This is a genomic window from Xanthomonas sp. NCPPB 3570, assembly GCF_056725115.1.
The window spans coordinates 2,670,341-2,785,683 of the sequence record NZ_CM161513.1; the positions used below are offsets into that span (position 1 = coordinate 2,670,341).

A 115,343-nucleotide genomic window follows, 5' to 3' on the forward strand; every position below is an offset into this window, starting at 1 on the left:
AACTGCGCGTTCGAGGACTGCGCGGCGCTGGCCGCGCACCTGCAGCGCGAGCCGGACCTGGCGCGCGCCTATGCCGCCTTCGAGGCCGAGCGCAAGCCCAACGCCGGCGCGATCCAGCAGATGGCGCTGGAGAACTACGTGGAAATGCGCGATCGCGTCGGCGACGCCGGCTTCCTGCTGCAGCGCGAACTCGGCCAGGCGCTGCAGGCGCGGCATCCCACCCGCTTCGTGCCGCACTACACCATGGTCACCTTCCTGCGCACGCCGTACGCGCAGGCGCTGGAACGCAGCGAGGTGCAGCGCGACATCCTGGTCCAGGCCACGCAGGGCCACAGCGATCTGTCGCGGATCGACTGGAACTGGCTGGAGCGCATCGTGCACACGCGACTGGAACCGCTGGAGGGGGCGCATTGAACCGGCGTAGCCTATCCGGGCACCCGCTCTTCCGTAGGAGCGGCTTCAGCCGCGACGGGCGTGACCAGGATTGTCTGTCGCGGCTGAAGCCGCTCCTACACGCATTCCCACGCTCCTAGCCTCGCCTGCCTCGCACCATTCGATTCGTCATGCCCGACAGCTTCCTCTTCTACGACCTGGAAACCTTCGGCGCCGATCCGCGGCGCACGCGCATCGCGCAGTTCGCCGCGGTGCGCACCGATGCCGAGCTGAACGTGATCGAGGAGCCGATCAGTTTCTTCGTCAAACCGGCCGACGACCTGCTGCCCTCGCCGGTCGCCACCCTCATCACCGGCATCGCCCCGCAGCAGGCCTTGCGCGAAGGCGTCAGCGAAGCCGAGGCGTTCGCGCGCATCGCCGAGCAGATGGCGCGGCCGCAGACCTGCACGCTGGGCTACAACTCGCTGCGCTTCGACGACGAGTTCGTGCGCCACGGCCTGTTCCGCAACTTCTACGATCCCTACGAACGCGAGTGGCGCAACGGCAACTCGCGCTGGGACCTGCTGGACATGCTGCGGCTGATGCACGCGCTGCGCCCGGAGGGTATCGTCTGGCCGCAGCGCGAGGATGGCGCCACCTCGTTCAAGCTGGAGCAACTGGCGCTGGCCAACGGCGTGCGCGACGGCGATGCGCACGAGGCACTGTCCGACGTGTACGCCACCATCGGCATGGCCCGGCACTTCCGCCGCAGCCAGCCGCGGCTGTGGGAGTACGCGCTGAAGCTGCGCGATAAGCGCTTCTGCGGCAGCCTGCTCGACGCGGTGGCGATGCAGCCGGTGCTGCACGTGTCGATGCGCTATCCGGCCGCGCGCCTGTGCGCGGCGCCGGTGCTGCCTTTGGCGCGGCACCCGCGCATCGACAGCCGGGTGCTGGTGTTCGACCTGGAAGGCGACATCGAGCCGCTGCTGCGCTATACGCCGGAACAGATCGCCGACCGCCTGTACACCCCGCAGGCCGACCTGCCCGAGGGCGAGCAGCGCATCCCGCTCAAGGAAGTGCATCTGAACAAGGCGCCGGCGCTGGTCGCCTGGGCGCACCTGCGCGAAGCGGATTTCGCCCGGCTGCGGCTGGACCCCGCGCAACTCCTGGCCAAGGCAGAGCGCCTGCGCGAGGCCGGCCCGGCGCTGGCGGAGAAGGTGCGGCGGGTGTTCGCCAGCGAGCGCGCCGCGGTACCGGCGGATGTCGACGCGTCGCTGTACGACGGCTTCCTGGCCGATGGCGACAAGCGCACGATGGCCCAGGTCCGCGCCACCCCACCGGCGCAACTGGCCGCGCTCGAAGGCCAGTTCCGCGATCCGCGCCTGCCCGAACTGCTGTTCCGCTACCGCGCGCGCAACTGGCCGCAGAGCCTGTCCATCGCCGAGCAGGCACGTTGGGACGATTACCGGCGGCAGCGCCTGCAGCAGGACAGCGGCCTGTCCGAACTGAACTTCGACGCGTTCTACGCGGAACTGGCCGGTTTACGCCTGGCTCACCCGCAAGATGCTACCAAGCAAGCCCTGCTCGACCAGTTGGCCGCCTGGGGCCACGACCTGCAACGCAGCCTATGACCAGCTACTTCAGCGACGCCAGCTTCAAGTTCCTGCGTGCCCTGGCGCGGCACAACGACAAGGCCTGGTTCAACGACAACCGGCACAAGTACGAAGAACACGTGCGCCAGCCGTTCCTGCGCCTGATCACCGACCTGCAGCCGGACCTGGCCCAGGTCAGCGAACATTTCCGCGCCGATCCGCGCGGCGTCGGCGGCTCGCTGTTCCGCATTCACCGCGACGCGCGCTTCTCCCACGACAAATCGCCGTACAAGACCTGGCAGGGTGCACGCCTGTTCCACGAGCGGCGCCAGCAGGTGCCTGCGCCGTCGTTCTACATCCACCTGCAGCCGGGCGAGAGCTTCGTCGGCGCCGGGCTGTGGCATCCGGAGCCGGACACCCAGCGCAAGGTGCGCCAGTTCATCTTCGACAATCCCGGCAGTTGGAAGGCCGCCGCGCATGCGCCGGCGCTGCGCCGCCGCTTCGACTTCGAGGAAAGCGAGATGCTGGTGCGCCCGCCGCGTGGTTTCCCGGCCGACTTCGAATGCATCGACGACCTCAAGCACAAGAACTGGGTGTTCTGGCGTCAGCTCGACGACGCCACCATGACCGGCCCACGGCTGCGCACGCAGATCGCCGCCGACCTGCAGACGCTGGGCCCGTTCGTGGACTATCTGTGCGCGGCGCTGGACCTTGAGTTCTGAGACGCAGCGCTCCCCGTAGGAGCGGCTTCAGCCGCGACAGGCATCACCGGTAACGCGTCGCGGCGGAAGCCGCTCCTACAGAAGGCGCACACGCGCAACGAGGCACACGATGAAGAAATGGCTGGCCTTGCTGTTCCTCGCCCTGCTCGCCCTCGGCGGCTACGTCGTCGCCGGGCCTTACCTGGCCATCCGCGGCATCGACCAGGCGCTGCGCGAGCGCGATGCGGCGGCGCTGGAGCGCTATGTCGACTTCCCCACCCTGCGGGTCAACCTCAAGGCCCAGGTGGACGATGCGCTGGTGCGCCGCGCTGGTCCGGACCTGCAGTCCAGCCTGTTCGGCGGTGCGCTGCTGTCGCTGGCCGGCGGCCTCGGCGGGATGAGCGTGGACGCGCTGGTCACGCCGGCCGGCATCGGCGCGCTGATGCAGGGCGACGCGTTGTGGAAACGCGCCAGCGGCGACACCGTCGGCGGCGATACCTACGCCGCGCCGCGCCCGCCGCAACCGCTGCGCCAGGCCGAGCACCGCTTCGAATCGACCACGCGCTTCGTCGCCACCGTGCACACCGCCGACGGTACCGCGGTGCCGTTCGTGTTCACCCGCGACGGGCTGCAGTGGAAGCTCAGCAATATCCTGTTGCCGTTGTAGGCGATGGCGGCGGCGTGCGACTGGGCTGGATCCCCTTTCAGAACATCTCCAGCACCCCGTTTTGCCTGGCATCGTCCTGTCTCGTAGGAGCGGCTTCAGCCGCGACGAGGCAGCCCATGCGTGGCTGTCGCGGCTGAAGCCGCTCCTACGGGTGCGCCCTGTCTTGATCGGAGGCGACCTTAAGTCGCGACGACCAAAGCGCGGACGTCTCATCAAACAGTATGCAGTCGGGACTGAAGTCCCTCCCACAGGAGGCACATCGGGCCGCCCCTGCCCTTCGTTGCCTGCAGGGCTGATCAACTGTTCGACCAGGCGCACATCGGCAGTCCTCCAGCGTTGCCTGCCTGGCCTCAACACGGGAGCGTCGCTACAACTGCAGGCAGATCAGCTCGGATACTTCCGGATCGCCAGCGCTACGCCACAGGTTTCGGGTAGCGAACGCGCACCCGACGTCCGGGCACATCAGCGCGATCTCGAACGCCGGCGGCGCCTGCACCCAGCGGTGTGGTGCGCATTCTTCGGTGAGGAAGGACGCGACACCCATCTGAACATGCCGCGCTTGCTCGCCCGTCGTCGCCGTGGTGGCGGCCACCGTCAGCATGCGGCCATCGCGGGTGACCGCGATGCTCCAGAAGTCGGTGCCGAGGTCGATCTCCGTCACCGACGTGTACGGCGGGTCCATGAAGCCGGCGCTCGCGGTCGATGCCGCCCACGACACGCGGTTGCCGTCGACGATGCGGCCGGGTCCGAGCGAGAGCCACAGGCGGCCGTGTCCGTCCATCGCCGAGTGGCAGATCGGCGGTATCCGTGCGATGCGCTTGGGCGGCTGCGGCAGTCCCGGCTCGGCCAGCCAGAGACTGCCCTCGGCCGCGACGACCAGGATCTTCCCATCGGGCGTCGCGTGCAGCTGCAATTCCTCCGCCAGCGCCCTGCGCCGCACGCTGCCATCCGCCAGACTGATGGCGCTGAGCTGTGCGGAGCGGGCATTGACCGCATGCACATGGCCACCGAGCGGCAGCAGGCGATCGATATACCGCGGAATGCGCGACGTCCACTTTTCCGCGACGCGCAGCGTGCCGGCCTCGAGTCGGAACAGCCTGGTATCGGTGGCCGCCAGCACGCTGCCCTCGCCGTCGCTGGCGAAGGCCCGCGCCTGGTTGCCGAGGGCGACCGACGCCACTTCGTCGCCTGTCGCCAGGGACAGCGCGCGCACCCGCAGCGCGCCGAAGCTCACGCCCCATCCATCCGCGACCAGCACCTGCCCGGCCCGCTCGTCCAGCCAGAGTCGATGGGCGGCCACGCCGGGCACGGTGGTCCGCCACAGAATCGTGGCAGCCTCGGGATGTGCGCCCGCGTGCGCAGGCGGGGACGCAGCTGACTCGTGTTGCGGACGCATCGATGCGCGGACTCTTCCATCAAACGAGCGGGAATTCTTGCAAATCGCAACTGAGTGCAACGTATTTGCCAGCGCTGTGTTTGCCAGCAATGGCGTGCAACGTCCGGCAGGCGCCGTGTGCGAACGATGCGCGCGCAACCCAATGACCGGATACCGCCAGACCCCGCCTAGCGCGGCGCGCCCGACCCCGTCCTGCCCGCCAGCGCCTGCTGCACGCGCCGGAACGGCGTGCGCAGTTGCCAGCGTGCCGACCATGGCAGGCGTGCCAGGGCCGCGTGCACGTCCAGCGCCGGCAGCGCGCCGGTCCAGGCAAACACCACGTGGTTGTCCATCTGCGGCTCGTCCAGGCGCAGCACGCGGCCGCCGAACAGTGCACGCAGATGCGTCAGATGGCGGCGGGTGTCGGTGTCGTACAGGTTTACCGCCAGCACCCCACCCGGTGCCAGCGCCGCGTGGCAGTCTTCGTAGAAGCCGCGGCTGAGCAGCGCGGCCGGGATGCCGTCGGCGTCGTAGGCGTCGAGCAGCAGCAGGTCGTAGCGATCGCGCCGTTGCCGCAGCAACCGCGCGCCGTCGCCGTGCACAGCCTCGAAGCGCGCGTCGTCGTCCGGGATGCGGAACGCCGCGCGCAGGGCCAGCACGTCGGCGTCGGCCTCGATCGCCTCGATCCGCGCCTGCGGCAGGTGCCGATAGCAGAACTTGGCCTGCGAACCGCCGCCGAGGCCGACGATGCCGATCCGCCGCGGGTCCGGGCGCAGCAGCAGCGCGCCAAGCATGCTGCGGGTGTAGCCCACCTGCAGCACGTCCGGCCACCAGGTGTACATACGGCTCTGGGTCACTTCGCCCTTGAACTGCAGGCTGGTGTAGCGCCAGCCGTGGCGCACGTAGGGTCGTCCGGGACGCAGGTCGGCGGGCGCGTCCGCTCCCTGCCGCAGCAGGCGGCGCAGCGCGGCCCAGCGGCCGCCGCCGGGCGCCGCACTCACGGCTTGGCGATGTCGTTGGCGACCCCGTGCGGCACATGCCCGGCGGCGACGCGCTCGCGGGCGGCGCTGTCGATGTTGTGCTGCGAATCGTCGAAGAAGATGTCCGCGCCGAACGCCTGCAGGAACGGGCCCTTGTGGCGGCCGCCGAGGAACAGCGCCTCGTCCAGGCGCACGCCCCATTCGCGCAGGGTGCGGATCACCCGCTCGTGCGCCGGCGCCGAGCGCGCGGTGACCAGCGCGGTGCGGATCGGCGAGGCTTCGCCGGCCGGGAACGCGGACTGCAGCGCGTGCAGCGCCGACAGGAAATTGCGGAACGGCCCGCCGGTCAGCGGCTCGCGGGCGTTCTCGCGCTCGTAGCGGCCGAACGCTTCGACGCCCTGCTCGCGCGAGAAGCGCTCGCCCTCGTCGCCGAAGATCACCGCATCGCCATCGAAGGCGATGCGCAGCTGCGTGGAGAGACGGTCGGCGTCGATCGCGCCAGCCGCCGCGGCCGCTTCCTGCGCGTGCTCGCCGGGTGGCTTGGGCAGGATGGTCGCCGCGGCGATGCCGTGGCTGAGCGCGCGGCGCACCGACTCCGGATTGGCCGACAGGAACAGGTCGGTGCCGAACGGCTTGACGTAGGGCCAGGTCGCCTCGCCGGAGGTGAAGGTGGCACGCACGATGCCCAGGCCGTAGTGCTGGATCGAATTGAAGATGCGCAGCCCGGTGTCGGCGGAATTGCGCGAGAGCAGAATCACCTCCACCGGCGGCGTCTCCGGCGGCGTGCCCTGGTTCAGCGCCAACAGCTTGCGCACCACCGGAAACGCCACCCCGGGCGTCAGCACATCGTCCTCGCGCTCGCGCTGATACGCGCTGTACGCCTCCACCCCCTCCCGCTCGAACAGAGCATGGCCCTCTTCCAGATCGAACAGGGCGCGCGAGGTGACCGCGACGGTGAGCAGACGGGGGGAGTTGTCGGACATGAGAGCAGGGATTCGGCAGTGGGGATTGGGGATTGGCAAAAGCGGGCAAAGGGATCGGAAGGTGCACAGAGGAATCGGAGAACGCGGTGCGCTGTTACGAATCCCCAATCCCGACTCCCGAATCCCCGCCCCTACACCATAAATTGCTCGCTCAAGATCCGCTCCTCCAGGTTGTGTTCCGGATCGAACAGCAAGGTGACCAGGCGGTCGCGGGATTCGCGGATGGTGACTTCGACCACGTCGCGGGTCTCGTGCGAGTCGGCGGTGACGCTGACCGGGCGCTTGTACGGGTCCAGCACGCGAAAGCGCACTTCGATGTCGGCCTTGAGGATCGCGCCGCGCCAGCGCCGCGGCCGGTACGGGGCGATCGGGGTCAGCGCCAGGGTGTGCGAGCCCAGCGGCAGGATCGGCCCGTGCGCGGAGGAGTTGTAGGCGGTGCTGCCGGCCGGGGTGGACACCAGCACGCCGTCGCAGATCAGTTCGTCGACGCGGGTCTGACCGTTGAGGTCGATGCTCACGTGCGCGGCCTGGCGGGTCTGCCGCAGCAGCGAGACCTCGTTGTAGGCCAGCGAGCCGGTGGTGGCGCCGGATTCGGTCTGCGCCAGCATTTCCAGCGGCCGCAGCTTGGCCGGTTCGGCCAGCGCCAGGCGCGCGACCAGGTCGTCGTCGCGGAACTGGTTCATCAGGAAGCCGACCGTGCCCAGCTTCATGCCGAACACCGGCTTGCCCAGGCTGCCGTGGCGGTGCAGGGTCTGCAGCATGAAGCCGTCGCCACCGAGCGCGCACAGCACGTCGGCGTCGGCCGGCTCGCAGTCTCCGTAGCGTGTCACCAATTGTTCGCGCGCGTGCTGCGCCTCCGGCGCGACGCTGGCGAGGAAACAGATGCGGGGCGAGGACGGCAGGACGGAAGCATTCATGGCCCCGATCATACCCGCGGCGCCATGACTGGCGCGCGCCGGCGCACCGGCGACACCTATTTGCGGTCGCAGCGATGGCGCTGTCTGCGCTCGCCGCGGATGGCGCGTGCGCCTGCGCTGCGCTTGCGATCAGCCCCTGTGCCGGAACGCGTCCGCAGTCCCGACGATTGCCGTCCGGGCCTGCGGCCGAGCCTTGTCGCGCGGTCCGGCCTATCTGCCGGACAGGTAATCGTCGCGCGCGGTGTGCGCGGCCTGCTCCTGCATCGCCTGGCGCACCGGCGCCGGCACCAGCGGGGTCAGATGCGCCCGCACCTGCTGCGCCAGTTCCACCGACCTGATCTCGCCCATGCCCTCCTGCTTGCGCGCATCGGCCAGGCACAGCCAGTACCAGGCGCGCGCGTCGTCCCTGCACGCCTCCGGGCCGCAGGCCTGGATCCAGGCAAGTTCGGGCTCCCAGCCAGCGCCCGCGCACCAGCCGGGACGGCTCCATTCGGCCAGCAGCGCGGCATGGTCGGGCGTGGTGCCCACGCCCATAAAACGACGGCGGCCGTACTCGCGCAAGGCCACGCTGCAACCACAGATGTCCAGCCAGGTGCGGGCATGGACCGCACGCTTCAGTGCGGCCAGCGCTGCGGCCTGCTCGCCCTTGGCGTCCAGTTGCAGAAACAGCGCATACGCGGCATCGCCAACGGATGCCCTGGACAGGGCGCGCAAGCGCCTCAGGTCGCCCTGTCGCGCCTGCTGCAGCGCCTGTTGCAGCCGCACCTCCAGCGGGGGCTGCCGTGCCTGGATGACGATCCACAACAGGATCAGCGCGGGGATGGCCAGGAACCACATGATGCGTCTCGAAAGAAGGCGCTGCAGGCGAATGCGCCGCACGGCACGGATGGGATCGGCTCGATTTCCAGAATCGCCCTGCTATGCGCAACGCGGTCGACAACAGCAGCGGGGTGTTCCGATCTGGCCATCGACGCGAGCAACAGTGCGATGCGGCGCGCCCGCCAAGGACGCGTCGCCGCAAGCGCAGGCGACCCGCCAGGCGGTACCACGCGATGACGCGGTACCGCCGTGGGCCAGGTCCGCGAGCGCGGACCTGGCCATCGACACGCGACCTCAGACGCCGTGCGCCGCCAACTGGCCCAACCGCTGCACCGCCACCGACACCGTCGGGTAGTCCAGGGTCTTCTGCGCGGCCAGCTCCTGCAGCATGCTCAGGGTGAAACGCAGGCTGCTGTCGTCGCGCTGCAGCCAGTGCTGCACCTTGGCCTCGGCGGTGCCGCCCGGCAGGCTCAGCGCCTGGCCGGCCAGCGCGCTGTGGTGCTTGGCCAGTTCGTCGCGCAGCACGCCGCGTGCCACCGCATGCCAGCGGCCGTTGACCTCCAGCGCGTCGATCTGCTCGAACAGCCACGGCAACTGCAGCGCCTCGCCCAGGCGGAAGTGCACCTTGGAGACTTCCACCGGCTTGAGCTTGCGGGTGCGCGCCATTTCGATGATGTCGAACGCCGGCTCCAGGAAGCGCAGTTCCGACAGCTGCTGCGCCAGTGCCGGCGGCAGGCCCTTGTCCTGCCACTCCTGCACCAGGGCCTCGTAGCGCGGACGCTGCGAATCGGGCAGCACGCCGGAGGCGACGCGGATGTCGTTGAACGGCTCGTAGTAGCGCTCCACCGCCGCGGTGATGCCCGGCATCGGGCCCGGACGGAACAGCAGCCAGCGCACGAAGGCGCGCTGCAGCGTCCAGATCACCTCCAGCGCGTCGATCTGCACCGACTCGGGCACCTTGCCGTCCAGCGCGTCGATCTGCGTCCACAGCGCGCGCGCATCAAGCGTCTCGCGGCTGATGGTGTAGGCCTTGGCGACCTCGGCGATGCTGCGGCCGGTGTCTTCCTGCATACGCATCAGGAAGGTGGCGCCCATGCGGTTGATGGTGGTGTTGGTCACCGCGGTGGCGATGATCTCGCGCTTGAGGCGGTGCCGCTCCATCGCGTCGGCGTACTTCTTCTGCAGCGGCTGCGGGAAGTAGCGCTGCAGTTCCTTGGACAGGTACGGGTCCTCGGGGATGTCCGATTCCAGCAGCTGCTGGAACGCCACCAGCTTGGAATAGGACAGCAGCACCGCCAGTTCCGGCCGGGTCAGGCCCTGGCCGCGGGCCTTGCGCGCGGAGATCTCCGCGTCCGAGGGCAGGTATTCGATCTGCCGGTCGAGCAGGCCCTGCGCTTCCAGGGTGCGGATGAAGTGCTGCTTGGAGCCCAGGCGCTTGACGCTCATCCGCTCCATCAGGCTCAGCGCCTGGTTCTGGCGGATGTTGTCCCACAGCACCAGCTCGGCGACCTCGTCGGTCATCGACGCCAGCAGCTTGTTGCGCGCCTCCAGGGTCAGCTTCTTGGCCTGCACCACGTCGTTGAGCAGGATCTTAATGTTGACCTCGTGGTCGGAGGTGTCCACACCGGCCGAGTTGTCGATGAAGTCGGTGTTGAGCAGCACGCCGACCTGCGCGGCCTCGATGCGACCGAGCTGGGTCAGGCCGAGGTTGCCGCCCTCGCCGACGATCTTGCAGCGCAGTTCGCCGCCGTTGACGCGCAGGCCGTTGTTGGCGCGGTCGCCGACGTCGCCGTGGGTTTCGCTGGCGGCCTTGACGTAGGTGCCGATGCCGCCGTTCCAGAACAGGTCCACCGGCGCCTTGAGGATGGCGTTCATCAGGTCGTTCGGCGAGAGCTGCTTGACGCCCGGCTCCAGGCCCAGCGCCTCGCGCACCGGCGCGCTGATCTCGATCGACTTGAGCGTGCGCGGATAGATGCCGCCGCCGGCGCTGATCAGCTTGGCGTCGTAATCGGCCCAACTGGAGCGCGGCAGCTTGAACAGGCGCTCGCGCTCGGCGAAGGACGCTGCCGCGTCCGGGTTCGGGTCGAGGAAGATGTGGCGGTGGTCGAACGCGGCCAGCAGGCGGATGTGGCGCGACAGCAGCATGCCGTTGCCGAACACGTCGCCGGACATGTCGCCGATGCCCACGCAGGTGAAGTCCTCGTTCTGGCAGTCGCGGCCCAGCGCGCGGAAGTGGCGCTTGACCGACTCCCAGGCGCCGCGCGCGGTGATGCCCATGCCCTTGTGGTCGTAGCCGACCGAGCCGCCGGAGGCGAACGCGTCGCCCAGCCAGAAGCCGTGGTCCAGCGCCAGGCCATTGGCGATGTCGGAGAAGGTGGCCGTGCCCTTGTCGGCGGCGACCACCAGGTACGGGTCGTCCTGGTCGTGGCGCACCACCTGCGGCGGCGGCACGATCTTGCCGCCGACGATGTTGTCGGTGATGTCCAGCAGGCCCTGGATGAACAGCTTGTAGCAGGCGATGCCTTCGGCCAGCACCGCGTCGCGGTCGCCGCCGACCGGCGGGCGCTTGCAGAAGAAGCCGCCCTTGGCGCCGACCGGCACGATCACCGTGTTCTTGACCATCTGCGCCTTGACCAGGCCCAGCACCTCGGTGCGGAAGTCCTCGCGCCGGTCGGACCAGCGCAGGCCACCGCGCGCCACCGCGCCGAAGCGCAGGTGCACGCCTTCCACGCGCGGGCCGTACACGAAGATCTCGCGGTACGGACGCGGCTTGGGCAGATCCGGCACCTTGGCCGAATCCAGCTTGAAGCTGATGCAGTGGCCCAGCCCGCCATCGGCGTTGCGCTGGTAGTGGCTGGTGCGCAGGGTCGCCTCGATCACGCCCTTGAAGCTGCGCAGGATGCGGTCCTCGTCCAGGCTCGCCACCTGGTCGAACAGCTTCAGCAGCGCGGCCGAGACCGCCTCCAGTTGCGCCTCTCGGTTGCCGCTGCGCGCGTCGATCACCGGCTGCAGCGCCTTCAGCGCGGCCTCGTCGCCGTGGGCGAGCAGGCGCAGCTGCGCCGCCAGCGCGGCCTGGCCTTCGGCGATCTGCGCCTTGCTCTCGCTGCCGGTGGCCGGATCGAAGCGCGCCTCGAACAGTTCCACCAGCAGCCGTGCCAGCAGCGGATAGCGGTTGCAGGTCTCTTCCACGTAGGCCTGCGAGAACGGCACGCCGGTCTGCAGCAGGTACTTGCAGTAGCCGCGCAGCACCGCGACCTGGCGCCAGCTCAGGCTGGCGCCGACGATCAGGCGGTTGAAGCCGTCGTTCTCGGCGTCGCCGCGCCAGATCCGCACGAACGCCTCGCACAGCGGCGCGTCGGCGGCTTCCACGTCGATGCTGCCGGCCAGCGGCTCGACCTCGAAGTCCTGGATCGACAGCGGCGTGCCGTCCACTACCAGCCGGTACGGACGCTCGGAGATGACCCGCAGGCCCAGGTTCTCCATCATCGGCAGCACGTCCGACAACGGCAGGTCGTCGTGCTGGCGGTACAGCTTCAGGCGCAGGCTGTCGGCGCCGTCGCGGCGCAGCGCCTGCAGGCTCAGGTGCAGGTCTTCCGGGCCGCGCAGCGCGGCCAGGCGCTCGACGTCGCGCGCGGCGATCTGCGCGGTCGACTCCTCGATGTAGCCGGCCGGCAGCGCGCGGCCGTAGCCGGCGGCCAGGCGCAGGCCATCGCGCTCGCCGCGGCTGGCCACCAGCGCCTCGCGCAGGTCGTCGTGCCAGTTGCGCAGCAGGTGCGCCAGGCGCGATTCCAGTTCGGTGGTGTCGAACTCCAGCGCCTCGCCCGGCTTCGGCCGCACGATCATGTGCAACTGCGCCAGCGGCGATTCGCCCAGCACCACGTTGGAATCGATGTATTCGCCGTGCAGCGCGTCCTTCAGCAATGCCTCGATGCGCAGGCGCACGTCGGTATTGAAGCGCTCGCGCGGGATGTACACCAGCGCGGAAATGAAACGGCCGTACTTGTCGCGGCGCAGGAACAGGCGGCTGCGCACCCGCTCCTGCAGGCCGAGGATGCCCATCGCGGTGCGGTACAGCTCTTCCTCGTTGGACTGGAACAGTTCCTCGCGCGGCAACGTCTCCAGGATGTGGCGCAGCGCCTTGCCGCTGTGGCTGCTCGGGGTCAGCTCGGACTTACGCATGACCGAGTCGAAGCGCTCGCGCACCAGCGGAATCTCCCACGGGCGGCGGTTGTAGGCGCTGGAGGTGAACAGGCCGAGGAAGCGCTGCTCGGCGATGATGCGGCCCTTGGCGTCGAACTCCAGCACGCCGATGTAGTCCATGTAGCCGCTGCGGTGCACCCGCGAACGCGCATTGGTCTTGGTCAGGATCAGCGCTTCCTTGGTGCCGGACTCGCTGAGGCCGTGCGCGGCCAGCGTGCGCACCGGCCGCGCCGGCGACTTGTCCTGCCCGCGCAGCAGGCCCAGGCCGCTGTCTTCCAGCGGCGCCAGCACGTCTTCGCCGCCCTGCTTCTCTACGCGGTACTCGCGGTAGCCGAAGAAGGTGAAGTGGTCGGCCGCGGCCCAGCGCAGGAATTCCTGCGCCTCGCGCCGGCCCTTGTCGTCCACCGGCAGGCGCCGGGTGGTCAGGTCGTCGGCCAGCGCCAGCATCTTCTCGCGCATGCTGCCCCAGTCGCGCACGATGTTGCGCACCTCGCCGAGGATGCGCCGGATCGCCGCTTCCACCTGCGCCATGTCTTCCGGCGGCTGCCGGTCGATCTCCAGCGCCATCAGCGATTCCGCCTTGCCCTCGCCCACGTTCTCCAGCGTGCCGCTCTTGTCGCGCTGCATGCGCAGCACCGGATGGCCCAGCACGTGCACGCCGATGCCCAGTTCCGCCAGCGCCATGCTCACCGAATCGACCAGGAACGGCATGTCGTCGTTTACGATCTGCAGCACCGTGTGCGACGACTCCCAACCGTCGTCCTTCAGATTCGGATTGAACACCCGCACGTTGACCGTGCCCGGCTTGCGCTTGCGCGCAAATTCCAGCATCGACGCGGCCAGCGCCGCCCACTCCTGCGCGCTGTGGTGGGGGAACTCGTCCTCCTCCATGCGCTTGTAGAACTCCTCGGCGAACGTCTGCGCTTCCTCCTGGCGGGCGGCCGGATAGCGCTTGCGCAGCGCCGCGAACACCGGGGTCAGGCTGAAACCGCTGGCGGCGGGCGCCGCGTCGATCACCTTGGCCGTGGCCGGCACGGTCGCGGCCAGCTTTGGCGGCGTCGCGGCCTTGCGCGGGGCGGCGGGCTTGGCCGCAGGCTTGGCGGCCGCCTTGGTCTTGGCAGGTGCCTTGGCCGGCTTGGTGGCGGACGGGGTCGCGGTGGTGCGGGTGGCGGCCGGAGATTTGGAACGGGAAGCGGCGTGTTTGGGTTTCATGACGGAGAGCAGCAGCGATGCTCGATGGGAAAGCGCGAATTGTACCGGTGCCTCGTTCAACTACCTTGCTGCATCGCAAACCGAAGGCGTGGCGAAGACGACGCGCCAGATCACGCAAAGTGTCTACAACATCGTCGTCACGCGGTGGTCACCATGCTTTCCCTGACCGGGCTGTTGTCAGCAAGAACGCCCCGGTGTCAAGGCTGTTCTAATTCTAAACTGGACGGTATAGTCCACAATCGATGAACACCCCCCTCGCCTCTGCCGCACAGCGCCAGGCGCGCGACCAGCGCGTGTACGCCGCCGTGCGCGAGCTGCTGGCCGAGGAAGGCATGGGCCTGAGCATGGAGGCGGTGGCCGCACGCGCCGGCTGCTCCAAGCAGACCCTGTACAGCCGCTACCGCAGCAAGCAGGGCCTGCTGCGGCGGGCGATGCAGGATCACCTGGACCTGGCCACCGCGCACCTGGAGCCGGTGCAGGACGACCTGCGCGGCAGCCTGCTGCGCTTCGCCTGCGAATACCTGGAGCAGTTGTCGGAACCGCGGGTGCTGCAGAGTTGCCAGCTGATCGCCGCCGAGTCGCGGCACTTCCCCGACGAAGCGCGCGCCATGTTCCGCGACAGCGCCGGTGCGCTGATGCAGCGCCTGGGCGAATGCCTGCGCGGCGCCATCGCCCGCGACCAGCTCCGGCATGACGATCCGCACTTCATGGCCGAACTGCTGTTGAGCATGATCGTCGGCATGGATTTCGAGCGTCAGCGCTTCCACAGCGCGCATCGCGGCGACGCCGCCGCGCAGCGCGCCTGGGCCGAGTTCGCCGTGGACGGCTTTTTGCGCGCGTTCGCCGCCGCCCCTTCCCTTTCTTCTACAAAACCAGACCGGAGTACCACCCGATGACCTCCCCGTTGCGTTCTCTCGCCCTGGCCTGCGCCGTCGTGGTGGTGTTGGCGTCCTGCAAGAAACAGGAGCAGCAGCAGGCCATGCCGCCGCCGGAAGTGGGCGTGCTGCAGGCACAGCCGCAGACCGTCCCGCTGCAGCGCGACCTGGTCGGCCGCCTGTCCGCGTTCCGCAGCGCCGATGTGCGCGCCCGCGTGGCCGGCGTGCTGGAAAAGCGCCTGTACACCGAAGGCACCGACGTCAAGGAAGGCCAGCCGCTGTTCCAGATCGACCCGGCGCCGCTGCGGGCGACGCTGGCCTCCGCGCAGGGCCAGCTGGCCGCGGCGGAAGCCACCTACGCCAATGCCAAGGCCGCCGCCGCCCGCGCGCGTAGCCTGGCGCCGCAGGCCTACGTGTCCAAGTCCGACCTGGACAACGCCGAGGCCACCGAGCGCAGCTCCGCCGCCTCGGTGCAGCAGGCCCGCGCGGCGGTCGAAACCGCGCGCATCAATCTCGGCTACGCCACCGTCACCGCGCCCATCGCCGGCCGTGCCGGCAAGCAGCAGGTCACCGAGGGCGCATTGGTCGGCCAGGGTGACAGCACCCTGCTGACCACCATCGACCAGCTCGACCCGCTGTACGTCAACTTCTCGATGAGCGCCGACGAACTGGCGCAGCTGCGCCAGGCGCAGACCGAGGGCAACGTCGCCCTCAACGCCGAGGACAAGTCCACCGTGCAGATCAAGCTCGGCGACGGCAGCACCTATGCGCATGCCGGCACCCTGGACTTCTCCGGCGCCGCGGTCGACCCGAGCACCGGCTCGGTGACGCTGCGCGCGTTGCTGCCGAACCCGGACCGGGTGCTGCTGCCCGGCGCCTTCGTCAGCTTCGCGGCCAACCTGGGCGAGCGCAAGGACGTGTACCTGATCCCGCAGGCGGCGGTGCTGCGCGACGCCAAGGGCCCCTACGCCATGGTGGTGGGCAAGGACGGCAAGGTGGTGCGCAAGGACCTGACCACCGCCGGCCAGCAGGGCGACAAGTGGATCGTCAGCGGCGGCCTGCAGAGCGGCGACCAGGTCGTGGTCAGCGGCCTGCCCAAGGTCAAGGAAGGCGCACCGGCCGTGGCCAAGCCGTGGGACCCGAACGCCGCCGCCCAGGGCCAGGGCCCGGGTGCCGGCGCGGCGCCCGGCCAGGGCGCGCAAGGCGCCGCGGCGCCGGCCAAGGGCGCCGCCCCGGCGCAGGGTGCAGCGCACGGCGACACGCCGGACGCCGCCTCGCATTCCGACCAGCCGAAGCAGTAACGGACTCCCCCCATGCCTAAGTTCTTCATCGAACACCCGGTCTTCGCCTGGGTGGTGGCGATCCTGATCTCGCTCAGCGGCGTGATCGCCATCCTCAATCTCGGCGTCGAGTCGTATCCCTCGATCGCCCCACCCCAGGTCACCGTCACCGCCACCTATCCCGGCGCCAGCGCCAGCACCACCGAACGCTCGGTCACCCAGGTGATCGAGCAGCAGCTGACCGGCATCGACCACCTGCTGTACTTCAGCTCGTCGTCGTCCTCCAGCGGCACCGCCACCATCACCCTGACCTTCGAGACCGGCACCGACGCGGACATCGCCCAGGTACAGGTGCAGAACAAGGTGTCGCTGGCCACCCCGCGCCTGCCCTCGGAAGTGACCGCGCAGGGCGTGGTGGTGGCCAAGGCCAACGCCGGCTTCCTCAGCGTGATCGCGCTGCGTTCGGACAACCCGTCGATCGACCGCGACGCGCTCAACGACATCGTCGGGTCGCGCGTGCTGGAGCAGATCTCGCGCGTGCCCGGCGTCGGCAGCACCCAGCAGTTCGGTGCCGAATACGCCATGGACATCTGGCTGAACCCGGAGAAGCTGCAGGGTTACCACATGTCCGCCAACGACGTGTACACCGCGATCCGCGCGCAGAACGTGCAGTTCGCGGCCGGTTCGCTGGGGTCGGACCCGGCGCCGCAGGGCCAGTCGTTCACCGCCACGGTCAGCGCCGAGGGCCGCTTCACCTCGCCCGAGCAGTTCGAGAACATCATCCTGCGCGCCGACGGCAACGGCACCGTGGTGCGGCTGAAGGACGTGGCCCGGGTCGCGTTCGGCCCGACCAACTTCGGTTTCGACACCCAGTACAACGGCAAGCCCACCGGCGCCTTCGCCATCCAGCTGCTGCCGGGCGCCAACGCACTGAACGTGTCGGCGGCGGTCAAGTCCAAGATGGACGAGCTGCAGCCCAGCTTCCCACAGGGCGTCACCTGGTTCACGCCGTACGAGAGCACCACCTTCGTCAAGATCTCGATCGAGGAAGTGGTCAAGACCCTGGCCGAGGCGATCGTGCTCGTGTTCCTGGTGATGCTGGTGTTCCTGCAGAACTTCCGCGCCACCATCATCCCAACCCTGGTCATCCCGGTGGCGCTGCTGGGCACCTTCCTGGGCATGTGGGCGATCGGCTTCACCATCAACCAGCTGACCCTGTTCGCGATGGTGCTGGCGATCGGCATCGTGGTCGACGACGCGATCGTGGTGATCGAGAACGTCGAACGCATCATGTCCGAGGAGCACCTGGCGCCGAAGGCGGCCACGCACAAGGCGATGACCCAGATCACCGGCGCGGTGGTGGCGATCACCGTGGTGCTGGCGGCGGTGTTCATTCCCTCGGCGATGCAGCCGGGCGCGGCCGGCGCGATCTACAAGCAGTTCGCGATCACCATCGCCATGTCGATGGCGTTCTCGGCGTTCCTGGCGCTGAGCTTCACCCCGGCGCTGTGTGCGGCGTTCCTCAAGCCCACCCACAACGACAACCCGAACTGGGTCTACCGCACCTTCAACAAGTACTACGACAAGCTGTCGCATCGCTACGTCGGCGCGGTCGGCAGCACCATCCGCCGCGCGCCGCGCTGGATGGCGGTGTTCGCGCTGCTGTTGGTGCTGTGCGGCTTCCTGTTCACGCGCATGCCGGGCAGCTTCCTGCCGGAAGAGGACCAGGGCTTCGCGCTGGCGATCGTGCAGTTGCCGCCGGGTGCGACCAAGACCCGCACCAACGAGGTGTTCGCGCAGATGCGCGGCGTGCTGCAGCAGCAGAAGGCGGTCGAAGGCATGCTGCAGGTGGCCGGCTTCAGCTTCCTGGGCCGCGGCGAGAACGTGGGCATGGGCTTCATCCGGCTCAAGCCCTGGGACGAGCGCGACATCGCCGCCGGCGACCTGATCCAGCAGTTGAACGGCATGTTCTACGGCATCAAGGATGCGCAGATCTTCGTGGTCAACCTGCCGACCGTGCAGGGCCTGGGCCAGTTCGGCGGCTTCGACATGTGGCTGCAGGACCGCAGCGGTCAGGGCGAGGAAGCCCTGCTGCAGGCGCGCAACATCGTGCTCGGCAAGGCCGCGCAGCGCCAGAACGCGCTGGCCGGCGTGCGTCCGAACGGCCTGGAGAACTCGCCGCAGCTGCAGTTGAAGGTGGATCGCGTGCAGGCGCAGTCGATGGGCCTGTCGGTGAGCGACATCTACCAGTCGATCCAGCTGATGCTGGCGCCGGTGTACGTCAACGACTTCTTCTACGAAGGCCGCATCAAGCGCGTCAACATGCAGGCCGACGCGCCGTTCCGCACCGGTCCGGAGTCGCTGCGCAACTTCTATGTGCCCAGCAGTACGTCCACCGACAGCAGCGGCCTGCCGCAGATGATCCCGCTGAGCACGGTGGTGAGCTCGGACTGGATCTACAGCTCGCCGTCGCTGAGCCGCTACAACGGCTACTCGGCGGTCAACATCGTCGGCAACCCGGCGCCGGGCGGCAGCTCCGGCCAGGCGATGAGCGCGATGGAGGACATCGTCAACAACGACCTGCCGCCGGGCTTCGGTTTCGACTGGAGCGGCATGTCGTACCAGGAAATCATCGCCGGCAATACCGCGACGCTGCTGCTGGTGCTGTCGATCGTGGTGGTGTTCCTGTGCCTGGCGGCGCTGTACGAGAGCTGGTCGATCCCGGTGTCGGTGCTGCTGGTGGTGCCGATCGGCGTGCTCGGCGCGGTGGCGTTCTCGCTGCTGCGCGGCCTGCCCAACGACATCTACTTCAAGATCGGCCTGATCACGGTGATCGGCCTGGCCGCCAAGAACGCGATCCTGATCGTCGAGTTCGCGGTGGAACAGCGGGCGATGGGCAAGACCCTGCGCGAGGCCGCGGCCGAGGCGGCGCACCTGCGCTTCCGCCCGATCCTGATGACCTCCTTCGCGTTCATCCTCGGCGTGCTGCCGATGGCGATCTCCACCGGCGCCGGCGCCAACGCCCGCCACGCCATCGGTACCGGCGTGATCGGCGGCATGCTGTTCGCCACCGTGCTGGGCGTGCTGTTCATCCCGCTGTTCTTCGTGATGGTGCGGCGCATGCTCGGCGACAAGCTGGACGAGCCGTCGAAGGAATTCACGCAGATGCAGGAAGCGGGCCTGTCGCGGCACCAGCCGGATCGCTGAGGAGCCGGGAGTGGGGATTCGGGAGTGGGGATTCGTGAGGCGAGACCCACTCCTGGTCCTGATGCCTCTCTGTAGAAACAAACAAAAAGCGGCCGCAAGGCCGCTTTTTTTGTCCGGGAACCTGGTTGGGAAGCGCCATCGGACATCCTATGCAGTCTGAGCGCTTCTTGAAGGCCGAGCGCTCCTTGTGGGAGGGACTTCAGTCCCGACGCAGTGCAGCCCGAACGCCACTATTCCTTTCCCACAAAAAGAAAAGCGGCCTCGCGGCCGCTTCTCCTGATCCTCAACCGATTCGGGAACCGGCGAATCCCCAATCCCCACTCCCGGCCTCACCGCAACCCGGTCTCGTTGCGCGCGATCACCAGGCGCTGGATCTCGCTGGTGCCCTCGTAGATCTCGGTGATCTTGGCATCGCGGAAGTAACGCTCCAGCGGCATTTCCTTGGAGTAGCCCATGCCGCCGTGGATCTGCACCGCCTGGTGGGTGATCCACATCGCCGCCTCGGAGGCGGTCAGCTTGGCCACCGAGGCCTCGGTGGTGAAACGCTGGCCTTGCCCCTTCAGCCAGGCCGCGCGCAAGGTCAGCAGCAGCGCCGCATCCAGCTTGCACTTCATGTCGGCGATCTTGGCCTGGGTCATCTGGAACGCACCGATCGGCGAACCGAACGCCTTGCGCTCCTTCACGTACTCCAGGGTCGCCTCGTAGGCGGCGCGGGCCAGGCCGATCGCCTGCGAGGCGATGCCGATGCGGCCGGCGTCGAGCACGCTCATCGCGATCTTGAAGCCCTCGCCCGGCGTGCCCAGCACCTCGTCGGCGCTGGCCACATAGTCCTGGAACTCGATCTCGCAGGTGGCCGAGGCGCGGATGCCCAGCTTGGGCTCGGTCTTGCCGCGGTGGAAGCCGGGCTTGTCGGTGTCGACCACGAAGGCGGTGATGCCGCGCGCCCCCTTGTCCGGCTCGCTCATCGCGAACAGCACGATGTACTTGGCGACCGGGCCGGAGGTGATCCAGCTCTTCTTGCCGTTGATGACGAAGCTGCCGTCGTCCTGGCGCACCGCGCGGCACCGCATCGCGGTGGCGTCGGAGCCGGACTGCGGCTCGGTCAGCGCGAAGGCGCCGATCTCGCGGCCTTCGGCGATGGCGCGCACATACTTCTGCTTCTGCTCCTCGTTGCCGTTCTTGAGAATGCCGGCGCAGAACAGCGAGTTGTTGACCGACACGATGGTCGAATGGGCGGCATCGCCGGCGGCGATCTCCACCATCGCCAGCACGTAGGCGATCGGGTCCATGCCGGCACCGCCGTATTCCTCCGGCACCTCGATGCCCATCAGCCCGTTCTCGCCCAGCAGGCGGATGTTCTCCAGCGGGAATTCGCCGGTGCGGTCGTGGTGCTCGGCGCTGGGGGCGATCCGCTCCTGGGCGATGCGCCGCGCCACGTCCTGGATCATCAATTGCTCTTCGGTAAAGCTGAAATCCACGTCGAACCCCTCCCGGGCTTGTTGGTGCGGCCATTGTAGCCGTGCCGACCATACGCTGGCGTGTGCAACTTGACCGGAACCGCCGCCCGGACCAAAATATCTCTATATCGCGATAGGAAGATATTTATGGATCTGGAGGACTGGTCGTCCCGGCTGAAGGTCTTCGCCGACGCCACCCGCGTGCGCCTGCTGGCGCTGCTGGAGCAGGAGGAGCTGACCGTGGCCGAGCTGTCGGCCATCACCCGCCTGGCGCAGCCGCGGGTCTCGACCCACCTGGCCAAGCTCAAGGAGGCCGGGCTGGTGCGCGACCGTCGCGCCGGCGTGTCGGCCTATTATCGCTTCGACGAGACCCTGCTGGACCCGGCCCAGCGTGCGCTGTGGCTGGCGCTGAGTACCGGCAGCGACGACCCGCTGCTGCGCCAGGATGCCGAGCGCGTGGCCGCAGTGCTGGCCAACCGCGCCGCCGACCAGAACTGGGCCGACTCGGTGGCCGGCGACATGGAACGCCACTATTCGCCCGGCCGCACCTGGGAAGCGCTGGCGCGCACGGCCCTGCCGCTGCTGGAAACCGGCGACGTGCTCGACATCGCCTCCGGCGACGGCGTGCTGGCCGAACTGGTGGCGCCGCACGCGCGCCGCTACGTCTGCATCGACACCAGCGCGCGGGTGGTGGCCGCGGCCAGCGAGCGCCTGCGCCGGCTCGGCAACGTGGAAGTGCGCGAGGGCGACATGCACGCCCTGCCCTTCGCCGACGCCAGCTTCGACCTGGTGGTGATGATGCACGCCCTGACCTACGCCACCAAGCCGGCGCAGGCGGTGTGCGAATCGGCGCGGGTGCTGCGCCCAGGCGGACGCCTGCTGCTGTGCAGTCTGGCGCGCCACGAACACAAGGCCGCGGTGCAGGCCTACGGCCACGTCAACCTCGGCTTTTCGGCCAAGGAACTGCGCAAGTTCGTCGGCAAGGCCGGTCTCGAGGTCTCCAGCCTGGAAACCGTGACCCGCGAGAAGCGCCCGCCGCACTTTGAGGTGATTTCGTTGATTGCGGGGAAGCCGGGAATCGGGAATGGGGAATCGGGAATCGAAAAAGCAACCGCCAAGGCCAAGGTGGCCGCAGGAGATGTCGCATGAGCGCCGTCGCTCCTCCCCCATTCCCCATTCCCCATTCCCCACTCCCGGCCTCCCAATGGCTCCACCCCCAGCGGGCCGAGGCGCTGCTGCAGGCCCTCTCCGAGCGGATCCTGATCATCGATGGCGCGATGGGCACGATGATCCAGCGCCATGGGCTGCAGGAGGCCGACTATCGCGGCGAGCGCTTCGCCGAGGGCTACGACGCGCAGGCCGGGCACGTGCACGGCCTGGGCTGCGACCACGCGCCGCAGGGCCACGATCTGAAGGGCAACAACGACCTGTTGCTGCTGACCCGGCCGGAGGTGATCGCCGAGATCCACCGCGCCTACCTCGATGCCGGCGCCGACCTGCTGGAGACCAACACCTTCAACGCGACATCGATCAGCCAGGCCGACTACCACCTGGAGCACCTGGTCTACGAACTCAACAAGGCCGGCGCGCAGGTCGCGCGCGCCTGCTGCGACGCGGTCGAGGCGCTGACGCCGGACAAGCCGCGGTTCGTGATCGGCGTGCTCGGCCCGACCAGCCGCACCGCCTCAATCAGCCCGGACGTCAACGACCCCGGCTTCCGCAACACCAGCTTCGACGAACTGCGGGCCACCTACCGCGAAGCGATCGACGGCCTGATCGACGGCGGCGCCGACACGCTGATGGTGGAGACCATCTTCGACACGCTCAACGCCAAGGCCGCGCTGTACGCGATCGAGGAAGTGTTCGACGCGCGCGGCGGGCGCCTGCCGGTGATGATCTCCGGCACCATCACCGACGCCTCGGGCCGCACCCTGTCCGGGCAGACCGCCGAAGCGTTCTACGCCTCGGTCGCGCACGGGCGGCCGCTGTCGGTGGGGCTGAACTGCGCGCTCGGCGCCAAGGACCTGCGCCCGCACGTGGAGACCCTGGCGCGGATCGCCGACGGCTACGTCAGCGCCCACCCCAACGCCGGCCTGCCCAACGCCTTCGGCGAATACGACGAGACGCCGGAGGAAATGGCGGCGACGCTGCGCGAGTTCGCCGAGTCCGGGCTGCTGAACCTGGTCGGCGGCTGCTGCGGCACCACCCCGGCGCACATCCGCGCCATCGCCGAGGCGGTGCGCGGGCTGCCGCCGCGCGTGCCGCTGGCGGCGCAGGCGCAGGCCGCCTGATGAACGCCGCGCGCACCCTCGCCGTCGCCACTCGCGTGCGCGCCTGCACCTCCCTGTTTCCGGAACGCTGATCATGTCCTCCGCCCGCCACACCCGCCTGTCCGGCCTGGAGCCGCTGCTGCTGACCCCGGACCTGCTGTTCGTCAACGTCGGCGAGCGCACCAACGTCACCGGCAGCGCGCAGTTCCGCAAGCTGATCAAGGAAGAGCGCTACGAGGAGGCGGTGGAGGTGGCGCGCCAGCAGGTCGCCAACGGCGCGCAGATCCTCGACGTCAACATGGACGAGGGCCTGATCGACTCGGAGAAGGCGATGGTGCGCTTTCTCAACCTGATCATGTCCGAGCCGGACATCGCGCGCATCCCGATCATGGTCGACTCCTCCAAGTGGAGCGTGATCGAGGCCGGGCTGAAGTGCCTGCAGGGCAAGAGCGTGGTCAACTCGATCTCGCTCAAGGAAGGCGAGGCGCAGTTCCTCGAACACGCGCGCAAGGTGCTGCGCTACGGCGCCGCGGCGGTGGTGATGGCCTTCGACGAGGTCGGCCAGGCCGACACCTGCGCGCGCAAGGTGGAGATCTGCACCCGCGCCTACCACATCCTCACCGAGCAGGTCGGGTTCCCGCCGGAAGACATCATCTTCGACCCGAACATCTTCGCCGTGGCGACCGGCATCGAGGAGCACGACAACTACGCGGTCGACTTCATCGAAGCGACCCGCGAGATCAAGCGCACCCTGCCGCACTGCCACGTCTCCGGCGGCGTCTCCAACGTGTCGTTCTCGTTCCGCGGCAACGAGACCGTGCGCCAGGCGATCCATTCGGTGTTCCTGTACCACGCCATCGCCGCCGGCATGGACATGGGCATCGTCAACGCCGGCGGCATGCCGATCTACGACGACCTGGATGCGGACCTGCGCGAGCGCGTGGAGGACGTGATCCTCAACCGCCGCCGCGACGCCACCGAACGCCTGCTGGACATCGCCGAGCGTTACAAAAAAGCAGGGAATCGGGATGCGGGAATCGGGAATCGGGAAAAGCTGGCGTGGCGCGAGAAGACGGTGCGCGAGCGGTTGAGCCATGCGCTGGTGCATGGCATCGACGAGTTCGTCGAGGTCGATACCGAGGAAGCGCGGCAGCAGGCCGCGCGCCCGCTGGACGTGATCGAAGGCCCGCTGATGGACGGCATGAACGTGGTCGGCGACCTGTTCGGCGCCGGCAAGATGTTCCTGCCGCAGGTGGTGAAGTCGGCGCGGGTGATGAAGAAGGCGGTCGCCTACCTGCTGCCCTACATCGAGGCGGAAAAGCTGCGCAGCGGCGACACCGGCAAGTCCAACGGCAAGATCATCATGGCCACGGTCAAGGGCGACGTGCACGACATCGGCAAGAACATCGTCGGCGTGGTCCTGGCCTGCAACAACTTCGACGTGATCGACCTGGGGGTGATGGTGCCCACCCAGACCATCCTCGACCGCGCCCGTGCCGAGAACGCCGACATCATCGGCCTGTCCGGGCTGATCACCCCGTCGCTGGAAGAGATGACCCACGTCGCCCGCGAAATGCAGCGGCAAGGCTTCTCGATGCCGCTGCTGATCGGCGGCGCCACCACCTCGCGCGCGCATACCGCGCTGAAGATCGACCCGCACTATGCGGCGCCGACGGTGTGGGTGAAGGACGCCTCGCGCGCGGTCGGCGTGGCGCAATCGCTGATCTCGCGCGACCTGCGCGCGGCCTTCGTCGCCGCCAACGATGCCGACTACGCCGAGATCCGCCAGCGCCACAAGAACCGCGGCGACGCCAAGCGCCTGGTGTCGCTCGCCCACGCGCGCGGCCAGCGCTTCGACGGCGGCTGGGACGCCTACACCCCACCCGCGCCGCGCCAGCCCGGCCTGCACGTGTTCGACGACTACCCGCTGGACGACCTGGTCCCGCTGATCGACTGGACCCCGTTCTTCCAGGCCTGGGAACTGGCCGGCAAGTTCCCGGCGATCCTCACCGACGAGATCGTCGGCCAGCAGGCCAGCGAGCTGTACCAGGACGCACGGGCGATGCTGCAGCGGATCGTCGCCGAGAAATGGCTGACCGCCAAGGCCGTGTTCGGGCTATGGCCGGCGCAGTCGGTGGGCGATGACGTTGTGGTCCTGACGGACCGGCAATCGGGAGACGGGAATGGGGAATCGCCGAGCGGGACTGCGTCGCTCGACCATTCCCGATTCTCCATTCCCCATTCCCTGCACTTCCTGCGCCAACAGGTCGACAAGCCCGCCGAGCGCCCGGACTTCTGCCTGGCCGACTTCATCGCCCCGCGCGACAGCGGCAGGCAGGACTGGATCGGTGCCTTCGCGGTCACCGCCGGCATCGGCATCGAGCCGCACGTGGCGCGCTTCGAGGCCGCGCACGACGACTACAACGCGATCCTGCTCAAGGCCCTGGCCGACCGCCTGGCCGAGGCGCTGGCCGAACGCCTGCACCAGCGCGTGCGCACCGAGTTCTGGGGCTACGCCGACGACGAGGCGCTGGACAACGAGGCGCTGATCGCCGAGCGCTACCGCGGCATCCGTCCCGCGCCCGGCTACCCGGCCTGCCCCGACCACAGCGAGAAGCAGACCCTGTTCGCGCTGCTCGACGCCGGACGCAACGCCGACATGTCGCTGACCGAGAGCTTCGCGATGCTGCCGACCGCGGCAGTGTCCGGTTACTACTTCAGCCACCCGCAGAGCCAGTATTTCGTGGTCGGCCGGCTGGGCAAGGACCAGCTCGCCGACTACGCCCGGCGCAAGGGCGTCTCGCTGCAACAGGCCGAGCGCTGGCTGGCGTCGAACCTGGATTACGATCCGGAGTGAGCCGGGACCCGCCGCCGCTGCGCGCACCATCGCCTGCATCGGCACTCCCCAACCGCCTTCGCGCCCATCGCCGATGCCCATGTCCATCGCGTCCCCGCTGAAGATCGTGGTCACCGGCAGTGCCGGCCGGGTCGGCCGCGCGATCCACATCCGGCTCTCCCGCGAGCACCGCGTCAGCGGCCTCGACCGCACGCCCTGCTCCACCGCCGACTGGGTCGGCGACCTCGACGATGCCGCGCTGCTGGCGCGGGCGCTGCAGGGCGCCGACGCGGTGATCCACACCGCCGCGCTTCATGCACCGCACGTCGCGCATGTACCGGCGACGCGCTTCCGCCAAGTCAACGTCGACGGCACACGCCGCGTGCTGGATGCCGCCACGGCGGCCGGCGTGCGCCGCATCGTGTTCACCAGTACCACCGCGCTGTACGGCAGCGCCGCCACGCCCGAGGGCACCGCGGCCTGGGTCGACGAGACACTGGCGCCGCAGCCGCAGACCATCTACCACCACACCAAGCTGGAGGCCGAGGCGCTGCTGCGCGAGGCCGCCGACCAGGGCGGGCCGAGCGTGCGCATCCTGCGCATGTCGCGCTGCTTCCCGGAGCCGGTCAACGTGATGGCCGCGTTCCGCCTGCATCGCGGCATCGACGCGCGCGACGTGGCCGAGGCCCATGCCGCGGCATTGCGGCACGCCGGGCCGGCGAGCGCGACGTTCGTGATTTCCGGCGCCACGCCGTTCCAGCGCGAGGATTGCGCCGAACTGCACCGCGCGGCGCCGGCGGTCCTGCGACGTCGCGCACCCGAGTTGGTGGACGCATTCAAGCAACGCGGCTGGACGCTCCCGGAGCGGATCGACCGCGTCTACTCGGCACAGCACGCGATGCAGGCGCTGGATTGGCGACCGCGCTACGGTTTCGAGGAGGTGCTGGTGCAGTACGACCAGCACGTCCCGGAGGTCCTGCCGCCCGGCGATGGCACGGCCGCGCGCGAGTAGGCATGCGACGGCAGGGACAAGAATCTCGCGCACTCCAGCGCCACGAGACGCTTCGCGCCGACCCTCACCCCGACCCCTCTCCCGACAGGAGAGGGCTTCGGCTTTTCCCTTCTCCCCTCGGGACCATGGCCCCCTTTTCGGGGGAAGGTGCCCCGAAGGGGCGGATGAGGGTGCGGGGCGCAGCCACGTCAACCCAAACACCACCAGACGCTTCGCGCCGACCCTCACCCCAACCCCTCTCCCGACGGGAGAGGCTCGGACTCAGCGCAGCAACACCGAAATGCCGAGGCCGCCCTGCCAGTCCGGGGTCTGCGACGACAGGCCGCGCAGCACCGACACATCCAGTTGCACACGCTTGGCGAACAGCCAGGTGACGCCGCTGCCGAGCGCGCGCATGTCGTCCTCGCCGCCGCCGATGCCGGCCTCGACGTAGGCGCTCAGGGTGTCTCCGGCGTAGAAGGTATAGCTCGGCGACACGCTCCAGCCGGAGCCGTCCTCGCTGTCGCTGACATTGCCGTACAGCGCCAGGCTGCGCCCCCCGGGCAGGTCCCAGCCGGCGCTTACGCCCAGGTCGTAGCGGTGGCCGGCGTCGCCGTACGGCGCGCGCCCGACCGGCAGGCTGGCGCTGCCGAGCAGCGCCCAAGTGAAGCCGTCGCTGGCGCTCGGCAGCGCCTGCTTGATGCCGACGCTGGCGTCGCCACCGCTGTGCCCGCGCCGATCCTGCCCGCCGCCGCGCACGCGTTGCCAGACCTGGCTGTCGATCGCCAGCTGCAGTTCGGTGCTCGCGCTCAGGCCGAACCGCAGGCGGCTGTTGGCGACGTACTCGGTGCTGCGCACGTCGCCGTCGCGGTCGTAGCTGCCGTCGAAGAACGCCTGCTCCCAGGCCACCTGGCCGCGCTGCAGGGTGGTCGAGGCGAAGCCGATGCCGGGCCGGTCGAACGCGGGCGCGTCCTCGGCGCAGGCGACACCGGCGGCACCGGCATGGGCGGCCAGCAGCAGCGCCCCACGCAACAGCGCATCGCCTCGACGGCGCAACCGCGGCCGACGACAGGCAACGGATGGCGGGACGACCGGCGATAGCCGCGGCGCGACGAAACGTGGAACGGGCATGCGCGAACTCCTTGCGACGCGGGAGGCGCAGGGCTGCGCCTCAGGGCACCGGCGGCGAGTTTGCCTGAATCGCAGCGAAATGGGACGTGAAGCCTGGCAGCAGCACGCGATTGCCGTAGCCGCTGAGGTGATCGGCATCGAAGAACAACGGACGCCCGTCGCGGCGGCCGCTGCACTGCTGCGCGTCGCACAGCAGCGGCAGCGGATCCCACACCGAGGCATGCGGCAGTTGCGCGGCGATGCGCTGCAGGCTCTGCAGCACCGGCGCGCGGTAGCGCTCCATGGTCGCGCGCGGGATCGGGATGCCGTGCGCGCAGATCGGATTGCCGCGGTTGAACCAGTCCGAACAGCGGTACGGCGGCGCGCGCAGCACCGGCTTGGGCGCCTCGAAGACGATGCGCACGCCGCGCTGCGCCAGCGGCTGCAACAGCGCCACCGCGGCCGTTTCGCCCGCGCTGCGCGCGGCCTGTGCGGCGGCGCCCTCCTGCTCGGCGATCACCGCCGTCTCGTCGAACAGGCGGTCCTGGTCGGCCAGCCGCAGCACCCGCAGCGCGGGCAGGAACAACACGTCGCCCTCGCGCGCATGCGCGGCGACGTCGGCCAGGGTGCTGCGTTCGTAGGCCTGGCAACCGGGATTGCCGGCCTGCCAGGCCTGCAGGCCGACGATCGGGCAACCGCCGACGCCGTACAGGCGCACCGGCACCCCGCTCTGCAACGCGAAGCGCCGCAGCAGTTCGTTGTAGGCCAGCGCATGCGAGTCGCCGGCGACGAACAACTGGCCGCCATCGCGGTTGTGCAGCGTGCAGGCACCGCGCTCGAACAGCTTGGCGCTGCCCACCTGCACCGGCACCTGGCGCGTCTGCAGCGTGCACTGCGGGAACTCCCGGCGCAGGCCCTTGGCATACGCGTACCAATCCAGCGGATGCCGGCTGACCGTGCTCAGCCCGTAGTAACGCTGGGTGTCCTGCAGCAGCGCCTGCATGCCGGCGGCGAGCAGCACCAGCCCCAATCCGGCGACGATGGTCCGCGCCGGCGTGCGTGCGCGGCCGATCCGGCCATGCCGCCACGGTAGTTCCACCCAGCGGTACGAGGCCAGCGCCAGTACCGCCACCAGCAGCAGCGCCGCGACCCTGGTCGACGCCGAGTCCAGGCCCACGGTCCAACGCAGCAGCACGAACACCGGCCAGTGCCACAGATACAGCGAGTAGGACACGCGGCCGATCGCCACCGGCACGCGATGGGCCAGCGCGCAGCGGGTCCAGCCCGCGGGGGCACCGTGCAGCAACGCCAGCAGACCGAGCGTGCCCAGCACCGGCCACAGCCCATCCGGCCACGGCGAGTGGCCGGGACGCGCACGCCACAGGCCGACCGCGACCGCGCCCAGCGCCGCCGCCAGCAGCGGCGAGCGCCAGGTCCAGGCGCCCGGCGGCGGCGCCTGCGTGCCGGCGTCGAAGCGTCCGCGCAATGCCAGCACCTGGTACAGCAGCACGCCGCTGCCGAGTTGCCAGAAGCGTGCGGTAGTCAGGTAGAACGCCGCCGCCGCATCGCCGGCATCGCGACTGCGCAACCAGGCGAACGCCAGCGAGGCAGCCGAGGCCAGCGCCACCAGCAGCGTCGACCAGACCCGGCCGCGGCCGCCGCGGTTCCAGGCCAGGAACAGCAGCGGGAACAGCAGATAGAACTGCTCCTCCACGCCCAGCGACCAGGTGTGGGTGTACGGATTGAATTCGGCCTTAGGCGAGAAGTAGTCGTTGCCGGTCGCGGCCAGCACCCAGTTGCTGAGGCCGACGAAGGCCATGCGCCCGGTCTTGGCGCTGGTCTCGCTGAGCCAAGACTCGGGAATGAACAGGCCGCTGGCCAACGCCGTGACCAGCAGGCACGCGACCAGTGCCGGCGCGATGCGGCGCATGCGCCGCGCGTAGAACTGCGCGAACACGCCCAACTGTCCGGCCGCCGGCAGGCGCTGCAGCGAGGCGCTGACCACGAAGCCGGAGATCACGAAGAACATGTCCACGCCGGCGAACCCGCCCGGCAGCCACGCCGCATCGAGGTGGTAGGCGATCACCGCCAGTACCGCGATCGCGCGCAGCCCGTCCACGTATGGCAGGTAGCCGCCCGCGTGCGGCGGCGTGCGCAGACGCCCGGCGTCCTGCGTGCCCGTCCCTGGCAGCGCCACGCTTACCAGACCAGATCGTCGGGGATCTGGTACTTCGGGTCCGCGTAGGGGTCTTCCTCGGCCGGCGCGTTCGGGTCGACCCGCAGCGCGACCGCCGCCGGGAAGATCGCTTCGGCCTGGTCGAGCAGCGCCGCGGTCACCAGCAAATAGCGGCCGTTCTGCTGCAGCACGCCCAGTTCGCCGGCGTTGAGCGCCTTGAGCTGGTCGGCGGTGACGTAGATGCGCTTGATCTTGCCGCCATAGGGGAAATGGCGGGCGATGTCGGCCTCGGCGTGGTTCAGCGCCTGGCCCTTGAGCAGTTCGTCGAGCTTGGCCCGCGCCTCACGGCGCAGGCGCGCTTCTTCCTGTTTCTGCCGCTCGGCTTCGATGCGCTCGTCCTTCTCGCGCTGGGCGCGGATCGCGTAGGCCTTGGCCAGATCGATGTCCTCGCGGCTGCGCGGCGGCCGCGCCGGCTGGCCAGCCGCGCCCTGCGGCTTGCCGTGGCCATTGCCGTGCGGATGGCCACGCCCGCTGCCGGGCTTGCCGGCATTGGGCGCGCCGCCGGGAGCGCGCTCGCCGCGCGCCCCCGCCGGTGCCGGGCGCTGGCCCGGCCGTCCCTGCGGCCGCGGCGCGGCAGGCGGGGCCTTGCGTTCGGGTTTCGGCGCAGGCTTGAAGCCCAGGCCCAGCAATTGCTCGCGGAGGGTATCGCTCATCGGGACGGCATCGGTCGGTTCGGGGGATCAGTAATGCGGCGGCGGCGGTTCGTCGGCCGGGTCGGCGTAGAGCGTGCTGCGCACCTTGCCCAGATCCTCGAGCAGGTGACGCAGCAACTCGGCGTTGCGCTGGCTTTCGATCCGCGCTTCGGCCAGGGCATCGCTCATTTCCGCCAGCGCCTGCTCCTGGAAGGAGAGGCGCGTTTCCAGCTCGATCAGGCGGTTCTCCAGCAACCGATCCTGGGTGGAAAAATCATGCTGCATGGATCGAACGTCCGCGGCCGATGCCGTAGTACGCCAGGCCGAAGCTCTCGATTTCCTGCGGATCGTAGAGATTGCGGCCATCGAACACCACCGCATCGCCGATCAGCTCCTTCATGCGGGTGAAGTCCGGGCTGCGGAACTGCTTCCATTCGGTGACCACTGCCAGCGCATCGGCGCCTTCCAGCGCATCGAAGGCATCCTCGCAGAAGTGCAGATCGTCGCGCTCGCCGAAGATGCGCTTGGCCTCGTCGGTCGCCTCCGGATCGTAGGCGCGGACCGTTGCGCCCGCTTCCCACAGTTGCGCCAGCAGGCGACGGCTGGAGGCGGCACGCATGTCGTCGGTGTTGGGCTTGAACGCCAGGCCCCACACCGCGAAGGTCTTGCCCTTGAGCGACTGCGCCGCGCCGTAGTGGCGCTGGATCAGTTCGTACAGATGGCCCTTCTGCGCCTCGTTGACCGCCTCCACCGCATCCAGCAGTCTGGGCGTGTGACCGTACTGCTGCGCGGTGCGCGCCAGGGCCTGCACGTCCTTGGGGAAACACGAGCCGCCGTAGCCGGCGCCCGGGTAGATGAAGTGCCAGCCGATACGCGGATCCGAGCCGATGCCCTGGCGCACCTTCTCCACGTCGGCGCCGACGCGCTCGGCGATGTTGGCGATCTCGTTCATGAAACTGATCTTGGTCGCCAGCATCGCGTTGGCCGCATACTTGGTCAGTTCGGCCGAGCGCACGTCCATCTCCACGATGCGGTCGTGGTTGCGGTTGAACGGCGCGTACAGGCGACGCAGGCGCGCGGCCGAGCCGGGCTTGCTGCTGCCGATGACGATGCGGTCCGGCCGCATGCAGTCGGCGACCGCATCGCCCTCCTTCAGGAACTCCGGATTGGAGACCACGTCGAAGTCGATCGCTTCGCCGCGCGCTTCCAGCTCGGCGGCGATCGCCGCACGCACCTTGTCCGCGGTGCCCACCGGCACCGTGGATTTGTTGACCACGATGGTCGGCCCCTGGATGTGCTGGCCGATGGTGCGGGCCACTGCCAGGACGTACTGCAGATCTGCGCTACCGTCCTCGTCCGGCGGCGTACCGACGGCGATGAACACGATATCCCCATGCGCGATGGCGCTGGCCGCATCGGTGGTGAAGAACAGCCTCCGTGCGGCGTGGTTGGCCTTGACCATCGGCGAGAGGCCAGGCTCGTAAATCGGGACCACGCCCTTGTTGAGCCCATCCACTTTGGCCTGGTCGATGTCTACGCACACCACGTGGTGGCCGACTTCGGCCAGACAGGTTCCGGTGACGAGCCCGACATAGCCGGTGCCGAATATCGCTACGCGCATGTAATCTCCTTTCGGTTATTGAAGGATGTTCAAAAGTTCCACGTCGAAGGTCAACATCGCATCCGGGCCGATCGGGCCGCCCGGCGTTCCCTGCGGGCCGTAGCCCAGGTTGGACGGAATCCAGAAGCGGTACTTGGATCCCACCGGCATCAGCGCCACGCCCTCGCTCCAGCCCGGCACGACCTGGTTGAGCGCGAACTCGGCCGGCTGGCCGTTCTTGTACGAGCTGTCGAAGACGGTGCCGTCGAGCAGCTTGCCTTCGTAGTTCACCCGCACCTTGCTGGTGGAGGTGGGCCGCGGGCCGCTGCCTTCGCGCAGCACCATGTACTGCAGGCCGGACGGGGTGGTGATCACGCCCTTCTGGTTCTTGTTCTGCGCCAGGAAGGCATTGCCTTCCTGCTTGTTCTTGGTCGCCACCGCGGCCTGCTTGGACGCACCGAAGGCCTGCAGCGTGGCCATCGCCTGCTCCTGGGTCATCGCGGTCTGGCCCTTGGCGAACACCGTGCGCACCGCGCCCATCAGCGTCGGCAGATCGATGTCGTTCTGGATCCGCGCCAGCGACGGACCGACCGCACGGTCGCCCAGCATCAGGCCCACGTTCTCCTTGGACACCGGCGGCGGCTGCGTGCCCGGCGCCATGCCCGGCACCGGCTGGCCGTTGCGCGCGGCCAGCTGCGTGCGCAGCGCGGTATCGGTGGCCTGGGTCTGCTCATCGGACAGCAGCGGCTTGCCCTGCTTGAAGGCGTTCTCGATCGCGCGCTGCATCGCGTCCACGTCGATGTCCTGGGCGATGGGCTCGAACGAGCGCGCCACATCCATGCCGATCGCGTAGCTGACCTTCTGCTTTTCCGTGCTCAGCGTCGTCGCCGTGCTGCCGGCCGCCGGCGCCTGCGCGGACGCATGACCGGCGACCATCGCCATCCCCACCACCAGCGACGCCACGGCGCCGCGCATTCCCATCTTCATTCGCTACTTTCCCTGGAAGTGAACTGTGTACTGGATGCGCCGGGGTGGCGCGGAGACCGGCATTGTCGCACGCGCGGCCGAGATGTTGACCCGCTTTCAGTGCGACGCCGGCTGCGCTTTCAGTTCGCGTTCGATGGCACTGCGCAAGGCCGGATCGTCGGGCGTGACCTTGCTCGGAAATTGCGCGACCACGTGCCCGTCGCGCGCGATCAGATACTTGTGGAAATTCCAGCCCGGCGCCACGCCGGTGGCCTGGGTCAGTTGCTTGTACAGCGGCGTCGCGTCGTCGCCGATCACATGCACCTTCTCGAACATCGGGAACTTCACCCCATAGGTGAGCGTGCAGAATTCCTGGATCTGCTTCTCCGATCCGGGCTCCTGGCCCTTGAAGTCGTTGGACGGGAAGCCGAGCACGCTGAAGCCCTGCGCCGCGTACTGCTGCTGCAGCTTCTCCAGGCCGTCGTACTGCGGGGTGTAGCCGCACTTGCTGGCGGTGTTGACCACCAGCAGCACCTTGCCGCCGTAGGTCTTGTTCAGGTTCACCTTGTCCTTGCCGGCCAGCGGACGGTAGTCCCGGTCCAGCAAGGAGCCCGCCCAGGCACTGCCGACGGTGCCGGCAGCGGCCAGGATCGCGAGGAAAAACAGACGCTTGGAAAATTTCATGAGGCACCGTCAGAGAAAAGGGGAAGTCGCGGGCAACTAGGTCGGAAGTTGGGTCCGCAGCGTGTTGACATGCCGTGTAACGGTGTTATAGTTAAATACAACACCACTCACCCAGAGCAGGTCCCACGATGAACCTCAAACGCCTCCAGCGCAGTCTTCCGGCCCTGGTCATCGTCGGCACCCTGCTCTGCGCGAGCTGGATCGGCGCCCAACGCCACCAGGGACGGCCGCTGGATTATGGCGCCAGCACGCCGCACGACGACAGCGCCGCCGGCGCCGCACCTTCTACCGTCCCGGCGGTGCGGCGTCTGCGGGCCTCGCTGTCCGTGCCTTATTTCTCCTTCGCGCGCACCCTGCGCCCACGGAGCTGACCATGAGCGATATCCAATGGAGCGACGGCGCTCCGATCTACCGCCAGCTGAAGGACCGGGTCATCGCGATGATGCTCGACGGCATCCTCAAGCCCGGCGACGCCCTGCCCTCGGTGCGCCAGGTGGCCGCCGAATACCAGCTCAACCCGATCACCGTCTCGCGCGCCTACCAGGAACTGGCCGACGAGGCCCTGGTCGAGAAGCGCCGCGGGCTGGGCATGTTCATGACCGAGGAAGCGGCGCATAAGCTGCGCGGCAGCGAACGCGATCGCTTCCTCAACGAAGAGTGGCCCCTGGTGCTGGAACGCATCCAGCGCCTGGGCCTGACATTGGAAGACTTGTTGCCACCGGGGAAAACGCCATGACTGCCGCTGTCGCCGCATCCGAATCCGTCGTCTACGCGCAGGGGTTGCGCAAGACCTACAACCACAAGCCGGCCCTGGCCGATGCGTCCTTCACCATCGCGCCCGGTCGCATTGTCGGCCTGATCGGCCCCAACGGCGCCGGCAAGACCACCGCATTGAAGGCGGTGCTGGGCCTGACCGCCGTGGAAGGCGAACTGCGCGTGCTGGGGATGGACCCGCGCAAGCAGCGCGACGCGCTGATGAACGAGGTGTGCTTCATCGCCGACGTGGCGGTGCTGCCGCGCTGGATGCGGGTGAGCGAGGCGATCGACTTCGTCGCAGGCGTGCATCCGCGTTTCGATCGCGCCAAGTGCGAGCGCTTCCTGGCCAACACCAAGCTCTCGCCCAAGCTGCGGGTGCGCGAGATGTCCAAGGGCATGATCGTGCAGTTGCACCTGGCGCTGGTGATGGCGATCGACGCGCGCCTGCTGGTGCTGGACGAGCCGACCCTGGGCCTGGACATCCTGTACCGCAAGGAGTTCTACCAGCGCCTGCTGGAAGACTATTTCGACGAGCAGAAGACCATCGTCATCACCACCCACCAGGTGGAGGAGATCGAGCACATCCTCACCGACGTGCTGTTCATCCGCGACGGCCGCATCGTGCTCAGCGCCGACATGGAGCACATGGCCACCCGCTACACCGAACTGCTGGTGCCGGCCGAGCGCATCGAGGCGGCGCGCGCGCTGCAGCCGATCGACGAACGCGGCCTGCCGTTCGGCAAGTCGGTGTTCCTGTACGACGGCGTGCCGCAGGCGCAGTTGGCTGCGCTCGGCGAAACCCGCACTCCCGGCCTGGCCGACCTGTTCGTCGCCATCATGAAGGGCACCTACGCATGAACGCTCCCGCCAAGACAATTTCTCCCCTGTCCACCTTCAAGTGGCTGCTCAAGCGCGAGTTCTGGGAACACCGCGGCGGCTTCCTGTGGGCGCCGGTCATCACCGGCGGCATCGTCGCCACGCTGTACACGGTGCTGTCGATCATCGGCAGCATCGCCGGCCGCAACCATGGCGGCAGCTCGCGCCTGAACGACGTGCAGTGGGATGGCCAGGCCGCGAACGCCCACCAGATCATCGGCGCGGTCGGCGACGGCACCATGCTCGCCGGCGTGGTCCTGGCCTGCATCGTGGTCGGCTTCGTGGTGTTCTTCTATGCGCTGGGCGCGCTGTACGACGACCGTCGCGACCGCAGCGTGCTGTTCTGGAAGTCGCTGCCGCTGTCGGACACCAGCACCGTGCTGTCCAAGGCCGCCTGGGCGCTGTTGCTGGCGCCGCTGCTGGCGATCGGCGTCGGCCTGCTGATCGGCCTGGCGCTGTGGGTGGTCACCGCGCTGACCCTGTCGGTCAACGGCATCCCGCAGAGCACCGCGGTGTTCACCGAATCGCACCCGCTGCGCATCATCGGCATGGTCCTGGCCGCACTGCCGGTGCAGGTGCTGTGGTCGTTGCCGGCGATCGGCTGGCTGATGCTGTGCTCGGCCTGGGCGCGCAGCAAGCCGTTCCTGTGGGCGGTGCTGATCCCGATCCTGGGCTGCGTGACCGCCAGCATGATGGGCATCCTGCCGATGCTCAACGTCAACCACAACCTGATCTGGTACACCGTGGTCTATCGCGGCCTGCTCAGCGTGCTGCCGGGCAGCTGGGGTCCGGTGCTGAACGAACAGGTGGCCGAAACCCACATCAGCGGTCCGCAGGACCTGGTCAACGCGATCCATCTCGGCGACACCTGGGTGCTGTTCCGCGATGCCGACCTGTGGATCGGCGCCGCGGTCGGCGTGGCCTTCATCGTCGCGGCGATCTACGTGCGCCGCTGGCGCGACGAAGCCTGATCGCAACGCCGCCTCCCTTCCCTTTTCCGCAAGGAGTTTCCCGATGCACAAGACCCTCGCCCTGTGTGCCCTGCTGTCGCTGCCGGCCGTCGCCATGGCCGACGACTGCAAGTATTCCGAACCGCGCGAACTGAAGCTGGACCTGGCCGGCGTCAAGTCGGTGCTGCTGGACGTGCAGCAGAACGACCTCAAGCTCACCGGCGCCAGCGGCGGCGACTCCACCCTGCGCGGCCGCGCCTGCGCCTCCGACGCGGACATGCTCAAAGAGCTGACCCTGCGCCAGCGTCACGACGGCGACACTCTGGTGGTGACGCTGAAGCACGAGGGCAAGATCCACGGCATCAGCGTCGGCAACCGCTACGCCTATCTCAACGTCGCCGGCAGCATCCCGGCCAACCTGCCGGTACAGCTGCAACTGGGCTCGGGCGATGCCGAGATCAGCGGCGTGGCCTCCCTCGACGCCAAGATCGGCTCCGGCGACCTGCATGCGCAGAACATCCGCGGTGCGGTCAGCGCCACGGTCGGCTCCGGCGACATCGAACTGCGCAATGTCGGCAGCGTGGCCCTGCCGACGCTGGGCTCGGGCGACGTCAAGGCCGATCAGGTCGGCGGCGACGTCAAGGTCGGCACGGTCGGCTCCGGCGACCTGACCGTGCACGGGGTGCGCGGCAGCGTGCAGGTCGACAGCGTCGGCTCCGGCGACGTGCAACTGCGCGATGTCAGCGGCAGCGTCGCGGTGCAGACCGTGGGTTCCGGCGACCTGGATGTCGGCACCGTCGGCGGCAACCTGAGCGTGCAGAAGGTCGGCAGCGGCGACGTCACCCACCACGGCGTGCGCGGCAGCATCAACCTGCCCAAACCGCGCTGATCCGACGCGCCACTTTCTCCCTTCCGCACGAGGACACGCCCATGCAATTCCGTTCCCTGTCCCTGGCCGGTGTCGCCCTGGCCGTGCTGTTCTCGCTCAGCGCCTGCCAGCGCTCGGCCTCGTCGAACGACCGCGTCGTGGTCGATCACGGCGGCGCGCAAAGCCTGACCTTCCTCAACGGCGACCTCACCCTGAAGGCCAATGGCCAGCCGCCGGCCACCATCACCCGCGACGGCAAGCTGTTGATCGACGGCAAGCCGGTCGCCCTGGACGCCGAGCAGCAGCGCCTGCTGCTGGCCTACCGCAGCCAGATCGAAGCGGTGGGCAAGCAAGGCGTGGAGGTCGGCAAGGCCGGTGCGGCGCTGGGCGTCAAAGCGGCCGGCGATGCGATCAGCGGCGTGCTCAGCGGCGACACCGACCATATCGGCGAGCGGGTCGAGGCGCAGGCCGACAAGATCAAGCAGGCCGCGCTGAAAATCTGCGACCAGGTCGCCGCGCTGCGCGCCGCGCAGGATGCGCTGATGGAAAAGGTGCCGGCGTTCCGTCCGTATTCCACGCTGGAAGACAGCGACGTGCGCGACTGCAAGCACTCGGCGGCGTAAGGCCGCCACGCCGACCCGGTGCGCGCGCGCGTGCCGGGCCGGCCCTGCATGGCCTGCGGCGAGCGCTCGGATGGTCCCTGCGACATGCGGCCGCACGCCGCGCCGCGCCCACACGCTCTAGAATGGGTGGCATTCCCCCGCTCCATCGCCGCCATGAAGAAGACGCTGTTCGCCTGGTTCTCGCTGCTGTCGCTGTGCCTGCTGCTCGCCGCCTGCGGCGGACGCGGCGGCGAGACCGCCTCCTCGCGCGCCGAGCGCAGCAAGCCGCGCGTGGCGGTGGACAGCATGAACGTGATGCTGCGTCGCGCCCCGGCCGCCAACGCCACCATCGGCCCCGATGGCAGCCTGCGCATCGACGACATCGAACTGCCGCTGCCCCCCGCGCAGCGCACCGAACTGCAGCAGTTGTTCATGCACCTGCAGATGCAGCGCCAGCGCACCCTGGAGACCGCGACGCCGGACCCGAACATGCGCTCAGTCGGCTTCGCGCCGACCCCGGAGATCACCGAAGCGCAGGCGGCGGTGTTGCGCGACATTCCCTCGCTGCAGCCATACCGCGACAGCTTCGGCAATCTGCAGGCCGAGCGCCGCTGAGGCGTGCTCGCGCGCGCAAGTGCCGGCACAAGAGCGCCTCCAGTAACGATGGAGGCCTTCCTGTAGGAGCGGCTTCAGCCGCGATGGGCCTTCCCGGTAAAGCCCATCGCGGCTGAAGCCGCTCCTACACAGGGGCTTGCGATGCGGTGTCTGGGCGCGATGTGGGAGGGACGTCAGTCCCGACGGCTGCCAGGTTCAACCCCCAGCATGCGCTCCGTCGCGGCTCAGCCACCGCCCCCCGCACCGGCATGAATACCGCCTTCGGTCAGCGCAGCCGGGTCCAGCAACCGGCGCAGTTCGTCCTCGCCGAGGCCGCTGTCTTCCTTGGCCACCTCCAGCACCGGCCGGTTCTCCTTGTAGGCACGCTTGGCGATCGCCGCGGCCTTTTCGTAGCCGATGATCGGGTTCAAGGCGGTGACCAGGATCGGGTTGCGGTCCAGCGCTTCGCGCACCCGCTCCTCGCGCACCTTGAGCCCGGCGATCGCCGAATCGGCCAGGAGCACCGACACGTTGCCCAGCAACTGGATCGACTCCAGCAGGTTGGCGGCGATCAGCGGCAGGGTCACGTTCAACTGGAAGTTGCCGGTCTGCCCGGCCACGGTGATCGCGGTGTGGTGGCCGATGACCTGCGCACAGGCCATCACCGTGGCTTCGGGAATCACCGGATTGACCTTGCCCGGCATGATCGAGCTGCCCGGCTGCAACGCCGGCAATTCGATCTCGCCGAGGCCGGCCAGCGGCCCGGCATTCATCCAACGCAGGTCGTTGGCGATCTTGATCAGCGCCACCGCCAGCGCATTGAGCTGGCCGGACAGTTCCACCGCATCGTCCTGCGCGGCCAGGCCCTCGAACTTGTTCTCGGCGCTCTCGAAGGTAACGTCGGTCAGTGCCGACAGCGCCTTGGCGACCTTGCCGCCGAAGCGCGGATCGGCGTTGATGCCGGTGCCGATGGCGGTGCCGCCCAGCGGCAGCCGGCGCAGGCGCTTGAGGCTGTCGTCGATGCGCGCCTGCGCCGACACCAGTTGCGCCGACCAGGCGCCGAATTCCTGGCCGAAGGTCAGCGGCATCGCGTCCATCAGATGGGTGCGCCCGGTCTTGACCACGCCGTGCAGTTGCTTGGCGCGTTTGTCGATGGTCTTGCGCAGGTGCTTGAGCGCGGGCAGCAGGTGCTCGCGCGCAGCGAGCAACGCAGCGACGCGGATCGCGGTCGGCACCACGTCGTTGGAACTCTGGCCGAGGTTGACGTGGTCGTTGGGATGCACCGTCGGCAGCGCCTTGCTGCCGTTCTTGCCCTCGGCCTTGGCGCTGCGATTGGCCAGCGTGGCGATGACCTCGTTGGCGTTCATGTTCGACGAGGTGCCCGACCCGGTCTGGTAGATGTCGATCGGGAAGTGCGCGTCGTGGCGGCCGTCGGCCACCTCCAGCGCCGCGGCGTGGATCGCCTTGGCGACCGCCTTCGGCAGCAGGTCCAGGTCGGCGTTGACCCCGGCCGCGGCGGCCTTGATCAGGCCCAGCGCGCGGATGAAGCCGCGCGGCATCGGGCGCCCGGACACCGGAAAGTTCTGCACCGCACGCTGGGTCTGCGCTCCCCACAAGGCCTCTGCAGGCACCTGCAGTTCGCCCATGCTGTCGTGTTCGACCCTGAATGTGTCACTCATCGCGCAATCTCCGCATCTGCAAAAAGGAATCCATCGGCACCGTCGTCGGACGTCCGGGGAGGCAGGCTGGCGGGATGGCGGCTGGCGCACGCATTATCCGCGGCGCAGCGCCCGGCGTCAGCAGTGTGCGCCGGCGGATGTTAGGAATGTCTGGAGGCGTGCCAGGCGCGCGAGCGCGGTGATCGGCGGATGCAGGCGGTCGACGCGATGCCTGTCGACGGTACGCAGTGGCCGGCCGAAGCGCCGGCAAGACGCCATGGCACGCAGGGCGGCCACGGCGACCGCGGCGGCGGGACCGGCGGCATTGCGCCGCCGGCCCGCACGCTCAGCGCTGCCGGTTGCTCTGGAACACGAGGTCGTTGTAGCTCTTCATCAAGCGTGCCGGCGAGCCTTCCGGCGCGACGATCGGGTTGTCCAGCGCGCGCTGCTCGAATGCGCTGTAAGGAATCTTTTCCGCCACCCGCTTGATCCGCGCCTTGGATTCCTTGCGGAAGTTCTCGGCGGCGGTTTCGAAACCGCTCCAGTCGGACTTGCCCGGCTCCTGGTTGGCGACCTTGGCGTGCGCCTCGTCGGACAGGCGGTTGAAATCGGCCACCAGCGCCGTGGCCTTGGCGGTGTCGAAGTCGTCGTTATGCATCAGCCCGACGATGTCCTTGGCCTCGAGCATCATCGACAGCCGGTAGAAGTCGCGGGTACGGCCCTCGGCCTTCTCCATCGCCTTCAACTGCTCGCGCTGCGCGGCGTCGTTCTGCGCCTCCAGTTCGTGGCTGAAGGCGTCACTGGCCTCGTGGAATTCGGACAGCGCGGCCATCAGCGGCGCATGCAGTTGCTTGCCCTTGGCGAACTGATCGTCCTGGTAGTCCTCGCGGTCGTAGTAGTCGCGGGCCTGGTTGGCCAGCGGCTGCAGCGTCTTCAATGCGGCCAGATAGCGCTTGGCCGCCGCATCCAGCGCCGGCAACGCCGGCTTGGCCGCGATCGCCTCGGTCATCGGCGCGTCGCACTGCTTCATGGCGTACTCGTCGATCGGGGCGGGCCCGTACACCCTGGTTTCCTTGCCGGTGGGGCCGGCCTTGGGGTCGGCCATCCAGCCGATATATTGCTGCGCGCCTTCGTGGATGGACCCGTCGACCTTGTTGAAGCACTCGATGTAGGCGTTGAGCTTGCGGGTCAAGGCCTGGTCCGCTTCGTCGGCGGCGGCGTCTGCGGGAGCATGGCTGGCATCGGTGTCGGTGGGCGTGGCCGAGGGCTTGCCGCCACAGGCGGTGAGGAAAACGGACACAGCGGCGGCCAGCGTCGCAAGACGCAAAGAAGATGTCATGGGGAAATAGCGAGGTTGAAAACGGTTACAGAAAGTCTAGCAAACGAAAAGATCGTCGTGGCGTGATGGCTGAGTGCGGGGATTCGGGAGTGGGGATTGGGGATTGGTAACAGCGGTTCTGCGTGCCGATCCATGGTGCATGTCGCTGCGCTGCCTTGTGACCGAATGCGCGAGACGGCGCGTGCGGGCGCCGCCATCGCGGCGCATCGGCTAGACTCCGATGACGTATCACCGATGGAACTTCCACGCCGCCATGGGCGACGATTCAGACTGTAGATGCCGGCGCATGCTGCGCCGGGCCACCCTCCCCGCCGTTTCCATCCTGCCCGCCTGGCGCTCTGACGCCCCAGCGACGCGCGCCGGGGAACGCACATGATCGGCAACCTCCTGCTGTTGGCGCTGGCGATGCTGCTGGTGCTGCTCAACGGCTTCTTCGTCGCCGCCGAGTTCGCCCTGGTCAAGCTGCGCCACACCCAGGCGGTGGGGCTGGCCGAGCATCACGGCTGGCGCGGGCGCCTGCTGCTCAACGTGCACGGCCACCTCGACGCCTACCTGTCGGCCTGCCAACTCGGCATCACCCTGTCCTCGCTGGGCCTGGGCTGGGTCGGCGAGCCGGCCTTCGCGCACCTGCTGCAGCCGCTGTTCGACCTGCTGGGGCTGAGCGAAGAGGCGGCGCGCCTGAGCGCCTTCGTCATCGCCTTCAGCGTCATCTCGTTCCTGCATATCGTGCTCGGCGAACTCGCGCCCAAGTCGATGGCGATCCGCCGCCCGGAGCGCATGTCGCTGTGGACCGCGGCGCCGCTGTACCTGTTCTACTGGGCGATGTATCCGGCGATCTGGCTGCTCAACACCAGCGCCAACGGCTTGCTGAAGGCCGTGGGCTGGGGCGAGGTCGAGCATGCCTCGCACCGCTATTCGCGCGAGGAACTGAAGCTGATCGTCGGCCGCCAGCACCCCGCCGGCGGTGCGCCCGACCACGAACTGACCCTGATGAGCCACGCGCTGGAGCTGCCGGAACTGGTGGCGGGCGATCTGATGCGCGCACGCGACCACCTGAGTGCGTTGCGCGAGGGCATGCCGCTGGAGGCGGTGATGGCCGAGTTCGCCGACAGCCGCTACAGCCGCTATCCGTGGTTCGACCGCGACGGCGAGCAGGTGCTGGGTATCCTGCACATGAAGGACCTGCTGGTGGAGATCGCCCGCGGCCGCCGCAGCGACGACCTGCGCCCGCTGCTGCGCCCGGCCAACCTGATCGCCCTGGAGACGCCGGTGCCGCTGGTGCTGGAGCGCTTCCGCACCGGCGCCACGCACATGGCGCTGTGCGTGGACGAGCACGGCCGCATCCTCGGCTATTTCACTCTGGAAGACCTGCTGGAAGTGGTGGTCGGCGATATCGAGGACGAGCACCCGCACGTGGTCAAGGACGCGCCGACCCGCGGCGCCGACGGCAGCGTGCTGGTGGCCGGCTCGACCTCGATCTTCCGCCTCGAACGCCTGCTCGGTCGCGACCTGCGCGCGCCGGAGCACCTCAACTCGGTGGGCGGGCTGATCGTGCACCAGTTGCAGCGCCTGCCCGAGGAAGGCGAGCGGCTGGAGATCGACGGGCACCTGTTCACGGTCAAGCGCATGGCCGGTCACCGCATCCAGGCGGTGACCGTCCGCCTGGCGCCGGCCGAGGCCGCGCCGACGTAGAATGGCGCCCCCGCCGACACCACCCCACGCCCCGCCATGTCCGATTCCGCCCTGCTCGCCCTGTCCCCGCTCGATGGCCGCTATGCCGGCAAGGTCGACGCCCTGCGGCCGATCTTCTCCGAATACGGCCTGATCAAGGCGCGGGTGAAGGTGGAGATCGAATGGCTGCTGGCGCTGGGCGCCGAGCCGGGCATCGGCGAGCTGGCCGCGTTCTCGCCGGCGGCCGCGCAGCGCCTGCGCGCGCTGGCCGAGGGCTTCGGCGTGGAGCACGCGGCGCGGGTCAAGCAGATCGAGCGCACCACCAACCACGACGTCAAGGCGGTGGAGTACTTCATCAAGGAGCAGCTCAAGGACGACGCCGAACTCGGCCCGGCCCTGGAGTTCGTGCATTTCGCCTGCACCAGCGAGGACATCAACAACCTCAGCTACGGGCTGATGCTGGAGCAGGCCCGGCGCGAGGTGCTGCTGCCGACCCTGGACGCGGTGATCGCGACGCTGCGCGCCCTGGCCCATGCGCAGGCCGCACAGCCGATGCTCTCGCGCACCCACGGCCAGACTGCCTCGCCGACCACCCTGGGCAAGGAGATCGCCAACGTGGTCGCCCGCCTCGAGCGCCAGCGCCGGCAGGTCGCCGCGGTCGAGCTGACCGGCAAGATCAACGGCGCGGTCGGCAACTACAATGCCCACGTCGCCAGCTACCCCGACGTCGACTGGCCGGGCTTCGCGCAGCGCTTCGTGGAAAGCCTGGGCCTGGTGTTCAACCCCTACACCACCCAGATCGAGCCGCACGACAACGTCGCCGAACTGGGCGACGCCACCCGCCGCGCCAACACCGTGCTGATCGACCTGGCGCGCGACATCTGGGGCTACATCTCGCTGGGCTACTTCAAGCAGAAGCTCAAGGAAGGCGAAGTCGGCTCCTCGACCATGCCGCACAAGGTCAACCCCATCGACTTCGAGAACGCCGAAGGCAACTTCGGCATCGCCAACGCCCTGTTCGAGCACTTCTCGGCCAAGCTGCCGATCAGCCGCTGGCAGCGCGACCTCACCGACTCCACCGTGCTGCGCGCGCTCGGCACCGCCTTCGGCCACACCCAGGTGGCGCTGGACTCGCTGGCCAAGGGCCTGGGCAAGCTGACCGTGAACCCTGAGCGCCTGGACGCCGACCTGGACGCGGCCTGGGAAGTGCTGGCCGAAGCCGTGCAGACGGTGATGCGCCGCCATGGCCTGCCCAACCCCTACGAGCAGCTCAAGGCGCTGACCCGCGGCCAGGGCATCACCGCCGACTCGATGCGCGCCTTCGTCGAGACCCTGGACCTGCCCGAGGATGCCAAGCAGCGCCTGCGCGAGCTGACCCCGGGCGGCTACGTCGGCCTGGCCGAACGGCTGGCGCGCGACATCTGAGCCGCGTCCCGTCCATCCTGGGTTAATCGGCCAGGGGCATGCTGGTGACTCACAGCAGAGCCCCGCGATGAAACGCACCCCGTTGTTTGTGCTGCCGCTGCTGGCCCTGGCCGGCTGCGCGCAGGCGCCACGCCCGCCGGCCGGCGATGGCGCGCACACCGCCGCCCCGCGCACCGTGGTCATGCAGGCCGCGCCGCCGATCGCGGCGACGCCGTCGGCCGGCGACATTGCCGATGGCGACGAGCGCGACGCCGAGGCGCCGATCCGCATGGCCGCCTCGGCCAGCGGCGACATCGACTGCGACGGCCGCGACCTGAACATCGTCGGCCGCGACGCCACCCTGGTGCTGCACGGGCACTGCGCCACCGTCAGCCTGTTTGGCCGCAACGGCAACCTGCAGATCGAACGGGCCGACACCCTGCGCGTGCTCGGCGACAACGCGCAGGTGACGGTGCACGGCGACGCCGGCCAGGTCGCGCTGTTCGGCCGCCACGGCCGCCTGCAGATGGCGCGCATCGCCACGCTGGAGGTGTCGGGCGACCAGAACCAGTTGCAGGCCAGCGCGATCGGCGCCATCGCCCTGCAGGGCAACGACAACGCCATCGTCCAGCGCAGCGGCACGGCCCAGGTCGACGACAGCGGCCGCGACAACCGTATCCTCGACCAGTAACGCCCAGCGCCTCGCCCGCTGCGACGCGGCCGCCACGCGCCGCGGACGTCCCGAACCGCCGGCGGCGCGCACCCTGCATGCACGCATGCGCCAGACCCGGATCGCCGGATCGCCGGATCGCCACCGCCTTGGCCGACGGCGATCCGCCAAGCCCGCCGCGATGGCCCCACGGGCCAAACCGGCGGACAATGGCCGGGTCCGGCCGGCGCCGCCGCGCGCCCGCCCTTTCCTTCCGCGTTGCAAGGACCCCACCGCACATGGCTGCCCGCAAGACCGCCGCTCCCGCCTTCGAACTCCACGCCCGCCCCGGGCAACCGCTGGGCATGCCCGCCGCGACCTTCCTGCGCGACTACTGGCACAAGCGCCCGCTGCTGATCCGCAACGCCTTCCCCAACTTCGTCTCGCCGATCGAGCCCGGCGACCTGGCCGGCCTGGCCTGCGAAGAGGCGGCGCTGTCGCGGCTGGTCGAGCACGACCGCGCCAACGATCGCTGGCGGGTGCGCAGCGGCCCGTTCCAGGAGCATGAGTTCCCCGGCATGCCCGACCACGACTGGACCCTGCTGGTGCAGGACGTGGACAAGTGGGACCCGGACATCCGCGCCCTGCTCGAGCAGTTCCGCTTCCTGCCGCGCTGGCGGGTGGACGACGTGATGGTCAGCTTCGCCGCGCGCGGCGGCTCGGTCGGCGCGCACGTGGACCATTACGACGTGTTCCTGCTGCAGGCCCACGGCCATCGCCGCTGGCAGATCGACGCCAGCGTCGCGCTGGGCCGCCCGGCGCCGCCGACCGACTTCCGCGACGACGTGGAACTGAAGCTGCTGCGCCAGTTCGACCCGACCCACGACTGGGTGCTGGGACCAGGCGACATGCTGTACCTGCCGCCGCTGGTGCCGCATCACGGCGTCGCCGAAGACGCCTGCCTGACCTTCTCGGTGGGCATGCGCGCACCGTCCTCGGCCGAGCTGATCGCCGATTACCTGGACACCCTGATCGACGGCGCCGACGAGGCATTGCGCTACCACGACGAAGACCTGCAGGCGCCGGCCGATCCGTACGAGATCGACGCGGCGGCGATGGGCCGCGTGGTCGAGGCGCTGAACGCGCTGCGCATGAACGACCCGGACAAGCTGGGCGCCTGGTTCGGCCGCTTCATCACCACCTACCGCGCCGCCGGCGACATTCTGCCGCCGGCCGGCCTGGCCCCGGCGGCGGAGATCGCCGCCGCGCTGGAACAGGGCCTGGTCCTGCAACGGCATCCGTGGGCGCGGCCGGCGTGGCGGCGTGCCAGCCGCGGCGCCATGCTGTTCTGCAGCGGCCTGGAGTTCGCGCTGCCGGTGAAGGACGCCAAGCGCCTGGCCGCGGCCGAACACATCGACGGCAGCGACTACGCGGCGCTGTCGGCAGCCGGCAGGCAGACCCTGCTGGAACTGATCGAAGGCGGCTTCTACCAGCCGCTGGAGGCCGAGGACGCCACCGACGAGGACGCCGACGCGGCCTGATCCGACCATGCCCGGCCCCGGTTTCCGCATCGCTGCGCTGGATCCCGTCCACGACGGCGCCGAACTGCGCGCGCTGCGTGCCGCGGCCGGCACCGTCGCGGACCCGGCCGAGCCCACAGGTGGAGCGCAGGACGCGCTGGGCGAACACCTGGTCGCGCGCAGCGACGACGGCCAAATGGTCGGTGCGGCGCGGCTCGGCGCGGACCGGCGGATCGCCGCGCTGACCGTGTTGCCGGCCTGGCGTGGACGCGGCGTCGGCAGCGCGCTGCTGCGCGGCCTGATCGCGCAGGCGCAGCAGTGGGGCTGGCCGCAGCTGGCGCTGCATGCGCCCGCCGCGACACTGGCATTCCATGCCCGCCACGGCTTCCTGCCGCCGCCGGGCGGCGTGGCCGCTTCTGCGGAGGCGGTGCCGCTGCGCCGCCGCTTCGACGGCGCCGTGGCGGTGGAAGACGCGGCGATGGCGATCGCCGCCAGCATCGCGGTGCTGGCGCAGGCCCGCCGCCAGGTGCTGATCCACAGCCGCATGCTGGATCCCGGCCTGCTCGACGATGCCCGCGTGGTGGAACAGGTGCGGCGCTTCGCGGTCGCCGCGCATGCCAAGCAGGTGCGCGTGTTGCTGCACGACGCAGCCGCGCCGCAGCGTGCCGGCGCCCCCTTGCTGGCGCTGGCACAGCGCTTGCCCAGCGTGTTCCAGTTCCGCGAAGTCAGCGATCCGGTGGACCGCAGCGACGCCACCGCCTACCTGGTCGACGACGGCGGCGGCTACTACTTCCGTGGACTCGGTCACCGTTACGACGGCGAGACCGACCTGCTCGGTGGCGGCCGCGCGCGCCAGTTGCGCGCCACCTTCGACCGGGTCTGGGAGCGCGCCCGGCCCTGCAGCGAACTGCGCGCACTGGGCTGGTGAGGCGGCGGCGACCGCACCGCCGCAACTGCCACGGATGAACCGGGATCGGCCTTGACCACGCCGAATGCACACCCCGGCTGGTTCATGGGGGTATAATTTTTGCGCTTGATTACGCCCGCGCGGCCCTCGCGTCCGCCGGTTCCTACCGCAAGCCACCCCAAACAAAGCGACCGCACCCCACCATCGTGGACAATCTACTCAAGCAGTTTGCGCAGTCATCGCAACTCGCCGGCGGCAATGCCGCCTATATCGAAGACCTGTACGAACAGTATCTGGTCTCTCCCGACAGCATCGATCCCAAGTGGAAAACCTACTTCGACGGCTTCCAGGGCCGCGATGCCGGTGACGTTCCCCACTCTGCGGTCATCGCCCACATCGCCAGCGCCGCGCGCCAGGCCGCCAACAGCGGCACCGGCCCGAGCGGCGACGAGCGCGAGCGCCATGTCGGCCGCCTGATCACCGCCTATCGTTCGCGCGGCCACCTCGGCGCGCGCCTGGATCCGCTGGGCCTGACCCCGCCGGTGAACCCGCCGGACCTGGGCCTGCCGTTCCACAGCCTGTCGGAAAGCGATCTGGGCAGCGAGTTCAGCACCGGCGGCCTCGGCGGCCAGCCGCGGATGAAACTGCGCGACCTGCTGGCGCGGCTGAAGGCGACCTACACCGGGTCGATCGGCAGCGAGTTCATGCACATCTCCGAGTTCGAACAGCGCCAGTGGATCTACCAGCGCCTGGAGAACGCGGGCGGCAACATCGCCGGCGACGCCGCCAGCCGCCGCCGCACCCTGGAGCGGATCACCGCCGCCGAGGGCCTGGAGCGCTACCTGCACACCAAGTACGTCGGCCAGAAGCGCTTCTCGCTGGAAGGCGGCGACTCGCTGATCCCGATGATGGACGTGCTGGTGCAGCGCGCCGGCAACGACGCGGTCAAGGACATCGTGGTCGGCATGGCCCACCGCGGCCGCCTCAACGTGCTGGTCAACACCCTGGGCAAGAACCCGCGCAAGCTGTTCGACGAGTTCGAAGGCAAGTTCGAGCACGCCCACGACGACCGCGCCCACACCGGCGACGTGAAGTACCACATGGGCTTCTCCGCCGACGTGGCGGTGGCCGACGGCAAGTCGGTGCACCTGGCGCTGGCGTTCAACCCCTCGCACCTGGAAATCGTCGACCCCGTGGTGGTCGGCAGCGTGCGGTCGCGCCAGGAGCGCTACGGCGACGCCGCGCGCAAGTCGGTGCTGCCGGTGATCATCCACGGCGACGCCGCGTTCGCCGGCCAGGGCGTGGTCATGGAGCTGTTCCAGATGTCGCAGGCGCGCGGTTTCGCGGTCGGCGGCACTGTGCACATCGTGGTCAACAACCAGATCGGCTTCACCACCAGCGCCCGCGACGACGCCCGTTCCACGCTGTACTGCACCGACGTGGCCAAGATGATCGGCGCGCCGGTGTTCCATGTGAACGGCGACGATCCGGACGCGGTGGCGTTCGTGGCCAACCTGGCCTACGACTTCCGCCAGCAGTTCAACAAGGACGTGGTCATCGACCTGGTCTGCTACCGCCGTTGGGGCCACAACGAGGCCGACGAGCCGGCGGCCACCCAGCCGGTGATGTACCAGACCATCCGCAAGCACAAGACCACCCGCGAGCTGTACGCCGCCCAGCTGGAAAGCGAAGGCGTGCTGCAGGCCGGCGAGGCGCAGGCGCTGGTCGACGGCTACCGCAACAAGCTCGATTCGGGCGAGTACACCACCGAGCTGGCGACCCGCAAGCCCGACGAATTCGCCATCGACTGGTCCAAGTACCTGTCGGGCAAGCTGTCGGACAAGGTCGACACCACGGTCAAGCGCAAGACCCTGGACCAGCTGGCCAAGATCATCACCACCATCCCGGGCGGCGTCGAGCTGCACCCGCGCGTGGCCAAGATCTACGAGGACCGGGTGAAGATGGCCGCCGGCGAACTGCCGGGCGACTGGGGCTTCGCCGAGAACCTGGCCTATGCCACCCTGCTGGGCGAAGGCCACAAGCTGCGCCTGGTCGGCCAGGACGCGGGCCGCGGCACGTTCTTCCACCGCCACGCGATCCTGCACGACCAGAAGACCGACAGCTACTACCTGCCGCTGCGGCAACTGGTGGAGAACCCGGAAGACGCCACCGTGATCGACTCGCTGCTCAGCGAAGAGGCGGTGATGGGCTTCGAGTACGGCTACTCCACCACCGATCCCAACGCGCTGTGCATCTGGGAAGCGCAATTCGGCGACTTCGCCAACGGCGCGCAGGTGGTGATCGACCAGTTCATCGCCGCCGGCGAAGCCAAGTGGGGCCGCATCTCGGGCCTGTCGCTGTTCCTGCCGCATGGCTACGAAGGCCAGGGCCCGGAGCACAGCTCCGCGCGTCTGGAGCGCTTCCTGCAGCTGTGCGCGCTGGAGAACATGCTGGTCTGCGTGCCGACCACTCCGGCCCAGGCCTTCCACATGATCCGCCGGCAGATGCGCATGTCCACGCGCAAGCCGCTGGTGGTGATGACGCCCAAGTCGCTGCTGCGCCACAAGCTGGCGGTGTCGACGCTGGAGGAACTGGCCGACGGCGAGTTCCAGCACCTGATCCCGGACGCCAAGGCCGATCCGAAGAAGGTCAAGCGCGTGGTCGCGTGCTCGGGCAAGGTCTACTACGACCTGCTCGAGGACCAGACCAAGCGCGGCCAGGACGACGTCGCCATCCTGCGTGTGGAGCAGCTGTATCCGTTCCCGCGCGAGCTGCTGTCGGCCGAACTGAAGCGCTACGGCAATGCCACCGACCTGGTCTGGTGCCAGGAAGAGCCGCAGAACCAGGGCGCCTGGTACCAGATCAAGCACCACCTGCAGGCCTGCCTGGCCGACGGACAGAGCCTGCACTACGCCGGCCGTGCCCGCTCGCCGTCTCCCGCCGCCGGCCACTTCGCCGAGCACGTGGAAGAGCAGCTGAAGCTGGTCGCCGATGCGCTGTTGAATCCGTTCAACGACCAAGTCGCTGAATAAACACCCTTTCACACTTCAAAAAAGACACCACTAGGACGCCCCCTGCAATGGCCACCGAAGTCAAAGTTCCGGTACTGCCCGAATCCGTATCCGATGCCACCATCGCCAGCTGGCACAAGAAGGCCGGCGAGGCGGTCAAGCGCGACGAGAACCTGGTGGACCTGGAGACCGACAAGGTCGTGCTGGAAGTGCCCTCGCCCGTCGATGGCGTGCTGAAGGAGATCAAGTTCGAGACCGGCGCCACCGTGACCAGCTCGCAGATCCTGGCGATCATCGAGGAAGGCGCGGCCGCTGCTGCGGCGCCGGCCGAGGCCAAGGTCGCCGAGGCCCCGAAGGCCGAAGCGCCCAAGGCCGCCGCCGCGGAAGCGCCGAAGGCCGCCAAGGCCGACGCGCCGAAGGCCGCCGGCGATGTGTCCAGCCTGCCGCCGGGCGCGCGCTTCAGCGCCATCACCGAAGGCGTGGATCCGTCGCAGGTCGAAGGCACCGGCCGCCGTGGCGCGGTGACCAAGGAAGACATCCTCAACTACGCCAAGAACGGCGGCGCCGGCAAGGCCAGCGGTGCGCGTCCGGAAGAGCGCGTGCCGATGACCCGCGTGCGCAAGCGCATCGCCGAGCGCCTGATGCAGTCGAAGAACTCGACCGCGATGCTGACCACCTTCAACGAGGTCAACCTGGCCAAGGTCTCGGCGGCGCGCAAGGAACTGCAGGACGAGTTCCAGAAGGCCCACGGCATCAAGCTCGGCTTCATGAGCTTCTTCGTCAAGGCCGCGGCCAACGCGCTGCAGCGCTTCCCGCTGGTCAACGCCTCGATCGACGGCGACGACATCATCTATCACGGCTACAGCGACATCTCCATCGCTGTGTCCACCGACAAGGGCCTGGTCACGCCGGTGCTGCGCAACGTCGAGCGGCAGTCCTTCGCCGACATCGAGCAGGGCATCGCCGACTACGCCAAGAAGGCGCGCGACGGCAAGCTGAGCCTGGAAGAACTGCAGGGCGGCACCTTCACCGTGACCAACGGCGGCACCTTCGGCTCGCTGCTGTCGACCCCGATCATCAACCCGCCGCAGAGCGCGATCCTGGGCATGCACGCGATCAAGGAGCGTCCGATCGCTGAGAACGGCCAAGTCGTGATCGCGCCGATGATGTACCTGGCGCTGTCCTACGACCACCGCATCATCGACGGCAAGGACTCGGTGCAGTTCCTGGTCGACATCAAGAACCAGCTGGAAAACCCGGGCCGGATGCTGTTCGGTCTGTAAGAGCCGGGATTGGGGATTCGGGATTGGGGATTCGCAACAGCGTCCCCGTCCTGAGCCCCGCCTGCTTTTGCGAATCCCGAATCTCCAATCCCGAATCCCGTGAGCGAATGAAATGAGCGAACAACAGCAATACGACGTCGTCGTCATCGGAGCCGGTCCCGCCGGCTATCACGCGGCCATCCGCGCCGCCCAGTTGGGCCTGAAGACCGCGTGCATCGACGCGGCGCTGGGCAAGGACGGCAAGCCGGCGCTCGGCGGCACGTGCCTGCGCGTGGGCTGCATTCCGTCCAAGGCGCTGCTGGATTCCTCGCGCCAGTTCTGGAACATGGGCCACCTGTTCGGCGAGCACGGCATCAGCTTCAAGGATGCCAAGATCGACGTCGCGGCGATGGTCGGGCGCAAGGACAAGATCGTCAAGCAGTTCACCGGCGGCATCGCGATGCTGTTCAAGGCGAACAAGATCACTCCGTACTACGGCTTCGGCGAACTGCAGCCGGGCAACGTGGTCAAGGTCAAGCAGCACGACGGCAGCGAAGTCGAGCTGAAGGGCACCAACGTGATCCTGGCCGCGGGCTCGGATTCGATCGAGCTGCCGTTCGCCAAGTTCGACGGCGAGACCATCGTCGACAACGTCGGCGCGCTGGACTTCACCGAAGTGCCCAAGCGCCTGGCGGTGATCGGCGCCGGCGTGATCGGCCTGGAACTGGGCAGCGTGTGGAAGCGCCTGGGCGCCGAGGTCACCATCCTCGAGGCGCTGCCGGACTTCCTGGCCCTGGCCGATGCCGAAGTGGCCAAGACCGCGCTGAAGGAATTCAAGAAGCAGGGCCTGGACATCAAGCTTGGCGCCAAGGTCTCCAAGACCGAAGTCACCGGCAAGGGCAAGAAGCAGGAAGTGGTCGTCACCTACAGCGATGGCGAAGGCGAGAAGACCCTCAACGTGGACAAGCTGCTGGTGGCCGTCGGCCGTCGCGCCGCCACCAAGGGTCTGCTGGCCGACGGCACCGGCGTCAAGGTCAACGAGCGCGGCCAGATCGAGGTCGATGCGCACTGCCACACCGGCGTGGACGGCGTGTGGGCGATCGGCGACTGCGTGCGCGGGCCGATGCTGGCGCACAAGGGCTTCGAGGAAGGCATCGCGGTCGCCGAACTGATCGCCGGCCTGCCCGGCCACGTCAACTTCGACACCATCCCGTGGGTCATCTACACCGAGCCGGAAATCGCCTGGGTCGGCAAGACCGAGCAGCAGCTCAAGGCCGAGGGCGTGCCGTACAAGGCCGGCAGCTTCCCGTTCGCGGCGATCGGCCGTGCGGTGGCGATGGGCGAGCCGGCGGGCTTCGTCAAGGTCCTCGCCCATGCCGAGACCGACCGCGTGCTGGGCATGCACCTGGTCGGCGTCGGCGTCTCCGAACTGGTCCACGAAGGCGTGCTGACCATGGAGTTCAACGGCTCGGCCGACGACCTGGCGCGCATCTGCCACGCCCACCCCACCCTGTCCGAAGCGATCCACGACGCGGCCATGGCGGTGAGCAAGCGGGCGATTCATAAGGCCAATTGAGGCCGGGATTGGGGATTCGGGAGTGGGGATTCGCCAAAGCCGCGTCCCTGCCTCCATCCCCGATCCTTTATCCCACAGCGCCGGGCACATGCCCGGCGTTGTGCTTTGCGGATCGCCCCACGCATGAAGCCGATCAAGCGATGATCCGCGCCCACTCCGGCATTATCAGCGCCCCGACCCACTCACCGCTTTTACGAATCCCCAATCCCAACTCCCGAATCCCATGAAAAGCATCTGCGTCTACTGCGGCTCCAACGCCGGCAACAAGCCCGCCTATGTCGAACGTGCCACCGAATTGGGCAGACGCATCGCCGAGCAAGGGCTGCGCCTGGTCTACGGCGGCGGCAATGTCGGTCTGATGGGCACCGTGGCCAATGCGGTGCTCGCCGCCGGCGGCGAGGTCACCGGCGTGATTCCCAAGCAGCTGGCCGACTGGGAAGTGGCGCATCGCGGCCTCACCGAACTGGAGATCGTCGGTTCGATGCACGAGCGCAAGTCGCGCATGTTCGACCTCTCCGACGCCTTCGTCGCCCTGCCCGGCGGCTTCGGCACCATGGAGGAAATCTTCGAGATGCTGACCTGGCGCCAGCTCGGCATCGGCAACAAGCCCTGCGCCTTCCTCGACGTGGAAGGGTTCTACGCGCCGCTGATCGGCATGATCGATCGCATGGTCGAAGAGCGCTTCCTGCACCCGGACCAGCGCGCCGACCTGTGGTACGGCAGCGACATCGACACGATGCTGGGCTGGATGCGGGACTACACGCCGGCGCAGGCGTCGAAGTGGATCGATGAGAAGCGTCGAAACGCACTGCGTTGAGAGCATTCGATCGGCGGTTAGCGCCTGGCGCGTGGCGATGCGTTACAAATTCCGGCGCCTCACTGCTTGCATGGCGCGGATTGATGAAAAGCGACGCAACCCGTTGCACTGAGACTCTGAAGCGGCAACGTCATGACGCCTGGCGACGCGCCATGAATCTCCGCGCCCGATTGTTTCCGCGGCGCGGATCGACGAAAAGCGGCGCAACGCGTTGCGCCAAGCGAATCGGATCCGCGGCAAGCGCTTGGAGCATGGCGACCCGTTAGGTCACCGCCCATACCGACAGGACGTGTCCTGTAGGAGCGGCTTCAGCCGCGATGGGCTTTACCGGGAACGCCCGTCGCGGCTGAAGCCGCTCCTACGCGGCGACCCGCCATGGCGCCACCTTCAGTTGCTCCAGCATCGGAAGCGCGAATCCAACAAACGCGCCATAACGCGTCGCGCTGCGCCCAACGAGCGCGCTCCGGGCGCATGGCGCCGCGCTCCACGTTCGATCGTCTCAAGGCTGCTGCGGCGCGGCGGCCGGGCGCCCCAGCAGATAGCCCTGCCCGTAATTGCAGCCCAACTCGCGCAATGTCGCCAGTTGCTGCTCGGTCTCGATGCCCTCGCCCACGGTCTCGATCCCCAGGGTGCTGGCCAGGGCAAGGATGCCGCGCACCAGCGCGTGGCTGCCGGTGCCGCGTTCGTCCTGCAGGCCGGCGACGAAGCTCTGGTCGATCTTCAGCACCGAGATCGGGAAGCGATGCAGGTAGGACAGCGCCGAGAAGCCGGTGCCGAAGTCGTCCAGCTGCGCCAGCACGCCGCGCTCGCGCAATGCCTGCAGGATGGCCAGGGTGCGCGGGGCGTCGTCGAGCAGCGCCACCTCGGTGATCTCTACGCGCAGGCGGCGCGGGTCGGCGCCGGCGCTGTCGATCAGGCCGAACAGCCGTTCGGTGAAGTCCGGCGAGCGGAAATGCCGCGGCGAGACGTTGACCGAGACGTAGCCGCCCTCGCTCTGCGCCAGGCGCCGGATCACCTGCGCGTACAGCAGCCAGTCCACCTGCTCGATCAGGCCGCTCTCCTCGCCCAGATCGATGAACTGGCTCGGCACCAGCAGCCCGCGGCTTTCGTGGCGCCAGCGCAACAGGGCCTCGTGGCCGATCACCTCGCCGTCGTGCAGGCGCACGATCGGCTGGTAGAACGGCTCGAAGTCGCGGTTGTTGATCGCACGGCGCAGGTCCGCCTCCAGGTCGAGGCTGCGCAGCGCCGCCTCGCGCATGGCCTCGTCGAACACCACGCAGCGGTCCTGGGTCTGCGCCTTTGCCCGGTACATCGCCGCGTCCGCGTCGCGCAGCATCTCCTCGCCGTTGTGGTAGCGCGGATGCCAGGCCGCAATGCCCAGGCTGCCCGACGGGAACAGTTCGCGGCCGGCCACCCACATCGGCTGGCCGAGCACATGCAGCAGGCGCCGCGCCAGTTCGCGCGCACCGTCCAGGCCGTGCTCGCTCGGCGTCAGCACCGCGAACTCGTCGCCGCCCAGGCGCGCCACCACGTCCTGGCCGCGGATCGTGGAGACGATGCGCTTGGCCACCTGCACCAGCATCTCGTCGCCGGCGGCGTGGCCGATGCTGTCGTTGACCAACTTGAACCGGTCCAGATCCAGAAAGAGCACGGCGAAGGTCTTGCCGCCGCCACGGGCACGCGCGATCGCCTCGCTGAGCCGGTCCAGCAGATGCGAGCGGTTCGGCAACCCGGTCAGCGCATCGTGCAGCGCCTGGTGGGTCAGCCGCTGCTCGGCGCGCCAGCGCTCGGCGATCTGCGCCAGCAACTGCTCGTTGACTTCGGCCAGTTCGCGGGTGCGCTCCTCCACGCGCTGCTCCAGTTCCGCGTGGGCTAGCCGCAGCCGCTCCTGCGCGCGTTGCCGCGCCAGGCCGCTGCCGACGTTGTGCGCAACGAAGGTCAGCAGACGCTGGTCGTGTTCGGTGAAACGCACCTTGGCGATGTAGCTCTGCACCACGATCGCGCCGATCACCTCGCCTTCGTCGAACAGCGGCACGCCCAGCCAGCTGTAGGGGCGCTGGCCGTATTCCTGCACCTCGCCCTGCGCCAGCAAGGCGTCGATGTCGGGAAGCTCCAGCAGTTGCGGCCGCCGCACCCGCATCACGTACTCGGTCAGTCCGCGGCCGCGGCGCCGCTGCGGCCGGTAAGGGGTGAACTCGTCCACCGAGTACACGAACTCCAGCATCGTGTCGTCGTCGGACAGCAGCGCGATGTACAGATTGCGCGCGTCGATCAGCCCGCCGACGATGGCGTGCACCTCGGTGTAGAACTGCTGCAGGCTCTCCGAGCGGATCGCCAGCTCGGCGATGCGGAACAGCGCCAGTTGCAGGGTCTCGGCGCGCTTGCGCTCCTGGATCTCCTCCTGCAGGTCGTGGTTGGCACGCTGCAGTTCCTGGGTGCGCAGGTGCACGCGCCGCTCCAGCTGCACCTGCGCATGCCGCCGGTCCATCGCGGTCTGTACGTGCTGGGCCACGTAGGCCAGCAAGGCGCGGTCGGCATCGGTGTAGCGCAACGCGTAGTCGTAGTTCTGCACCACAATGGCCCCGCACACGCGGCCCTCGCGCAACATCGGCACGCCCAGCCAGTCGCGGCTGTCCGGGCCGTGTTCGGCGTTGTAGCCCACCTGCAGGCGCTCGCGCACCTGTTCCGACGGCCCACGCACCGCACGGCCGTGGCGCAGCAGCCCCACGGTGAGGCTGTTCGGCATGTCGCGCAGCAGGTAGGTCTTCTCCGGATCGGCGACGAAGTCGTCGTGACGGTCGGAGAAGTACAGGAAGCGCATGCTCTGCTGGTCTTCGTCGTATTCGACGATGTAGCAGTTCTCCGCGTACATCAGCGATTCCAGCACCGCATGCACGCGCTGCAGCATCTGGCCCATTTCCAGATCGGCACCGGCCAGGTCGGCGATCTCGTACAGCGCCTGCTGCAGCTGCTTGGATTTTTCCAGGCCCGCGATGCGCGCGCGCATGCGCTCGGTGTCGAGCAGGTTGAGACCGAACGCGACCGCGGCCTCGCACCAGGCCGCGCGATACGCCGCATCCAACGGCTGTCTCGCCTGCGCGCCGATGACCACGCAGGCCCCCTCGGCGGTGCGGTGCACGTACAGCACCGTCGGTGTCGTCGACGGCGGCAACTCGGTGGCGGCCAGCGTCTGCGCGACCAGCGCCTGCAGCCACTCCGGCGCCTCCGCGCTGGCGCCGTGGAGGCGCCCGACCACGCCGTCGCCGCAGCCGATCGCCACGGCGCTGCCGGGCGGCAGCAGCCCGCACAAGGCCTGCGCCGTGCGGGCGGGCGCATGGCCGCCGGATGCGTCTTCGCGGGCGGTGGCGGACGAATTGAACAGCATCGACAACGATTCTCCTGCAGGGCCCCCCGGAACCGCTCCACGCTCGCCCTTCATCATCAGCATACCTGTTGCATGGACCGATCGACGGCCGATCGACCCCGAAGCGACGAGATGGGCGTTTGTCTACACATGTTGTCAGAATTTCCGCCCTCGCCACCCTCTCCCGGCACCCCGCCTCCCGACTATGCGGCGGCCCGGCGAACGCTTAGGCTTGCCGCCGTGGACGCCCCGGTCGAAGCGAGCGACGAAGCCCTGATGCTGGCCTACGCGGCCGGCGACGCGCGCGCGTTCGAGACCCTGTACCTGCGCCACCGTGGCCGCCTGTACCAATACCTGCTGCGACAACTGCGCGACCGTGCGCTGGCCGAAGAGCTGTTCCAGGAAGTGTGGCAGCGGGTGATCGCCGCACGCCTGGAGTGGCAGCCGCAGGCCGCGTTCACCACCTGGCTGCTGCGCATCGCCCACAATCGGCTCGGCGACCACTGGCGCGCGGCCAAGCATCGCCCGCCGGCACCGGCCGACGCCGACCTGCGCACCGCACGCGTGCAGGACCCCGACACGCCGGAGCGGCAACTGTCCGCCTTCGAGCAGCGGCGCCAGCTGCAACTGGCGCTGGATGCGCTTCCCGAGGAGCAACGCGACGTGCTGCTGCTGCGCCTGGAGCAGGAATTGAGCCTGGACGAGATCGGGCAGATCACCGGCGTCGGCCGCGAGACGGTCAAGTCGCGGCTGCGCTATGCGATGGACAAACTGCGCGCGAGGTTGGGCGGATGAGCGCCGACGAACCGCTGACCCCGGAAGAGCGCGCGCTGGCCGAACGCCTGCGCCTGGGCCGGCAGGCATTGCCACCGCCAGCGCTGGATGCGGCGATCCTGGCTGCCGCGCGTGCGGCAGTCGCACCGGGGGCTGCCGAGGTCCCGGAGTACCCCAGCAGCGCCGCGGAGCGCGCGCGGGCGCAGGCCGCCGCGGCGATGCCCGCGGCCGCGCCCGCCTCCATCGCGACCGCCGAGCCGGCCGAGCCAGACCCCGCGCCTGCATCGCGTGCAGCCCCGCCGGCGTCGCGGCCACGCTGGCCGACCTGGTTCGGCCTGGCCGCCTCGCTGGTGCTGGTGGCCGGCATCGCCTGGCGCGCACGCCCACCGGCGCCCTCCGCGCCCGCGCCGACGGCGGCCCCTGCCCCGATCCCGGCAGTCACGTCCGCCGCCGACGCCCCCGCCACACCCGTCGCCTCCCCGGCACCGCCCTCCACGGAGCCGGCACCGGCGACCGCTGCGCCGGCAGCCGCTGAGACAGCGGCACCCGCCCCTGCGGCCTACGCGCGCATCGCGACGGAGACAGCCGACGCGCCGCTGTCCGAGCGTGCGCAGGCGCCGATGCACAAGCCAGCGCCCACGCGCAGCATGCCTCCTCCCGCGCCAGCGGCCATGGTGGCGCCCGCCGCTCCACCGGCTCCGGCCCCGCCACCGCAGACCTTTGCGGCCGACAGCAATGCGTCCGCCGCCGAGCAGCAAGCTGCGCCGGCCGGAATGCCGCTGCGTGCACCCACGCGCGCGGAAACGGCACAGGACGCCTTGGCGCGCAGTGCGCCCGCCGACACCGCCACCCCGTCCAGGCTGGCGGCCTCCGCGCGCGCGAAGGCCGCTGCGGCCGAGACGTCGGACACCCTCTCGCTGCGCCCTTCGACATCCGCTGCGGCCACCGCCGCGGCATTGCCGGAATCCGACAGCAACGCCCTGGTGGCCGCGCTGGAGGCCGATGCGCAGCTATCGCCGCGGCGCTGGCTGCAGCGGATCCGTGAGCGCCGCGACCAAGGCGAACTCGAGACCGCACGCGCCAGCCTACTGCGCTTCCAGCGTGCGCATCCGCAGCGATCGATCCCGCAAGATCTGCGCCCGCTGCTGCCGGACTGAGCTGCGCCGCGACCGCCACGGCGGGCCGAGGCCGCACCTCGTCTACAATGCCGCCGATGCCCGACACGCTCCCGCACCCCGTCAGCCACAGCGTGGAGATCAAGCACAGTCGCTTCGTTGCCCACGCCGCGCCGATCGCCGACGCCGGCGCAGCGCTGGCGTTCGTGCAGCAGGTGATGGTGGCCGACGCCACCCACAATTGCTGGGCCTACCGCCATGGCGACGAATACCGCTCCAGCGACGACGGCGAGCCCGCCGGCACCGCCGGCCGGCCGATCCTGGCGGCGATCGACGGCCAGGGCTTCGACCGCGTGGTGGTGGTGGTCACGCGCTGGTACGGCGGCATCAAGCTCGGCGCCGGCGGCCTGGTCCGCGCCTATGGCGGCAGCGCGGCCGAATGCCTGCGGTTGGCGCCCCGGCAACCCTTGCTCGCGTTGAGCCTGCTGACCCTGCACTGCGGCTTCGACGACCTGGGCGCGGTGCATGCCGCGCTGAGCGCCTGCGCCGCGGAAAAACTCGATGAACGCTTCGATGCCGGCGGCGCCGAACTGCGCCTGCGCCTGCCCCGCGATCGCGTCGACGCCTTGAAAACCCGCCTGCGCGACGCCACTCGCAATCGGGTCCGCTGTTCGGAACCCGCCCCCGCATGAACACCCCCTCGGCCGACCAGGCCAAGTCGCTGCGCAGACTCGGCAGCCTGCGCACCCTGTGGCCGTTCGTGCGTCGCCGGCGCGGCCTGCTGATCGCCTGGCTGGTGGCGCTGGCGATCTCCTCCAGCGCCACACTGAGCCTGCCGGTCGCGGTCCGGCAGATGATCGACCACGGCTTCGAGGACGTCGGCCTCATCAACCAGTCGTTCGCCCTGTTGTTCGCGGTCTCGGTGGTGCTGGCGGTGGCCACCGCCACGCGCTTCTACTTCGTGTCGCTGCTCGGCGAGAAGGTGGTCGCCGACCTGCGCGAGCGCCTGTACACGTATCTGATCGGCCTGCATGCCGGTTTCCACGACCGCAACCGCAGCGGCGAACTGGTCTCGCGCCTGTCGGCCGACAGCGAACTGCTGCGCGGGGTCATCGGCAGCACCATGTCGGTGGCGCTGCGCAGCACGGTCACCGCGATCGGCAGCGTGGTGATGCTGTGCGTGACCAGCCCGCACCTGGCCGCCTACACCCTGCTCGGCATCCCCGTGGCGGTGCTGCCGATCGTGCTCGGCGCACGGCGCCTGCAGAAGATCTCGCGCGCCAGCCAGGACCGCGTCGCCGACGCCAACACCCTGGCCGCCGAGACCCTGGGCGCGGTGCGCACGGTGCAGGCGTACGCGCGCGAAGGCTACGAACGCGGCCGCTTCGGCGAGGCGCTGGCGCAGACCGTGGCGGTGGCGCGGCGCCGGGTCCGCGCGCAGGCGCTGATCACCGCCGCGGCCATCGTGTTGATCTTCGGCGCCATCGTGCTGGTGCTGTGGTTGGGCGCGCACGAGGTCGCCGCCCACGAACTCAGCGCGGGCGCGCTCGGCCAGTTTTTGCTGTACGCGATGTTCGGTGGCGGTTCGGTGGCCTCGCTGGCCGAGGTCTGGAACGACCTGCAGCGCGCGGCCGGCGGCATGGGCCGCATCGCCGAACTGTTCCAGGAACGTCCCGAGATCGTCGCCCCGGCCCAACCGCGTGCGCTGCCGCAGCCGCTGCGCGGCGAGGTGCGCTTCGACAACGTCAGCTTCCGCTATCCGCAGCGCCCCGATCAGCCGGCACTGGACGGCTTCGACCTGCACGTGCGGCCCGGCGAGAGCGTGGCCCTGGTCGGCCCCTCCGGCGCCGGCAAGAGCACGGTGCTGGCGCTGTTGATGCGCTTCCACGACCCGCAATCGGGCAGCGTGCAGGTGGACGGCCTGGACCTGCGCACGCTGGACCCGTCGCAACTGCGCGCAGCGATCGGACTGGTGCCGCAGCACCCGACCCTGTTCGCCGCCAGCGCCGCCGACAACATCCGCTACGGTCGGCTCGAGGCCAGCGAGGCCGAGGTCGAGGCCGCCGCGCGCGCGGCCGAAGCCGACGCGTTCCTGCGGCAACTGCCGGAGGGCTATGCCAGCGAACTGGGCGAACGCGGCGCGCGCCTGTCCGGCGGCCAGCAGCAGCGCATCGCCATCGCCCGCGCCCTGCTCAAGGACGCGCCGATCCTGCTGCTGGACGAGGCCACCAGCGCCCTGGACGCGCAGAGCGAACACGCCGTGCAGCAGGCGCTGGAGCGGCTGATGGCCGGACGCACCACCCTGGTGATCGCGCACCGCCTGGCCACCGTGCTGAAGGCCGACCGCATCGTGGTGATGGACCACGGCCGCATCGTCGCCCAGGGCACCCACGCCGAGCTGCTGGCGCAGGACGGGCTGTACGCCGAACTCGCTCGCCTGCAATTCATCGACTGAGCACGCCGCGCTAACGACAGCGGGACTACGGTCGGACCGCGTCTGCGCTGCGGCCGCGCGCTCGCGACCGCCGCTCCGGCGTCCCGCATTCGATGCAGCGTTCGACAGGAGGCTTCCGATGTCCTTTCGCCAATTGCCCGCCCTCGGTCCCGACGGCGAGGCGTATCTGATCACCGAATTCCAGGACGATGCGCCGCGCCAACAGCAGGCGCAGCACGACCCGCACGCCGACAGCGGACTGCGCTACGAACTGGCCGACGGCCGCAAGCTGATCCGCCGCGGCCAGCAGTTCGTCACCACCGGCGGCGAGTTGACCCTTACCGCAGTCTAGCGTCGCCGCCACGGTATGCCGCCGCGCCCTGTCATCGCCACTGGCGTTCGGGGCACTGGCGGCAAGCTGGTGAATTTTTCGCCACACGGCTTGACAGGCTTGCCCCGCAAGGCGCGCCGACAGTTATCCACATGTTTGCGCAGTGGCCATCCACATGCGCTGTGGATGAATTGCGGCAGGCGTTGGTGGTTCCCGTGCACGCGTCTGGCGAGTTGCACGGTCGCGGCTGAAGCCGCTCCTAGGACGGGTGTTGCGTGCTTTCGTAGGAGCGGCTTCAGCCGCGACGAGCGAAGCGGCATGCGTCCTCATGGCGCACCGCGTCGGGACTGAAGCCCCTCCCCACAGTGCCCCAGCCAACTCGCCGCAAGTTCTAGTGAGAGCGGCTTCAGCCCCGACGGCGTGCGATGCAATTCACCCCGCCAGCACCCGCCCGATCCCACTGGCATCGATCTCCGCCGCCGCGCCGCGCACCGCCCCCGTATCGCTGGCCGGATCGAAGCCGAGCCGGAAATGCAGCTCGCCCGCTTGCGTGCGCGAGGAATGGATCGAAGCGAGATTCACCCCATGGCGCTCGAACACGTGCAACAGCGCGCGCAGTGAACCGGCGCGGTCCTCCGGCAGATAGACGCTGAGGGTGGACTGCTCGGTCAGGTCGGCCAGCAGATAACCGACGCGCTCGTAGCTGTAGTTGCCCTGCGCGATCGCCGCCTCGCCCAAGGCCTGCCGGTTGGCGTCGAGGAACTCGGCGCGGAATTGCGCGCGCGCCGCATCGTCGCCGCGACCGACCTGGTCGCGCAGCCGCGACAGCTGCGCGATCAGCCCGTCCAGCACATCGCCCACATGCGGATTGCCGAACTGGATGTCTTCGTAGATGGCCGGATTCAGGGCCAGGATGCGCGCGATGATCGCGGTATCCAGCTCGAACGAGGCCGAGCGGTACGGCAGCAGGGCCTGCAACGGCCCCAGCGCCGGCGCATGTTCGCGCAGCACGCCGGCCTGGGCCAGGTGCGTGGCGTGGACCATGGCCTGCACCAGCGCCATCACCTGGTCGTGGTGCGCGGGCGTGGTGTGCACGCACTCGCCTTCCAGCGCGGCGCACATGGTGTGCAGCCAGGGCTGCCACTGCGCCACACGCGCCTCGCACACCACCAGCACGCGGCCCTTGAGCGTGGGCGACTTGGGCGGCGCGGTCATCGGATGCAGCCCGGCCACTTCCGCCTGCGAGGCCAACATCGCCGCCACCGGCGCGGCCTTGACCGAGGTGACGTCCAGCCAGAGCTGATCGCGCTCGCGGCCGCCGGCGCGCTGCACGTACTCGCCGATCAACGCCGGCGTGTGCCGGATCGGCGCGGAGAAGATCAGCACCTGCGCCTGCTGCAGCAGCGCCTCCGGCGCCAGCGACTGCGGGTCGGCCGGATCGTGGCCGATCACCTGCAACTGCATGCGCTCGCGGAAGAAGCGGCTCAGCCAGCGGCCATAGGCGCCGGCACTGCCGACGATGCCGACGACCGGGCGCAGGCTCACGCCAGGCGCTCGGCGACGAAGCGCAGCGGCGTGGCCAGCGCAGCCGGCGCCGCCGCCAGCACGTCCAGTTCTTCCACGTCCGCGGCCAGGGTTGCCTCCAGCGCCGCGTGCACGCCGGCGATGGCGCGGCCGATCGCCGCCTCGAAGCTGTCGCCGCGCAGCAGGAAGGCCACCAGCAGCGCCATCAACACATCGCCGGTACCGGCGACATCCACCGGCAGCAATGGCGAGCACCAGCGGTAGACCGCCTCGCGGCTCACCGCCAGCGTCACCAGTTGCCCGGCATCGCCGCCGACGCTGTGCGCAAGCACCCATTCCGGACCGCGCGCCAGCAGCACGCGCGCCGCGGCGATCGCGTCGTCCTGCGCCAGCGCCGGCATGCCGGTCAGGCGGCCGAGTTCGAACGCATTCGGCGTCACCAGCCACGCGTGCGGCAACAGGCGCTCGGCGAAGATCGCCTCCAGGCCCGGCTCCACGTAGGGACCGGTGTGCGTATCGCCGATCACCGGATCCAGGCAGTAGCGCAGCGTCGGGCACTGCGGTAGCGTGGCGTCGAGCCAGTCGGCAAAGGCGGCGCCATTGCCGACGCTGCCGAAATAGCCGGACACCAGCATGCGCGCACGCTGCGACAGGCCACGTTCGCTGGCGCCGAGCAGCAGATCGGCGAACCAGTCCGACGGCAGCACCTTGCCGCGCAGCGTGGCGTAGAACGGCGCATTGCTCAGCAAGGTGGTCGGGATCTCGGCCACGCGCAAGCCCAGCGCGCGCAACGGCGGCACCGCCGCACTGTTGCCGGCGTGGCCATAGACGAGTTGCGACTGCACGGAAATGACGTCGACCGGCACCGGGCCGTCGGGCCGCTGGCGGCGGCCATGGATGAGATGATGTTCGGTGGCGTTGTCGACGGAAGCGTTCATCGCCGTAGTGTAGCGCCGGTGCAAGGGCGCTCAGCGGCGCATGCATGCGCGGTGTTGCGGGCGCTTTCAGCAACAACGGCCTCAGCTGCGACGCTCCGACGAGAAAGCGTCGCGGCTGAAGCCGCTCCTACAACGAGGGCATGATGCGGGGAGAAACCCATGCGCAGCCAGCATCGAAACTCCCATTCTCCGCTGCGCTGAGCGCGCGAAACATTTCAATGTGGGAGGGGCTTCAGCCCCCAACGCTTTACCGTCAACGCGTCGGGGCTGAAGCCCCTCCCACAAAGAGCGCTGCAGTAGCCAGACACGCTCGAGAAATCTCGAATCCCAAATCCCGAATCCCAGTCTTCAACAGCCGCAGGCTGTCATCCCGAATCCCGAATCCCGAATCCCCGGCTTTTCAGCAGCCGAATGGCTGATCATCCCGGCCTCACGACGTCATCCGGTCCCAGAACCCCTTCACGCCATCGATGAAGGTCGCCGACTTCGGCGAATGCTTGCGCGCGTCCTCGCCGGTGAAGGTGGACTCGAACTGCTCCAGCAGCTTGCGCTGGTCGGCAGTGAGGTTGATCGGGGTCTCCACCACCACGCGGCAGTACAGGTCGCCTTCGCTGCGGCTGCGCACCGAGCGCACGCCCTTGCCGCGCAGGCGGAACAACTTGCCGGTCTGGGTCTCGGCCGGGATGCGGATCTCCGCCTCGCCGCCCAGGGTCGCCACGCGCACGGTGTCGCCCAGCGCCGCCTGCGAGATGCGGATCGGCACCTCGCAGTGCAGGTCGTCGCCGTCGCGCTGGAAGATCGGATGCTCGCGCACCCGCACTTCCACGTACAGATCGCCCGGCGGGGTACCGGCGGGACCGGCCTCGCCCTCGCCCGACAGGCGGATGCGATCGCCGTTGTCGACGCCGGCGGGAATCTTCACCGACAGCACCTTGGTCTCTTCCACACGCCCGGCGCCATGGCACTCGCCGCACGGGTTCTGCACGATCTGGCCGCGACCGGCGCAATGCGGGCAGGTCTGCTGCATGGCGAAGATGCCGCGCTGGATGCGCACCTGGCCGCGCCCGTGGCAGGTGCCGCAGGTCTCGACCTTGCCATCCGCCGAGCCGCTGCCGTGGCAGTGCGCGCATTCGCTCAGGGTCGGAATCTCGATGCGGCGCTCGATGCCGGCCACCGCTTCTTCCAGGTCCAGCTCCAGCACGTAGCCGATGTCGGCGCCGCGCCGCGGCGCACGCCCGCCACCGCCGGCGCCACCGAAGATGTTGCCGAAGATGTCGCCGAAGATATCGCCCATGTCCGGGCCGCCCGGACCGCCGCCCATCCCGCCCATGCCGTGCTCGAACGCGGCGTGGCCGTGCGCGTCGTACATGCGCCGGCGGTTGCCGTCGGAGAGCACCTCATAGGCTTCCTTGCATTCCTTGAACGCGGCCTCGGCGGCGTGGTCGCCGGGATTGCGGTCCGGGTGGTACTTCATCGCGCAACGGCGATAGGCCTTCTTCAGCTCGTCGTCGCTGGCGGTGCGGGCCACACCCAGCACTTCGTAATAGTCGCGTTTGCTCATAGGGCGGGGATTGGGGATTCGGGAGTCGGGATTCGTTCAATGCAAAAGCGGAGAGCCTCAGCTCTTCCGCTTTTACAAACTTGATGGACAGGGATGGGAGTGGGAACCAACAGGCCAAGGCCTTCGCGAATCCCCAATCCCAAATCCCCAATCCCGGCTTACTTCTTGTCGTCCTTGACCTCGGTGAACTCGGCGTCGACCACGTCGTCGGACGAGGCCGAGGAGGCATGCGCGCCGCCGGCGTTGCCGCCCGGCTGCTGCTCGCCCGCCGCCGCGGCCGCGTACAGCGACTGACCGGCCTCTTCCAGCGCCTTGGTCTTGGCCTCGATCTGGCCCTTGTCGTCGCCCTTCATCGCGGTTTCCAGATCCGCCAGCGCCGACTCGACCTTGCCGATCACGTCGCCGCCAACCTTGCTGCCGTGCTCGGTGATCGCGCTGCGGGTGGCGTGGATCAAGCCGTCGGCCTGGTTGCGCGCCTGCACCAGCTCGTGGAACTTCTTGTCTTCCTCGCGGTTGGCTTCCGCGTCGGCGACCATCCGCTGGATCTCGTCGTCCGACAGGCCGGAACCGGCCTTGATCTCGACCTTCTGTTCCTTGTTGGTCTTCTTGTCCTTGGCCGACACGTGCAGGATGCCGTTGGCGTCGATGTCGAAGGACACCTCCACCTGCGGCAGGCCGCGCGGCGCCGGCTCGATGCCGGACAGGTCGAACTTGGCCAGCGACTTGTTGAAGCGGGCCTGTTCGCGCTCGCCCTGCAGCACGTGCACGGTCACCGCCGACTGGTTGTCCTCGGCGGTGGAGAACACCTGCGAGGCCTTGGTCGGGATGGTGGTGTTCTTCTCGATGATCTTGGTGAACACGCCGCCCAGGGTCTCGATGCCCAGGCTCAGCGGGGTCACGTCGAGCAGCAGCACGTCCTTGACGTCGCCGGCCAGCACGCCGCCCTGGATCGCCGCGCCCAGCGCCACGGCTTCGTCGGGGTTGACGTCCTTGCGCGGCTCCTTGCCGAAGAACTCGGCCACCGCCTGCTGCACCTTCGGCATGCGGGTCTGGCCACCGACCAGGATCACCTCGGTGATGTCGCTGGCGCGCAGGCCGGCGTCGTTCAGCGCGGTGCGGCACGGGTCGATGGTGCGCTTGACCAGGTCTTCCACCAGCGCCTCGAGCTTGGCCCGGGTCAGCTTGATGTTGAGGTGCTTCGGGCCCGACGCGTCGGCGGTGACGTACGGCAGGTTGACTTCGGTCTGCTGCGAGGACGACAACTCGATCTTGGCGCGCTCGGCGGCGTCCTTCAGGCGCTGCAGCGCCAGCGGATCCTTGCGCAGGTCGATGCCCTGGTCCTTGTTGAACTCTTCCACCAGGTAGTCGATGACGCGCTTGTCGAAGTCTTCGCCGCCCAGGAAGGTGTCGCCGTTGGTGGCCAGCACTTCGAACTGCTTCTCGCCGTCGACGTTGGCGATCTCGATGATCGACACGTCGAAGGTGCCGCCGCCCAGGTCGTACACGGCGATCTTGCGGTCGCCGCCCTGGCCCTTGTCCAGGCCGTAGGCCAACGCCGCGGCGGTCGGCTCGTTGATGATGCGCTTGACGTCCAGGCCGGCGATGCGGCCGGCGTCCTTGGTCGCCTGGCGCTGGCTGTCGTTGAAGTACGCCGGCACGGTGATGACCGCCTCGGTGACGGTCTCGCCCAGGAACGCCTCGGCGGTCTTCTTCATCTTCTCCAGCACCTGCGCGGAGATTTCCTGCGAGGCCAGCTTGCGCCCGTCGGCGGTGGCCACCCAGGCGTCGCCGTTGTCGTGCTGGACGATGCTGTACGGCACCAGGCCGATGTCCTTCTGCACTTCGGCGTCGGTGAACTTGCGGCCGATCAGGCGCTTGACCGCATAGAAGGTGTTCTTGGGGTTGGTGACGGCCTGGCGCTTGGCCGAGGCGCCCACCAGGACTTCGCCGTCCTTGGTGTAGGCGACGATCGACGGCGTGGTGCGGTCACCCTCGGAATTCTCGATGACGCGGGCCTTGCCGCCGTCCATGATCGCCACGCACGAATTGGTCGTGCCCAGGTCGATGCCGATGATCTTGCCCATTGCAATGACTCCTGAAAGGTCGTGTAGCCGGCCAGTGCCGGGATCTGGTTCGGATATAGGGATGGCCGCGGGTCATTCAAGCCATCGCCGCAAATTAGCGTTCCACGGCCGCCGCGCCGGGTTCAGGCGCGGGCGGCCGGCGCTCAGTCGTGCTTGGCCACCACCACCAGGGCGGGCCGCAGCAGGCGGTCGTTGAGCAGGTAACCCTTCTGGAACACCTGGATCACGTGGCCCGGGGCGACGCCCTCGGCCTCGGCCTGGCTGATCGCCTGGTGATGCTCGGGGTTGAACGGCTCGCCGGTCGGGTCGAGCAGGGTCAGGCCGTTGTCGGCGGCGACCTTGAGCAATTGCTTGTAGGTCAGCTCCAGGCCGTCGCGCAGCGGGCTGGGCTCGCTGCCGGCGGCGCTCAGCCCCGCATCCAGACTGTCGAACACCGGCAACAGGTCGCCGAGCAGGCGCTCGTTGGCGAACTTGCGCGCCTGCTCCACGTCGCGGGCGATGCGCTTGCGCTGGTTCTCCAGGTCGGCCCGCTCGCGCAGGGCGTCGGCCTTGACCAGGGCCAGTTCGCTGCGCAGCGTCTCGATCTCCGCCTGTAGCGGATCGGTCGAGGGCTGCTGCGCCTCGGTCAGGTGTTCGGAATCGAATTCAGGGTGCTCTTGCGTCATGTCCGGGTCCCTGGCGGGGTACGTCCCGCCTTACCGGACCACCTATGTGGGCGGTGCGGGCGGATTCAAGTGAATCCGGGGATTCGGGAGTCGGGATTGGGGATTCGCCTGGTACGGCGGGACGGTCGGCTGGCGGAGGGCGCTGCGGGCGCCCCCTGCGCGTGGCTCAGCGGTCGCTGGGCGGGGATGGGTCCAGGCGGGCGCCGAGGACGTCGGCGGCGGTCTGGACCAGGGGGATGACCCGGTCGTAGTCCATGCGCTTGGGGCCGATCACGCCCAGCACGCCCAGCACCTGGCCGCCGGCCATGTATGGAGCGGTCACCAGCGACACGCTCTCCAGCGGCACCATGCCGGTCTCTTCGCCGATGAAGATGCGCACGCCCGGCGCGCGGATGGTGCGTTCGAGCAGTTGCAGGATCTCGCGCTTGCTGGCGAAGACTTCGAACAGCTCGCGCAGCCGCTCCAGGTCCGACAGGTCCTGCACGCCCATCAGCTTGGTCTGCCCGGCCAGCACCATGTCGTCGCCGGCCGGGGCCAGCGCCTGCTCGGCCAGTTCGACACTGTGCGCCAGCAACTGCTCCATCTCGTCGCGCGCGTGGCGCAGGTCGCGCAGCAGGCTGGCACGGATGTCGGCCAGGGCGCGCCCGGCGAAATGCCGGTTCAGATAGTTGGCCACCCGCTCCAGTTCGGCCGGCTCGTAGGCCTTGCGCGGCTCGATGACGCGGTTCTGCACCTCGTTGTCGGCGAACACCAGGATCGCCAGCACCCGCCGCGCGTCCAGCGGCACGAAATCGATGTGCCGGAACGCGAACTGCTCGCGCTTGGGCGCGCTGACCACGCCGACGAAGTGGGTCATGGCCGACAACAGTTCCGAAGCGCTGCCCAGCAATGCCTGGGTGCCGGCGGCATTGGCCATCTCCGCGCGCAGCCGCGCCACCTCGCCTTCGGCCGGCGGGCGCATCTGCACCAGGCTGTCGACGAACACCCGGTAGCCGGTGGCGGTGGGCACGCGTCCGGCCGAGGTGTGCGGCGAGCTGAGCAGCCCGGCGTCCTCCAGGTCGGCGAGGATGTTGCGGATCGTCGCCGGGCTCACGTCCAGCCCGGCATGCCGGGCCAGGGTCTGCGAGCCGACCGGCTCGCCGTCGCGGATATAGCGCGAGATCAGCGTGCGCAGCAGCTGCCGGGCACGCGGATCGAGGCTGGAATGGACCGGGGAGGCGCGCATGGAATCAACCCGTGAGACTGGTCCTTAGATAATGTCTGCACGCCGGCTTGGCAAGTCATTGGCCCACCTACCCGCGCATGCTAGCGTTGCGCGGCTCCGGATGCAGACCCCATGCTCAGACATCTCTCGATCAAGGATTTCGCCGTCGTACGCGGCACCGAACTGGAATTCGGCCCCGGCATGACCGTGGTGTCCGGCGAAACCGGCGCCGGCAAGTCGCTGATGGTGGACGCGCTCGGCTTCTTGTCCGGGCTGCGCGCCGACAGCGGCGTGGTCCGCCACGGCGCCGACCGCGCCGAGCTGTCGGCCGAGTTCGTGCCGCCCGCCCAGGCGCGTGCCTGGCTGCGCGAGAACGAACTGGACGACGACGAACACTGCCAGTTGCGCCGGGTGATCCGCGCCGACGGCGGCTCCCGCGCCTGGATCAACGGCCGTCCGGTGACCCTGTCGCAACTGGCCGAACTGGCCGGCCACCTGGTCGAGATCCATGGCCAGCACGAACACCAGGCCCTGCTCTCGCGCGGCAGCCAGCTCGGCCTGCTCGACGCCTACGCCCGCAACGAGGCCGAACGCGCCGCGGTGCGCGCCGCCGCCGCCCGCTGGCAGGGTCTGCTCAGCGAGCGCGAGACCCTGCTGGCGCAGGGCGACGTCAGCGACCGCATCGGCTTCCTGCAGCACCAGCTGGCCGAACTGCAGCGCGAGGACCTGGACCCGGCGGCGATCGCCGCCCTGGACGCCAACCATCGCCGCCAGGCCCACGCCGCCGCGCTGATCGGCGCCTGCGAGGGCGCGGCGCAGCGGCTCAACGGCGACGAGGCGCCGGCGGTGCTGGACCTGCTGCAGCAGACCCGCCACGAACTCGGCAAGGTCGGCGAGTACGACCCGCGCCTGGCCGAGGTGCAGGCGCTGATCGACAGCGCCGGCATCCAGCTGGAGGAAGCGCTGGCGCTGATCGACCGGGTCCGCGACGACCTGGATGCCGACCCGGCCCAGTTCGATGAGATGGAACGCAAGCTCGGCCGCCTGCACGACCTGGCGCGCAAGCACCGGATCGGGGTGGACGCGCTGGCCGGGCACCGCGACGCCCTGCTGGCCGAGGTGGAAAGCCTGCGCGGCGCCGGCGAGCGGCTGGACGTGCTCGACGCCGAGATCGCCCAGGCCACCCAGGCCTGGCGCGACGCCGCGGCCGCCCTGACCGCCACCCGCGACCGCGGTGCGCAGGCGCTCTCGCACGACACCACCGCGCTGATCGGCGAACTGGGCATGGGCGGCGGCCGCTTCCTGATCCAGCTCGAGCCGCACGAGACGGAGCGGCCGGACCCCGCCGGCGCCGAGCGCGTCGAGTTCCTGGTCGCCGCCAACGCCGGGCAGCCGCCGCGCGCCCTACGCAAGGTGGCTTCCGGCGGCGAACTGTCGCGCATCTCGCTGGCGATCGAGGTCGCCGCGCTGGGCCTGGATGCGGTGCCGACCATGGTTTTCGACGAAGTGGACTCGGGCATCGGCGGCGCCGTCGCCGACATCGTCGGCAAGAAGCTGCGCGCGCTCGGCGAGCAGCGCCAGGTGCTGTGCGTGACTCACCTGCCGCAGGTCGCCGCGCAGGGCCACGCCCACTACCGGGTCAGCAAGGCGCCGGTCGAGGGCATGACCCAGAGCTCGGTGGAACTGCTGGCCCCACGCCAGCGCGAGGAAGAACTGGCGCGGATGCTGGGCGGCGTCGAGGTCAGCAAGGAAGCCCGCGCCGCGGCCAAGCGGCTGCTGCTCAGCGCGGGCTGAGCGGCTGGCGATCGGGCCGCGCTGCCAGCACCTGGCCGTGCGACCCTGCCCAGGCACCGCAGGTCACTGAAAGCATCAAAGGCCCCTCTCCCACCGGGAGAGGGGTTAGGGTGAGGGCTCGGTACGGAGCGACCCGCTGACGTTATCCACGCGGCGACACCCGGACCCTCATCCGCCCCTGCGGGGCACCTTCTCCCGGTGGGAGAAGGGAGAAGCCTCAGCCCTTCTTGCCGCTCGGCCGCTTGCTGCGCACGTACAGCACCAGGGAGTGCTCTTCCAGTTCGTAGCCGTGATCGGCGGCGATCTTGCGCTGCAATTCCTCGATCTCCGCGCTTTCGAACTCGATGATCTTGCCGGTGTCCACGTCCACCATATGGTCGTGGTGGCCGCCGCGGTCCAACTCATACACCGCCTGGCCGCCCTCGAAGTTGTGCTTGAGCACCAGCCCGGCCGCCTCGAACTGGGTCAGCACGCGGTACACGGTGGCCAGGCCGATCTCGTCGCCGTGGTCCAGCAGCTGCCGGTAGATCTCCTCGGCGGTCATGTGGTGCCGCGCCGATTTCTGCTCCAGCAGCTCAAGGATGCGCATCCGGGGGTGCGTGACCTTCAGGCCGACTTTGCGCAGATCGTGGGATTCCATGGCGTCTCCGTTCATAGCTGGTTTATCGCCAGCTGCCTGGGAATGGGTCGCGGCGGTCGCCGGGAGTGTATCATCGACGTGATTTCATTCAGCCATGTCCCCGATGCGCAATCTCCTGCTGGTCGCCGCTGTTGCCCTGTCCACCGCTGGCTGCGGCATCATTTACAAGCAGCCCATCTACCAGGGCAATCTGATCAAGCCATCGGCCGTGGAGCAGCTCAAGGTCGGGCAAAGCAAGCAGCAGGTCAGCGCGCTGCTGGGCAGCCCCTCGATCCCGGATCCGTTCCATGCGCAGCGCTGGGACTACACCTCCACCGAGCGGATCGATCGCGTCGGCCATACCGAGATCAAGAACTTCGTCGTGTTCTTCGACAACGACATGGTCACCCGCTGGGAAGGCGACTACTTCCCGGATCAGGACGAAGAGCTGGCCAAGAACAGCGTGCGCCAGTTCGGCCGCAACCTGGCCAAGGACAAGAAGAAGCAGCGCCGCGGCGAATGAGCCGGCGGCCGCGTCGCGCCCCGCCGCTCAGCGCGGCTTGGCGCGGCGCCGCCTGGCGTCCTTGGGGTCGATCAGCAGCGGCCTGAGCAGTTCCACCCGGTCGCCGTCCTGCAACAGCCGCGTCGGTGCGGCGACTTCGCCGTAAACCGCGCACGACATGTCGGGCGTCGCTTCCGGCAACGCGGCGGCGGCCAGCGCATCGGCCACGGTCGCGCCTTCCGGCAGATCCAGCCGCTGCGACACGAAGCGCTCCGGCCAGGCCAGCACCACCTCGATCTGCATGGCGGCTAGGCCTGTTCCCGGTCGGCCACGCGCACGAAGTCGTTGACCATGCGATCGGCCAGGCTCTGGAAGCCCAGCGCCAGCGCCGGCCCGAGCAGGCGCGAGGCGGGTTCGAAGTCGAGCATCAGGCTGACCTTGCTGGCATGGTCGTTGAAACCCTGGAAGGTCCACTGCCCCTGCAGGCGCTTGAACGGGCCGTCGCGCAACTGCATATCGATGCGGTCCGGGCGCTGCAGGCTGTTCTCGGTGGTGAACCAGGTGCGGAACGAGCCCAGCCCCAGGTCCAGCCGCGCGACCAGGACGCGGTCGTTCTGCTCGAGGATATGGGCCGCATCGCACCAGGCGAACCGGCGCGGATAGGCGGCGACGTCGTTGACCAGATCGAACATGCGCGTTGCGGCGTGTTCGACCAGAGCGCTGCGGCGGATGATAGGCATTCGGGACGGAAGTGGGACCAAGACGTTCGGGAGGCCCCGAATCGGAGACAATAGCAAGATGAGCAAGAAACCCGCCAAGGATAAAGCAAACGGCGCGACGGCCAACAAGACCATCGCCCTGAACAAGCGCGCGCGCCACGAATACCACCTGGAGGACCGCTACGAGGCCGGCCTGGCCCTGCAGGGCTGGGAGGTGAAGTCGATCCGCGCCGGCCGCGCCAACATCGGCGAGAGCTACGCCTTCGTGCGCCAGGGCGAGCTGTTCCTGTTCGGCGCGCAGATCACCCCGTTGATCCAGGCCTCCACCCACGTGGTGGCCGACGACCGCCGCACGCGCAAGCTGCTGCTGCACCGGAACGAGATCGACAAGCTGATCGGCCGCGTCGAACGCGACGGCTACACCCTCGTGCCCACCGCGATGTACTGGAGCAAGAACAAGATCAAGCTCGAGATCGCACTGGCCAAGGGCAAGCAGGACCACGACAAGCGCAACGCGGCCAAGGACCGCGACTGGGCCCGCGACAAGCAGCGCATCATGCGCCGGCACAACAAGAATGCCTGAGTGGCAGGGATTGGGGATTTGGGATTGGGGATTCGCAAGAGCGGATTCCCTGCCCGCCTCCAAACCGTTGCACGCCTCGCCTTTCCTGTAGGAGCGGCTTCAGCCGCGACGCGGTGAGGCCGGGAATCGGGAATCGGGAATAGCAAAGGCCGCTTAAAGGCGCACCAATTCAGCCGCACGCAGCGCAACAACGCCGAAATTTCGGCAATAGCAAAACCTCCGGTAGCGCATGAATGCCCTTGTGGGAGCGGCTTCAGCCGCTACGCGATGACGCCGGAATCTCGACGTGATTCCAAAGCGCCCGCCGTACAGGGCACGCCAGCCGTCTCAAGCACCGCTCCTGAAGCGTTGACATTCAACCATGTTGGCGCAAGCAGATTCTCGAATGAAAGACGATGCGGCCTGAGAACGGCTGTTGCGAATCCCCAATCCCCAATCCCGAATCCCGGCGCTCTCTCACGTCCCGCCAAGCATCCGCATCAAACTCGGCAACCCGCTGCCCTGCATGTAGCGATCGCGCTGCAGGTCCAGGCATTGCGCCAGCACCAGCTGCTTGACCCGATCCGGGGCGCCGATGAACTCGCGGCGCACCGACAGGAACGCAGCGATCAGCCCGGACACATGCGCCGCGGCCATGCTGGTGCCGCTCATCTCCACCATCCAGGTGCCGGGATCGTCGACCACAAACCTGTGATGCGCCGACAGGATCTTTTCGCCCGGCGCGACCAGGTCGGGCTTGTAGCGGCCATCGGCCGTCGGGCCGCGCGAGGAGAAATACGAAATGCCGTAGCTGTGCGGACTGCTCTTGTGCACCGAACCCACTGCCAGCGACTCCTCCAGATTGGCCGGGTCGCCGATGCTCAGGTCCAGGTTCAGCGGGTAGGCCTCGCCGTCGCCCTGCATCAGCCAGGCCAGGCCGTCGTTGCCGGCCGCGATCACCACCACCACGCCCTGGCGCCAGAGCCGGCGCAGTTCGTTGCACAGCGGGGTGAAGCCGCAGCCGTAGCTCTCGGCGTCGAAGTAGCCGCCCAGGCTCAGGTTGACCCCGTGCACCACCAGCTCGCCGGCGCGCTCGTTGAGCTCGGCCACCTGCTGCACGCCCTTGATGATCCAGGAGTCGCGGCCGTTGCCGTCGTCGTCCAGCACCTTCAGGCCGTACAGCCGCGCCAGCGGCGCCATGCCGGCGAACTGCAGTGGCGCCGACGTTGGCACGCCCGGCAGCGGCGCCTCGGACTGCCCGGCGATGATGCCGGCCACGTGGGTGCCATGGCCGTTGCCGTCGAGCGCATCGAAGCCGGCCTCGCCCGGGCGCAACGCGCGCGGACGCCCGCGCTGGGTGCAGTCCCATTGGGCGAGCACGGTTGGCGGCTGCCCGGCGATGTGGAAATGCGGATGCGCCGCGGCGATGCCGCTGTCCAGCACCGCCCAGCCGATCCCGGTGCCGAGTGCGCGATAGGCCACCTGCGCCGCGTCCACCTGGATCGTGCTGCGCGACTGGTAGATCAGCGCGCGCTTGCCCGCATCGCGCCACAGGCGCTTGAGGTTGAGGTCGCGATAGCGCTCGCGCAGGCTCTCGATCTCGAACCGGGTCAGCCGCGCCGACACGTAGCGCTGCAGCGTGTCCTCCAGTTCGATCTGCGCATCCAGCGCCTCGCCGTGCAGGCCGGTGGAGGCCTCGGTCAGCGCACGCAACGCGGCGATCAACTCATGCTTGCGTTGCGCCGGATCGCCGGCGTCGGACAACCGCTCGAGTTCGATCAGCACCTCGTGGCGATAGTCCGGCGCACGCGCTTCCAACTGGTCGGACAAATCCTTGATCAACACCGGGTGCGCGATCGGCTGATCGAAGCCCACACCCACCGCGCGCCGCACCTCGGCCCGCACGTCGGGGATGGACAGGTAGCCGGCGGCCGAATGCGGGTTGTGCTGCCAATCGGGATTGATCTTCGACCCGGCGATGTTGTGGAAGCGCCCGCCGGCATCGGCGATGTCGTCGCTGAGATCGTCGTCCAGGGCCACCGGGTCGCGCCGCTCGGCGACGTTGACCCAGCGCGCCACGCAGGGCGGGAACGGCAGCTTCGGGGTACCGGTCCACTCCTTGAACATGCTGCGCACCACCGGCAGCCCCAGCGGCGAGCCGAGCGTGAGCAGCAGCGACACCTCGCAGTCCTGCGGCTGCAGTTCGCGTAGCACGTCGTAGGCGATCAGCGAACCCTGGCTGTGCGCGACGATCACGAATGGACCGCCACCGGCGCGGATGCGTTGCAGCAGGCTGTCGCGCATCTGCTCACGTCGCGCCGGCACGAAGAAGAAATCGTGCACGTCCTGCAGCAGCGCCGCGGAGATCAGCTTGAGCAGCGCGCGATTGAACACGTCGATCACGCCCTGCGCATGCACATCGGCGGCTGCAGCCGCCGAGGGCGGCGCCGCCGCCTCCACCTCGTCCAGCACCTGGTGCAACCGCGCGCGCTCGGCATCGCTGCTGGCCAGGGTGTCGGCGAGCTGGCGCAGATCGGCCAGTTGCGGCGCCACGCCGAGCGCGCTCAACATGCGCTGCTCGGCCTGGTTCAATACCGGACCGCGGTCCTGATCCTGGCAATCGCCCGGCTCGGGCGACGGATAGCGCTCGCGATTGACCCAATAGGCCATGCGCGTGCGCTCGCCCATCGCGCGGCCGAACAGCGCGCGGTCCCACTGGCAGCGCAACACCTCGGCCGGTGGCTTGTTGCCGATGCCATGGATGTAGACGACGGTGCGCGCCTGCCCCTGCGCCAGCGAGCCTTCGCCGGTGGCCTTAGGCCGCAGCGCGTTGCGCGCTGGCGGCGTCGCGGCGCGGGTCGCAGAGGCAGGTCTGCTGGCGCCAGGAGCCGAGACGGTGGGACTGGACGCTGTTGCGGGCCTTGCCGACGCAGCCGCTCCTGCCGGCGTCGTCTTCTGCGCCCGCTTGGCAGCATCTACGCCGCCTGCCGCCGTCTTGCGCAGTGCCGCCCTCGGCTTGGCGGCGGATGCCGCCTGTGCCTTGACCGGCGTCTTGCCGGGCTTGGAGGTCGGGGACGTGACGGGTGCCTTGGGCGCATGCCCGCTGCTGCGGCCACGCGGCTGTCTGCTTGCCATTGCGCTGCTCCATGCCTGGGGGAATGCCTGGGGGACGGCGGCGTGACAGGGCCGGCGTCGCAGTGAAGCCAGCTTAAGCGCGGTCTGTCTCAAGACTTGTGACTGCCCTCCCCGATCCCTACACTGTGCAGGTCAGCGTTTGACGTTGTCCCCGGGGGTGCACTGGTTTCGACGGGGGTTGCAAAATCGCTTGGCGCATGCCGAGGGGGCAGCTTTCCTCGTAAATCCAGCCGCAAACTTATAGTTGCCAACGACGACAACTACGCTCTGGCCGCTTAAGGCCTAGCCCCGAAATCGCTTGTGTCCGTGCTCGCGACGTAGGGTCATTATCACGGAATCGCCGGTGGTGGCTGCCTGTCAGCCATTGGCTAAATCAAGCAGGCTGGTCCCGGGATGCGCTTCGCACATCGTGCTGTTCCGGGACGAGATCCAACGATGAGCTAAGCATGTAGTGCCGGGGATGGAGTGCCTTCGGACGGCGGTTCGATTCCGCCCACCTCCACCATCCAAACGCGAGAAACAGCACCAAGTGCTTGATCTTGCGAAGGTTTGGCCCGGGGTTTGATGATCGATTTGAGCCTGGTCTAGGTATCAAACGAGGTATCAAACCCCGTGCCGAAGCCTTACTTTTTGCGCCGCCCGGCTGGGCTCTATGTGCGCTTCTTCGTCCCGAGCGACCTCCAAGCTCTCGTTGGCTCGCGCTATCTGGTGCGCCCGGTTTGTCTACCAATGGGCGATGTTGCCCGTCTGGCTGCTTCGCGTGCCGCTGTGGCACTCTCCCAAGCATTCGATCGGATGCGGCAGGACGCGAGCATGAAGGACGATTTGCTGAGCCAAGCACTGGCCGCATTGCGAGGCAACGAAGCTCGGCCCTACACCATTAAGGTCGGTGGCATGGAGCTATCTGCCAACGGGGTCGAAGATCATGCGTTGCTGCTCGACGCTTTGAAGCATCTGCCTCTTCAACAGATGACTCCGGTGAAAAGCGCTGGACCTCTGCTTTCAGAGCGCGCCGCTATCCACATCAGCGAGATGCGACGAGTTGGGCGAAGCGCCAAAAATGTGCTCGATACCGAACACAGCCTGGGGCTGTTTGTGGCTCTGGTCGGCGACAAGCCGGTCGAGGACTACAAGACTGATGATGTCCGAAAGTTCTTGGATGCCCTCGAACACTACCCGAGCAACGCCACCAAGAAAGCGGTGTTCGCAGGGCTCACACCTGTCGAAATTTTGAGTAAGGCGCGGCAAGGGAGCTATGAGCTTCTGAGCATGCGCACCAAGGAAAAGCACCGCGATCGCATTGCATCATTTTTCAACGCCTTGGCGAAAGAAGATCTCATTGGCAAAGCGCCTCACAAGGCGATCCTCAACCGGGCGAAATCCAGCACCGATGAGCCCAGTCGCGATCCATTTAATCAGGAAGAGCTTGAAGCGCTCTTTGATCTGGACGCGTTCACTTCGTGGTCCAGCAAGTATCCACATCGGTGGTTCGGAACGCTCCTGGGCTTTGCTACGGGCGCTCGGGTCAACGAGGTGGCACAGCTTTATATTGATGACGTTGGCAAGGTTGGCGACGTCTGGGGCGTGCATTTCAGAGCCGCCAAGCCCGATCAGCGCTTGAAGAACCCTCACTCCTCGCGCTTTGTGCCTTTGCCCACATCGCTGATCGAGGCAGGGTTCTTGGTGTATGTCGATGAAGTGAAGCGCGCTGGCTTTGAGCGGCTGTTTCCTCATTTGCCCTATCACGCGGAAAACGGGTATGGCGACGCGCTGGGAGATCAGTTTCGCACCTATGCGATCAAGCGAGGATTGACTCAGCGCCTCAAAAGCTTCCACTGCTTTCGACACACTCTGTCCAATTCGCTCGTCAACGAGCATGGCGTTTCGCTTCCGATCTCACAGCAAATCACTGGGCACGAACTGACGCTTCCAGCGGGTTTGAAGCATTATGTTGATCCGCCTTCTGTGCCTGCACGTTTTGCCGCGATTGAACAGTTTGGGCCTCCGCTTCCCTTGCCTGCTTACACACCGGGGCAATTTGATCGGTCGTTCAAGCAGGTTCGCCACATTGAACGGCGAAGGGAAAAAAACAAAGCGAATCGCGCCCGTTCTGAAAATAAAACTGGCTGGAAAAATTAAGATAGGAATTCTGCCCATGGAAGATCAAGATCAATTAGAAAAAGAGGAAGCTGGGAGCGCACCCGAGACCCTCTCATCAATTATTGACAAGCCTGTTGCGCTGACAGTCTTGGATCATCTGGACTGGGAATCTCATCTTGCCGAGCACGATTGGACCAATCATCGTTGGAATGCGACACAACTGACGAATGAAAGATCTAAGGCGTTGGCTGAGGAAGGCCACGAACAAGAAGCATTGATCTTGAAGCTGCTTAGTGCAGTCATATCGATGCACTTCCGTGGCAATTTACCAGAGCCATTTGGACCGAGGTGGCAAGACGGTATTCACTGCTCTCCGACACCACAGCACCTTAGCCAACTGGATGTGCAGTTTCTCCAAGCCATGGCTAAGTCCGCGAAAAATGCTTGGCTCAAAGCGCGCTTGGCGGATGTGGCCTGCGTTGCAGGGCCGTTGGTTGGCTTGACAGGCTGGGAGATGGGGTCAGTCGCAGCCCAAGCCTATTTGGATCACGTAAAGGAATTTCTCACGGGGGACGAACCCATCAGGGCGATGGACTCTGTGAAGTGTCTGCAACGAGCGATGCATCTGGGCTGGAAATATCGCCGAAAGGATGATGCGTTCGGAGAAGATGTGTGGATGACGGCAACCAATGCAATCGATCATGCCATTGACAAAAAGCGGCTTGGTATAATTTCCATACTCGCAGAAGAAATTATCCAAAGACAACGTTCACTAGCTGGACCAATCGCTGAAAAATTGGAAAAAGCTGCTGATTCATGGTCTGGTGATGACCAAGAAGCAGTGGTAGATAGCATTCCAAGCTTCTATAAAAAAGCGGCCAGACTGTGGCATGCCGCCAAAGATGCTGCTCGGTCTGAGGCGTGCTATCACAAAGCTGCCGATGCATTGATCCTCAAAGCTCGCGGCGATCGTCAGGCCATGGTGCGATCGGACTGGATGGCAGAAGGCATCGCTTTGCTTCGAAGGCACAGGGGTGACCGAAGCAAAATTAAAGAGTTGCAATCAGAGTTAGCTGAGATCCGAAGGACGATCTCGGATGAGATGCACTCAGTCAGCCACAAGATCGACACCAGAGATCTGGTTGCCTTCATCGAGCAAAAAGTCACAAGCCCCGATCTGCCTACGGCACTCTTCCAAATAGCGTTTGCATTCTCGGATTTCACTTCGGTCGAGCAAATAAAAGCAGAAGTGATCGAGACTTCCAAGAAATATGTCTTCCAACACCTTTTCGCACGGGTGGTCTACAACGATGAAGGTGTGCCAGTCGAGCGAGGAGGTGCGTTTGATGCCAACGATCCAGCCAATTTAGAACAGCACATGATCGAAAACATCTGCCGTTTTCATCATCCACTGCTTGCCAATGTTGCTGTAATGCGTGCCACCAGCCTGGTTCGTAATCGATGCGAGCCCACACTCAATGATCTGCTGGCCCTTACTCATGCGTCCCCTATGGTTCCGGAGGGGCATGAGTGGTCTTTGGCAAGAGGTCTGCTCGCGGGCCTGGAACACGATTGGGAAGAAGCCGCCATCTTTCTTATTCCACAAGCTGAGCCATTCGTTCGTGCGGCTTTCAAACGCCGGAACATCAACACGTTGGCCATCAAAGATGGTGTCGAGGAAGAGAAGTCTTTAAGTGAGCTGTTAGGCCATGAAGATATCGCTCAGGTATTCCATGAGGACATCGTCATTGAGCTAAAAGCCATTCTGACGCACCGATCAGGTCACAACCTGAGAAATCGCTATGGCCACGGCCTGATCAAAGATGAACACCTTGTTTCGACGGCAACGATAGTGCTTTGGTGGAGCTTGCTCCGGCTGATCATGTGGCCATATCGGGATAGATTGTTCGAATGAATTAAAGGCCAGTATTTTCTTCGTGTTCACAGCATGTATAGATAAAAATCCAATTAAGCCCTTTAAATTATCGAGATAAAACATGGCCCGCCTAGCTGAAAGCTCTGTGGTTCTAGCGCTCCGAGATACCCAGTGGGAAATGGCAACAGTATTAGGAGGCACCCCGGGTTTGTTCGTATCCCTATCCGGAAATAACGACAAAAAGCTTGGGGACATCAAGTTTGCCAATGGCGAAAAGTTTTATCTTTTTGAGGCAAAATCAACGGAAAATCAAATAAAGGACGAATGGGACAGGTCTGAAAAGCCAAGGAAGCACGCATACCGTAAAGTCAGAGAAATAATTGAAGGGCTCAATCATCCACAAAGCCCAACCACTTCCTTATTCAATCTATCTCTTGCTGCGCATCATTTCCTGTATTACGCCTATTCAGATTATGAACATAAAATTCAGATAGAACCCTACATTTTAGGTCTGCAACGTAAATCTGGATTTATAGAGGAAGTCGATGGCAATGAGTATGGAATAACAAATCGAACTGACGAACAAAAGAAAAATCTTGTTGACGGCCTCAATTTAGTTAATGGAGTGAAGATTTACAGCACTCTACCAAGCGAAAATGAGGTAAAATCATTTACCGCCAGTCAACTCTACAGGGAATCTATAAATATAAATACAGGCAGCGTGCCTGAACTTCCAATTGGCCTAGCACTTAAACAATTCCAGTTATACATAGATTTTCTTTGCGATGGCAAAGATGAAGACATCGAGGCCCTGATTAAAACCAAAAGCGGAGCTTTGATTGCATTTTCTGGAAAAACAAACAATTTGAATAAATTGGTGTCTACGTTCGAGGAGGCTGAGGCGAAGGCTGATTATAGTAATAATTCAAGATTAAGAGGGAAGAAAAAAACTATCTGAATATTAAACCTGTTTTGAAGCCGCCTGAGTTCTCAACCATTCCGCGTGATGCTGATCCGCATACTCCATAGCTAATATTGAGTTTAAATAAAGCTGCTTGTCCTCGCCACATGGAACTTCAAGAACCCACCGGCTGAGATACTTTTCCACAGCGCTTTGGGCCAGTTCTTCTGCACGCTGTTGATCTTGGCTCGCAATCTCTTTCGTATAGACTGCAAGCCAGATGTCGTGACAGCTTTTATCAATATCATCACCGCAACGTAGGATTTTTTTAGACATGTCATATCGCCCTGTAAGTAAGGGCATACACTAAGCCTCTGTCTCGAAAGGTCAAGTGCCCATATCAAAAATGGCGAGATATCAGACCTCGCCATCATTTCCACTCAAAACCTCATAATCTCGGTGGCTTGAACCTAAGCTGCCACTGGCTAGACTCGCTAGTTTTTTTCAAGATCTCGTCCGATGAGTGCTCCTGAGGACGAGGCACGCTTGGCACATCCACCTTGAAATTCTTCTCAAACTTCTCTCTCGCTTTATCCATGGCACTCCGTGCTTGGTCAGTCCGCCATTGCCTCAATTTCATCACCCGCTTCGAGACCATGTGCCTCGCCTTCTGCGCCTGTCTCTTTGCCAAAGCTGCCTCAGCCGTTGGCGCTTCACCATCGAATTCCGATAGCCTGGTCTTTGCCGCCAAATAGTCACACTGCGCACGGTATGGACTCACGAGCATCCGCGCATAGCGAACCATTGCTTTACCCAGCAGCTCCGTATCCTCGAAGAGAAACGGTTTCGTCGCGTAGTGATCCACTCTCCTGCACATCAACGCGTCATACGCTTGGTTGAAGCAGTCTTCAATTTGGATGCCCGGGATGCTGTTGAGGATGTCCAACGCTTGCCGAGCCGTCTCATGCTGAGCTTCTAACCATTGCTCAATGAGTTCTGCCTCCTGGTTCAGAACTTCTGCATCCTTGCCGGTCGCCCTGGCTAAGCGCGTGACTTTGCTAGCTTGCCTCGTCAATGAACTGTATCGGGTGTGGATGCGGTTCAAAATACGTTGACTTGGTCTCTGTCCATGAGGAGAGAGTTGGTCATCGAAACGACGGCTCTTTTGAGGAATAAAGCCCGTCCACCCTTGCTCTCTTGCTCGGTCATGAAGCGCTACATCATGGCTGTGGCTGGCAGGCACATCATGGATGAGACGCTGCTCGCGGGAAGCGTTGCACGCTTCTAAACGATCGCCCTGAGTCGTCCGTTCCCGCAATGCCACAGCTTTCTGATGGCGCTTGGCTTGGAAGAATTCGCCGCGCGAGATGCGCTTTTTCGGCGCTCTCGTGAGCGCTCTGGCTCTCTCGTAGTCGCCTTGGTTGAACGCGTCTCGCGCTTGGGCTTTGAGGGTTCTGTGGTCCACCCGTGCTTCAACGCCGGCCATCACCAGGTGCGCATTGATGGTGGACGCGATCTTCCCGCGCAGGACTTTCATCTCTGTGGCTCCTGCCCCTTGCCTTGCATCTAACTCGGCACACGCACGCTCGCCTAAGCCATTCGCATCCACTTTTCTGGCTGAGATGAGCAGATGCACATGATGATTGCGCTGGTCTCCTCTTCCTGGTGAGTGGATCGCCACCAAGACAGCCGCTTGGTAGCGATCGACAAGAAGCTGGCCAAGCTCCAAGGCCAATGCTTTGCGCTGCGGTGCATCGAGACTCTGAGGAAGCGAGACTTCGACTTCTCTGGCCGTTCTTGCGTTCGCTCGTGTCTCGTGCTGCTCATTGATGTTCCAGAAGCTTCGAACATCGAAACACCATCTGGGTGCTCCTTCTGGTGCAAGCATGTGTTGCGAGACAACACCTGTTCTTTTCCCATATTTGTGCGTCGTCTTGTGAGTGGTATCCCGCAGATTGAACCCCGCTCGATACGCGGCGGCGGCCACTGATGATTGTCCCTTGCCACGACTAAACGATTTGATGCTGACATGATAAATTGCCATTGATTTCCCGATTGAGGTTGGTTGATAGTGGGAATATCAAAATGGCTAAATGCCTGTCCGTCTAGATGAGAATGCCGGTTGTGAATTCGAGAGATATGTCACGGAGTTTGCCGCGCGAAACCAGGACTCATTCGTCTCGGCAGAGGCGGCTTTTCATCGCGAAAGCGATGCCCACGGTTTTTGCGAAGCAAATAACCATATGTGGGCTCTTGCACTACTATTTTGGAGGAAGTCCGGCCCTCGAAAACGATCACGCTCTGCTCGTATCTCCTACATGGCCGCAGATGGATGCCAAAACAGACCTTCTCAAACATGAACAAAATATAAACGATACAGCTTCGTGTGTTGCTAAATGTTTGCCTGCAAGGGCCGATATCGCATCTATGGATCTGCCATTTTAATTTCCAGGAAATACATCAATGGACTGGTTTGAGTTTCTTACCCGCGAGATCGCTCCGTTTTCGATTGTGGGCATCTTGATCGCCGCTGGGATCACCTGTTGGCGAGCCGGATCTTTTCACCCCATCAACTCTCGATTGCTCCGCTTCTTTATCGGTCGAGATGAAATCGAAGATCCCGTTATCAAGAAGAGTTTGGCTGACCAAGCGGCCTTGGTCAGTTTCAGAATGACACATGGCGTGCGTGTCCAGACACTCAGCGACGCCAAGAAGCTCGCGGAATTTGCTAGTTTCAAGAACATTTCACTAGATCTAATTGGAAAAGCCGGCGGAGCCTTCGATCTAAGAAAGCTTGAAGTTATTCCGCGTCGAGTCCCCCATCAATACTGGTTCGCTCTCCCGGTTGTAATGCTTTTGTTTTTCCTGCCTGCCGGCTTGATTTCACTCGGCATGACAGCGAGCAGCGATCTTTTGGTTACGCTGAAAGCGACTCAAACCGAGATTTGGCTCTCAAACGAGGACGCAACTCTGCTACATCCATACTTTGGCCACCGAGCAAAGATGACCAAAGACGATTGTGAGAATAAGCCGGAAAAATTCGTCGTCCCAAAAGGTTTCAAGCAAGAGGATCATTCTATTTTATGCGGAATATGGAGCAATTCAAAGCTTAGTGCTCAGCTCTCCAAAGAAGTAAGCAAACAGCGCAGAATACTGTTTGTAGCATTTGGCGTTTGCCTATGGTATGTGTTTATGGCAGTCAGCTTAGTTCGAGAATGGAGAGCGAAAATAGAACTACACGAAGCCTTGAAGGTCGGTGAGCCCTCGCCGTCAACTGAGAGTCCCTCAGAGAATAGCAGCCAGGGTTGACCTCAGCTCATTTCTTAGTGGGCTTTAAGCTCAACGTGTTCCTGAAATGGAGACAATTGTCATGACTCTCATGGATCCATCTACCATTTGATACATAATGCTGGACCACACGTGGACGCCTGAAAATAGCGGGATCGATGGGGTTTTTAGCAAAGGGATTATGGAATATTTGTAGCCCATCAGTGATATCTTCGGAGGGCTTGCCGATTTGCGCCATTTTAGGGTAAGGGCCGTTCGCCCCTCCCCAAGTTGTCGAAACAAAACCTAGTCTCACATGGTTCGACATGGCGATTGTCTTCCCCCATGTAGCTACGCATGAAAAAATGACTGCACTGACCTCAGCCCACTGACCATCTAAAAATATGCCCAAATCAATGGTTGATCCATTGTCCTTTTCAATTGAACCCAAGCTAATTCCGGGAGGCCCATCAGGATACAAGTGTGGATTGTTGAGAAATGTTGTCTCATCAATATAGTAATCGTAGAGAAGTGCGCGAATTGGGCGATCATATTGAAATTGAAAATCCGGCTGTTCAAAAGGCGCGACAGCAATAACGTACGGCCGGTCCTTCACGTGCGACTGCTTCGCATATGATGAGTTGTATTTTCGAACCTTTGTAGAAAGAGAGTTTGATAGGCGGATCATAGCCTCTCTATTGAGAGGCCAAAAATTTTTATCGATAACCTGCTGTGTCATCGGCGCCGTTTTTTCCCACTCAGCAATCGAGCCCAGAGCCGAATTGGTAGTTACTGCTTCGACAATAATTCCGCTACCGGCATTGATTAGATTGAAATCCGGGAAAGGCTTGGACCAGTCCATTTGGAAGCCGTAGTCCTTAAACAGGCCATGGAGATAGACCTCCCAAAAAGAGGAGTTGAAAGTGGTTTGAAACTCTTTGACAAACTTGCCATCACGATCAGGAAAGCCGTCAGCCCAGTGCTGGAAGATCTCTCTTTCGCCGTAGGCCTCTGGCTTGATGACATTCTTAAAGTTTGGATGCTGCTTATCGTCCGGAACAATCGGGGTGAAAAGGTCCATTTTTCCTGCCAGTCCTATTTTTTTGGAGAATTCTTTCTCTTGATTTTATCCAACAATGCCCGTTGCTCAGTAGTCGTTAGGCTTGAAAACTGCTTAATCATTTCTGCTAGCTCTTCAGTCTCAGCATAGAAATAAGCCAACGAGACCCCGAGCGCTTCGGCCATCTTCTGAGCCGTATCGGTATCGCAATCGTGAACCTCGCGTTCGTAGCGATTGATGCGAACGCCGGCAACATCCTCTGGCAGACCCATACGCACTCCTAAGGCTTTTTGGCTTAGACCAGCGGCTTGCCTCGTCATTTTCAGGCGGCGAGCAAAGACAGCACGAGCGGCGTTAGAGGTGGGACCTTCCATGCCCACAGGATGAACGTAGCCTACGTTGATCGTAAATTACGTTGCTCGTATGTTACGTTTAACGTATCCTTTGCCTCGACGCAACTACCTCAGTTGCGCGTCCACCTAAGGCAAAGGACCCATCATGTCGAAGCTTCGTGCACCCCTCATCGCATTGCTTATCGTCGGCCTGGCCGCTTGCTCAGGCGGTGGCCCATCCAAGCACGCGCGGGAGGCGGCCTTCCTGCAATACGTCAAAGACAACGGCAGTGACGACGCCAAGGTGCACGACTTCAAGAGCAGCAAGTGCACGAAGGCAGAAGGGGCTCCGAGCTACGCCTGCGACGTAAGCGCCGAGATCCAGGCCACGGGGCGAGAGCTGGGCCATGACATGGATGGCGTCTACTCCTTCACTCAGGTCGGAGGGGCCTGGAAGGTCACCGGGCGCATCCAATAGCGCTCCTTCTCGTGCATTCACTCCTCATTAGGAAGAACTATGACGATTTGGCAGTTGCTCTTCTTTTTCGTCCTCGGTGCTGGCGCTCTCATTGCTATTGGCTTGGCCAAGGGCTTGAAGACGACGCGTGACAATGCGGAGTTCCGAGGCGACTTCCCTAAATATTATGGCTATAAGAATACCGAAATCGCCCTTTCAACGGAACGATCGGCCGTCAAGCTCAGAGTTGGGCGCAATACGACCACCTACCGATTTGCCGATGTTCGTGGGTGGCAAAAGCATTGGCATAATTCCAAGCGAGAAGGCACCTTGACGATTGATGTCCGAGACATTGAGCTTCCAGTTTGGACAATCCGATTTGGCTCAGAAGATGAGATGAATCGGTGGTATGAACTCATGGGACAGGCCATCAACGAGCAATTGAAGCTTTAGAATTCATCAAACTATCCAAATTTATTGAGGCCCCACTTGGGGCCTTTTTTATTCGCCTCACTGAGATAACGGCCTAACCATCAGTGACGAATCAACGATAGCGACGTGGTTTTAGGGCGATTCTTAGCCGCACGCAAGAATCGCCTTGACTGAAGTTGATTCCACCTTATAAATCTAGTCATGGTCAGAAAAACGACATCCACTGATTATCACCTCGCCGAACCTCTTCTTGAAGAAGAAGAGCGCGCGTTCCGGAGCGAAATGGTGGAAACAACTTATCAAGTCCTTAAAGCCAACAAGGTTCGTCCGCACAAGCGTGTGAAACACCTATCCCAGTTGTATATCGATGGTCTGATTACCGATAAAGAACTAAGCGCGCTCTTGAACGCCCGCATTTCGAAGTAATTTAACAGCGCAACAAAACTAACCCACTTATATAACACTGTTCGCGCCCCCTTACCTTACAAGGGATCTTCGATTTAGCGCAACAAAACAAACCGCACCAAAAATCGCATTTGTGACATAGGTATTGACAGCCATCTGCTCGACGTTAGTGTCGGATGCAGAAGGAAACTCCATGCCCGATCATACAAAACAAAGCACATCTTGCAGATGCATCATTAGAAACTTACCCCTCGGAAATACCGTCGTCGGTGAGATTATTGTTGAGGGGGTAGATGCAGCCCAGTGCTTTGACAAAGTGCTGAAAACACTCACACGAAGAGCGATGCGCAGGAAGTCTGACTACAGCGAAGAAAAGCCAACTCTCAAAGCGCGCATGCTTTCGGACGAGATCAAGGGATATATCTCCGATCTCAAACGGGAAAAAATGACGCTTACACACATTCAATCGAATGAGCAAACGCTTGGTGTCATGCTTGCGGCCATTGGCGATAAACAAATAGCGTCAGTCACAGACACCGATATTCGTGCCGCGTTGGATAGCTATAAGTTTTGGCCCAAAAATGCCAGGCGAAAAAAAGTCTTCAAAAATCTAAGCTTCCAGGAAATTTTGGAAATAGGCAGAAAGGAAAAGCATTCATCCATAAATGCTGCAACATACAACAATCACGTTAAGCGGATTAATGCCTTTTTCAATATGCAGCTTGATGCCGAACACATTGAACGCTCACCCGCCAAAGGCATTGCTGTTGAGGTGGATACCTCGACATTCGTCAAAAATCGCCGGCCCCTTGGTAGAGATGACCTAGCCCACATTTTCGAATTAGAGCCCTACGCCAAGTGGAGCAAAGACATGCCGCATCGATGGTGGGCACCCATAATCGCGCTATACAGTGGTGCAAGGGCAGGCGAAATTGCACAGCTCAAAACGTCAGATATTGTCTCCATCGAAGGCATCTCTTGTTTTTGTTTCCGCGTGACGACGAAAGACCAGCGCATTAAAAACGCTTCGTCAATCCGAGTCATCCCTATTGCGCAGCCGCTTCTCGACGCCGGCATGCTTACTTACGTCAATGAGGTCAAATCCACGGGGCAAGACCGCTTATTCCCACATCTTCCACTTACAATTGCAGTCTACGATGGCGATGCCTACGTGAAGGGCTACGGGAGCGCGATGGTCCAACAGTTTAGTCGATATCTAAAAAAACGCGGGTTCAAGATCGGCGTCGGATCTCATATCTTCCGACACACCTTCGCCACAAATTTAACCCGAGAGCAAGTCGGAGCAGTTCAAATCGCGGCGTTGACTGGACACAAGGTGATCGGAGCTGCATCAGAAAGCGTGCTGGTGCCTGGCTTGCAGTCGTATATTGATCGCAACGAATGCCCGCCCGAGTTGCGCGCCTGTGCGGAGACACTTGCCAAGTTCAATCCCGGCATACAGATCCCCATCTATACGCCAGGGCAATTCGCGAAAGCACTCTCTAATAAAAAACGCTTCAAGAACTAAATCTAGGTTCCGGCGTCATCTCTCAACCACGACACTTGGAAGTTCTCATTTTGAATTTTCCCCTAACGTTGGCCCTTCCCAAATTCAACTTTGGCTTGGCCAAGAGCTGAACTGGCAAGGCATCCGTTCACCATGAATGACTTCAATGGATCGACTTGTAGACAACTGCTGGTCAGTCCGTTGTGCAGGCCATGATGGGGGTCTAGAGTCTGATGGCTGATCGCCATCTTGGCGAAGCAATGGCTTACCGAATGGATGGAGCCACCATATCGGTTTCACGATGCTCGGCTCCGCTCCCTCATGGATTAGAGAGTTAGAGAGTATGCGTAAATCTATCTTGGCAATTTCGTTTCTGGCCGCTATCGCTGCAACCAGTGCCCATGCAGGTGGAGCCAGCAACCAACTCAACAGCGCGGACGACGTGATCCAAGGCATGGGCGAGCGTGTGCCCGTTGGCAAAAAGAATGTCAGCTTGTCCCCGTTGTTTAAAGTCTACACCTTCGAAAAGGCGGGTCTGAAATTCGTTCAGATCAACTCATTGAAAGATGAAGTGATCACTGTCATGACTGCTACGCCGGGAGTTGATGCGGTTCTCCCCATCGGCACAGCTTCGGAACAGCAGTTGATTGCAGTCAACGACGAAAAGAACCAGCCGATGGGCATGGTGACGGCTTCCGCCAGTTGCCCTTGCAATGCGACTATTGTTTACCGCGACGCGATCACCACCATCGTGGTGGTCTATGACAAGGATGGAAATTTCATTACGTCCTACAAGATCCCCACGGCCAAGACTGCGCCGCCCCAGTAAAACGAGCGCCGAGGCTGGACCGTGCATAGGCCACCGAGAGGTGGCCTATGTTGTTTCTGGAAGCCGTTGAGGCTCATCCTCTTCTTACTCAGTGCTACCGGCAATGTAGATGACTTCAGAAATTTTCCGCACTTGATTACTTTTTGTTCCCTACACGACTGGAAAGAAGATCGAACCAGTGGACCGGTGGAGCATCATCCACCACAGCTCCGCTAGAAGGACGGAACAAGGCATGCAAAATCAAAATCCGATCCTCATCCTTGATGACTGATTGGCCCGTAGAGTCATCCTTCATAAGTGCCAGGAATGTCATAACCAAGGTTGTTCGCTCACTTGCATCGCGCATTAAAGAGATGCTCTCTGATAGCAGCCTGCCAAGAATGCGCAAAATCCAGACTGCGGCAAAGGCAGGAATAACCAAAGGAGCAAGCGCAACGAAAACGTTCGCCTTCTCATTAATTCCATGCAGATATGGAACACCTTCAACAATGAAGACCGCTGAAAATAAGGCCATTACTACTGCAAACACGACCCCGTAGATGCTTGCAGTCCTGAGCTGTTTCCTAGCTCGATCTTTCCAGTAGGTTGTCGGTGCTCGCAGCCCAAGTTCCGTATCGTAGACCTTTTTCAGTGCAGACCACTCATCGGCATGGGCTTTTGACTGATCCTCCCACTCCTGACGTATTTTGGCGTGACCCGCCCCCCAAGACATATCTCGTTGATTTTCACTTAGATCGAAGTCGCGATGAAACTTATTGATCTGTTGGGCCTGCTCTTCAATGCGAGCTTCAAGGTTTTCGATTAACTCGGCTTGCTTGTTATTGAGCCTCTCGCTCAACTGCCTAACTTCCTCCACCTGATCGATGTCGGGATCAAAGCGACTCGCTGAGAGCAGCACTAAGCTCCGCAACCATAGAATCTGGTGATTTTGGAAACCGGCGCGGATCCACTGCCTTGCGTAGTCAGAGCGAAAAGCCGCGTAAGCCATGCCAAACCCGTCCCCGCCTCTTCGCGCCAAAAGGCGAAGCGTTGGGAAATTAGAAGAGCTATGCGTAAAGACCAACCCATTCGTCACCGGCAAAAAGACTTCTACTATGGAGTCATCCGAATCGGACGATTCTATAAATCGACGCAAACTTTCAACAAACCTGGAATGCTCCGCCGCAAAAGACGCCGTAAACTTTTCAGATTGACTAAGATTAAGCTCATCCCAAGCTTTAATCTCCTTTTCAAGCCAAGTCCTAATTTGGTCTTTGGACTCAAATTGAAGCGACTGATTCTCATCGTAAAGCTTAATCTCTATCATCCATCCCCCGTATTAATTCGCTTATGCCAAGCCAGGCCCATTGATGGACGGGCCCATACAATTATTTACTTGCCACGCTCAACCCCTGTTTACGTCCCCCTCCTTGGTGAAGCATGATTGGACGCCGAAAGCCCCGTGCGCCGCTCCAAAGAGTCTACTGCCGTCGCCCTCAACTTGCGCAGACAAAATCTTGGGCACTAAGCAATTTAGGGAGCTTGGAGAATTGGGTGCACGCGCAGTGTCGGCATCAACACATCGATCGAGCGAAAAGCAAATGCCCCGCATGCGGGGCATTTGATCGTCGGCGCTTAGGTGGAGGTTCTGGCCTCCGTCCCCCAGCCATGGTGGGTGAAGTGGCCTGGACGATGGGAAAAGATTAGCTCGGCGAGCTTCAAAGATCTATCAGGTGAGTTCGCATGATGGCGTCAGAAAAACCCGAGAAGCGACACGGTCTTCCCCCTGGTTGAGCATCGTTGGCCCGCTCCAAGATCAATCACACCAGTGCGCAGGCGCATACTGGATCAACGGGGGGCAGGGGAACTAGCAAGACAAGATGCCTAGCCGCCCACAAAAAAGCCCCGATCAACTCGGGGCTTTGTCTACCACCTGCTGAGAAGATTAGCCGGGATATTTTGGAAACTTCTCATCCGGGTGATTCTTTTTCCACTCTTGATAAGCCGAGGTTCCTTCCCAAGCCTTGAACGCCAAGGGTGTGCGTCCGCGACCAGACCAGGTCTCTTGCGTGTGCGGCAACCAATATTTTGGAGCAACCTCCTTCTTGGTGCCAGCAGCCTTCTTCGCGCGACCTTGACCACTGCTGGAACCGCCAACTTGGGCCGCAATATCTGCTTTTTGCTTGGCGGTGAAGTGCTGGCCGAACCGGCTCAGCAGATCAGAGACTTGAAGAAAAGCATCGGACGCTTCTGCTTCGAGAAGCGTCGCTTCCTGTTCTTCGAGCTTTTTCAATTCTTCGGCAAGCTTTGCTTTTGCTGATGCAATGGAGTCGAGAGTAGGTTTCGGCATGATCTCTTATCAGGGATTGGAACTCTGCTAAATTATCACTCAGAAGTATGGAGTTGCCAAGCAAACCTTCAAGGAGAAGCTGCCGATGGCCAACAAGCATCCCACCGGGTTCATGAACGAACGCAGCTTAGAATATTTCATCATCCCGGAGCTGATCAAAACTCTCACCCCTCTTTGCAAAAGGGCAGTCCCTGTATTTTTCTGGAAAACGCGAGAAGGCGGAAAGATATCTTCGGAAGTGCATAGTAGTAAAGTTGTCAAGATCATTGCCGTGTTTGCGCGACGCCCCAAGCTAGTGACTGGCTCCATGGCGATTGAGGGCAAGCTCAATCACGAAATCATAAGATTCGCACACAAAGCCCAGTTATTTGGCATTCCCACAGTTGCAGGATTCTGCGCGGCGAGATCATTGTTTGATCTTGAAAAGGAATTCATTCATTGGCTGTCTCCTATAGAAGCGGATCCTAACGGAGACACTTTTTTCCTTGAAGACAAAGATACTCACAGGCTGATCAAATTTGGCGGGTCACCCATCAGCACTATTCCACCTGAGCTACTAGCTGAGCACTTATTATCCAAGGCAAATGGCATGTCATTTGATCAGGGCGTCAAAGCGATGTCCGAGCTACGTCGCGAGCTGACACATTTTCAATTCTTTCCCGGATTTGGATCCGCTTATAAGCCAGTCTACATCTTGATTGAACTATAGGAAAATCGTGCAAAAACTTTAACGCCCTATCAATCTTGCTTTTGATGTGCAACAATAGAGCACTGTTCAAGAGACAGTGCTCAGTATGTATGCCGATGACATTAAAGCTATTGTGGTCTCGGCGCTTTTACCAACGCTCACTGTGGATGAAGTGCTGGGCTCAGAGGTCCGCTTTGGAGACGGAAAATTTAGGGCAGACCTTGTTATTTCGTCGCCCGTTCGTCTAAGTGCTATCGAAATCAAGGGGCCGCGCGATAACTTGGATAAGCTAATCAACCAAGCTTCTGGATATTTGTCTTTATTCCTAGACTTTTCAGTTGCTACGGATGATTTATGGCTTCCTGCCGTCAGAGAACAGATGCCTCGCTCTGCTGGCCTAATGACACTTCGCGATTCACAACTCATCACTGTAAGAGCTGCGAGAGTTCGTCGCCGGCTAACGGCTGATGAAGCCCTTAAATGGCTGCGCACAGATGATTTGAGAAAATTATTGCGAGATCACGGTTTATCAACGACCGGGCACTATGACGCGCTCTACCTTTTGGCAAAGGCCAACTTTTCAAGCTTGGCCCTCTCAACCTTTGCAATTAAAGCTGTCTATGACCGACTTCTCCCTAGATTCGAAATCTTTCGGAACGAATTAGGGAGGACTGTGACTTTGGACGATATTCGAATGTTAACGCTCAACGATCAAATTAGCCGACCACTTTAGATGCTTGCCTAGACAGGTGGAAATTCACGCGGTTAGCAATCCAAAAGGATGGACTCCGTCCAAGCGGCGAGCCACTGGCTGCAAGTTTAATATTATTCTGAGCCCAGCATTCGAGAGGGACATAGCGGGTGTCGTTAAGCGCCTCAATTGCCGCTCTTGCATATCCACCCTCCGAGCGGCGATATCGGTGGTAATAGAACGACTCATCAAGCATTACATCGACACGAGGCACCCAGTTGGTCACTGTTCCAATAAAGTCCACTGGATGAATGCCAGCATAGTCGCCATAGGTCAAATCTGAAAAATTTTGAGCAAGTTGTTTCCAGAGCAAGACTTCCGACAAATCAAACTCACCTTGATCATCGCCCCCTCCTGCTGACACGACGCTATTCGGAAAAGAGCTAGACGCAACTGACTTTTTAAAGAAAGTCCATCCGGAAACTGAATTTAGCATCTCATTTAAGCGCGCAGCAGCACCAAAGCGTGATCTCTCGTTGACATAACCGGCATCGAGAATTAGAAAAACTTGATCTGGATTCGAAAAAGTTTTTTGAAGTCCTGAGATCAGTCCGGCGAAATCGCCGTAATTCGTGGGAACCCTAATTGCTATGCGACTAAATTTCGATCGAAGTTGAGACACTTGCGTCTGAAACTCAGCGAGATCGAATGGTTCGAGCAAATGCGCCACGGGAATGCAGTGCTCAGGAAGGCTACTAGTCGCCAATCTCGTCCACGCCTGAAAACCACCGTCATCGTCTAGCAGGCGGTCAAATTCCGAATTTTGAAGACTTTCTAACGAAGTAAGATCAGCCACAAAAGGCTGCCCCTCCAAAATTTCACAAATCGCCTCGACGCTTTTACTAATGCTGCCTGCTGGATTTTTACTGGTGCGCCGTGAACGAGTCAGCTCAACGATCGGAAACAGCTTTCTCCTTGCTGCATCCGTCAGCTCTTTCAATCCACGCAGTTCGGCCGCTCTGGTCCGAATGATAGGAGAATAATTGATCATTGGTTGACTTGATACCCTAGATTTAGCACCCGATACTTCATCGCCAGTGCTGAAACACCAAAGTGTTCAGCAAGTCCCGACAGCGTGGTGACGCCAGAAGCAATTAGCCGCCTTACATCAGACTCGGGCATTAACAGATCTGCTGCAAACCTGTCGGCTTCTCGCTCCATGGTGTTTGTTCCCTCACTCCCATTCCGGCGAGCAAAAGTCTGATCGTGAAAACTATTTTTCTCACTTGAATGAAGGACGAAATGCGCTATCTCATGAGCGATTGTGAATCGCTTTCTATTTCGATGGTGAAGGGAGTTCACTCCAACAACCCATGTCCCCGATCGCTCTTCGAGATACCCAGACAAGTCGTCATCCATCGGCTCTTCCACAACTTCCAGGCCCAAAAACTCCGCCACTGCCAAGATATTAACAGGCACGGACAAGAGACCTGCCTCAGTCAATCGCTGATGCAAGTTCACTTGCAGTTGGGCATCAGACATCACGGGCCCAATTTGGCGAATTTTTTTACGAACAACAGCCATTTATTCAATCCATCTTCTTTTACTAAGTGACGACGCCATCAATTTCCTCGTCATCTCGCCCGCCAGAACCCTTCCTCTCTACAATCCGCTTTATTGCTTCCATCTTTTTTGCCAGATCTTCAAGTTCGTAAGCCAGGCCCGTCTCTTCAATTGCGTATTTTACATTGTCGCCAAATTGCCTAGTTTCTAAATAATGACGCATTGCCTCTTTTGCGGCCTCATGAGCCATGTCCTCAGCAGCTAACTTTGATAAAAATCGAAGCGTCAGGACCGCTAGTATTCCAATAACGCCAAGCAGGAAACCCATCAATGCGATGATGGTTTGGTAAAAGCTGCTCAAAGCTGAAACGACATCGCCATCACTCCATCTGTCGGGCTTCGATGGGGCATTGGCCGATGGCTGAGCCACAGTTGCAGTAGCCGGGGCTACTTGTTGCGGCACAGGCGTAGTCGAAGCCTTGTCGACCACCTTGGGAAGTGCTTTTTGAAGATCGAATGCATGCACTTGCCAGACCACTGCAAAGAAGCCGAAGAAGGCAAGACACATCACAGAATTCAAAAGCCGATGGGCCCATCGCTGGTGGTGCTTCTTCCTGGAAGCCTTCATACCCGTCCCCTGTCTCACCCAATGCGACATTGCAGACAGCATACCTCATGCCAACCAGCAGGCTAATCATGCGGCAACGGGCGCGCCACCATTCTCACAGCATCTTGAGATATCATCCGAGGTATCAAAGCAGGTGGTTTCGTTGGACCCAGAATTCTTTAGGGTCAATGGCTTGCGTCAGGGCGTCCTCGGGCTCCGCCCACCTCCACCATCCAAACGTCCGTGGACGTGCAAACAAAGCTGGAATCCCGATTGCATCGAGGTTTCCGGCTTTTTTTGTGCCTGATGCTGGCCGGCGACACGCGGGACGGCCCCTATGCAAAGCGCCCCGTCCGCCAACCTTGGCTCGGTCGATCACGCGGTCGCATGCCATGATGACCGGAACGCCAACGGCCAGCAGTCTTACCAGGCGCCGCGATCACTCGCTGAGGAAGGCCCATGAAACGCATCCTTTTCGTGTCCCTGCTATGGATGGCGCTGGCCGGCACCGCGCAGGCCGGTGAACCAGAGTTTGCGCAGGTGTCACCCGGCGTGTGGATGGTGACGGTCAAGAACCACGCCGGCATCTTCGCCAGCGCTGCGACGACCAAGCGCAAGGCGCTTCTGGCCGCCAACGCGTTCGCCTCCGCCAAGAACATGCAGGCGGTACCAGTGGCAATGGAAGCGGTGGACGCAGGCGGACCAGGCCAGTGGCCGTACGTCGAGTATCAGTTCCGTCTAGTTCCGCAAGGTTCCGTTGAGACCGTCGGGTTACAGCCGCAAGCCGACATGCAGATCGAGGTGAGCGCGAGCGCGGCATCGCCGGCCGCAACCGGCGATGCGCCGCGCGCACTCGGCGCGCAGTCCGATCTATACGCCGAACTGCTGAAGCTCGACGACCTACGGAAGAAAGGCCTGCTCACCGATGCCGAGTTCCAGGCGCAGAAGGCAAAACTGCTGTCGCGTTAGCCGCGTCGACAGCAGCAATCACGCGGTGTGCCTCGTACGACTCACCCCACGATGGTCTGCACCGATCCCGAATCGACCCGGATCCCGGCGCCATTGATGAAGCTGGCGCGCTCGGAGCACAGAAACGCGACCGCCGCGGCCACCTCTTCCGGTCGGCCACGCCGCTTCAGGACCATGCCGGGGCGCTCTTCGTCCAGGAACGACGACACCGCTTCATCGAAGGTCATCCCCTTCTCCTTGGCGCGCTTGTGCATCATCGCGTCGGTCATCGGGGTATGGATGAATGCGGGCGAGACCGTATTGACCAGCACGTTGTCGCCGCCGTACGCCTTGGACAGGCCCTTGGCCAGGCTCAGGATGCCCGCCTTCGACGCGCAGTAGGCCAGTTCGTCCACGTAGGGCTGCACGGCGTCCTCGGACGCGAACAGGACTATGCGCCCCCAGCCGTTTCGGCGCATCGCGGGAATCGCTTCGCGGCACATCCGCACCGCACCCATCAGGTTGATGTCGAGCGTTTCCAGCCAGCCGGCATCGCTCACGTCGAGAAAATCCCCGGTCGCGCCGGTGACACCGGCCGCGTTGACGTAGATATCCGGATCACCCAGCTGCGCCCGGACCTGCGCCCAGATCTCCGCGACATCGTTCGCACGCGTCACATCGCCCGCCACAGCGATGACTTCGCCCAAGCCCGACAGCTCGGACAGCGCCTGATCGAGCGTGCCGTCCGCACGGTCGGTGATCGCCACACGGACGCCGGCCTGCAGCAGTTGGCGGGCGGTCTCCTTGCCCATGCCCGAGTCGGCGCCGCTGATCAGGGCAATCCGCTGGTTGATTCCAAGGTCCATGTCGTTTTTCCTCGTTGGGTAAAGGGGGGAGACGCAATCGCCTAGTGGGCGAGAAACCGCTCGGCCGTGCGCAGGCCGAGTGCCATCTGCGTCAGGGCCGGATTGGCCGCCAAAGCGCTGGGAAAGACGGAGTTGTCGCAGACGTAGAGATTGCCGATGTCGAACGAACGGCCATCCGCATCGACCACGGCCTGCGCGGGATCGCGGCCCATGCGGCAGGTGCCGAGCGTGTGCGCCGAGCGCGCGGCGGCGAAGATGTCCTCGGCGCCGGCCGCCTCCCAGATCGCCTGCAGCGTGCGTCTGGCATGGGCATCGATCGCCTGTTCGTTGGGGCCGTAGCTGAAGTCGACCCGCGCCTTGCGCAGACCGAAGGCATCGCGCTCGTCGGCCAGCGTCAGGCGATTGGCGTCCTGCGGCAGGCATTCGCCATTGATGCCGATACCGGCCAGGCGGTTGTAGCGCGTCATGGTCCGCACCAGCGCGGCGCCCCAGCGTCCGGCGCCGCGCGCCAGGGTGTTGGCGAGCGTCACCGGCTGCACGCCCAGGCTCTGGATCAGATAGCCGCCGGCAAACTCGGCCTGCGCGGGGCGCAGCATATCCTCGCTCATCAGCGAGGAGGGGTAGCCGCGGTTCATGCGCATGTCCATGTCGAACGTGCCCCAGACCTGGGTCGCGACGTGCGCCATGAAATTGCGCCCGACCTGTCCGCTGGAGTTGGCCAGTCCCAGGTTCAGCAGCAAGCGCGGCGTCTCCACGCCGCCGGCGCACAGGAACAAGGCCGCGCAACGCTGACGCAACTCGCGCTCGCCCTGCCGGTAGACCACGCCGGTGACCGCGCCCAGGCCGTTACGCTCGATGCCGACGACCCGGCAATCGCTGCGCAGGTCCGCACCGTGCGCACGCGCCAGCGGCAGCCAGGTCGTGTCCACGCTGACCTTGGCGCCGTTGCTGCAGCCCTGATGACAGGCACCGCAGTTGTTGCAGGCCACGCGCGTGCCCCAATGCGGCTGCTCGTGCGTGCGGGTGACCAGCGCCGCCGGCGCATCGGCGGCGGTGATGCCGAGGGCACGGCAGCCGCGCTCCATCGCCTCGGCGGGCGCGTTGCGCTGGGCCGGCGGGAACGCATAGCAGCGTTCGCCGTCCCAGGGGTAGACCGCCGGCCCGGACACGCCGATGAAGCGTTCGACGCGCTGCAGGTAGGACAGCAGTTCCTGGTGCGAGATCGGCCAGTCTTCGCCCTGGCCGGTCTGCGTGCGCAGTTGCAGATCGCGCGGGTCCGGACGCGGGCAGAACGCGCCCCAGTGCAGCGTCGATCCGCCGAGCCCCGTCCCGGAGTTGTTCGGGCCGAACGCGGTCGGCGTGCGCCCGCCGCTGAGGCGTTCTTCCATCCAGTAGATGTCCGTCGCCAGTTCGTCCGCGCAATGCGCGTCCGGGCCGAACGTGGCGCCGGCTTCCAGCACCGCCACCGAGACGCCGGCCTGTGCCAGCCGCGCGGCCAACGGACCGCCGCCTGCACCGCTACCGACCACGACCGCGTCCACCGCGGCGGCCGATGCGGCAGTCATGGATGCGCCTTGGGCGATAGCTGCCAGGTCTCGCGCCGACCGGCGGCGGTCTCCTGATAACCGGGACTGCCCGCGCCCAATCCTCCCACGGCGAACCCGTCGTAACCCAAGGCCGCCATAGTGGCGGGAAGGCTCGTCCAGACCCGCACCGTCTCGGCGCGCACGTCTTCGAACCAATCGGCGAGTTGCGCCGCGCTCCATCCGCACGCGCGACAGTCGCCTGCCCCGTGCACGGAGATGGCGTGCAGCCAGCGGTCCCGATCCTGGGCGGGCAAGGCGGCGAAGCCGCCGGACAAGGCGTCCAGCGCATCCAGCCCCATCGGCCAGGCGAGACGGTCGGGCGGCAGGTCGGCGAACCGCCACCCGTCCCCCACCCCATTGGCGAGATCGACGTCGATGCGGCGTGCGATATCGCCGGCGTCGCCCGCACCATCCAGGACGCGCTCGATCACCGCGGCCAGCGTGCCGGACTGGCGCTCGCTCAAGATCCCTTTGGCCGCACGCGACGGCCCGGCATGGCGATGCAGCAGCGTCTTGCGCATCGTCGGGGCGACACGCTCGGCGTTGAGCAAGGCCACGAAGTCGTCGGGCAGCCGGCGTGCCGCGGTGCCATCGACATGCTCGGCGATCAACACCGCGAGCGCCTGCGGTCGCTCATAGGGAATCAGGTGCGCCGCCTGCGCCATCACGGTGAGATGCGCATCGCGGTAATGCGGCAGGTTCCAGCGCCGCTGCGCCGTCTCGTCGAGATCGCCGTCCTCGCTGCCCGCGACCACGAGCGCAGGCACCTCGATGCAGCCGGCCTGCGCCGCGCAGTCCTCGCGGCTGCCGTGGGTGAGCCAGGCGCTCCATGCGCGCGCACTGCTGCGCAGGACATCGTCGACGGCACCGTCGCGCGGCGGCGTCGGCAACGGCGCCGCGCAGTTGTCGTCGATGAACTGCTCGGCTTGCTGCCGCGTGGGGCCGGCACCGTCGAACCAGGACAACATGGTCTGCCGCCGGGATTCATCCATCGGCTCGGGCGCGGGCGGCGATGCCGCCACAAGCACGACCCCGGCCAAGCCGGCGAGCCCGGCCACGCCGTCGCGGGCGCGCGCGGCGGTCAGCGTGGCGATCTTTCCGCCCATGCTGTGGCCCACCACATACCAGCAATCCGGACTGTCGCGCGCGACCTCGCCTGCGAACCAATCGACCAGCGCCGTGACATCCGGGCGGTCCAATGCCGGCGCATCACCGAAACCGGGAATATCCAGTGCGATGCAGTCGAAGCGCGCACCCAGGAGATCGATCACCGAAGACCACTCGCGCCCGCTCGAGCCGAGGGCGTGCAGGAAATACAGGACCGGTGTTCCCATGGCGCACCTCGATGACGGTGACGCACGATGGACCAGCCTTCGTCCACGTCACGTGGAGGCCAGCGCAGGCGCATGCCGTCTTCACCGAGCCTCGGCAGAAGGGCCACTACCGTCGGGCTGCCCTCCCCTTCGCACCTGCCCCCATGCTTCCTCGACACGTCATGCAGGAATCGACGGCGACCCGGCGCGGCCTAGACGCGTGCTGGCGTGGAGCCTGAGCACGTGACCACAACAGCCCGGCGACGCCGCGCGACCTCCAGCGTCGACCGCAGCGAGGGCGTACTGGCGATCGAGCAGTACGGCGCGCTTGGCGAAGGACGCTCGGTCGCCCTGACCGGGAAGGACGGATCGATCGATTGGTGGTGCGCGCCCAACATGGACAGCCCGCCACTGTTCGACCGGCTCCTGGATGCCGACCAAGGCGGCTACTTCGTGCTTGCGCCGGACGCGCCTTTCCGCACCGAGCGGCACTATCGCAAGGACAGCAACGTCCTGGTCACCACATTCACCACTACCTCCGGCCAGGCGACGCTGACCGAGTCGCTCAACAGCGGGCACGCGGGGCGCCTGCCCTGGTGCGAGCTTGCACGCCGCATCGAATGCCAGCGCGGGGAAGTGCGCTTCCGGCTGGAGCTTAAATTCAGCCTGCGCGCGCAGAACGCCAGCCCCTACTGCGCGGCGATCGGCCCGCACACCGTGTTCCATGTCGACCGCCTGCTTGGCGTCATGATCCACGACGACAGGCTGCGCTGCGTGTGGTCGGATCACGGCGTTCGCGGCGACATCACCGTGGCAAAGGGACAACGCGCGACGATCGCCCTGGTCGTCGGCGAGGACGAGCCGCTGGTCGCGCCCACCATCGAGGAGATCGACAGCCGCATCGACCTGACCGACAAGGAATGGCGGGCATGGTCGAAGAACGTGACCTTCCCGCGCGAGGGCCGGGATTTCTTCGTGCGCAGCGCGCTTGCGCTCAAGTTGCTGCTCTACTCGCCCTCCGGCGCCATCGCCGCTGCCGCGACGACGTCGCTGCCCGAACGCATCGGCGGCGACAAGAACTTCGATTATCGCTACGCCTGGGTCCGCGATGCCGGCTACACCATCCAGGCATTTCTGGCCGCGGGTCTGGAAGCGGAATCGAAGGCCGCGTTCACCTGGCTGATCCGGCAACTGCGCCAGCATGGCCCGAAAGTCGTGTTCACCCTGGATGGCGGACTGGTGCCCGACGTCACCGAACTGGAGGCCGCCGGCTACCGCAACACCGTGCCGGTGGTGCGCGGCAATCTCGCCGGTGGGCAGCACCAGCACGGCATCTACGGCGACATCTTCGAGACCGCTTACTGCTTCGTGAGCCGCGGCAACATCCTGGACGCCTCCAGCGCCGAACTGCTGTCCCGGCTCGCCGACCAATGCGCAGATCACTGGCGCAAGGCCGACTCGGGGATCTGGGAGTTGCCCGAACTGCAGCACTACACCATGTCCAAGGTCAGCTGCTGGCAGGCACTGGCCAGAGCCGTCGAACTGGCCGACCAGGGCCAGTTGCCGACGACGTGTCGCGATCGCTGGGAACGCGAGCGCGACAGAATCAAGGACTGGATCGAAGTCCACTGCTGGTCGGACGCGCAACAGGCCTTCGTGATGTATCCGGGCAGCGACAAGCTGGATGCGTCGGTGGCGCTGGCCGCACGGTTCCGCTTCGACGGCAAGGACCGCCTGCTGGCGACGCTGGACGCGATCGACCGCGTGCTGGGCGCCGGCGCCTTCCATTACCGCTACTCCGGCATGGCGCAGGAAGAAGGCTGCTTTGTCGCCTGCTCCTACTGGATCGCCGAAGCCTATGCCCGCCTGGGACAGAAAGCCAAAGCCAAAAAACGGCTGACGCAACTCAACGACGCGCTCGATCGCTGCAATGGCCTGTTGAGCGAAATGGTCGATCCGCACTCCGGCGGATTCCTTGGCAACTTTCCGCAAGGGCTGAGCCATCTCGCGCAGATCATGGCGATGTCGAGCATCGAGAACACGAAAACCAACCCAGTGAAACTGCAACCACACGCCAAGAAGAGGAAGACGCGATGAATGATCGACTGAAGATGCAGGACCCGCGCGAGCAGTACCCCAAGCCGCCCTTCACGCCGCAGCCGCAACCGGTGCCGGGCAAGGCCTCGGAGATGGACCCGGTGCCCGACCACGGCGAGACCAGCTATCGCGGATCCGGCAAGCTTGCGGGCCGCCGGGCGTTGGTGACCGGCGGCGACAGCGGCATCGGCCGCGCCGCGGCGATCGCGTTTGCGCGCGAGGGCGCCGATGTGGCCATCTCCTTCCTTGCCGAGGAAACCTCGGACGCACAGGAGGTCATCGCCCTGATCGAGGCCGAAGGACGCAAGGCGATCAGCCTCCCCGGCGACATCACCGATCGGCAGTGGTGCGCGGAACTGGTCGATAAAGCGGTGGCCGGTTTGGGCGGCCTGGACATCCTAGTGATCAACGCGGGGCGGCAGCAATATCGCGAAGCCATCGGCGACGTGAGCGACGAGGATTTCGACAAGACGCTGAAGACCAATCTCTACGCCATGCACTGGATCTGCCGCGCCGCGGTACCGCACCTGCCGCCGGGCGCGGCGGTGATCACCACCGCGTCGATCCAGGCGTACGATCCGTCGGCGATCCTGCTCGACTACGCGACCACCAAGGCCGGCATCGTCGCCTACACCAAGGCATTGGCGGCGCAACTGAGCGAAAAGGGCATCAGGGCGAACGTGGTGGCCCCGGGTCCCTTCTGGACCGCGCTGCAGTCCTCCGGCGGCCAACCGATGGAAGCGGTCACCCAGTTCGGCTCGAAGACGCACTTCAAGCGCCCGGGCCAGCCGGTCGAAATCGCGCCGCTGTACGTGCTGCTCGCCAGCCAGGAAGGCAGCTACCTGACCGGCGAAGTGTTCGGCGCGACCGGCGGGGCCGGCGTCGCCTGACGCCTGGCGACATCGGCGTATCCTCGACGCAGTGACGCGCTCAGGCGCGCCATTGCGTGTGTGGCCGGCGATGTGCGTCCTCCGGGACGGCCGCGAACCACGGCGCTATCGCCGACCAGCGCGCGGGTCGCCACGAACGCGCATCGTCCTCGACGCCCTGGTACAAAACAGCATCGGCAGGCCAGTGAGCCTGCCGATGCGGGAGAAGGTGGTCCAGCCGCGGATGCCTGCATCCTTGAAGCAGCCCCAGGCATCGCCCCGGCCGCACAGCTGGTAGGCGCATGATGCGTGGGGATGCGTTACGCCGGCGTCCTCGAGGCGTTGCGGAATGATGTCGGCGGCGTCGTGGCCGTGCGACGAGACAGGCAGCGCCCTCCTTCCTCGCCACGATCACGCGTACCGGCGTCGGCAATCGCGATATCCGGCAACGCACCGACATGTCCGTCACCGGCGGCCTGTAGGGTGGAATGCCCTTTCCGATCCGAGACCGCTCGCCATGCCATTGACCCAGGAACAACTGCGCATCCTGCAGGACATCCACGCCACCACACCGGTCAGCGAAGCGGAAGCGAACTGGGCGGTGCGCGAAAATTATGCGGCGCAAGGCGAGGACGGCGATCTTGCGCTGAGCCAGAAAGGGCTGAAGGCCATCGACGGCAGCGAAGCATAGCCTGTCCCCTGGCACCCCCTCGCTGATAACGCTCCCGGTGCCGGCGTGGCACGCCAGCGCCGCAGCCTGCTCCGTCGTGGATGCAATCGACCCCGATACGACCCCGACATGCATGCCCAGCGCGCGCCAGGCTTTGCCCGCACTCTCCATCCGGCGCTGCAAGCCACTTCTCACGTGGGGAGCGTTGGGGAAAAGGAACCAGGCGAGCGTGCTTCAGCAACGCTGCCCTGCTCGCCGCGACCAGACGCCGCCTGCCACGTGACGCAGGGCCATCGGTACGACGCCACTCCCCGCGCCAATGTGACGCCGTTGTGGCGCGCTTGGTGTGGGCACTCCCGCCTTTCCCGGGTCAGCACGGGATACCCACCACAAAAGAAATCCAGGCATGGAACTTGCCTCTGGCATTGCAACACTCTTCCGCCATTCTGACGTCGCCATGTTCGCCGCCCGCCCCGCTTCACCCGCCCGCCATGACCGTGCGCCGTGCCGGAGCGCTTCTCCGTGAGCGCGGGCCTGACCCTGCGCCGGCACTTCCGGCTCGGCATCATCAAGGTCCTGGGCCCGTCCACGGCGGCGGTGCTGCTGCTGTTCGCCGTCTACCAGATGGCGATCGGCGCGCCGGGGACCGCCCTGGCCGGCACTGCGCTGGCCGGATTGGCCGCGCTGGCGACCTGGCTGGCGCTGCATCGCGGCGATGGCCGCATGGATCCGTTGCTGTCGCTGAGCTGGCTGTTGGGCAGCGCCCTGGCCTGCCATGCGCTGCGCCATGCCGCGGTGCCGTGGCTGTACCTGGTGATGATGAGCAACTTCTTTGCGGTGACGCGCAATGTCGCCTTGGCCTGCAACGCCACCCTGATCGCGGTGCTGCTGGTGGTCACCCCGAGCACACTGGGTGCCGAGCATTTCTTCTCGATGGTATCGGTGTCGCTGCTGATCACCGGGCTGGGTTACATGCTGGCATTGCGGGTGGAAGGCGACCGCGTGCAACTGGAACAACTGGCCTCGCACGACTCGCTGACCGGGCTGCCGAACCGACGCATGCTCGAGCGTAGCCTGTCGCAACGGGTGGCCGATCCGCGCCGCGCGACTCGCCGGCATGGGTTGATCGTGCTCGACATCGATCACTTCAAGGACGTCAACGACCTCTACGGCCATGCCGAGGGCGACCGGGTACTGGTCGAGCTGGCCACACTGCTGCGTGCGCAGGTGCGCGCGCCGGACGAGGTGTTCCGCTTCGGCGGCGAGGAGTTCGTGGTGGTGGCGCGGCTGCAGTCGGCGACCGAACTGTCGGCCTTCGCCAGGCGCCTGCACGACGCCGCACGCACCACGCTGCTTGGCCCCAACGGCACGATCACCGTGTCGCTGGGCGCGGCCATGCTGTGCGACGAGGCGCAGTGGCACGACTGGTTCTCGCGTGCCGACACCGCGCTGTACCAGGCCAAGAATAACGGACGCGACCGCTACGTGATCGCCGAGGACGTGGCGCAGGATTGAGCGGCCGGCACCGGCGGCAGACGCGGCGCAATCCGGTCCGGCAGCCGTCACCAGCCTCCGTAGGAGCGGCTTCAGCCGCGACGGGCTTTACCGGGAACGCCCGTCGCGGCTGAAGCCGCTCCTACACGAAACCCCGTACCGGCCTGATGCTGACAAAAAGCAGATGAAAAGAGGTGCCGAGAAGGCCGCGGTGCGTGCAGTCGACCCGCACCGCGGCCTTTGAGTAGCCTGCCCGCTCAGCGTGCCTGCAGCGCAGGCGCCGCCCCCGCGGCGGTTGCGACGTCCCTGCTGCCGGCGTCCGTGCCCGCATCCTGGCCCCAGCCGCCTAGCGCCTTGTACACCCGCACCACGCCGATGTTGACCGCCGCCTCGGCGTCGGCCAGGTCGGCCTCGGCGGTCAGTTGCGTGCGCTGCGCATCGAGCAGGGTCAGGAAATCCTCCGAGCCTTCGCGATAGCGGATCTGCGCCAGCGCTTCGGCCCGCTGCGCGGCCTGCGTCTGCTCGGCCACGATCGCCAGCCGCGCCTGTTCGTGGGCGTACGCGGTCAAGGCGTTCTCGGTGTCCTCCAGCGCGGCGAGCACGGTCTTCTCGTAGTCGGCGGCGGCGCCGTCGGCCTGCGCCTCGCTCGCGCGCAGGCGTGCGCGCACGCTGCCCAGGTCGAACGCCGCCCATTGGATCGAGGGCGTCAGCGACCACGCCTTGCTGCGGCCATGCAGCAGGGCGCCGGCGTCGCCGGAGAGGAAGCCGACGAAGCCGGACAGGCTGATCCGCGGGAACAGATCGGCGGTGGCCACGCCGACGCGCGCGGTCGCCGCCGCCAGGTTGCGTTCGGCGATGCGCACGTCGGGACGCCGGCGCAGCAACTGCGTGGTGTCGCCCAGCGGCAAGGTCCGTGCATAGGCCGGGGTCGGCTGCGGCGCCAGCAATGCATCGAGCGTGCCCGGCGGCTTGCCCAGCAGCACCGCCAGCCGGTGCCGCGCCTGCGCGGCATCGACTTCCAGAAGCGGGATGTCGGCCTCGATCGCCTTCAGCCGCGCGCGGCTGCTCTGCACGTCCAGCTCGCTGCCCGCGCCCAGCCGCCAACGGGTCTCGGTCAGGCGCTGGGTGTCGCGCAGGTTGTCCAGCGTGGTGCGCGCCAGGGCGATGCGCTTCTGCGTGCCGCGCAGGGCGAAGTAGTTGCGTGCGATCTCCGCGGCCACGGTGACCTGGGCGTCGGCCAGGCCGGCCTGCTCGGCCTCCAGGTTCGCGCGCGCGGCTTCGCTGGCACGGCGCTGGCGCCCGAACAGGTCCAGCTCCCAACCGGCATCGAAACCGAGCCGGTAGCTCTCGGTGAGCACGCGTGCGCCGCCGGCATCGGCATCCGGGGCCTTGCCGCGGGTGTAGTCGCCGCCGGCGGTCACGTGCGGCGCCTGGTCCAGGCGCTGCTCGGCGAAGACCGCGCGCGCCTCGTGCACGCGCGCCAGGGCGATGCGCAGGTCGAGGTTGGCGACCAGACCGTCGTGCACCAGTTGCTCCAGCACCGGATCGTCGAACTGCGCCCACCAGGACGCGACCGGCGAATCGGTCGCGAACACCGGCGACGCCGTGCCCTGCAGCGTCACCGGCGGCTGCGCCGGTGCATGGTAGTCGGGGCCGACGCTGGCGCAGGCGCTGAGCAGCGCCAGCGCCAGCGCGCCGAGTGCGGGCCGGATCACCATGGCAGCACCTGTCCGACGTGGGTGTAGCTGCCGGTGGGGCCGTCCGCGTCGAGCAGCGCCATCATCACGCTGCTGCGCGCACCGTCGGCCACTTCCAGCTCGCCCTCGCCTGCGTTCATGTCGGTCTTCACGTAGCCGGGGTGGATGGTGTTGACCTTGATCGGGGTCTCGCGCAGTTCGTAGGCCAGCTGGATGGTCCAGGCGTTTACCGCGCTCTTGGACACGTTGTACGCGGGCACCTTGAAGTCGTAGATCGGCGAGCCCGGCTGGCTGTGCAGCGTCAGCGAGCCGAGCAGGCTGGAGACGTTAACGATGCGCGCGGCCGGCGCCTCGCGCAGCAGCGGCAGGAACGCCTGGGTGACGGCGATCAGGCCGAACAGGTTGGTGTCGAAGGTCTCGCGCCAGGACTCCAGCGACTGCTGCGACACGCTCAGGCGCAGGTCGTCGCGCAGGATGCCGGCGTTGTTGACCAGGATGTCCAGCCGCCCGTGGCGTGCGCGCACGGTCTCCACCGCGGCGGCGATGCTGGCGGCGTCGGTGACGTCCAGGGTCAGCGGCTCCACCGGCAGGCCTTCGCCCTGCAGTTCCAGCGCCGCGGCGCTGGCACGGGTCGCGTCGCGCCCGGCCAGCAGGGTGTGCACGCCGGCCTCGGCCAGCTGGCGCACGGTGTGCAGGCCGATGCCGCGGGTGGCGCCGGTGACCAGGGCGATCTTGTGTGCTGCGTTCATTGCGAAACTCCTGAGAAGGATGGAAAAGGAATCAGCCGTGCGCCGGCGCGTCGGCGTGGGCCGGCGCATGCGAGACCAGCGGCCGCCCGGCCAGCTTGCGCAGGGCGACGTAGAACACGGGGGTAAGGAACAGACCGAACAGGGTCACGCCCAGCATGCCGGCGAACACGGTGATGCCGGTGGCAGAGCGCACTTCCGCGCCGGCGCCATGCGAGAACACCAGCGGCACCGTGCCGGCGATGAAGGCGATGGACGTCATCACGATCGGGCGCAGGCGCAGGCGGCAGGCCTGCAGCGCCGATTCGACGATGCCCTTGCCCTGCAACTCCAGTTCGCGGGCGAACTCGACGATCAGGATCGCGTTCTTGCACGCCAGGCCCATCAGCACCACCAGGCCCACCTGCACGAACACGTTGTTGTCGCCGCCGCTCAGCCACACCCCGAACAACGCCGACAGCAGGGTCATCGGCACGATCAGGATCACCGCAAGCGGCAGCGTCCAGCTCTCGTACAGCGCAGCCAGCACCAGGAACGCCAGCAGCACCGCCAGCGGGAACACCACCAGCGCCGCATTGCCCTGGGTCGCCTGCTGGTAGCTCAGGTCGGTCCACTCGATCTCCATGCCGTTGGGCAGCACCTGCTTGGCGATCTGGGTGATCTTGGCCATCGCCTCGGCCGAGGACAGCGCACGCGCATCGGCTTCGCCGGCCAGGTCGGCGGCCGGATAGCCGTTGTAGCGCAGCACCGGGTCGGGGCCGTAGGTCTGCTTGATGGTGACCATCGAGCCGATCGGCACCATTTCGCCGTTGGCATTGCGGGTGCGCAAACGGGCGATGTCCTCCACGCTCTCGCGGAACGGCGCATCGGCCTGGGCGATCACCTGCCAGGTGCGGCCGAACTGGTTGAAGTCGTTGACGTAGGTCGAGCCCAGGTAGGTCTGCAAGGTATCGAACAGATCGGTCAGGGCCACGCCCTGGGCCTTGGCCTTGACCCGGTCGACCTCGGCGTCGAGCTGCGGCACGTTGGCCTGATACGTGCCGATCGGGAAGCTCATGCCCGGGGTCTGCGCCACCGCACCCTGCATCGTGCTGACCGCGTTCTGCAGCGCGCCGTAGCCCAGGTTGGCGCGGTCCTCGATGAACAGCTGGTAGCCGTTGCCGTTGCCCAGGCCGAGGATCGGCGGCGGCATGAAGGCGAACGACATGCCCTCGCCCAGCTGCGAAATGCGCTGGTTGATCTCGGCATTGATTTCCAGCGCACTGCGGTGGCGCTCGGCGAACGGCTTCAGCGGCAGGAACACCACGCCGGTATTGGGCGTATTGGTGAACTGCAGCGCGTTGAGGCCCGGAAACGAGATCGCGTGGGCCACGCCGTCAGTCTGCATGGCGATGGTGGCGACCTTGCGCAGCATCGCGTCGGTGCGCTCGATCGAGGCGCCTTCCGGCAACTTCACACCGGCGATCAGGTACATCTTGTCCTGGGTCGGGATGAAGCCGCCCGGCACCGCCTTGAACATCAGCCCGGTGACCAGCAGCAGCACCACGTACACCGCGAACACCGCGCCGCGGCGGCCGAGGATGCGCGACACCGCGCCCTGGTAGCGGTCGGAGCTGCGATGGAAGAAGCGGTTGAACGGGCGGAACAGCCAGTTGCCGAACAGCCGCTCCATGCCGCGCGACAGGCGGTCCTTGGGCGCGTCGTGGCTTCGCAGCAGGCGCGCGGCCAGCGCCGGCGACAGGGTCAGCGAGTTGATCGCCGAGATCACCGTGGAGATGGCGATGGTCACCGCGAACTGCTTGTAGAACTGCCCGGTCACCCCGGACAGGAACGCCATCGGCACGAACACCGCGCACAGCACCAGCGCGATGGCGATGATCGGGCCGGACACCTCGCGCATGGCCTGGTGGGCGGCCGCCAGCGGGCTCAGCCCCTCCTCGATGTTGCGCTCCACGTTCTCCACCACCACGATCGCATCGTCGACCACGATGCCGATCGCCAGCACCAGCCCGAACAGGGTCAGCGTGTTGATCGAGAAGCCCAGCAGGTACAGCGCGGCGAAGGTGCCGACCACCGACACGGGCACCGCGATCAGCGGAATGATCGAGGCGCGCCAGGTCTGCAGGAACAGGATCACCACCAGCACCACCAGCAGCACCGCCTCCAGCAGGGTGTGCACCACCGCGCTGATCGAATCGCGCACGAAGATGGTGGTGTCGTACACCGCCTCGTACTTCACGTCGTCGGGGAACTGCTTGGTCAGCTCGTCCATCTTGGCGATGACCTGGTCGCGGATCTGCAGCGCATTGGCGCCCGGCGCCTGGAAGATGCCGATGCCGACCGCGTTCTTGCCGTCCAGCTGCGCACGCAGGGTGTAGTCGCCGGCGCCCAGTTGCAGACGGGCGACGTCGGACAGGCGCACGGTCTGGCCGTCGGCACCGACCTTGAGCACGATGTCGCCGAACTCCTGTTCGGTGCGCAGGCGGCCCTGCGCGTTGATCAGGGTCAGGAACTTGCTCTGCGGCATCGGCTCGGCGCCGAGCTGGCCGGCGGACACCTGCACGTTCTGCTCGCGCATCGCCGCGACCACGTCGCTGGCGGTGAGGCCGCGTGCGGCCACCCGTTCCGGGTCCAGCCAGGCACGCATCGCGTAGTCGCCGCCGCCGAACACCTGCGCATCGCCCACGCCCTGGATCCGCGCCAGCGCGTCCTTGACGTGCAGACGCGCGTAGTTGCGCAGGTACAGGCTGTCGTACTTGCCCTTGGGCGAGGTCAGGTGCACCACCATCAGGAAGGTCGGCGACTGCTTCTGCGTGGTCACGCCCTGCCGGCGCACGTCCTCGGGCAGGCGCGCCTGTGCCTGCGCGACGCGGTTCTGCACCTTGACCGCGGCATCGTCCGGGTCGGTGCCCGGGCGGAAGGTCACGGTCATCTGCAGCACGCCGTCGGAGCCGGCGACCGACTTGATGTACATCATGTTCTCGACGCCGTTGATCGCTTCCTCCAGCGGCGTGGCGACGGTCTCGGCGATGACCTTGGGGTTGGCGCCCGGATACACCGTGCGCACCACCACCGAAGGCGGCACCACGTCCGGGTATTCGCCGATGGGCAGCAGCGGGATGGCGATCAGGCCCGCGGCGAAGATGACGATCGACAGCACGGCGGCGAAGATCGGCCGGTCGATGAAGAATCTGGAAAAGTCCATGGGTGGTGGTCCTGGAAACGGTTGAAACGGGGGGCCGGGCGCGGACGCAGGCATGCCGGCGGCGACACCGGGCCATCACTGGCCCGGTGGGCACGGCCGGCGGTGGCCGGCCGCTACTGCGTCGGCGCCCGCGACTCAGTCGAGGGCGACGGCCTGTCGCGGTGCGGCCGGGGACGTGGTCTGCAGCGCGATCGGCTTGGCCTGCACCGGCATGCCGGGCATGAACACCTTCTGCACGCCATCGACGATGACCTTGTCGCCGGCGGACAGGCCGCTGCGCACGATGCGCAGGCCCTCGGCGCTGCGGCCGAGCTGCACGTCGCGCCGCTGCGCCTTGCCGTCCTTGTCGACCACGTAGACGTACTTGCGGTCCTGGTCGGTGAGCACCGCGCGGTCGTCGATCAGCACCGCGTCGAAGCGGCCGCTGCCGAGCAGCCGCACCCGCGCGAACAGGCCGGGCGTGAAGCGACGGTCGGCGTTGTCCAGCAGCGCGCGCACGTGGATGGTGCCGGTGCTGCGCACCAGTTGGTTGTCGAGGAAATCGACCTTGCCGGCATGCGGATAGCCGTCCTCGCCGACCAGGCCGACCTGCACCGGCAGGCTGCCATCGCGTTCGCTCGGGCGCTGGCCGTCGCGCGCCATCTGCGCATAGCGCAGGAAGGTGCCTTCGTCGGCATCGAAGTACACGTGCACCTTGTCCAGCGACACCAGCGTGGTCAGCACGCTGGCGCTGTCGCCGGCGGTGACCAGGTTGCCGGCGGTGACCATCGCGCGGCCGGCGCGGCCGTCGATCGGCGCGCGCACCTGGGTCCATTCCAGGTTCAAACGTGCGCTGTCCACTGCCGCCTGCGCGGCCAACACGTCGGCCTGCGCCTGCTCGGCGGCGGCGCGCTTCTGTTCCCAGTTCTCGGTGGAGATGGCCTGCTGCTCGGACAGGGTCTTGGCGCGCGCGGCCTCGCTGGCGCTGAGTTTGGCCTGGGTGCGTGCGCGGGCCAGGTCGGCCTCGGCGCGCGCCAGTTCGGCGCGGTAGCTGCGCGCGTCGATGGTGAACAGCACATCGCCCTTCTTCACCTCCTGCCCTTCGACGTAATTGACCTTGTCGATGTAGCCGGAGACGCGCGGACGCAGGTCGACGTGTTCCACCGCCTCGACGCGGCCGCTGAACTCGTCCCACTGGCTGATCTGCTTCTGCAGCGCGGGCGCCACGCCCACGCTCGGCGGCGGCGGCGCACCCTGTTCGTTGGCCTTGCCGCCGCAGGCGGCCAGCGTGGCGGCCAGCAGCGCCACCGCCAGCGGGCGCAAGGCGCCCGGTAGCAGGCGCGACGGCATCGGAATCGGATTCATGGAGAGACCTCGTGGGTGGAGAAGGAAAACGGCAAGGGGGTGAGCAAGGCGCTGCGCGGCTGGGCGAAGTGGCGACGGTCGATCTCGACCAGCGCACGGTCCGGCCGCTGCGGTTCGGCGAGCAGGTGGACCACGGCGCGGCCGACGCCGAGGGTGGTGAACCACTCCGGGCAGTCGTCGATGGCGGCGTCGCTCCGGCACACCGGTTCGGACAGCGACAGCAGATGCACGTGCACGCCCAGCGGCTTGGCTTCCTCGTGCAGCACCTGGGCGAGCATGCGGATCGCCACCGCCGCCACCGAACTGTCGCCATGCCCGGACCAGGCGCGCAGCGCGCAGGGACTGCCCAGCAGCACGTAGCGGGCGCCGCGCTCGTGCTGCGCCAGCAGCGGCAGCAGATGCCGGGCGGCAGCCAGGTGCGGCAGCAGGTCGGCATCCAGGCGCTTGCGCAGCGCGCTCAGCGGCCGCTCCAGCAGGCGCCCCGGCCGCAGCGGGCTGCCGAGCGCGGCGACCACCCCGGCCAGCGGCCGCGGCCGCTGCGCGACCTCGGCGACCAGGGCCGCGGCAGCTGCGTCAGTGGCGACCGAGCCGGACAGCACGTCCAGGGCGGGTTCGTCGCGATGGCGTTCGCGCAGCGCGGCCAGGCGGGCACGGTCGCGCGCCACCGCCAGCACCGGGCTGCCCGCCTCCAGCAGCGCCTGCACCACCCCCTGCCCGACCGTGCCGCTGCCGCCGAGGACCAGGACCTCGGGGGCCAACGTCCCGCTCACGGGACTTTTCCTCCCGCGGACGGGACAATCGCGATGCGTCCCAGCCGATCGGTGCCGGACGCGCCCAGGCGCAGGCTGCTGCCGCCCTGCCGCCGCGGCGGCGGCGTGAACTCGCGAAACGCTTTCGGGTAAAGGGATTGCGCCGTCGCCACGGACGCGGAACGGCGCCGCGGCTGGCGATCGGGGCAGGCGAAAAACTGGAACAGGGTGCGCATCGACATGGGCAAAGACCGTCGGTAATGGCGAATGCGGACAAATTAGGCGCCAAAGCCGCACTTGATTAGTCCGAATTAAGGGGAATAATCGTCCCGCTATCGGTCCAATCGTCTCCACCTCAAGGAACCGCCATGAGCCACGATCTGAACGACACCCTGATCTTCGTCAAGGTGGTCGAGCAAGGCAGCTTCATCGCCGCGGCCAATGCCCTCGGCCTGCCCAAGACCACCGTCAGCCGCAAGGTGCAGGACCTGGAGGCGCGGCTGGGCGCGCGCCTGCTGCACCGGACCACGCGCCGACTCGGGCTGACCGAGGCCGGCGCGGTCTACCACGAGCACTGCCAGCGCATCGCCCGCGAACTGGAGGAAGCCGAGAGCGCGGTGGGCCAGTTGCAGGCCGGCCCGCGCGGCTGGCTGCGCTTCAGCGTGCCCTATTCGGCGGGCATCTCGTGGGTAGCGCCGATCCTGGGCGAATTCCACCGCCAGCATCCGGAAGTGCGCCTGGAAATGATCATGACCAGCGACAAGGTCGACCCGATCGCCGAAGGCGTGGACGTGGCCCTGCACATGGGCACGCTGCCGGATTCGACCATGGTCGCGCGCAAGCTCGCCACCTTCCGCACCCAGGTCTTCGCCAGTCCCTATTACATCGAACGCCACGGCGAACCGCTGCATCCGGACGACCTGCAGCACCACCGCACGCTGGCGCTGAGCAACGGCCGCGGCGGCGGC

Annotated in this window: 96 protein-coding genes and 1 other RNA gene (2 of these 97 running past the window's edge); 52 read left to right on the top strand and 45 right to left on the bottom strand. The window is 65.9% G+C overall.

The window, feature by feature from the left end; all coding sequences use genetic code 11:
• The 4 genes from AC1PLR_RS11665 to AC1PLR_RS11680 form a co-directional block, all read left to right on the top strand.
• Positions 1–414 carry the 3' portion of an FAD-dependent oxidoreductase gene (locus tag AC1PLR_RS11665; protein ID WP_481101089.1) on the top strand. 951 nt of this gene lie to the left of the window's left edge, so the window shows 414 of its 1,365 coding nt (coding positions 952–1,365); the start codon falls outside the window, past its left edge; it ends in the stop codon at positions 412–414.
• Positions 415–563: 149 nt separating this feature from the next.
• Positions 564–2,003 carry an exodeoxyribonuclease I gene (gene sbcB / locus AC1PLR_RS11670; RefSeq protein WP_420009681.1) on the top strand — a complete coding sequence of 480 codons (1,440 nt, stop codon included), beginning with the start codon at positions 564–566 and terminating at the stop codon, positions 2,001–2,003.
• On the top strand, positions 2,000–2,686 hold the full coding sequence (locus AC1PLR_RS11675; RefSeq protein ID WP_481101090.1) for a DUF2461 domain-containing protein: 687 nt from the start codon (positions 2,000–2,002) through the stop codon (positions 2,684–2,686). The genes sbcB and AC1PLR_RS11675 overlap by 4 nt, the downstream gene beginning before the upstream one ends.
• A gap of 109 nt (positions 2,687–2,795) precedes the next feature.
• Positions 2,796–3,332 (top strand): DUF2939 domain-containing protein, encoded by a 537-nt coding sequence (locus AC1PLR_RS11680; RefSeq protein ID WP_481101091.1) that lies wholly within the window; start codon positions 2,796–2,798, stop codon positions 3,330–3,332.
• A gap of 367 nt (positions 3,333–3,699) precedes the next feature.
• Here AC1PLR_RS11680 and AC1PLR_RS11685 read toward each other — a convergent pair whose 3' ends face one another.
• The 6 genes from AC1PLR_RS11685 to AC1PLR_RS11710 form a co-directional block, all read right to left on the bottom strand.
• On the bottom strand, positions 3,700–4,641 hold the full coding sequence (locus tag AC1PLR_RS11685; RefSeq protein ID WP_481101092.1) for a YncE family protein: 942 nt from the start codon (positions 4,639–4,641) through the stop codon (positions 3,700–3,702).
• Between the two features lie 254 nt (positions 4,642–4,895).
• Positions 4,896–5,708, bottom strand: a complete 813-nt coding sequence (locus AC1PLR_RS11690) for a fused MFS/spermidine synthase (RefSeq protein ID WP_481101093.1) — start codon at positions 5,706–5,708, stop codon at positions 4,896–4,898.
• The gene (locus AC1PLR_RS11695) at positions 5,705–6,670 is read right to left on the bottom strand and encodes a 5'-nucleotidase (RefSeq protein ID WP_010342503.1); all 966 of its coding nucleotides are present in this window, start codon (positions 6,668–6,670) and stop codon (positions 5,705–5,707) included. Before AC1PLR_RS11695 ends, AC1PLR_RS11690 begins: the two co-directional genes overlap by 4 nt.
• A gap of 131 nt (positions 6,671–6,801) precedes the next feature.
• Complete coding sequence (locus AC1PLR_RS11700; protein WP_029562019.1) at positions 6,802–7,572, bottom strand: NAD kinase; 771 nt, start codon at positions 7,570–7,572, stop codon at positions 6,802–6,804.
• Positions 7,573–7,797: 225 nt separating this feature from the next.
• Positions 7,798–8,424 (bottom strand): hypothetical protein, encoded by a 627-nt coding sequence (locus AC1PLR_RS11705; RefSeq protein ID WP_481101094.1) that lies wholly within the window; start codon positions 8,422–8,424, stop codon positions 7,798–7,800.
• Positions 8,425–8,700: 276 nt separating this feature from the next.
• Entirely contained in the window at positions 8,701–13,818 is a 5,118-nt protein-coding gene (locus AC1PLR_RS11710) for an NAD-glutamate dehydrogenase (RefSeq protein ID WP_481101095.1), read from the bottom strand.
• Positions 13,819–14,060: 242 nt separating this feature from the next.
• Between AC1PLR_RS11710 and AC1PLR_RS11715 the strand changes: the two genes are divergently transcribed.
• Genes AC1PLR_RS11715 through AC1PLR_RS11725 form a run of 3 tightly spaced genes read left to right on the top strand, consistent with a single transcriptional unit; the run spans position 14,061 to position 19,180 of the window.
• A complete protein-coding gene (locus tag AC1PLR_RS11715; protein WP_481101096.1) occupies positions 14,061–14,714 on the top strand; it encodes a TetR/AcrR family transcriptional regulator in 654 nt (217 codons plus the stop codon).
• The gene (locus tag AC1PLR_RS11720; protein ID WP_104609489.1) at positions 14,711–15,994 is read left to right on the top strand and encodes an efflux RND transporter periplasmic adaptor subunit; all 1,284 of its coding nucleotides are present in this window, start codon (positions 14,711–14,713) and stop codon (positions 15,992–15,994) included. Before AC1PLR_RS11715 ends, AC1PLR_RS11720 begins: the two co-directional genes overlap by 4 nt.
• Before the next feature lie 12 nt (positions 15,995–16,006).
• Positions 16,007–19,180 carry a multidrug efflux RND transporter permease subunit gene (locus AC1PLR_RS11725; RefSeq protein ID WP_420009673.1) on the top strand — a complete coding sequence of 1,058 codons (3,174 nt, stop codon included), beginning with the start codon at positions 16,007–16,009 and terminating at the stop codon, positions 19,178–19,180.
• A 329-nt stretch (positions 19,181–19,509) separates the two neighbouring features.
• Here AC1PLR_RS11725 and AC1PLR_RS11730 read toward each other — a convergent pair whose 3' ends face one another.
• Complete coding sequence (locus AC1PLR_RS11730; protein WP_209244784.1) at positions 19,510–20,658, bottom strand: acyl-CoA dehydrogenase family protein; 1,149 nt, start codon at positions 20,656–20,658, stop codon at positions 19,510–19,512.
• A 126-nt stretch (positions 20,659–20,784) separates the two neighbouring features.
• Between AC1PLR_RS11730 and AC1PLR_RS11735 the strand changes: the two genes are divergently transcribed.
• From AC1PLR_RS11735 to AC1PLR_RS11750, 4 genes are all read left to right on the top strand, one after another.
• Entirely contained in the window at positions 20,785–21,786 is a 1,002-nt protein-coding gene (locus AC1PLR_RS11735; RefSeq protein ID WP_481101097.1) for an ArsR/SmtB family transcription factor, read from the top strand.
• The gene (locus AC1PLR_RS11740; protein ID WP_481101098.1) at positions 21,783–22,928 is read left to right on the top strand and encodes a homocysteine S-methyltransferase family protein; all 1,146 of its coding nucleotides are present in this window, start codon (positions 21,783–21,785) and stop codon (positions 22,926–22,928) included. Before AC1PLR_RS11735 ends, AC1PLR_RS11740 begins: the two co-directional genes overlap by 4 nt.
• A 73-nt stretch (positions 22,929–23,001) precedes the next feature.
• A complete protein-coding gene (gene metH / locus AC1PLR_RS11745) occupies positions 23,002–25,764 on the top strand; it encodes a methionine synthase (RefSeq protein ID WP_481101099.1) in 2,763 nt (920 codons plus the stop codon).
• A gap of 79 nt (positions 25,765–25,843) precedes the next feature.
• The gene (locus tag AC1PLR_RS11750) at positions 25,844–26,755 is read left to right on the top strand and encodes an NAD-dependent epimerase/dehydratase family protein (RefSeq protein WP_481101100.1); all 912 of its coding nucleotides are present in this window, start codon (positions 25,844–25,846) and stop codon (positions 26,753–26,755) included.
• Between the two features lie 261 nt (positions 26,756–27,016).
• Here AC1PLR_RS11750 and AC1PLR_RS11755 read toward each other — a convergent pair whose 3' ends face one another.
• The 7 genes from AC1PLR_RS11755 to AC1PLR_RS11785 form a co-directional block, all read right to left on the bottom strand.
• Positions 27,017–27,865 (bottom strand): transporter, encoded by an 849-nt coding sequence (locus AC1PLR_RS11755; RefSeq protein ID WP_481101101.1) that lies wholly within the window; start codon positions 27,863–27,865, stop codon positions 27,017–27,019.
• A gap of 40 nt (positions 27,866–27,905) precedes the next feature.
• Complete coding sequence (locus AC1PLR_RS11760) at positions 27,906–30,041, bottom strand: acyltransferase family protein (RefSeq protein WP_481101102.1); 2,136 nt, start codon at positions 30,039–30,041, stop codon at positions 27,906–27,908.
• Positions 30,042–30,043: 2 nt separating this feature from the next.
• Entirely contained in the window at positions 30,044–30,733 is a 690-nt protein-coding gene (locus tag AC1PLR_RS11765; protein WP_481101103.1) for a DUF2058 domain-containing protein, read from the bottom strand.
• A gap of 27 nt (positions 30,734–30,760) precedes the next feature.
• Positions 30,761–30,997, bottom strand: coding sequence for a SlyX family protein (locus tag AC1PLR_RS11770; protein ID WP_010344225.1), 237 nt, complete (start codon positions 30,995–30,997; stop codon positions 30,761–30,763).
• The gene (locus AC1PLR_RS11775) at positions 30,987–32,333 is read right to left on the bottom strand and encodes a UDP-glucose dehydrogenase family protein (protein WP_481101104.1); all 1,347 of its coding nucleotides are present in this window, start codon (positions 32,331–32,333) and stop codon (positions 30,987–30,989) included. The genes AC1PLR_RS11770 and AC1PLR_RS11775 overlap by 11 nt, the downstream gene beginning before the upstream one ends.
• Before the next feature lie 15 nt (positions 32,334–32,348).
• Positions 32,349–33,299 (bottom strand): FKBP-type peptidyl-prolyl cis-trans isomerase, encoded by a 951-nt coding sequence (locus AC1PLR_RS11780; RefSeq protein ID WP_019799764.1) that lies wholly within the window; start codon positions 33,297–33,299, stop codon positions 32,349–32,351.
• A 96-nt stretch (positions 33,300–33,395) separates the two neighbouring features.
• Positions 33,396–33,962 carry a glutathione peroxidase gene (locus AC1PLR_RS11785; RefSeq protein WP_244667192.1) on the bottom strand — a complete coding sequence of 189 codons (567 nt, stop codon included), beginning with the start codon at positions 33,960–33,962 and terminating at the stop codon, positions 33,396–33,398.
• 128 nt (positions 33,963–34,090) lie between these two features.
• On the opposite strand from AC1PLR_RS11785, the gene AC1PLR_RS11790 reads away from it, so the two are divergent.
• From AC1PLR_RS11790 to AC1PLR_RS11820, 7 genes are all read left to right on the top strand, one after another.
• Positions 34,091–34,333 (top strand): hypothetical protein, encoded by a 243-nt coding sequence (locus AC1PLR_RS11790; protein ID WP_010344229.1) that lies wholly within the window; start codon positions 34,091–34,093, stop codon positions 34,331–34,333.
• 2 nt (positions 34,334–34,335) lie between these two features.
• On the top strand, positions 34,336–34,698 hold the full coding sequence (locus AC1PLR_RS11795) for a GntR family transcriptional regulator (RefSeq protein WP_481101105.1): 363 nt from the start codon (positions 34,336–34,338) through the stop codon (positions 34,696–34,698).
• Entirely contained in the window at positions 34,695–35,576 is an 882-nt protein-coding gene (locus AC1PLR_RS11800) for an ABC transporter ATP-binding protein (protein ID WP_209031284.1), read from the top strand. Before AC1PLR_RS11795 ends, AC1PLR_RS11800 begins: the two co-directional genes overlap by 4 nt.
• On the top strand, positions 35,573–36,565 hold the full coding sequence (locus AC1PLR_RS11805; protein WP_481101106.1) for an ABC transporter permease: 993 nt from the start codon (positions 35,573–35,575) through the stop codon (positions 36,563–36,565). The genes AC1PLR_RS11800 and AC1PLR_RS11805 overlap by 4 nt, the downstream gene beginning before the upstream one ends.
• A gap of 43 nt (positions 36,566–36,608) precedes the next feature.
• Positions 36,609–37,433 carry a DUF4097 family beta strand repeat-containing protein gene (locus AC1PLR_RS11810; protein ID WP_010344233.1) on the top strand — a complete coding sequence of 275 codons (825 nt, stop codon included), beginning with the start codon at positions 36,609–36,611 and terminating at the stop codon, positions 37,431–37,433.
• A 41-nt stretch (positions 37,434–37,474) separates the two neighbouring features.
• A complete protein-coding gene (locus AC1PLR_RS11815) occupies positions 37,475–38,035 on the top strand; it encodes a DUF2884 family protein (RefSeq protein WP_010344234.1) in 561 nt (186 codons plus the stop codon).
• A 153-nt stretch (positions 38,036–38,188) separates the two neighbouring features.
• A complete protein-coding gene (locus AC1PLR_RS11820) occupies positions 38,189–38,629 on the top strand; it encodes a hypothetical protein (protein ID WP_420009662.1) in 441 nt (146 codons plus the stop codon).
• A 224-nt stretch (positions 38,630–38,853) separates the two neighbouring features.
• Here AC1PLR_RS11820 and AC1PLR_RS11825 read toward each other — a convergent pair whose 3' ends face one another.
• Positions 38,854–40,287 carry a class II fumarate hydratase gene (locus AC1PLR_RS11825; protein ID WP_481101107.1) on the bottom strand — a complete coding sequence of 478 codons (1,434 nt, stop codon included), beginning with the start codon at positions 40,285–40,287 and terminating at the stop codon, positions 38,854–38,856.
• 325 nt (positions 40,288–40,612) lie between these two features.
• On the bottom strand, positions 40,613–41,605 hold the full coding sequence (locus AC1PLR_RS11830) for a YiiG family protein (RefSeq protein ID WP_481101108.1): 993 nt from the start codon (positions 41,603–41,605) through the stop codon (positions 40,613–40,615).
• A 372-nt stretch (positions 41,606–41,977) separates the two neighbouring features.
• Here AC1PLR_RS11830 and AC1PLR_RS11835 point away from each other — a divergent pair, with 372 nt between their 5' ends.
• From AC1PLR_RS11835 to AC1PLR_RS11875, 9 genes are all read left to right on the top strand, one after another.
• Positions 41,978–43,297 (top strand): hemolysin family protein, encoded by a 1,320-nt coding sequence (locus AC1PLR_RS11835; RefSeq protein ID WP_481101109.1) that lies wholly within the window; start codon positions 41,978–41,980, stop codon positions 43,295–43,297.
• 36 nt (positions 43,298–43,333) lie between these two features.
• Positions 43,334–44,701, top strand: a complete 1,368-nt coding sequence (gene purB / locus AC1PLR_RS11840) for an adenylosuccinate lyase (protein WP_481101110.1) — start codon at positions 43,334–43,336, stop codon at positions 44,699–44,701.
• Between the two features lie 67 nt (positions 44,702–44,768).
• The gene (locus AC1PLR_RS11845) at positions 44,769–45,371 is read left to right on the top strand and encodes a DUF3060 domain-containing protein (protein ID WP_481101111.1); all 603 of its coding nucleotides are present in this window, start codon (positions 44,769–44,771) and stop codon (positions 45,369–45,371) included.
• Positions 45,372–45,628: 257 nt separating this feature from the next.
• Positions 45,629–46,870 (top strand): ribosomal protein uL16 3-hydroxylase, encoded by a 1,242-nt coding sequence (locus AC1PLR_RS11850; protein ID WP_481101112.1) that lies wholly within the window; start codon positions 45,629–45,631, stop codon positions 46,868–46,870.
• A gap of 7 nt (positions 46,871–46,877) precedes the next feature.
• Positions 46,878–47,777, top strand: a complete 900-nt coding sequence (locus AC1PLR_RS11855; RefSeq protein ID WP_481101113.1) for a GNAT family N-acetyltransferase — start codon at positions 46,878–46,880, stop codon at positions 47,775–47,777.
• 185 nt (positions 47,778–47,962) lie between these two features.
• The gene (locus AC1PLR_RS11860; RefSeq protein WP_010344245.1) at positions 47,963–50,788 is read left to right on the top strand and encodes a 2-oxoglutarate dehydrogenase E1 component; all 2,826 of its coding nucleotides are present in this window, start codon (positions 47,963–47,965) and stop codon (positions 50,786–50,788) included.
• Between the two features lie 47 nt (positions 50,789–50,835).
• The gene (sucB, locus tag AC1PLR_RS11865) at positions 50,836–52,050 is read left to right on the top strand and encodes a dihydrolipoyllysine-residue succinyltransferase (protein ID WP_010344246.1); all 1,215 of its coding nucleotides are present in this window, start codon (positions 50,836–50,838) and stop codon (positions 52,048–52,050) included.
• A gap of 112 nt (positions 52,051–52,162) precedes the next feature.
• On the top strand, positions 52,163–53,605 hold the full coding sequence (lpdA, locus tag AC1PLR_RS11870; protein ID WP_481101114.1) for a dihydrolipoyl dehydrogenase: 1,443 nt from the start codon (positions 52,163–52,165) through the stop codon (positions 53,603–53,605).
• 223 nt (positions 53,606–53,828) lie between these two features.
• Positions 53,829–54,422 (top strand): LOG family protein, encoded by a 594-nt coding sequence (locus AC1PLR_RS11875; protein ID WP_481101115.1) that lies wholly within the window; start codon positions 53,829–53,831, stop codon positions 54,420–54,422.
• Positions 54,423–54,921: 499 nt separating this feature from the next.
• On the opposite strand, the gene AC1PLR_RS11880 is transcribed toward AC1PLR_RS11875, so the two are convergent.
• A complete protein-coding gene (locus AC1PLR_RS11880) occupies positions 54,922–57,807 on the bottom strand; it encodes a bifunctional diguanylate cyclase/phosphodiesterase (RefSeq protein WP_481101116.1) in 2,886 nt (961 codons plus the stop codon).
• 219 nt (positions 57,808–58,026) lie between these two features.
• On the opposite strand from AC1PLR_RS11880, the gene AC1PLR_RS11885 reads away from it, so the two are divergent.
• From AC1PLR_RS11885 to AC1PLR_RS11905, 5 genes are all read left to right on the top strand, one after another.
• Positions 58,027–58,581, top strand: a complete 555-nt coding sequence (locus AC1PLR_RS11885) for an RNA polymerase sigma factor (RefSeq protein WP_481101117.1) — start codon at positions 58,027–58,029, stop codon at positions 58,579–58,581.
• The gene (locus AC1PLR_RS11890) at positions 58,578–59,717 is read left to right on the top strand and encodes a hypothetical protein (RefSeq protein WP_481101118.1); all 1,140 of its coding nucleotides are present in this window, start codon (positions 58,578–58,580) and stop codon (positions 59,715–59,717) included. Before AC1PLR_RS11885 ends, AC1PLR_RS11890 begins: the two co-directional genes overlap by 4 nt.
• 56 nt (positions 59,718–59,773) lie before the next feature.
• Positions 59,774–60,367, top strand: coding sequence for an IMPACT family protein (locus AC1PLR_RS11895; protein WP_017913577.1), 594 nt, complete (start codon positions 59,774–59,776; stop codon positions 60,365–60,367).
• Entirely contained in the window at positions 60,364–62,130 is a 1,767-nt protein-coding gene (locus tag AC1PLR_RS11900; protein ID WP_481101119.1) for an ABC transporter transmembrane domain-containing protein, read from the top strand. The genes AC1PLR_RS11895 and AC1PLR_RS11900 overlap by 4 nt, the downstream gene beginning before the upstream one ends.
• Positions 62,131–62,248: 118 nt before the next feature.
• A complete protein-coding gene (locus AC1PLR_RS11905) occupies positions 62,249–62,461 on the top strand; it encodes a hypothetical protein (protein ID WP_010344257.1) in 213 nt (70 codons plus the stop codon).
• Between the two features lie 411 nt (positions 62,462–62,872).
• Here the strand turns inward: AC1PLR_RS11905 and AC1PLR_RS11910 are convergent, their stop codons facing one another.
• From AC1PLR_RS11910 to hrcA, 6 genes are all read right to left on the bottom strand, one after another.
• The gene (locus tag AC1PLR_RS11910) at positions 62,873–63,985 is read right to left on the bottom strand and encodes a prephenate dehydrogenase (RefSeq protein ID WP_481101120.1); all 1,113 of its coding nucleotides are present in this window, start codon (positions 63,983–63,985) and stop codon (positions 62,873–62,875) included.
• Entirely contained in the window at positions 63,982–64,902 is a 921-nt protein-coding gene (gene pdxY / locus AC1PLR_RS11915; protein WP_481101121.1) for a pyridoxal kinase, read from the bottom strand. Before pdxY ends, AC1PLR_RS11910 begins: the two co-directional genes overlap by 4 nt.
• A gap of 430 nt (positions 64,903–65,332) precedes the next feature.
• A complete protein-coding gene (dnaJ, locus tag AC1PLR_RS11920) occupies positions 65,333–66,463 on the bottom strand; it encodes a molecular chaperone DnaJ (RefSeq protein WP_481101122.1) in 1,131 nt (376 codons plus the stop codon).
• Positions 66,464–66,621: 158 nt separating this feature from the next.
• Positions 66,622–68,547, bottom strand: a complete 1,926-nt coding sequence (gene dnaK, locus AC1PLR_RS11925) for a molecular chaperone DnaK (protein ID WP_010344262.1) — start codon at positions 68,545–68,547, stop codon at positions 66,622–66,624.
• Positions 68,548–68,690: 143 nt separating this feature from the next.
• A complete protein-coding gene (gene grpE / locus AC1PLR_RS11930; protein ID WP_010344263.1) occupies positions 68,691–69,212 on the bottom strand; it encodes a nucleotide exchange factor GrpE in 522 nt (173 codons plus the stop codon).
• A 166-nt stretch (positions 69,213–69,378) separates the two neighbouring features.
• A complete protein-coding gene (gene hrcA / locus AC1PLR_RS11935; protein ID WP_420009647.1) occupies positions 69,379–70,437 on the bottom strand; it encodes a heat-inducible transcriptional repressor HrcA in 1,059 nt (352 codons plus the stop codon).
• 111 nt (positions 70,438–70,548) lie between these two features.
• Here hrcA and recN point away from each other — a divergent pair, with 111 nt between their 5' ends.
• Positions 70,549–72,210 carry a DNA repair protein RecN gene (recN, locus tag AC1PLR_RS11940; protein WP_043092192.1) on the top strand — a complete coding sequence of 554 codons (1,662 nt, stop codon included), beginning with the start codon at positions 70,549–70,551 and terminating at the stop codon, positions 72,208–72,210.
• A gap of 217 nt (positions 72,211–72,427) precedes the next feature.
• Here the strand turns inward: recN and fur are convergent, their stop codons facing one another.
• A complete protein-coding gene (fur, locus tag AC1PLR_RS11945) occupies positions 72,428–72,850 on the bottom strand; it encodes a ferric iron uptake transcriptional regulator (protein WP_026143876.1) in 423 nt (140 codons plus the stop codon).
• 103 nt (positions 72,851–72,953) lie between these two features.
• Between fur and AC1PLR_RS11950 the strand changes: the two genes are divergently transcribed.
• Positions 72,954–73,352 (top strand): outer membrane protein assembly factor BamE, encoded by a 399-nt coding sequence (locus AC1PLR_RS11950; protein WP_010344267.1) that lies wholly within the window; start codon positions 72,954–72,956, stop codon positions 73,350–73,352.
• Positions 73,353–73,379: 27 nt separating this feature from the next.
• Here the strand turns inward: AC1PLR_RS11950 and AC1PLR_RS11955 are convergent, their stop codons facing one another.
• Positions 73,380–73,634: an RnfH family protein gene (locus tag AC1PLR_RS11955; protein WP_481101123.1), complete on the bottom strand. Its 255-nt coding sequence runs from the start codon at positions 73,632–73,634 to the stop codon at positions 73,380–73,382.
• A 5-nt stretch (positions 73,635–73,639) separates the two neighbouring features.
• Entirely contained in the window at positions 73,640–74,071 is a 432-nt protein-coding gene (locus AC1PLR_RS11960; protein WP_148828116.1) for a type II toxin-antitoxin system RatA family toxin, read from the bottom strand.
• 58 nt (positions 74,072–74,129) lie between these two features.
• Between AC1PLR_RS11960 and smpB the strand changes: the two genes are divergently transcribed.
• Entirely contained in the window at positions 74,130–74,633 is a 504-nt protein-coding gene (gene smpB / locus AC1PLR_RS11965) for an SsrA-binding protein SmpB (RefSeq protein WP_010344270.1), read from the top strand.
• A 456-nt stretch (positions 74,634–75,089) separates the two neighbouring features.
• Here the strand turns inward: smpB and AC1PLR_RS11970 are convergent, their stop codons facing one another.
• Positions 75,090–77,339 carry a S8 family serine peptidase gene (locus tag AC1PLR_RS11970; RefSeq protein WP_481103583.1) on the bottom strand — a complete coding sequence of 750 codons (2,250 nt, stop codon included), beginning with the start codon at positions 77,337–77,339 and terminating at the stop codon, positions 75,090–75,092.
• 561 nt (positions 77,340–77,900) lie between these two features.
• Between AC1PLR_RS11970 and ssrA the strand changes: the two genes are divergently transcribed.
• From ssrA to AC1PLR_RS11990, 4 genes are all read left to right on the top strand, one after another.
• Positions 77,901–78,252, top strand: a transfer-messenger RNA (tmRNA) gene (gene ssrA, locus AC1PLR_RS11975).
• 308 nt (positions 78,253–78,560) lie between these two features.
• The gene (locus AC1PLR_RS11980; RefSeq protein WP_481103584.1) at positions 78,561–79,886 is read left to right on the top strand and encodes a site-specific integrase; all 1,326 of its coding nucleotides are present in this window, start codon (positions 78,561–78,563) and stop codon (positions 79,884–79,886) included.
• The gene (locus AC1PLR_RS11985; RefSeq protein ID WP_481101124.1) at positions 79,816–81,762 is read left to right on the top strand and encodes a DUF4209 domain-containing protein; all 1,947 of its coding nucleotides are present in this window, start codon (positions 79,816–79,818) and stop codon (positions 81,760–81,762) included. Before AC1PLR_RS11980 ends, AC1PLR_RS11985 begins: the two co-directional genes overlap by 71 nt.
• Before the next feature lie 82 nt (positions 81,763–81,844).
• The gene (locus tag AC1PLR_RS11990; RefSeq protein ID WP_481101125.1) at positions 81,845–82,681 is read left to right on the top strand and encodes a hypothetical protein; all 837 of its coding nucleotides are present in this window, start codon (positions 81,845–81,847) and stop codon (positions 82,679–82,681) included.
• A gap of 3 nt (positions 82,682–82,684) precedes the next feature.
• On the opposite strand, the gene AC1PLR_RS11995 is transcribed toward AC1PLR_RS11990, so the two are convergent.
• Together AC1PLR_RS11995 and AC1PLR_RS12000 are read right to left on the bottom strand one after the other, a co-directional pair.
• Positions 82,685–82,960 (bottom strand): hypothetical protein, encoded by a 276-nt coding sequence (locus tag AC1PLR_RS11995; protein WP_295843553.1) that lies wholly within the window; start codon positions 82,958–82,960, stop codon positions 82,685–82,687.
• A 112-nt stretch (positions 82,961–83,072) separates the two neighbouring features.
• Positions 83,073–84,668: a MobA/MobL family protein gene (locus tag AC1PLR_RS12000; protein ID WP_481101126.1), complete on the bottom strand. Its 1,596-nt coding sequence runs from the start codon at positions 84,666–84,668 to the stop codon at positions 83,073–83,075.
• Between the two features lie 419 nt (positions 84,669–85,087).
• Between AC1PLR_RS12000 and AC1PLR_RS12005 the strand changes: the two genes are divergently transcribed.
• A complete protein-coding gene (locus AC1PLR_RS12005; protein ID WP_481101127.1) occupies positions 85,088–85,933 on the top strand; it encodes a DUF6216 family protein in 846 nt (281 codons plus the stop codon).
• Between the two features lie 7 nt (positions 85,934–85,940).
• Here the strand turns inward: AC1PLR_RS12005 and AC1PLR_RS12010 are convergent, their stop codons facing one another.
• Both AC1PLR_RS12010 and AC1PLR_RS12015 read right to left on the bottom strand, forming a co-directional pair.
• Entirely contained in the window at positions 85,941–86,972 is a 1,032-nt protein-coding gene (locus tag AC1PLR_RS12010) for a hypothetical protein (protein ID WP_481101128.1), read from the bottom strand.
• Between the two features lie 14 nt (positions 86,973–86,986).
• Positions 86,987–87,325 (bottom strand): helix-turn-helix domain-containing protein, encoded by a 339-nt coding sequence (locus AC1PLR_RS12015; RefSeq protein WP_481101129.1) that lies wholly within the window; start codon positions 87,323–87,325, stop codon positions 86,987–86,989.
• Positions 87,326–87,449: 124 nt separating this feature from the next.
• Between AC1PLR_RS12015 and AC1PLR_RS12020 the strand changes: the two genes are divergently transcribed.
• From AC1PLR_RS12020 to AC1PLR_RS12035, 4 genes are all read left to right on the top strand, one after another.
• Complete coding sequence (locus AC1PLR_RS12020) at positions 87,450–87,761, top strand: hypothetical protein (RefSeq protein ID WP_481101130.1); 312 nt, start codon at positions 87,450–87,452, stop codon at positions 87,759–87,761.
• Positions 87,762–87,863: 102 nt separating this feature from the next.
• The gene (locus AC1PLR_RS12025) at positions 87,864–88,193 is read left to right on the top strand and encodes a hypothetical protein (RefSeq protein WP_481103585.1); all 330 of its coding nucleotides are present in this window, start codon (positions 87,864–87,866) and stop codon (positions 88,191–88,193) included.
• A gap of 577 nt (positions 88,194–88,770) precedes the next feature.
• Positions 88,771–90,105, top strand: a complete 1,335-nt coding sequence (locus tag AC1PLR_RS12030) for a site-specific integrase (protein WP_481101131.1) — start codon at positions 88,771–88,773, stop codon at positions 90,103–90,105.
• A 322-nt stretch (positions 90,106–90,427) separates the two neighbouring features.
• Complete coding sequence (locus AC1PLR_RS12035) at positions 90,428–90,913, top strand: hypothetical protein (protein ID WP_481101132.1); 486 nt, start codon at positions 90,428–90,430, stop codon at positions 90,911–90,913.
• Between the two features lie 136 nt (positions 90,914–91,049).
• Here the strand turns inward: AC1PLR_RS12035 and AC1PLR_RS12040 are convergent, their stop codons facing one another.
• Both AC1PLR_RS12040 and AC1PLR_RS12045 read right to left on the bottom strand, forming a co-directional pair.
• A complete protein-coding gene (locus AC1PLR_RS12040) occupies positions 91,050–92,219 on the bottom strand; it encodes a DUF6161 domain-containing protein (protein WP_481101133.1) in 1,170 nt (389 codons plus the stop codon).
• A gap of 618 nt (positions 92,220–92,837) precedes the next feature.
• Positions 92,838–93,242, bottom strand: coding sequence for an H-NS histone family protein (locus AC1PLR_RS12045; protein WP_481101134.1), 405 nt, complete (start codon positions 93,240–93,242; stop codon positions 92,838–92,840).
• Between the two features lie 85 nt (positions 93,243–93,327).
• Between AC1PLR_RS12045 and AC1PLR_RS12050 the strand changes: the two genes are divergently transcribed.
• Together AC1PLR_RS12050 and AC1PLR_RS12055 are read left to right on the top strand one after the other, a co-directional pair.
• The gene (locus tag AC1PLR_RS12050; RefSeq protein WP_481101135.1) at positions 93,328–93,951 is read left to right on the top strand and encodes a hypothetical protein; all 624 of its coding nucleotides are present in this window, start codon (positions 93,328–93,330) and stop codon (positions 93,949–93,951) included.
• Between the two features lie 85 nt (positions 93,952–94,036).
• On the top strand, positions 94,037–94,663 hold the full coding sequence (locus AC1PLR_RS12055) for a hypothetical protein (RefSeq protein WP_481101136.1): 627 nt from the start codon (positions 94,037–94,039) through the stop codon (positions 94,661–94,663).
• On the opposite strand, the gene AC1PLR_RS12060 is transcribed toward AC1PLR_RS12055, so the two are convergent.
• Genes AC1PLR_RS12060 through AC1PLR_RS12070 form a run of 3 tightly spaced genes read right to left on the bottom strand, consistent with a single transcriptional unit; the run spans position 94,647 to position 96,812 of the window.
• Positions 94,647–95,672, bottom strand: a complete 1,026-nt coding sequence (locus AC1PLR_RS12060; protein WP_481101137.1) for a beta family protein — start codon at positions 95,670–95,672, stop codon at positions 94,647–94,649. The two genes, AC1PLR_RS12055 and AC1PLR_RS12060, sit on opposite strands and share 17 nt — an antisense overlap.
• Positions 95,669–96,205, bottom strand: coding sequence for an ImmA/IrrE family metallo-endopeptidase (locus tag AC1PLR_RS12065; RefSeq protein ID WP_481101138.1), 537 nt, complete (start codon positions 96,203–96,205; stop codon positions 95,669–95,671). The genes AC1PLR_RS12060 and AC1PLR_RS12065 overlap by 4 nt, the downstream gene beginning before the upstream one ends.
• Before the next feature lie 22 nt (positions 96,206–96,227).
• Positions 96,228–96,812 carry a hypothetical protein gene (locus AC1PLR_RS12070; protein ID WP_481101139.1) on the bottom strand — a complete coding sequence of 195 codons (585 nt, stop codon included), beginning with the start codon at positions 96,810–96,812 and terminating at the stop codon, positions 96,228–96,230.
• A 438-nt stretch (positions 96,813–97,250) separates the two neighbouring features.
• Here AC1PLR_RS12070 and AC1PLR_RS12075 point away from each other — a divergent pair, with 438 nt between their 5' ends.
• Positions 97,251–97,760 (top strand): SHOCT domain-containing protein, encoded by a 510-nt coding sequence (locus tag AC1PLR_RS12075; RefSeq protein ID WP_481101140.1) that lies wholly within the window; start codon positions 97,251–97,253, stop codon positions 97,758–97,760.
• A 41-nt stretch (positions 97,761–97,801) separates the two neighbouring features.
• On the opposite strand, the gene AC1PLR_RS12080 is transcribed toward AC1PLR_RS12075, so the two are convergent.
• From AC1PLR_RS12080 to AC1PLR_RS12090, 3 genes are read right to left on the bottom strand one after another with little or no spacing between them, the layout of a single operon-like run.
• Positions 97,802–98,605 (bottom strand): SDR family NAD(P)-dependent oxidoreductase, encoded by an 804-nt coding sequence (locus AC1PLR_RS12080; RefSeq protein ID WP_481101141.1) that lies wholly within the window; start codon positions 98,603–98,605, stop codon positions 97,802–97,804.
• Positions 98,606–98,646: 41 nt separating this feature from the next.
• Positions 98,647–100,170, bottom strand: coding sequence for a GMC family oxidoreductase (locus tag AC1PLR_RS12085; RefSeq protein ID WP_481101142.1), 1,524 nt, complete (start codon positions 100,168–100,170; stop codon positions 98,647–98,649).
• The gene (locus tag AC1PLR_RS12090; protein WP_481101143.1) at positions 100,167–101,525 is read right to left on the bottom strand and encodes an alpha/beta hydrolase; all 1,359 of its coding nucleotides are present in this window, start codon (positions 101,523–101,525) and stop codon (positions 100,167–100,169) included. The genes AC1PLR_RS12085 and AC1PLR_RS12090 overlap by 4 nt, the downstream gene beginning before the upstream one ends.
• 222 nt (positions 101,526–101,747) lie before the next feature.
• Between AC1PLR_RS12090 and AC1PLR_RS12095 the strand changes: the two genes are divergently transcribed.
• From AC1PLR_RS12095 to AC1PLR_RS12110, 4 genes are all read left to right on the top strand, one after another.
• Positions 101,748–103,601 carry a glycoside hydrolase family 15 protein gene (locus AC1PLR_RS12095; RefSeq protein ID WP_481103586.1) on the top strand — a complete coding sequence of 618 codons (1,854 nt, stop codon included), beginning with the start codon at positions 101,748–101,750 and terminating at the stop codon, positions 103,599–103,601.
• Positions 103,598–104,491 (top strand): SDR family oxidoreductase, encoded by an 894-nt coding sequence (locus AC1PLR_RS12100; RefSeq protein ID WP_481101144.1) that lies wholly within the window; start codon positions 103,598–103,600, stop codon positions 104,489–104,491. Before AC1PLR_RS12095 ends, AC1PLR_RS12100 begins: the two co-directional genes overlap by 4 nt.
• A 496-nt stretch (positions 104,492–104,987) precedes the next feature.
• A complete protein-coding gene (locus AC1PLR_RS12105) occupies positions 104,988–105,161 on the top strand; it encodes a hypothetical protein (protein WP_010344278.1) in 174 nt (57 codons plus the stop codon).
• A gap of 501 nt (positions 105,162–105,662) precedes the next feature.
• Positions 105,663–106,655, top strand: a complete 993-nt coding sequence (locus AC1PLR_RS12110; protein ID WP_481101145.1) for a GGDEF domain-containing protein — start codon at positions 105,663–105,665, stop codon at positions 106,653–106,655.
• Positions 106,656–106,891: 236 nt separating this feature from the next.
• Here the strand turns inward: AC1PLR_RS12110 and AC1PLR_RS12115 are convergent, their stop codons facing one another.
• The 6 genes from AC1PLR_RS12115 to AC1PLR_RS12140 form a co-directional block, all read right to left on the bottom strand.
• Positions 106,892–108,352, bottom strand: coding sequence for an efflux transporter outer membrane subunit (locus tag AC1PLR_RS12115; protein ID WP_481101146.1), 1,461 nt, complete (start codon positions 108,350–108,352; stop codon positions 106,892–106,894).
• Positions 108,346–109,080 carry an SDR family oxidoreductase gene (locus AC1PLR_RS12120; RefSeq protein WP_010344281.1) on the bottom strand — a complete coding sequence of 245 codons (735 nt, stop codon included), beginning with the start codon at positions 109,078–109,080 and terminating at the stop codon, positions 108,346–108,348. Before AC1PLR_RS12120 ends, AC1PLR_RS12115 begins: the two co-directional genes overlap by 7 nt.
• A gap of 31 nt (positions 109,081–109,111) precedes the next feature.
• Positions 109,112–112,282: an efflux RND transporter permease subunit gene (locus tag AC1PLR_RS12125; protein WP_481101147.1), complete on the bottom strand. Its 3,171-nt coding sequence runs from the start codon at positions 112,280–112,282 to the stop codon at positions 109,112–109,114.
• Between the two features lie 135 nt (positions 112,283–112,417).
• A complete protein-coding gene (locus AC1PLR_RS12130; RefSeq protein WP_481103587.1) occupies positions 112,418–113,611 on the bottom strand; it encodes an efflux RND transporter periplasmic adaptor subunit in 1,194 nt (397 codons plus the stop codon).
• Positions 113,612–113,622: 11 nt separating this feature from the next.
• Positions 113,623–114,396, bottom strand: coding sequence for an SDR family NAD(P)-dependent oxidoreductase (locus AC1PLR_RS12135; protein ID WP_481101148.1), 774 nt, complete (start codon positions 114,394–114,396; stop codon positions 113,623–113,625).
• Positions 114,393–114,617, bottom strand: coding sequence for a hypothetical protein (locus AC1PLR_RS12140; protein WP_420009633.1), 225 nt, complete (start codon positions 114,615–114,617; stop codon positions 114,393–114,395). The genes AC1PLR_RS12135 and AC1PLR_RS12140 overlap by 4 nt, the downstream gene beginning before the upstream one ends.
• 126 nt (positions 114,618–114,743) lie before the next feature.
• On the opposite strand from AC1PLR_RS12140, the gene AC1PLR_RS12145 reads away from it, so the two are divergent.
• On the top strand, positions 114,744–115,343 hold the 5' portion of the coding sequence (locus AC1PLR_RS12145) for a LysR family transcriptional regulator (protein ID WP_481101149.1). 498 nt of this gene lie beyond the right edge of the window; 600 of the gene's 1,098 nt are visible here — the first part of the coding sequence; its start codon is at positions 114,744–114,746; its stop codon lies beyond the right edge, outside the window.

Coding starts and splice junctions, on each gene's coding strand:
- AC1PLR_RS12100 (WP_481101144.1), top strand. CDS start 103,598: ATGAATGATCGACTGAAGATGCAGGACCCGCGCGAGCAGTACCCCAAG.
- AC1PLR_RS11855 (WP_481101113.1), top strand. CDS start 46,878: ATGCCCGGCCCCGGTTTCCGCATCGCTGCGCTGGATCCCGTCCACGAC.
- AC1PLR_RS11825 (WP_481101107.1), bottom strand. CDS start 40,287: ATGAGTGACACATTCAGGGTCGAACACGACAGCATGGGCGAACTGCAG.
- AC1PLR_RS12120 (WP_010344281.1), bottom strand. CDS start 109,080: ATGAACGCAGCACACAAGATCGCCCTGGTCACCGGCGCCACCCGCGGC.
- AC1PLR_RS11695 (WP_010342503.1), bottom strand. CDS start 6,670: ATGTCCGACAACTCCCCCCGTCTGCTCACCGTCGCGGTCACCTCGCGC.
- dnaK (WP_010344262.1), bottom strand. CDS start 68,547: ATGGGCAAGATCATCGGCATCGACCTGGGCACGACCAATTCGTGCGTG.
- AC1PLR_RS11830 (WP_481101108.1), bottom strand. CDS start 41,605: ATGACATCTTCTTTGCGTCTTGCGACGCTGGCCGCCGCTGTGTCCGTT.
- AC1PLR_RS11780 (WP_019799764.1), bottom strand. CDS start 33,299: ATGAAGATGGGAATGCGCGGCGCCGTGGCGTCGCTGGTGGTGGGGATG.
- AC1PLR_RS12085 (WP_481101142.1), bottom strand. CDS start 100,170: ATGACTGCCGCATCGGCCGCCGCGGTGGACGCGGTCGTGGTCGGTAGC.
- fur (WP_026143876.1), bottom strand. CDS start 72,850: ATGGAATCCCACGATCTGCGCAAAGTCGGCCTGAAGGTCACGCACCCC.
- AC1PLR_RS11905 (WP_010344257.1), top strand. CDS start 62,249: ATGTCCTTTCGCCAATTGCCCGCCCTCGGTCCCGACGGCGAGGCGTAT.
- purB (WP_481101110.1), top strand. CDS start 43,334: ATGTCCGATTCCGCCCTGCTCGCCCTGTCCCCGCTCGATGGCCGCTAT.
- AC1PLR_RS11900 (WP_481101119.1), top strand. CDS start 60,364: ATGAACACCCCCTCGGCCGACCAGGCCAAGTCGCTGCGCAGACTCGGC.
- AC1PLR_RS12130 (WP_481103587.1), bottom strand. CDS start 113,611: ATGCCGTCGCGCCTGCTACCGGGCGCCTTGCGCCCGCTGGCGGTGGCG.
- AC1PLR_RS11770 (WP_010344225.1), bottom strand. CDS start 30,997: ATGCAGCATGATTTTTCCACCCAGGATCGGTTGCTGGAGAACCGCCTG.
- AC1PLR_RS11795 (WP_481101105.1), top strand. CDS start 34,336: ATGAGCGATATCCAATGGAGCGACGGCGCTCCGATCTACCGCCAGCTG.
- AC1PLR_RS11800 (WP_209031284.1), top strand. CDS start 34,695: ATGACTGCCGCTGTCGCCGCATCCGAATCCGTCGTCTACGCGCAGGGG.
- AC1PLR_RS11710 (WP_481101095.1), bottom strand. CDS start 13,818: ATGAAACCCAAACACGCCGCTTCCCGTTCCAAATCTCCGGCCGCCACC.
- AC1PLR_RS11785 (WP_244667192.1), bottom strand. CDS start 33,962: ATGAAATTTTCCAAGCGTCTGTTTTTCCTCGCGATCCTGGCCGCTGCC.
- AC1PLR_RS12090 (WP_481101143.1), bottom strand. CDS start 101,525: ATGGGAACACCGGTCCTGTATTTCCTGCACGCCCTCGGCTCGAGCGGG.
- AC1PLR_RS11805 (WP_481101106.1), top strand. CDS start 35,573: ATGAACGCTCCCGCCAAGACAATTTCTCCCCTGTCCACCTTCAAGTGG.
- AC1PLR_RS12055 (WP_481101136.1), top strand. CDS start 94,037: ATGTATGCCGATGACATTAAAGCTATTGTGGTCTCGGCGCTTTTACCA.
- AC1PLR_RS12075 (WP_481101140.1), top strand. CDS start 97,251: ATGAAACGCATCCTTTTCGTGTCCCTGCTATGGATGGCGCTGGCCGGC.
- AC1PLR_RS11890 (WP_481101118.1), top strand. CDS start 58,578: ATGAGCGCCGACGAACCGCTGACCCCGGAAGAGCGCGCGCTGGCCGAA.
- AC1PLR_RS12020 (WP_481101130.1), top strand. CDS start 87,450: ATGTCGAAGCTTCGTGCACCCCTCATCGCATTGCTTATCGTCGGCCTG.
- AC1PLR_RS11735 (WP_481101097.1), top strand. CDS start 20,785: ATGGATCTGGAGGACTGGTCGTCCCGGCTGAAGGTCTTCGCCGACGCC.
- sucB (WP_010344246.1), top strand. CDS start 50,836: ATGGCCACCGAAGTCAAAGTTCCGGTACTGCCCGAATCCGTATCCGAT.
- AC1PLR_RS12060 (WP_481101137.1), bottom strand. CDS start 95,672: ATGATCAATTATTCTCCTATCATTCGGACCAGAGCGGCCGAACTGCGT.
- AC1PLR_RS11810 (WP_010344233.1), top strand. CDS start 36,609: ATGCACAAGACCCTCGCCCTGTGTGCCCTGCTGTCGCTGCCGGCCGTC.
- AC1PLR_RS11715 (WP_481101096.1), top strand. CDS start 14,061: ATGAACACCCCCCTCGCCTCTGCCGCACAGCGCCAGGCGCGCGACCAG.
- AC1PLR_RS11740 (WP_481101098.1), top strand. CDS start 21,783: ATGAGCGCCGTCGCTCCTCCCCCATTCCCCATTCCCCATTCCCCACTC.
- recN (WP_043092192.1), top strand. CDS start 70,549: ATGCTCAGACATCTCTCGATCAAGGATTTCGCCGTCGTACGCGGCACC.
- AC1PLR_RS11990 (WP_481101125.1), top strand. CDS start 81,845: ATGGCCCGCCTAGCTGAAAGCTCTGTGGTTCTAGCGCTCCGAGATACC.
- AC1PLR_RS11850 (WP_481101112.1), top strand. CDS start 45,629: ATGGCTGCCCGCAAGACCGCCGCTCCCGCCTTCGAACTCCACGCCCGC.
- metH (WP_481101099.1), top strand. CDS start 23,002: ATGTCCTCCGCCCGCCACACCCGCCTGTCCGGCCTGGAGCCGCTGCTG.
- AC1PLR_RS12115 (WP_481101146.1), bottom strand. CDS start 108,352: ATGGTGATCCGGCCCGCACTCGGCGCGCTGGCGCTGGCGCTGCTCAGC.
- pdxY (WP_481101121.1), bottom strand. CDS start 64,902: ATGAACGCTTCCGTCGACAACGCCACCGAACATCATCTCATCCATGGC.
- AC1PLR_RS11875 (WP_481101115.1), top strand. CDS start 53,829: ATGAAAAGCATCTGCGTCTACTGCGGCTCCAACGCCGGCAACAAGCCC.
- AC1PLR_RS11705 (WP_481101094.1), bottom strand. CDS start 8,424: ATGTGGTTCCTGGCCATCCCCGCGCTGATCCTGTTGTGGATCGTCATC.
- AC1PLR_RS12065 (WP_481101138.1), bottom strand. CDS start 96,205: ATGGCTGTTGTTCGTAAAAAAATTCGCCAAATTGGGCCCGTGATGTCT.
- AC1PLR_RS12040 (WP_481101133.1), bottom strand. CDS start 92,219: ATGATAGAGATTAAGCTTTACGATGAGAATCAGTCGCTTCAATTTGAG.
- AC1PLR_RS11675 (WP_481101090.1), top strand. CDS start 2,000: ATGACCAGCTACTTCAGCGACGCCAGCTTCAAGTTCCTGCGTGCCCTG.
- AC1PLR_RS11895 (WP_017913577.1), top strand. CDS start 59,774: ATGCCCGACACGCTCCCGCACCCCGTCAGCCACAGCGTGGAGATCAAG.
- AC1PLR_RS11750 (WP_481101100.1), top strand. CDS start 25,844: ATGTCCATCGCGTCCCCGCTGAAGATCGTGGTCACCGGCAGTGCCGGC.
- hrcA (WP_420009647.1), bottom strand. CDS start 70,437: ATGCGCGCCTCCCCGGTCCATTCCAGCCTCGATCCGCGTGCCCGGCAG.
- AC1PLR_RS11755 (WP_481101101.1), bottom strand. CDS start 27,865: ATGCCCGTTCCACGTTTCGTCGCGCCGCGGCTATCGCCGGTCGTCCCG.
- AC1PLR_RS11725 (WP_420009673.1), top strand. CDS start 16,007: ATGCCTAAGTTCTTCATCGAACACCCGGTCTTCGCCTGGGTGGTGGCG.
- AC1PLR_RS11955 (WP_481101123.1), bottom strand. CDS start 73,634: ATGCAGATCGAGGTGGTGCTGGCCTGGCCGGAGCGCTTCGTGTCGCAG.
- dnaJ (WP_481101122.1), bottom strand. CDS start 66,463: ATGAGCAAACGCGACTATTACGAAGTGCTGGGTGTGGCCCGCACCGCC.
- AC1PLR_RS11775 (WP_481101104.1), bottom strand. CDS start 32,333: ATGCGCGTAGCGATATTCGGCACCGGCTATGTCGGGCTCGTCACCGGA.
- lpdA (WP_481101114.1), top strand. CDS start 52,163: ATGAGCGAACAACAGCAATACGACGTCGTCGTCATCGGAGCCGGTCCC.
- AC1PLR_RS11815 (WP_010344234.1), top strand. CDS start 37,475: ATGCAATTCCGTTCCCTGTCCCTGGCCGGTGTCGCCCTGGCCGTGCTG.
- AC1PLR_RS11680 (WP_481101091.1), top strand. CDS start 2,796: ATGAAGAAATGGCTGGCCTTGCTGTTCCTCGCCCTGCTCGCCCTCGGC.
- AC1PLR_RS11880 (WP_481101116.1), bottom strand. CDS start 57,807: ATGCTGTTCAATTCGTCCGCCACCGCCCGCGAAGACGCATCCGGCGGC.
- AC1PLR_RS11980 (WP_481103584.1), top strand. CDS start 78,561: ATGAAGGACGATTTGCTGAGCCAAGCACTGGCCGCATTGCGAGGCAAC.
- AC1PLR_RS12050 (WP_481101135.1), top strand. CDS start 93,328: ATGGCCAACAAGCATCCCACCGGGTTCATGAACGAACGCAGCTTAGAA.
- AC1PLR_RS11845 (WP_481101111.1), top strand. CDS start 44,769: ATGAAACGCACCCCGTTGTTTGTGCTGCCGCTGCTGGCCCTGGCCGGC.
- AC1PLR_RS11835 (WP_481101109.1), top strand. CDS start 41,978: ATGATCGGCAACCTCCTGCTGTTGGCGCTGGCGATGCTGCTGGTGCTG.
- AC1PLR_RS11995 (WP_295843553.1), bottom strand. CDS start 82,960: ATGTCTAAAAAAATCCTACGTTGCGGTGATGATATTGATAAAAGCTGT.
- AC1PLR_RS12045 (WP_481101134.1), bottom strand. CDS start 93,242: ATGCCGAAACCTACTCTCGACTCCATTGCATCAGCAAAAGCAAAGCTT.
- AC1PLR_RS12105 (WP_010344278.1), top strand. CDS start 104,988: ATGCCATTGACCCAGGAACAACTGCGCATCCTGCAGGACATCCACGCC.
- AC1PLR_RS12030 (WP_481101131.1), top strand. CDS start 88,771: ATGCCCGATCATACAAAACAAAGCACATCTTGCAGATGCATCATTAGA.
- AC1PLR_RS11960 (WP_148828116.1), bottom strand. CDS start 74,071: ATGCCTATCATCCGCCGCAGCGCTCTGGTCGAACACGCCGCAACGCGC.
- AC1PLR_RS11790 (WP_010344229.1), top strand. CDS start 34,091: ATGAACCTCAAACGCCTCCAGCGCAGTCTTCCGGCCCTGGTCATCGTC.
- AC1PLR_RS12010 (WP_481101128.1), bottom strand. CDS start 86,972: ATGGACCTTTTCACCCCGATTGTTCCGGACGATAAGCAGCATCCAAAC.
- AC1PLR_RS12140 (WP_420009633.1), bottom strand. CDS start 114,617: ATGTCGATGCGCACCCTGTTCCAGTTTTTCGCCTGCCCCGATCGCCAG.
- smpB (WP_010344270.1), top strand. CDS start 74,130: ATGAGCAAGAAACCCGCCAAGGATAAAGCAAACGGCGCGACGGCCAAC.
- AC1PLR_RS11720 (WP_104609489.1), top strand. CDS start 14,711: ATGACCTCCCCGTTGCGTTCTCTCGCCCTGGCCTGCGCCGTCGTGGTG.
- AC1PLR_RS11820 (WP_420009662.1), top strand. CDS start 38,189: ATGAAGAAGACGCTGTTCGCCTGGTTCTCGCTGCTGTCGCTGTGCCTG.
- AC1PLR_RS12000 (WP_481101126.1), bottom strand. CDS start 84,668: ATGGCAATTTATCATGTCAGCATCAAATCGTTTAGTCGTGGCAAGGGA.
- AC1PLR_RS11765 (WP_481101103.1), bottom strand. CDS start 30,733: ATGAGCGATACCCTCCGCGAGCAATTGCTGGGCCTGGGCTTCAAGCCT.
- sbcB (WP_420009681.1), top strand. CDS start 564: ATGCCCGACAGCTTCCTCTTCTACGACCTGGAAACCTTCGGCGCCGAT.
- AC1PLR_RS12035 (WP_481101132.1), top strand. CDS start 90,428: ATGCGTAAATCTATCTTGGCAATTTCGTTTCTGGCCGCTATCGCTGCA.
- grpE (WP_010344263.1), bottom strand. CDS start 69,212: ATGACGCAAGAGCACCCTGAATTCGATTCCGAACACCTGACCGAGGCG.
- AC1PLR_RS12015 (WP_481101129.1), bottom strand. CDS start 87,325: ATGGAAGGTCCCACCTCTAACGCCGCTCGTGCTGTCTTTGCTCGCCGC.
- AC1PLR_RS11950 (WP_010344267.1), top strand. CDS start 72,954: ATGCGCAATCTCCTGCTGGTCGCCGCTGTTGCCCTGTCCACCGCTGGC.
- AC1PLR_RS12125 (WP_481101147.1), bottom strand. CDS start 112,282: ATGGACTTTTCCAGATTCTTCATCGACCGGCCGATCTTCGCCGCCGTG.
- AC1PLR_RS12005 (WP_481101127.1), top strand. CDS start 85,088: ATGGACTGGTTTGAGTTTCTTACCCGCGAGATCGCTCCGTTTTCGATT.
- AC1PLR_RS12080 (WP_481101141.1), bottom strand. CDS start 98,605: ATGGACCTTGGAATCAACCAGCGGATTGCCCTGATCAGCGGCGCCGAC.
- AC1PLR_RS12070 (WP_481101139.1), bottom strand. CDS start 96,812: ATGAAGGCTTCCAGGAAGAAGCACCACCAGCGATGGGCCCATCGGCTT.